Here is a 113,185-nt window from a genome sequence, read left to right on the forward strand (position 1 = left end):
GATCGTTCAGCTTCGCATGGAATCAGCTTATCTGAACACGATGCTGGCCACATTCTAAACCCCTTTTTGCCTCGACCGCAAAGCAGTGGCGAACACGTGCCCTCCACGTACAACCCGGTCCGTGGCGTCCTGCTACTCGTCGGTAGCCTGCTCGCGCGGTTCGGCCTCGTCGAGCGCGAGCGGGTCCGCCGAGCGACGGACCTGTCCTGGCCCCGGATCGTCACCGGGCTCGCCCGGATGTCGAAGTCGACGGTCGACGTGGCGATGGTCGGGCTGGCGCTCGGGCCGACCGCCATCGCCGGCGTCGGCTTCGCCGCGCCGTTCTGGGAGTTGGTGTTCGCGCTGGGCGGCGGCGTCGCCGGGGGGACAATCGGGATGGTGTCACAGCGCTACGGGGCCAATGCCGACGAGGAACTGGCGGTCACCGTCACGACCAGCGCCGCCGTCGTGCTGGGGCTGACACTCCCGCTGACGGCGGCGTACTGGGTCGTCCCCGGGCTGCTCGTCGACCTCGTCGGAACGGGGTCCGAAGCCGTCGGGTACGGGGTCCAGTACCTGCGCGTCGTCGCCCTCGGAGTCCCCTTCGCCGCACTGAACCTCATCGCCAGTCGGACGCTCGTGGGAGCCGACGACGCCTGGACGCCGATGCTGTTGCGGGCCGGCGGCGCGGTCGTCAATATCGCGCTGAACGCCGTCTTCATCTTCGGGTTCGGCCTCGGCGTCGTCGGTGCGGCGCTGGGCACGGTCATTGCGAACGTGCTCGTCACGGCTGGGTTCACCGTCGGGCTGGCTCGCGGCGGCCTCCCGATAATCGGCGCGTTTCCGGTCCAGGTTCCGATGTCGCGGCCGTTCCTCGACCGGGGACTGGGGCGGGACCTCGCGAAAACCGGGACGCCGCTGGTTGGGGCCAACCTCGCGCGGACCGGGGCGCAGTTCCCCCGGCTGTTCATCGTCGGCCTGTTCGGGCCCGGCGTCGTGTCGGCCTACGTCGTGGCGCTCCGCGTCCGGGCGCTGCTCGATACGCCGAACTGGGGGCTGAGCCTCGCGTCGAGCAGCCTCGTCGGACAGGCCCTGGGCGACGATGACGAGGCCAAGGCGACCGTCTGGGCGCAGACGGTGCTCCGGCTGAGTATCGGCGTGTACATCGTCGTCGCAGCGACGCTACTCCCGTTCTCGCGGGGCATCGCCCGCCTGTTCGTCTCGGACCCCACAGTGCTCCCGCTGGTGACGGTGTTCGTCGCCGTCGCCTGTGCCAGCGTCGTGTTCCGAGGTGTCGACGGCGGCTCGACCGGGCCGCTCCGGGCCAGCGGCGACACGCGCTGGCCGTTTTACTCCCAACTGGCCGGGATGTACCTGTTCGCCCTCCCGCTGGCGTATCTCGGCTACGTCACGCCGCTCGGCGAGGTCGCGCTGTACGCCTCGCTCGTGGTCGAGACGGCCGTTCCCGCGGCAGTGACCTACTATCGCTTCCGGTCGGGGACGTGGCGGGTCGTGAGCCGGTCCTACCGGCCCGACGCGGCGCTCGACGACTGACGGGTGTCGACGGCCAGAACGACGGTCTGGCGTCAGCCAGTCGACAGTATATTTGGGGCTCCACCCCGAGATGCTCGCGTGGATCGCACACGCGCTGTCTCCGTCGCTCGGGATGTCGTCCGCACTGTCCAAGAGGAGGAGGTCTCCTTTCTCGCGGCCGGCATCGCCTACTACATGTTCGTCTCGCTCCTGCCGCTGTTGTTGCTGACGCTGGTCGTCGGCACGCTGGCGGGCGGGGAGGCCTTTGCCGAGCGAATCGTGACGGCTGCGGGAGACGTGCTCTCGCCGACGGCATCGACGCTGCTCGAAGACGCGCTGACAAGCGGGGCTGGCCGCGGGGGCGCGACTGTGCTCGGCGTCGGCGTCACGCTCTGGAGCGCGCTCAAGGTGTTCCGCGGGCTTGACGCGGCCTTCAGCCGCGTCTACGGGACGGACGGCCCCGGTTCGATTGTCGGCGAGCTCGTCGACGGGCTGGCCGCGCTGGGCGGCATCGTCGTGGCGCTGGGCGGGCTCGGCGTCATCGGCGCTCTCGGAACGGTGCTGGGCGTCCAGGTTGCGCTGGGCGGACTCGCACTCATCCCTGTACTAACGGTGTCCTTCCTCCCACTGTACTACCTGTTTCCCGATCAGGAGATGACGATACGGGCGGCCGTCCCCGGCGCGGTGTTCGCCGGTGCCGGGTGGACGCTGCTCGGAACAGGGTTCAACGTGTACGCGGCGCAGGCCGACTCCTACCAGGTGTACGGCGTCATCGGCGGGGTCCTCCTGCTCGTGACGTGGTTCTACTTCGCCGGACAGGTGCTACTCGTGGGCGCAGCGGTCAACGCGGCGCTCGCGGACCGGCAACTACAACAGGTATCGCGCCGACGGTCCGGCAAAGCGATGAGTGAGGACGCTGACGAGACCGACACACCCCCGCCAGCCGGAACCGGGCCGACCGGACGAGACACTGATGCGCTGACAGACGAGGAGCTACAGGAACTCCGCGAAGAGTTCGAGTCGTTCCGCGAGGACGTCGAGGACCGGACGCTCCACCGTGACGAGGTGCGGTCGGACCTCAAGCAGTACGTCCGCCGCCGGATGCGCCGCGGCCACGCCCGACAGTGGGGCCCCTACATCGTCTTGCTGTACGGCACGATCATGACCCTCGGCGCGTTCTACTACCTGAAGGGGCTCTGGGCCGTGCTGGCGATGCTGGTCATCTGGCTGTCGGTACTGGGCCTTTACGCTATCATGATTGCTGTCGGTGTGACGCTTACTGCCACCGGCCTCCCCGGACGACTCGTTGACCGCGTGCGCGACTGGCGACAGTGATACGGGCTGTCGGCGTCACCGAGGTGCTGTCGGCGCTGCCCGGCGCAGTCGTCGTGCTGTTCTCCCTAATCACCCAGCTGGGTGATTTCTGGTTCACGTTTCTGGCCTGTGGCCTGCTGTACTGGCTCGGCCCGTGGACGCCAAAACTCGGGCAGGACCTCACTCGCGACCGGACGGCGATGCTGGTGGCACTGCTCGCCGTCGGCGTCGCGCTCGTCGTGTCACTGAAAGGCGTGTTCGCGCTGCCACGGCCGCCCGGGGCGGGCACGGCCACCCACGCCGAACTGCTCCCGGCGGCGCTGCGGGGCGTCTACGAGTCGATGGCGACCGGCGAAGGGTTTGGCTTCCCCAGTGGCCACGCCACCCTTTCGCTGCTCGTCTGGGGCGGTATCGCGTGGGCGCTCCGGGTCGGCACGCGTCGACAGCGCACCGCTGTCGCCGCGACAATCATTGCCCTCGTCGGGCTCTCCAGGCTGGTGCTCGGCGTCCACTACCTCGCCGACATCGTCGCGGGCTTTGCCATCGCCGGGACAGCCCTCGTACTCGCCCTCAGCGCACTCAAAACGCCCGAGCGAGTATTCGGCTTCGCGGCCGTCATCGCCGTTGCAGGGCTGTTCGTCACCGGCGTTTCCCGCAATTCGGCCGGCGCGCTGGGTGTCGCTGTCGCGGGTGCCGTGGTCTGGGCGCTCTTAGGAGATTCAATCCCGGAACCGACCCGGCACGGTGTCGGTATCACAGCGCTGCTGGGCGTTGTCTCGGTTGGAACGTTGCTCGGGGTGACGTTCGGGTTAGACCCGACGCCGGGCGTCGTCACGTTACTTGCGGGGCTTGGGACCGGGGTCCTGCTAACGCTGCCGCTGGCCGGTGAGCAACTCGCGAAAAAATACTGAAGCGGCGGCCGTTTAGAACTTCTCGAGGTAGCGGTCGAGTTCCCAGTCGGAGACGTCGACGAGGTACTCCTTGTGTTCCTGACGCTTGGCCTCGACGAAGTTCTCGAAGACGTGCTCGCCGAGCGCGTCGCTGATGACCTCGTCCTTTTCGAGTTCGTCGACGGCTTCGCCGAGGTTCTCCGGCAGCGTGGTGATGCCGTACTCCTCGCGTTTCTCCTCGTCGAAGTCGTAGATGTTCTCGCGGACCGGGTCCTCACATTCGAGGTCGCGCTCGACACCGTCGAGTCCGGCGTGGATGAGCGCCGCGAAGGCGAGGTACGGGTTACACGACGGGTCGGGGAAGCGAGCCTCGATACGGCTTGCGGCCGGCGTGCGGGCGGCCGGCTTGCGGATGAGCGCCGAGCGGTTCCGGTCGGACCAGGCGACGTAGACCGGAGCCTCGTAGCCCGGGACTAGACGCTTGTAGGAGTTCACGGTCGGGTTAGTGACCGCGGTGATGGCCGGTGCGTGTTCGAGGATACCGGCGGTGAAGCTCTTGGCCGTCTCGGAGAGGTTGAACTCGTCGTCGTCGTCGTGGAACGCGTTCTCGCCGTCCTCGGTGAACAGCGAGATGTGCGTGTGCATCCCGGAGCCGTTGATTTTCGGAATCGGCTTTGGCATGAACGTCGCGTGCAGGTCGTGCTCGGCCGCGATGGCGCGAACGACGGAGCGGAAGGTCGCGACGTTGTCGGCCGTGGTCAGGGCGTCGTCATAGGTGAAGTTGATTTCGTGCTGGCCCTGTGCGACCTCGTGGTGGGAGGCTTCGATGTCGAAGCCCATGTCTTCGAGGCCGTAGATGATGTCACGGCGCACGTCGGAGGCGAGGTCCTTCGGCGCGAGGTCGAAGTAGCCACCGGCGTCGTTGGTCTTGGTCGTCGCGCGGCCCTCTTCGTCTTCCTCGAACAGGAAGAACTCTGGCTCGGGGGCAGCGTTGACCGTATAGCCCATGTCCTCGGCGCGCTTGATGGCACGCTTCAGGACGCCACGCGGGTCGCCGGAGAACGGCTCGCCGGTCGAGGTGTCGATGACATCACAGATGAGACGGGCACTCGAACCGCCTTCGACGTTTTCTCTCCACGGGAGCACGGAGAACGTCGAGGGGTCCGGGTCCAGACGCATGTCGGACTCCTGAATCCGGACGAAGCCGTTGATAGAGGAGCCGTCGAAGTAGATGCCCTCTGTGAACGCTTTCTCTGCCTGGTCGGCTGTAATCGAGACGTTCTTGATTGTGCCGAGGATGTCGGTAAACTGGAGCCGAAGGAAGTCGACGTTCTTCTCGTCGATTTCGTCGAGTACCTCCTGTGCCGCCTCTGAAAGTTCGCTTGTCATCTTTGGACACCCGATAGGAGCGGTGCTACTACTAAAACCCTGCTGATTTGCGCAAAGGTTTCGACGCTTTCGCTTACATTTGGACATTCGTAAAATTCTAATCCCTGGGGGGCGTCCGCCAATGTAATGACGTACGAAAATCTCGACCGTGAGCTAGTGAATGCACTTCTGGGTGACGGCCGTGCCAGCCTCCGAAGCCTCGGAGAGGACCTCGACGTATCGGTAACAACCGTCTCAAATCACCTCTCCGATCTTGAGGACGAGGGGATCATCAACGGGTACACCCCCAAGGTCGATTACGACAAGCTCGGCTACGACGTGACGGCAATCATCCAGCTCAAGGTGGAGGGGTCGTCGCTCCCGGCAGTCACCGAAGACCTCAAAGAACACAAGCAGATGATCTCCGTGTACGAGGTCACCGGCGACTACGACATCATCGCGGTCGGGAAGTTCACCGATACCGACGGCATGAACGCCCAGATAAAGGAACTCCTCACTGACCCGGACATCAGGGAGTCGAACACCTCCGTCGTACTCAACGCCGCAAGCGAACACGAACAGTTCGACCTCGACCTGAAGGAGTAGCGACTGGCCTTCTGCCGTCGTTCCGACCTCTCCCAGAGCGACGGCTCCCGCGAGTCTGAACCCGATATAGCAGGGCATGCGAACCCACCCGCAGACGGTACCGACGAATACTTGACTGACCAGTCAGTTAGTAACACGTAATGGATGACGGCGATACGGCTGACGATATTATGGATGCGACCTACCGTGCGCTGTGTACGCACGGCTACGCGGATCTGACGATGCAGGACATCGCTGACGAGTCGGACAAGAGCAAGGCTGCCCTCCACTACCACTACGACAGCAAACACGACCTCCTCTGTGCGTTCCTCGAATACCTCTATGACGGGTTCGTCGACCGGATCGAGGACCCCGCCGGCGAGACCCCACACGAGCGCCTGCTTTCGCTCATCGATTCCGTGCTAGACAAGCCGGACGACGGGAGCGAAGAGTTCGGGACGGCGATTCTCGAAATCCGCGCCCACGCGCCATACGAACCTGGCTTTCGCGAGCGGCTCACGAAGTTCGACGATTACCTCGTCGACGAACTCGAAGTGATTCTCGAAGACGGTATCGCTGACGGGACGTTCAAATCGGACCTTGACGCCGATGAGACCGCCCGGTTCATCGTCACCGTGCTGACCGGGGCTGCGACCGAGCGCGTCACGACCGGACGCCCGGTCAAGTGTACCAGACGGATGCTCACCGAGTACGTCGAGACGCACCTTCTCGACGGACAGCAGGAGGTCACAGCGTGAGCCTCCGGCAGAAACTAGGCCGCTTGGGAGCGCGACTCGGGAACCTGTTCAAGGGGCAAGAGGAACTAGAACTGACAAGCGGTGACATCGGCAAGCCGCTGCTGTTTCTCTCCTTCCCCATCGTCATCACGAACCTGCTCCAGGTGGCGTACAACCTCGCCGACACGTTCTGGCTCGGCCAGTATTCCACGACAGCGCTTGCGGCAATCTCCTTTGCCTTCCCGATGATCTTCCTGCTCATCTCGCTCGGCATGGGGCTGTCGGTGGCGGGCAGCGTACTGGTCGCCCAGCATACCGGGGCTGAGGAGCACCGCGAGGCCGAGTACGCCGCCTCCCAGACTGTGACGTTCGCGCTGCTGGCCTCCGTGCTGCTCGGCGCGACCGGCTACTTCTTCGTCGAAGACTTCCTGTCGCTTTTGGGCGCATCCAGCGAGGTGCTGCCGGGCGCAACGGGCTACCTACAGGTCGTTTCGCTCGGGCTGACGGCGATGTTCGGCTTCTTCGTGTTCATCTCACTGATGCGCGGGGCCGGCGACACCATCACGCCGATGCTCGTGATGTTCGGGACTGTCGTGCTGAACATCGTCATCGACCCGTTCCTCATCTTCGGCTGGTGGGTGTTCCCCGAGATGGGCGTCGTCGGCGCGGCCGTCGCGACCATCTTCTCGCGTGCCGTAGCGCTGGTCGTCGGCATCGGTATCCTGCTGTCGGGCAGGCGCGGCGTGCGGATTCACCTCAGTGATATGGCCCCCGACCTGGAGTACCTCCGGAAACTGCTCAGGCTGGGCATCCCGGCCTCCGTCGAAGGCACCGGGCGCGCCGTGTCAGTCAACGCCATGCTGTTCATCGTCGGGACGTTCTCCGTGACCGTGGTCGCGGCCTTCGGCGTCGGCATCCGCGTGTTCTCGCTGGTGTTCATGCCCGCCATCGCGATGGACCGCGGCGTCGAAACGATGACCGGCCAGAACCTCGGTGCCGAGCGGCCTGACCGCGCGGCGACGGCCAACCACTTCGCCGCAAAAGTATCGTTTGCCATCCTCTCTGTGCTGGGTGTGGTCACGATCTTCGCCGCACCGGCCGTCGTCAGCGTGTTCAGCGACGACCCCGAGGTCGTCCGCATCGGGGCCGAGTTCCTCCAGTGGGTCGCCCCGACCTTCGGCTTCATCGGCGTCGTCCGGGCCTACTCCGGCGGGTTCCGCGGGGCCGGTAAGACGCTCACCGCAGCGGCGCTGGCGGTTACCATGCTGGGAATCATCCGCCTGCCGGTCGCCTGGGTCGCATCCCGCCCAGTTGCGGTCCCGGCGTGGCTCGGCCCGCAGGTCGTCGACCTCTTCGCGTACTCGCTGGCCGAACAGGGCATCTGGCTGGCCTTCGCCGTCTCGAACGTCCTCGCGGCCGGCCTCGCCGCGGCCTGGTTCCTCCGCGGGACGTGGCGCGAGGCCGACCCCCGGGCCGGCAGCGAACCGGCCATTGCAGACGACTGATGGCACAATCGAGACAACCGCAAAACGTTCTAAAATCGCGTTTCAGCGCCGTTCGGCCCGCTCGAAGCGCTCGTCCGTGAGGTACACGTCGCCGTCCCGAACCGTGACCTCGATACTGTCGAGGGCGTCGCCGGCGCAGGGGCCGTGCGTGCAGACGCCGTCGTCGCGTTCGAACTGCGCGCCGTGCTTGTGACACACCAGACGGTCGCCCCGCACAATCGCGCCCCGGCCCGGGTCGAGCGGGACTTCGGGCTGGTGGGGACAGGAGTTGCGCCAGGCGGCGACGGCGTCGCCCGAGCGGTGCAGGATGCAGTTGACGCCGCGCCGGCCGTCGCGCGCCTCGAACACGAGCGTGCTGTCGGTCGGCACCGAGTCGAGTTCGGCGATGCAGCGCGGGTCGTCGTTGCCGTCGGGCGACTGCTCGTCGTCGCCCCCAGCCGCCTGCCCATCGTCTCCAGTGCCGGAAAAACTGAATCGGACGGTTGCGTCGCCGGCTTCGACCTCGCCACCGTCGTCGTGGATACGGACCGATTCCGACTCGTCGTCGGTGTCAACGGTCACGTCCACGGGGTCGCTCATAGCAATGGGTCAGCGGCTGACACACATAGCGATGTCGAAGTCGGTCGCAACGTGCCGGTTGCAAAACTGAGTTATGTCAGCCCCTCGGAAGGTCGGTATGGACCGAGACGACGTTTCCGTCGAAGTGGAGGTCGAGGTAGCGGTAGATACAGCGGAACTGGAAGCCGAAGTCGAAGACATGGCGGAGTTCGAAGCCGAACTGGAAGGCAAGGGCGTCGAAATCGAACTTGAGGCCGAAGTCGAGTTCGCCGAACACGACGAACACGAGGAGATGGACGAGACAGAAGACGAGACGGCGGCCTCCGAAACCGGCGACGAGATGGACGAGACAGAAGGCGGCGACGAAGACCAGGAGTAGTCGCGGGCAGCAACGGACGTGGGGCAGGGCACCCCCAGGAGCGCGGGTGAACTGCTGTCAAATCACAGGTGCGTATCGGCCTCAGCAGTGAATCTCGGCAGCGCTGTGACCGATAGAATTCGGTCTATGTTCATCGATATCAGCTGTCGCGACTGATTCACGATGTCACTACGGCCTGACCCGTGACTTCCTGTCAGAATACGCACTGAAACTTTTTTCTCAGAGTACTTACTAATTAGCGGTGGCTACGAACAGGCACACGATGCACGACACGCCACACGTTATCGGTATCAGCGGAAGCCTCCGCGACGACAGCGGAACCAGAATCGCCGTCCAGCGCGCCCTCGACGCGGCAGTGGGGGATGGTGCAACGATCGAGCACATCGACCTCCGGGAGTGGGACCTCCCGCTGTTCGACCCCGACGCGGGTGAGGCCGACTCCGGTGACGGTCCGGAACTCGCCGCCCGTGTCCGCGAGGCCGACGCCCTGGTCCTCGGAACTCCCGTGTATCACGGCACCATCGCCTCACCACTGAAGACGGCGCTTGACTACTGCAGTATTGACGACGTCGAAGGGGCGACCGTCGGTATCCTCGCAGTGGCCGGCGGCGGGTTCCCCACGCCGACGCTACAGCATCTTCGCGCCTCTGTACTGGAGTTGAAGGGCTGGCCGCTTCCGCAAGCCGTTGCCATCCCCGAATCGTGGGCCGCCTTCGAGGACGGACACATCGCCGACGAAGACATCGCAGCGCGCGTCGAGGAACTGGGCTCAAACGTCGTCGCGTACACGGGTGTTGCGGACCGACGCGAAGAAACAGAACAGTCGGAACTGGCGACCGGCGACTGATACTGTTGACTGTCCCTTCGTGAAGACAGTCGCCAGCTCGGGGTGGCAATATTCGTCAGGGGAGTACAGCCAACAGTATGACTCACTCGAACCAGTCGACGAAACTGCCCTCCAGCAGCGTCTCCTCCTGATGGCGGATGTAGGTGGCCTGCATCCCCCAGATCGCTTCGGCCAGCGGGACGTTCTCCTCGACGCGGCGGCGGACGTAGTCGTGTTTCCAGCGCGCGGGCGTGAGCCGGCGGTCGACGCGCTCGCGTAGCGGCCGGATGTACCCATGGGCTTCCTCCGCCGAGAGGCCGCGCTGTTCGAGGCCCTCGCGTGCGTGCTCGAACAGTTCGCCGTATATCTCCTCGGTGCTGGTCGTCGTTGCCCCGTCAGCGGTGATCCACTCGATTTTCGCCCGGAGGCCGCTCCGAGCGGCGGCGTAGAAGTTCCGCTTCGCCGTCTCCCAGTCCAGCGACCGGATGGGGTGTTCGAGCTGTGGCAGGCTCTCCATCAGGCCGGCGAAAACGGCCGCGAACCCGATTGCGTCGTCGACGGTCGGCTGTGCGGCCAGCGGGCGGAACTCGATGCGGGCGTTGGCCGCCGACCGCGTCGGCCCCTCGAACACCGGCCTGACCCATCGCCAGTACGAGCCGTGCTTGTGCCGGAAGTGAACGAAGTCGTCGTCGAAGCGGGTCCCCGACTGCAGGTCGACCGGGACGATAGTGTCGTCAGCGACGATGTCGTCGATAGCCTCCTCGATGGAGTCGAAATCTGGCGGGAAGCAGACTTTCGGTGGCGTCAAGTCGCCGTCGGGCGGATTAAGGACCGACTCGAAGACGCCGATGCGGTTCTCCATGTTCGCCCCGGCGACGATTTCGGGGTCGGGCGCGTCGTCGTAGAGGTCCGGCGGGAAAAACGGCGAGTTGACGCCGAGTGCCAGCAGCGGCGCGGCGATGCGGAGCGCGTAGGTGAAATACTCCGGCAGGTCCGGGGCGTGGGGAATCTGGTAGTGGGGTTGAATCGAGGTGATGAGCGACTCCGGCATCACCGTCTCGGCCTGTAGCGAGACGTGTGGCGCATCGATCTCGAACGCCGAGGGGTAGTCGGTGTTGGCCATCGTGTGATAGCGGACGGAGTCCGACATGTTCGTCCCGATGCGGACGCCGCTCTGTTCGACGCAGTCACAGAGGTACTCCCGGGCCGTCTCGCCGGCGGGCGGAACGGTCCACATGCCATCAGAGACGAGGCGGATACCCTCGTTGCGTACCCGTTGCTGGGCCGGCATCAGCGACGCCTTCAGTTCGTTGCGCTGGGCCGCCAGCCCGTGGGTGTTCAACGGCTGCGGGCTCGTCTGCATCTCGGCGTTGTGCAGGCCGAGTTCCTTTTCGAACCCGATGAGTTCGAGCAACTGACGCGGGACCCGCTGGAGCGCGTCGGTCTGCTCATCGACGGCATACAGCTCCAGCTCCATGCCGACGATCGCCTCCGAGTTGTCGAAGGTCCCGCTCCGGACCGCGGATTTGAGCGCTTCGGCTTCCTCGCGGGCCCGTTCGTTGAACGACTCGCTGTCCGCTGCAAGCACCTCGGCCACCCGGTCTGCCAGTTCCGAAGCCGACATAACTCCGGGTTTGCAGTCACGGGTGTTAAGCGTGCCCCAGACAGTACGGGAGAAGCGAGAGCAGGGGTTCCACACACGACACCGACTTGCCAGCATCGGTCCCAACTCAGCGAGAGAACGGTAGTCACGCACTCACAGCAACTCGCCGACGTCGCTCACCCCCGACCTCGCCGAGAGTGCAGATCACACATCCTCACAGCAGCTCGCCGATGTCGCTCACTCCCGACCTCGCCGAGAAAGCAAATCACACATCCTCACAGCAGCTCGCCGATGTCGCTCATCGTCTCCCCTAACGGGTCCCGTTCCGCAGTTGTGAGCGCCCCCTCCACTGCATCGCGAGCTGCGGGCAACGGCTCGTGCGTTTCGATGTACACCGCCAGGGCAAACTCCTGTTCAGTTACGTCAGCGAGTGCGATGGCATCGCTGCGAGAGAGGTCCCCGGCGAGCCAATCGGGGATTATCTCACGGCCCTGTGGGCCGACCGGTGACACTTGCTCACCGACGAGATGGAGCGTCTTGGCGGCCATCACAGGCGCAACACCGGCGGCGCGGCCCGCATCGCCGACGCTCTTGCCGGCTGCGTAGGCCTCGACGACGGTCGCCGCTGTCGCCGCCGAGCACGGGAGGTCGTCGGCCACCGGGGCCAATCGCTCCGGGAGCGGGGCGTCCGTCTCGTCGACGGCAGCGACGCCGCGATCACGCTGGTGGGTCGTGACCTCGACACCGGCAGCGATATCCGACAGCGTCATTGAAATTTCATTCTTTGTGCCGGAATTTAATGCTGTCGGTATACCGATAGGCGCGGGTGTCGAACCCGATAACTACCTACCGGTTACCGGTCGGCAGTTGCATCGAAAACCGCCCGGAAACCCGTCTTTGCATCGGTTTTTTAACCCCTCGCCCAGCCGTAGGTGGGAACATGAGCACGACGGTAACGCAATGTCCGGAGTGTAACGGGTCGGTCAAACAGCAGGGTGTCGAGTCGGTCTGTGGCAGCTGTGGACTGGTCGTCGGCGAGGACGCCATCGACCCCGGACCGGAGTGGCGGTCGTTCGACGATGACGACACTGACCGGGCACGCACAGGCGCGCCATTGACACGGTCGCGTCACGACCGCGGCCTCTCGACGAAAATCGGCCGGTCGACACGGCTGAAAGGGCGCAAGCGCCGTCAGTTCGCCCGCCTCCGCCGCGAGCACAACCGCGCACAGATCAGCTCGAAACGCGAGCGAAACAAGGTGTACGCCTTCACCGAGATCCGGCGTATCATCAGTTCGATGTCGCTCTCAGACGCGATTCGGGACCGGGCCTGTGTGCTGTTCGAATCCGCACAGAACGAGGATCTGCTGCAGGGACGGACGCTGGAAGGGTTTGCGGCCGCGGCCATCTACGCCACCTGCCGGACCGAAGGTGTTGCCCGGACCGTCGACGAGCTCTGTACCGTCGCCAAGGCGACTCAGTCGGAGCTTCGCGCGGCCTACGACGCTCTGAACAGGGAGCTCGGGCTGCCAACCGGTCCGATTGACCCACGCGAGTACGTCCCTCGGTTCGCGACGACGCTGGACCTGCCGACGGCGGTCCGCCAGCGCGCGGAACAGCTCGTCGACGAGGCACAGGACCGCGGGCTGGTCAGCGGGCGCAATCCGGCCGGCGTCGCGGCGGCGTGTCTCTACACCGCGGCCCAGGAACGGGACGTGGCGCTCACGCAGGCCGAGGCGGCAGAGACAGCGGACGTAACGCCGGTCACGCTACGTGGGACCTACACCGAGCTACAGGAATAGACGGCGTCAGCGAGCGATTCAATCGAGCGCCGAGCCGACGTGTCCGGCGCTGTTTCTCGAAGCGGCTGTCCATGGGCCTGTGCCGTCGCTAGCGGCTCACTTTTCGGGATAGCGACAGCTGGTGCACCGAACCGGTCCGCGACAGCCCCGGTCGCGGGGTTCGGACCGGCACGGTTGAGGACGACCCGACAGAGTCCGGCGTCGAGTTCGCGGGCCAGCGCCCGGACCCGAAGCGCATCAGCGAGCGCCGCGCCCTCCGGCGTCGTGACGAGTATCGCGGCGTCGGCGGCTGCGAGGGGCAGACCCACGTCGGCGTGCAGGCCGGCTGGCGAGTCTACGATGACCCAGCGATAGGTCCGCTCCAGCGCGGCGAATACGTCCGTGAGGCCCTGCAAGTCGGCGCTTCGAGCGCCGGCCAGCGTCCGCCCGCAGGGAACGAGGGTCACGGGGCCGGTCTCACGGACAGCCTCGTGCGGGTCGGCGCGGTCAGCGAGAACGTCGTGCAGGTCGGGGCCGTGACTGGACGGGAGGTCCGCCATCCCGAGGTCGCCGTCGACGACGACGCTCCCAGCGTTCGCGTTCGAGCGCGAGTCCCTGCTGTTAGGCCGTTCGAGCGCGCTGAGTTCCGCCGCGAGATTGTACGCGATAGTGGACTTGCCGACGCCGCCCTTGCCGCCGGTGACTGCCAAGATCATGCCAGGCGCGACAGCGTCTCGGTCGGCACTGTGGCGGCCGCCCGTCGGTCGGCGAGCCGTTCGGCCCGCCGGGCCAACGCACGGAGCATCTGCTCGTCAGTATCGCCGCGTGTCGTGACCGTCCGGACGCCGGACAGGCCGTCCGCCGCGCGAACCGCAGCTGTCGCCGCCGACAGCGAGTCCGCCTCGGCCAGCCGCTCTGCGCGGTCGACGCGTCGAGCAACGGTTTCGAGCCACTGCGAGACAGCGTCGGGGAGCTGCTGGTCCGGTCGCAGGCCCATCGGCGTCCCCGACTCGGCTGGCGATTTGACGGTCGCTCGCTGCGGGTCCATCTCCTGTTCGACTGTGGATTCATTCGACCGCCGACTCGCGGCTTCGGCCGCCTGCGATGGCTCGCCTGCAGGCACAGCATCAACAGGCGGCGACGGGTCGCCCAGTTCCCTGAGGACGGCATCTGCGGAGTCGAGTCGCTCGTCCGCCGGGGTCGTATCGGACGTCGGCTCGGCACGCACCAGATCTGCCGGCTGGTCAGATAGTGGGGCCGGCGTCGCGTAACCGAGCGCGTGCGTTCCCGGGCCGACGATGCCCTCGAAGCCGTCCTCGGTCCAGCCGGCCTCTGGAACGCCCTGCTTTCTCGGCGGCCAGAGAGGGCCATCGAGACAGTTCCGAACAGTGATTCGAGTCGGTTCGGTAACGTCGCCGACGGTCGCCGTGACGAGCGTCACGCCGTCAACTCGCTCGGCGCGACAGTCGAAGGTAACCATAGGGGTGGTGGTCCGGCCTTCCGATTTAAAAGTCAGCAGCGGACGACAGGGGCGTCGAGACAGTCCGACGCAGCCGTCGGTGACCTGAACCGATCCGTTCCGAGGACGACCGGTGCGGGCGTCCGGGCGACCCGGAGTACGGCCAGCGCGGCCGTTACTGGATCGGCGTCGAACGGGCTGTCCGGGACCGGCCCCGGAACGGCTTCGATGGCCCGAGCGAACGCATCGGCGCATCGGTCGACGAGGGTCGCCCGGGCACTCCGTCGGAGATTCGCCAGTTCGTCAGCAAGCCGTCGCTGCTCCTCCAGCGTATCCCGGTAGGCGCGTGCCCGCTCCCGGCGGAGTTCGCGGGTCTCTCTGGCGGCAGCCCGTCGGGTCTCCCGTTCGCTCAGTTCTGTCGCCGCGTCCCGGAGGTCAGCCTGTACCGCCCCGTCGTCCGCCCCGACCGCCTGCCGAGCGGTGAGACGGCCGCGGTGGGTCGCGACCGCTTCCTGCAAGCCGTCGATGGTCGACTCCGGAACCGGCTCGACAGGGTCCGGCAGATCCGGCGGCGAACATTCGAGCTCGGCCAGCTGGGCGCGGCACTCCGCGATAGCGTCGTCCTGCGGGGTCTCGTGTCCCCGTGACCGAGCGGCGGCCGCGAGCGCGGTCCGCGTTCGGAGTCCCATCGACGGGTGGACGTATCCGGCGTAGGCGTACACGGCCGGTGGTTCCGGGCAGGAAAGGGCCGGAAAGCACCGCCGCCCACGGATACTCGCGGCGATGATTCGACCGTCGACGTCTCGCGCTCGGAGGTCGACGACAGCGCCCGCGTAAGTGGTTCCAGCGACGCGGAGCTTCACAGGTCGATGCCTCGGAGTTGGTCCGGGTCCGGGAGGTCACGCCCCGACGCGAACCGCTCGTAGGGCGTCGCCGGTTCCTCGCGTGCCTCGTACCGTTTGGCCGCCTCGCGGACGTGCTTCGGGACGTCTGTCGGCTCGAACGGTTCGACGTGTTCGATCTGTATGTCGAGGTCGTGTTTCTCGTGGAGCCGGAGCGCCTGGAAGGCCCCGAACTCGGTTCCGGAGAACAGCGCTGCTCTCCCGAACTGCCGAACGACACAGTCTTCGTGGGCACGACAGACGTTCCGCAGGTCTGTGCGTGCCGCCCGGGAGTACGTGACGACGAGTAGCACTGGGTAGACATTACTATTATTACTATAAAATTTTACTGAATTGAATGTGGTTTAAATTGAATATATATGACGACTGCCCAGAAAGATAGCGGCGGCAGTCGGACTCCGGAGTCGACACTGTGGACAGCAGATGGAGACATCGACAGTACCCGCGGTGCTAGAGAACGTCCTACTCGACGACTGTAACGGTAAATTCGCCGGCGTCCGCGACGAGGTCTTGCACCCGTTCGCGGGCTGCTGTCTCGGATGGCGCGAGGACGACGAGGCCGTCCACGGCGGCCTCACCGCTTGCCCGGTAGGCCTGCAGGTCCCCCTCGAACTCAGTCGCGTAGGTCCGGAGCGTCCCGCGAACGTCCTGTTCGAGGTCACTGAGTGACTTCGACCCTGTCTCGAACTCGGCCAGCGCCTCCTCGATGTTGCGGAGTGCGGAAATGCGGTCCATATCAGGTCGTCCGGAGGTGGTCCGTCCGGGGCTCGTACACCTCACCTTTCTGTTTCAGCTTGTCGATCTCGTGTTCGGCCTTCGACTCGTCGATGCCGACCTCCTCGGCGCGTTCGATGACCACGTCGGCAGGCGCGCCCTCGTCGTACTCGTCTTCGATGTCCGAGATGATGCCCTTGATGTTCTGGATGCGGTCGCGCTGGGTCTTTGACTGGCCGGTCTCGACCACATCGGCGTCGAACTCGCCGGTCTCGGGGTCGACGCCGATCTCCTTCAGGCAGTAGTGGGCGATGTCGACCGCTCGGTCGGCGTCGGCTTCGTCGACGGTGTCAGAGAGGCGTATACGTGCAGAGGCCTCGGCCAATCGGACCAGCGCCTCCAGTTTCCGGGCGGTGACGGGCACCGGCGCGTCCTCGTCCTGTCCCTTCATCCGTAGGTCGACGTAGAAGTCCTCGATACGGCTCTTTGCCTCCTCGGTCATCGTCGGGAAGCAGTTGCGCTTCGCGTAGGCGACGTACTTCCGGAGGAGGTCCGGTTCGATTGTCGGCGCGACCTCCTCGGTGACGGTCCCGACCTCCTCCTCGCTGAAATTCGAAGTGGGGTTTTCCGTCCGGTGCGTGTGGAGTTCGCCGGCGTAGTTGGTCTGGATGATGTGCTCGGCGAGGTTCCGGTCTTTCTCCTCGTCGGGCTTGTCCGTCACGGTGAAGATGAGGTCGAACCGGGAGATGAGCGCCGGTTCGAGGTCGATCTGCTCCCCGATGGGTTCGTACTGGTCGAAACGACCGTACTTCGGGTTAGCCGCGCCCAGCAGCGAACAGCGGGATTTGAGTGTCGCGTTGATTCCAGCCTTCGAGACGCTGATACGCTGCTGTTCCAGCGCTTCGTGCATCGCGGAGCGGTCTTCCGGAGACATCTTATCGAGTTCGTCGATAGCGGCGATGCCCTGGTCTGCGAGCACGAGCGCGCCCGCTTCCAGCGTCCACTGCTGGCCGTCGCCGAAGTCGTCGCGCACGGCGGCCGCAGTGAGCCCCGCGCTCGACGACCCTTTGCCGGAGGTGTAGACAGAGCGTGGTGCGATATTCTCGATATATGACAGCATCTGTGAGTTATGCGAGACCACGCCGTTAGTGAGATAGTTGTGTGTTCCCTCGATTTCGAGGTCGTAGACCCACTTTTCGTCGTGTTCGATAGGTTCTATCGATTCGATCCGGTCCCATGCCATATCGCCTTCGACGAATGCAGTGAGTGAATCCAGGTCTTGACGGAGTGACCCCGTTCCGCCGCCGTCGCTACGCGCAGTGTCGCTGATAGGTGTGTCATTGTTCATCTCAGCCAACCGTGCCTGGAACGCATCGAGAACCGATTCGAAACTGTCACGGCTTGGGTTTCGGCGTCCCCGCTCGTAGTGTTGATACGTCGAACGCGGAAGGCCGCACTCGGATTGGGTCAGTCCAAGTGCTTCCCGGATGCGACGGAGTTCCGGACCCAGATTGGGGACAATATCGAGATTCGTATTTCCGCGAGTTCCCTGGAACTGCTGGCACGCCTCGGTCTTTCGCTCTGTAATAAATCCGATTTTTTCGGCGTAGTCATGGAAGGAGTTTCCGGAGATTCGAAGCCGGTAGCTACCGTTGTTCCGGGGTTGGAGTTGTGCCGTGATTCCTTGTGTGACGAGCAGAGTTCGAACATCTTCCAGCAGCGGTTTACTCATCGAAGCAACAGTAATCTCCCGCTGTGATGTCGAAACGTGTCCCTCTCCCTCGATATAGCCTCGAATAAATCCGGTGACAACGTTGTCGCTGGCTCGCATGATATCTTGCGGAACGCGTCTCTCCGCCGAGGACTGGAGCAACGTTTCGTCCAGAGATGCGAGGAAGCTCACGAACTCGCCGGCAGAACACAACAGTTCGCGGGTGGTCTTCCCCTCGTGTGAACTCCGTTCCGTAACGTTGAGGTTCAGTGTCTCCAGAACAGATTTCGCGTCATCGAGAACTTCGCGGTCGTTATTGGTTATCGAAACATACCCCGTGTTATCCGGACGTTGCTCGACGTACCCCTCGGCAACAATATAACCGATCAGACGGGCCAGTTCGGGTGTCCACTGCGGTGGAAGGTCAAGGTCGATTCTGTTGTGGGCCTGTGATTGTCGGAACGTGACATCCAGTTCGTTACAGGCATTTGTGGAAACCTTCCGTGGAACGGCAACGTGTGTCCCGCTCTCTAATTCCTCGGCTTTCCTGGCCTGGAACCGGCCGTCAGATTGGACGAACAGTGGATGGGACGGGGTTACATCGAGTTCACGACCGGTCGCAGTTCGTATCCGATACAGTGTTTCCGGTGCCTCGCGCTTCCAAACCTTGGTCGCGTTTTGCGTGGCTACTGTTCCATCGGATTGGAGTGACGGGACATCGAAATCAACGGTATCCCACACGCCGTCGTCGACTGGTCTGGGATCATCTAAGTTCGATTCGACGACCTCTCGTATCGGCCGTTCGCGGCCGTCTGCGAGCGTTACGCGAGTGTCGCCGTGAACGCATTTCCCCGTTCCCGGGTCCCCTATCAGCAACATATGGAGGTCCCCGCGTATTCGAGATCCGTCAGGAAGTTCCTTGGTCACGCCCGAGAAGAGCTGGAGCATCATCGCGAGCTTCTCCTTCTCGTAGCCGTAGATGGAGGGTGCGATGGCCCCGACCATCTTGTCGTAGATGTCAGCTTCGTTGGAGAGTTCGACGATCTCCTTCTTGTCGGCGTCGGTGATCTCCATGTCCTCGAACTGCTCGTCCTCGATTTCGACGCTGACGCCCTCCATGTAGATGTCGAACATCGGGGACTTCTCGTTGTCGTTGCCCCGCTGGTCGAGCTTGAGGATGCCGGTCACGCGGACGTGATCGCCCGCAGTGACGTGGCCTGTGATGTCGTCCTCGATGTTGATGTCGATGGACTGGGGTGTCTCCCCGCCACGCAGGCCTTCGGGGGACTCCTGCACGCGGAGCTTCTGGGCGTCGATGAACTGGGACTGGTCGGTGTTGAGCCGGAACGGCCCCTGTCGTTCACAGCCCTGGCAGTCGTGGGGTTCCTGGAAGTCGCCGGCGGTCTGGGGGATGCGCGTGAGCGTCCCACAGCGCTGGCACTCGAAAGCCGCCTCGATGACCTTCGGGCGCACGTCGGTCGCTTTCCGGATGATGCCCCTGACGGCGACGAGGTTGCCGTGGTGTTCGTGGCGCAGGTCGCGGATGTCCTCGGATTCGGGGAGGTTCCGGACCCGGACGTGAGCCTGCCCGAGCGAGACATCGACGGGGAGGTCGTACAGTCGAAGGGCCTCCTCGGCGTACTCCTGAATCTGCTCGGGCTTGGTGCGGTAGTCGTCGGCCAGGTCCGGGTCGAAGCGATAGAGGTCGTCCCAGTCGATATACAGCGATTTCTGGTCGTTCGGATATTTCTGGGCGAGCTCACCGATCTCGTTGCGGTAGTAGTTGCGGTAGAACTCCTCGAAGCGGTCGATGAGTTCGGTGTTCTCGGCGGTCGCCATTTGAGTGGACAGTGGTTATGCCCACTGGCCTAAGAAGGTTCGCAAACCGGGGTGGAACTGAAATGAGGCGGCATTGGGGTACTATTAGTATCAGTGCCGAGAATTGGGACCAGTAGTTTTTGCTGGTATACCTGATTCACTCAGAGTAGAATAACCGTGCGCGATCAAAAAATCACAAGGCGTCGGCTCCTCGCCAGCGGCAGCGCGGCCGCGACCGCAACGCTCGCCGGCTGTGCAGGCCGCTTCGGGGATTTCGGAGGGAGCGGAGACGAGGACACCGGCGACAGCCAGCAAGCGACGGAAAGCGACATCGACGTGAGCGATGCGGCGGCGACTGTCGGAATGGTGTACGCACTGGGCGGGCTGGATGACCGCTCGTTCAACGATGCGGCGAACCGCGGCATTCAGCGCGCGCGGCTCGATGATGGGGTCGAATACACGAACCACGAGCCAAACAGCGTCGCCGGCTTCGCCGAGGTACAGGCCGAACTGGCGAGTTCGACGAACCCACCATACGACCTGATCTGCTGTATCGGATTCCTGCAGGCCGAGGGGCTGTCTGAGACTGCACCGGAGTACACAGACCAGCAATTCATGATCGTCGACTCTGTCGTAGAGGCCGACAACGTGGCGAGTTACGTGTTCCGCGAACACGAGGGATCGTTCCAGGCCGGGAACCTCGCTGGGCTGCTCACGACCAGAGATATCGACCTCGGGGCAGGCTCGACGAACCCGGACGAGACGACCGTCGGATTCGTCGGCGGCCTCGACCAGCCCCTCATCCACAAGTTCGAGGCCGGCTTCAGAGCCGGCGTCGAGTACGCCAACACGGACGTCGATGTCCTCACGGAGTATCTCGGGAATTTCGACGACGTGCAGGGCGCCCGCGACATCGCAGCCGGGATGTACGACGATGGGGCGGACATCGTCTACCACGCAGCGGGTGGCGCAGGTGTCGGTATCTTCCAGGCCGCACAGGCCAGTGGCCGGTACGCAATCGGTGTTGACTCGGACCAGTCTCGCAGTAACCCCCGGTACGCTGATGTCGTGCTGGCGAGCATGGTCAAGCGGGTGAACGTCGCAGTCTACGACGCGGCGACGGCGACGGTCGCGGACAGCCTCCCCGCTGGTGAGGTCGTCTCTCTCGGGCTAGATAGTGACGGGGTCGGCATTGTCTATGGCACTTCCCTCGAGCCGGCGATTCCCGATGACGTCAGGACGGCACTGTCGACATCACGGGAGCAGATCGCCGCCGGCGACATCGTCGTCCCCACTGAGCGCTCCAGCACGGGTGGTGCCTGATGGCGAGCGGTCCGCTCGATGAGCTGGCGAGCGCACTTGATCGGGTCGCCCCCGAGTTCGTCCGGCAGCGGTTCGCTGCGAAGTTCGCTGTCGCGTTCCTCGCCGTGTTGCTCGTCATCGCGGGCGCTGGGGCGTTCACCTTCCAGGCGACATCCACAGCAGTCGAACGCCAGACGACCGGACAGCTCGCCGAGACCAGCCAGCTAGAGGGGGACGCTATCGGCTCGTGGGTCGAGCAGCAGCGCACGCACACACGCTCCGTCTCGCAGGGCGAGCCACTCCGGAGCGACCGGCGCGCCGCGGCGTACATCCTTCTGCAGGACCAGCTACTGCCCGATGATGTTGTCAGTATGCACCTCGTGAATGATACTCGTGGCGAGGTGGTCGCCAGCACGGAACTCCCGCTGGAGGGGCGGTCGCTGTCCGAACTTGACGCGCCGTGGACGAACGCCGAAGTGCCGGAAGGGCCTGGGAACAACAGTCAGGTGTGGTCGAGTAGTCGGTCGTACCGCTCACCGGTCCTCAACGACGAGCCCGTGATGGCGTTCGCTAGCTCGGTCCCGAAGCGTGACGGCTCGCATCTCGTCGTCGTCACGCGCATCCAGAGCCAGGTCGACCGCCTCAGCGATACGAACTCCACGAAAGAAACCACGATTCTGAACACCAACGACGAGACGGTACTGAACATCGACCGCGAGTTCGATGCCGACACCCACAGTGAGAGCCTCGCAGCGATCCGCGACGCAAACGGTACGGCAACACCGGTGACAGCAGTTTCCGATGGTCGCGTGTACGCGTTCGCACCCGTCCCGACGACGAACTGGGTCACGGTGACGAGCCTGGACACGGCGCAGGCGTTCAGTGTCCGTGATACGGTCGGGCAGACGGTCGGACTGCTTGTCCTGCTGGCGCTCGTTTCGTTGTCGGCTGTCGGCCTCGTGCTCGGGAAACGGACGGTCGACCCACTGAAGCAGTTGCGGGACCGTGCCGAGCGCATCGAGGCCGGCGACTTCGATGTCGACCTCGAGACGAACCGCGCCGACGAAATCGGTCGCCTCTACGGTACCTTCGACGATATGCGGCTCTCACTCCAGAACCGTATTCAAGAAGCGGAGGACGCAGTCGAGGAGGCGAAGACGGCGCGAGCAGAAGCCGAAGAACTGCGTACGGAAGCGGAGGACGCACGGGCAGAGGCAGAGGAAGCCAGCCAGCGCCTCCAGGAGCGCGCTGCCGAGTACAGCGCGGTGATGCAGGACATCGCCGACGGTGACCTCACGAAGCGACTCGACGAGGACGCAGAGGAGACAGCGATGCGAGAAGTCGCGGTGGAGTTCAACGCAATGCTCGACGGGCTCGAAGCCACCGTCAGCGAGGTCGCGGCGTTCGCCGACGAAGTCGCGGATGCCACGATTGAGGTCGCGACTGGGGCCGAGGAAATCGAGACGACGAGCCAGACGGTCAGCGACCGCATACAGGAGATCACAGACGGAGCCATCAGACAGCACGACGACCTTGAGGAGGCCGCCGCCGAGATGGACGAGCTATCGGCGAGCATCGAGGAGGTCGCAGCGTCGTCGACGACGGTTGCAGAGACGGCCAGGGACGCCGTCGACCGTGGCGAAACCGGCCGGGAAGCCGCTGAGTCGGCCATCGACGACATGGCGGAAATCGAGTCCCGGTCGGCAGACGCGGTCGACCAGATTCTCGATCTGCAGGAGCGTATGGACGACATCGGCGAGATTGTCGACTTCATCACAGATATCGCCGAACAGACGAATATGCTCGCCCTGAACGCCAACATCGAGGCCGCCCGCGCCGACAAGGACGGCGAGGGGTTCGCTGTTGTTGCTGACGAGGTCAAGAGCCTCGCGGAGGAGACAAAGCAGGCGGCAGCAGAGATAGAAGCCGAAATCGCGGCCGTACAGACGGAAACCGACGAGACTGTCACCGACATCCGCGCGACCAGCGACCACATTGACACCGGTGTCGAGACTGTCCGTGAGGCTGCCGATGCGATCGAGGATACCGTCGACGCGATAGAGAACGCCAACGACGGTATTCAGGAGATCGCGGACGCCACAGAGGACCAGGCCGACGCGACGCAGAGCGTCGTCCACCGCGTCGACGGGGTATCCGAGATCAGCCAGAACGTGACGGAGGACGCAGAGCAGGTCTCGGCGGCCGCCGAAGAGCAGTCCGCGTCCGTCGCCGAAATCGCCCAGAGCGCGGATGAACTCCGCGACCGTGCCGACTCGCTGGCCCGGACCGTCGATCAGTTCGACACCAGCGGCAGAGCGGTCGAGCGCGGCGATACCGCCGGTGTCGGCGGGGAGCGCACCACGCGTTCGGCTCCCGACAGGGCTGACGACTGACGCGACGTGCCCTCGCGGCGGGCTCTTTTCACAGTGTTGTTCGGAAAGTCGTTGCTGGACAACGGTAAGGACCGGCCGCGAAGACGGGTGAGAGCAGCGACGACAGCAGGCGACTGGCAGTACAGACCGCTAGAGAGGAGCGGGAGAAGCGACAGAACGGTCGCATTCGGAATCCAGCTATGGGATCGCCCAGATTTGAACTAGGGGCGCGGGCACCCAAGGCCCGAAGGTTACCAAGCTACCCCACGATCCCGTACTACCACCTCGACTCGACAGCGTGTAAAGCGTTTCGTTGCGAGGCGGCCGTGTCACGCGGGAGCGAGGCCCCAGAAGTACGCGATGCCGAGCGTCGTCGCGACGGCGAAGACGGCCTGGAGCGGCGCACCGACCTTCAGATAGTCGGCGAATCGGTACCCACCAGGACCGTAGACGAGGAGGTTCGTCTGGTAGCCGACCGGCGTCATGAACGCCGTCGAGGCGGCGAAGGTGACGGCGAGGACGAAGGCGAAGGCGTTGGCGTTCAGTTGCCGGGCGGTTTCGATGGCGACTGGGATCATCAAAACGACGGAGGCGTTGTTCGAGATGATGTTCGTCAGGAGCGCCGTGACGAGGTACATGAGGCCGAGGACGACCGCGAGGCCGCCACCGGCGGTGAGGACACTGCCGGCCCCCATGACGAACAGCTCCGCAAGCAGGTCAGCGCCGCCGGTCTCCTGCAGGGCGATTCCCAGCGGAATGACACCGGCAAGCAGGAAGATGACGTCCCACTGAACGGCGTCGTACAGCTCGGGCGGGCGGAGACAGCCGGTGAGGACCATCGCGAGCGCCCCGCCGAGCGCCGAGATGACGATGTGAATCGGCGTCAGGGCCGCGACACCCACAACGGCGGCGACGATGCCGACCGCGACGGGAATCTTCGACTGGCGGAAGTCCGGTCGTTCGACTTCCTGGGCGACGATGAAGTCGTTATTGCGGTTGAGGCGGTCGATGCTGTCTGGGGTGGCCTGCACCAGCAGCGTATCGCCGATGCGGAGTGTGACGTGGTCCATTCGCTGGCGGTACAGCTCCTGTCCGTGGCGAAGCGCCAGCACGGTCGCGTCGTAGCGCTGGCGGAAGCTCGTAGAGACGAGCGTCTCGCCGATGAGCGAGGAGCCGGGAGCGACGACGACCTCGACGAGATTCTTTCGCTCGGTCGCGGTTTCCAGTTCCGCGTCGTCAACCTCAACCTCGGGAATTACGTCCAGCCCCTCGACGTCGAGGAGGTCGACAAGTGTGTCCCGGTCCGTCCGAACGGCAAAGACGTCGCCGGCCTGGATCGCTTTCTGTCCGAACGGTTCGAGGAACGTGCGCTTCTCACGGACCAGTTGGACGATATCCACGTCGAACTCCGAGACTCTGAGCGCCTCCTCGACAGTCTGGCCGATGAGCGGGGAGTCTTCGCGGACGACAACTTCGGTCAGGTACTCACCCATCTCGAACTCCCGGGTGAGGTCCTCTTCGGCCGGGATACGCGACGGGACCAGATAGCGCCCGACAGTGAGCAGATAGATCGTCCCGATGATAGTCACGATAATGCCGAGCTGGGTGAACTCGAACATACTGAACGGACGGCCGATCAGTTCCGCCGAGAGCTGCGAGGCGAGGATGTTCGTCGAGGTGCCGATGAGCGTCAACATCCCGCCGAACATCGAGGCGTAGGACAGCGGCAGCAGTAGTTTCGACGGCGAGAGCTTGCCCTTGTGCGCGATATCGGTCACCATCGGCAGGAGAATGGCGACGGCAGCGGTGTTGTTGATGAACCCGGAGATAGGCGCGACCAGCCCGACGGTCGCACCGAGCTGTTTCGTTTCGCTGTCCCCGGTCAGGGAGGCGATTTTCGCGCCGAGGATCTGGACGATTCCGGTCCGCTGGACGCCGTCGGAGAGAATGAACATCGCCAGCACAGTTATCGTCGCCGTCGAGGCAAAACCCGAAAGCCCGCGATCCAGCGGCGATAGCCCGTCGCCCGGCTGATGTAACACGTACACCGGCTCGGCGAGCAGCCCGATATCGGCCGCGAGTACCGTCACCGGTTCGGCCAGCATCAGCGCCACCATGACGGCGATAGCAGTCACGTCGACTGGCAGCGCCTCCGTCGCAAACAGCACCAGCGCAGCGACGATAACCGCGAAGACGAACAACATCCCCGGCGTAACAGGTGGCAGCGACACGTCTGGCCCCTGCGCCGCCAGTGACAAAAGCATGGGTCGTTTGCGTGCGGTGGCGTCCGCTCACACCCTGACCAGGCAGCCGACGTTTATCCCTGTCCGGGCCGAAGGAGTGGCAATGAGCCTTTTCAACGATCTCGGTCGAAAAGTCGAGGAGCTGAAACAGGAGGTCGGGAACGCGTCCGACGACGAAGCCACCCACCGGTGTATCGAGTGTGATACGCTCCTCTACACGGACCACGACGAGTGTCCCGAATGCGGGAGCACGTCAGTCATACCCATCTCTGACTAGCAACAGCGAGAAACCGCCTGGCCGGTGTCGCGTCGCTCACCGCGTCGGCCCGTCACGACCCAGGTCTTCGAGCAGGGCGTCGTAGCTCCGGCCGAACACCGCCTGTTTTCTGAGCGAGGTTATCGCGACCTCGAAGACGGGGATGGCGAACTGCCCGCCCGGTCCGCCGACGACGACGGCCGCTTCGTGGTCCGTCTCGTCGGTCCACTTGCCGTCGAGTTGCCGGACGAGTACTTCGCCGAAGTAGCCGCCGAGTTCCCGCACGACACTGGTGAACGCGCGGTCGTCGAAGGAGTCGTCGCTCCCGAACGTCGTCTCGGCGAATCGCTCGTCGTCCCACTCCGCGTCGACCAGATCGTCGAGCCGCGAAAGCGAGGCCGGCGAGAAATCGAGGTCGTGTTCGCCCCAGAAGTCGGCGAACTCGACGGCGGTGTCGGCGTGGTCCGCCCGGACCGTGCCGGGTTCCCACGAGCGGGCCATCGAGCCAGCGGTCGAGTCGCTGCCGGTGGAAGCAGGCTGCTCACGTTCGTCAGCGGCCGCCGTATCAGGCGTCTCGTCAGCGGTTGCGTCCTGTGACGGTGCAGTCTCAGTGGCATCAGACGCCTCGACATCCCCGACAGGAGCCGATGTGTCGGGACGATCATCGGACTGTTCCACGGCGTCGGATTCCGCAACGGCTGCCGGCGTGTCATCGACCCCCGCGGCGTCAGCGGTGTCTGCAGGCGACTCGTCACCCGTGGTTTCGGAAACCGCCTCCGCGTCTGTAGCGACGTCTGACGACGCATCCGGCGAGATATCGGGCTTTGATTCGTCGTCTATCGATGTCCCGGCCGCTCCGTCGTCGGCTGTATCGGTCACTGCTTCGTCAGCAGATGTGTCGGTTGCTGCTCCCGCGGGCGCGTCGACAGTTCGGTCCTCGTCGCGAGTGTCGATAGCCGAGTCTTCGGGAAGTGTCTCGGCCGCCGGCGCTTCGTCCGAGGGGTCCGCTGTAGCACTGTCGGCTGTCGGTTCCGCTTCGTCGATGTACGCGGCCGCTTCGTCGGCAGTGGCCATATCAGCGGTATCATCGGCATCGGCCGTCGTCTCGACAGCATCAGTCGTGTCAGCAGTCGGTCCGTCTTCAGCGGCGTCGAAGGTCGAGTCCGATGCCGGTGTTTCGGCCGTTGGTTGCTCATCGGCAGTATCAACAGCCGACTGCTCGGCAGCGGGTTCGGTGGCCGGCTCCGCATCGCTTGAGTCGATAGTCGACCCCTCCTCGGTGGTTTTAGCGGCCGACGGCTCGCTGCCGGCATCGTCTGACGCTGACTCGGTCGTCTCGGGCTCTGCGTCCTCGCCGATGTCAGCGGTCGAACCGTCGGCGTCGTCACTGCCCCACGGTGGCTCGTTCTCTGGCTCGTCAGCGGCCTCACTGACGGCTGGTGTGGGGTCGGTGTCGTCCGGCCGGTCTTCGCCTTCCGACTCAGATTCGACCCGCCGGACGATTCGGGTCGGCTCTGTTTCGATGGCCTGGGACGAATCGGTAGCAGCGGTGTCGCCGGCAGTTGCCTCACTTCGCTCATCTGTCGCCGTCGGTTCGGGCGGTCCGTCGCGTTCGTCCGCCTGTCCATCGTCGACGCGGCTAACGACCCGCGTCGGTTCGGAGACGACGCTGTCGGCGTCGGTTTCGTCCGCGTCCGGCTCTGTCAGACCGTCGTCGTCAGTACTCTGTATGCTATCCAGTTCCAGGTCGGATTCCAGACGCGTCACGACGGCCGCAAACACCGGTTTGTCGGCGAACGAGCGAGCGGCCACGTCGAACACCGCGACACCCACCTCATCGTCCGGGCCGGCGACAGCGACGCCCCATCGACCGTCTGACTGGACCCACTTGCCGTCGTACGCCCGCACGAGGAGTTCGCCGAGGTAGCTTCCGAACCGAACCGTGTTCTCGGTGTAGGTCGTCACACTCGCGGCGTCGCCGACGGTTTTGCCGTCGTAGCTCTCCTCGATAGCCGTATCGAGGCGGGCAAGCGCGTCGGGGTCGAAGGTCAGCGGGTCCGCGCCGTCGACGACGTGCTCGGCGTACTCCCGGAACGTCGTCGGGTCGAGCGTCGCTGTATCCAGAAGGTCCGGCCCATCGTCGGACGGCGGGTCGCCCCCGGCCGCCCGCTCGTCCCCGTCGGTCGACGAGTCATCGCCACCGACGGCGCGACGGATCGTATCGAACAGGCCCATGGACACCGGAAGTACGTGCCGCTACAAGAATGTACGCCGAAAGGATACTCGGCCGACAGGTCTGCGGAACGAACGCGGCTCAGTGCTCGTCGCGCAGTTCCATGTCGGCGACGATCTCGTAGGGGTGCTGTCCCTTTCGGATGCCGTCGAGCAGCTGGAACGACTCGTCGGGCGCGAGGAAGTGCCGGGTCACGGCTCGGCCGAGCGGCGTCGGTGAGAGCCCGTCGATAAATTCGTACTCCAGTAGCTTCCCGAGCGCGTGCTTGGTCGGGACCTCGCCGACCATCCGGTCGTTGAGCCGCTTGGCCTGCTTGCCGGCGACGGTGACGTTCGCCAGCGTCTCCTCGACGGCCGCGCCCTCGTCGTAGCGGGTGATGACCGGCTCCATCTCGCCTTTCAGGAGCTTGAACGCCACCTCGTCCTCGGTCATCTCCATGCTGTTGTGGTACGAACAGTCCGGCTCGACCAGCATGTAGACGGTGCCCTTGTCGTGGTAGTCCGGGCGACCAGCCCGGCCGAGCATCTGGCTGAACTCCTGAACGGTGAGCCACTCGATACCCATCGCAAGCGAGTCGAAGATGACCTGCGAGGCCGGGAAGTCGACCCCCGCCGCCAGCGCCGCCGTCGTCACGACCGCCGCGAGGTCCTGATCAGCGAACTGCCGCTCGACCCGCTGTCGCTTCCGGTTGTCCAGCCCGGCGTGGTACGGCGCGGAGCTGTACTCCAGTTTGCGTGAAATCTGGTGACACCGGCGTCGGGAGTTCGTGAAGATGATGGTCTGGCCGCGGTACCCCTTGCTCGACTTGTTGTCGAAGGCTCGCTTGACGAGCTTCTTCTCCGTCTCGATCTTCTCGCGGCCGTCGGCGAACGTGACGTGGCGCTCGATGGGGACCGGCCGCTCCTCGAACTCGATGAGCGTCGCCCGGAGCTGGTCGGCCAGCTGGCCGGGGTTGCCGACCGTCGCCGAGAGGTAAATCCACTGCGTATCGCCGCTGTCGGGTGCGCCGCCGGACTCGCAGTAGTATTTGAGTCTGGAAATCAGGCCGTCGAGGCGGTGGCCTCGCTCGTCCTCGCCGAGCGTATGCACCTCGTCGATGACGACGGTCCCGACCGTCCCGAGGTCCTTGCCGGTCCGGAGCGCGTGGTCGATTCCCTCGTAGGTCCCGACGATGACATCGGCTTCGGGGTCGAAGCGTCCGCCCTCGTCGGCGATGCGGCTCGCGCCCACGCGCAGCGACACGTCGACCATGTCGCCGTAGCGGTCCTGGAACTGCTCGTACTTCTGGTTCGCGAGCGCGACCAGCGGGACGAGAAACAGCATCGTTCCCTTGTTGTTCAGGACGCGGTCGATGCCGGCCATCTCGCCGATGAGCGTCTTCCCCGTCGCCGTCGCGCTCACGACCAGCTGATCGCGGCCCTCCGTGGCTCCGTGTTCGACGGCGAGGCTCTGGACCGGGAGCAGGGTGTCGAACCGGGATTCGAGGTGTTCTTGCATGCCCGGGTGGAGGTCCAGCGAGTCGACGCGAACGGGGTCGACCTCGTCGACGGTCGCCGAAATCTCGTCGAACTTCGTCAGGTCCGGGTCCAGCTGGCCCGACAGGAGGTTCGTCACGCGGTCGAGGTCCTGCACTTCGAGCAGGAGCTCTTCGAGCCGGTCGCGAGCGTCGCCGCCGATGTTTCCTTTGTAGGCGAGTTCTCGGTCGAGCTGCTGGCGAGCGCACTCCGGGCAGATGGTCTCGTCGTCAGTCTCGATAGCCGTCTCGCTGGTAATCGGCGAGTAGCGCCCGTCGGAGGCACACAGCCGACAGGTCCGGACGACCTTGGCCTCGATCTGGTACGCGTCGAGCATCTCTCGGATGCGCTCGCGTGCACGCGGAGCAGTCTGCTCGGAAATACGAATGCGGGCCGCACGGCGGGCGAGGTCGACGAACTGGTCGGGCGAGCGAAGCTCCTCGCTGGTCCCGTCCTTGACGCGGAGCCGACGCGGGCGGGGGCCGGCGTCGGTCTCCTTGAGTTCGAGGATGCCGTGGAAGAGCCGCTCGCCGTCCCGGTGGGCGGCGACGCGGAACTCCTCGCCATGTTCGTGGAGGAACAGCGTCTCTACCTGTGCGGCCTGCTGTGACACAATTATCTAGTGGCGACTGCGCTACTTGAGCGGTTCGGACTAGCTGTGGGTGTTACTGGTGCTGTGACAGTTGATTTAAACAGCCGGAAAGCCCCGGTCGGCTACGCTCCCGCGCCTCGCTGTGCGCTTCCCTCGCTTCGCTCGGTACAGTGCTTGCGTCGTCGGGGTTCGCGTAGCCGACCGCCCCTTTCAGTCCCACCCAGCATGGCTTGTCCAACGAGCGACGGGTAGGGCAGTCTGGCCCGCACTGTTCCAAGTACGGGGAGAAGTGAACTGTTGCTCCGGGTCACCCTTGCAGTTTGATTTCGTCGTCGCCGGCGGGAACCGCACAGAGGAACGCGCCCGGTTCGTCGCCGTCGTTGCGGTACCAGTGGACAGCGCCGGCGGGGATGTGGAGGCTGTCGCCGGCTTCGACGTCGTGTTCCTCGCCTTCGATACCGACGGTATACCGCCCCGAAAGGACGTACTGCTCGTGTTCGATGTCGTTAGTATGTTTCGGCACGCTGCCGCCGGGGGCAAGCGTGAAGCGACGGATTGCGAGGTTGCCGCCGCCCCCCTCCTCGCCGATGAGGACGCCCTTTTCCAGCCCGTCGGCTGCGTCGACGGCCTCGTACTCGATGTCGTCAGCGCGGCGAATCAGTGGGTCGCTCATGTGCGGTCCATCGCGGGCGCGCCGCAAAGGCGTACCGGCGTCGGTTACCACGGCAGTTCCGCCAAGGGGGCTTAAGACCGTCCCCCGATAAGCGACGGGTATGCGCCGGTTCCGCATCGGAAGCGCGTTCGGAATCCCGATCCAGTTGGACCTGACATTTCTCCTCGTGCTACCGCTGTTCGCCTGGATTATCGGGACACAGATCGAGCAGACGACCGAGCTGTTGAACGGGACGCTGAACGCCGGGCTGGACGCGGCCGTCCTCACCGACGGCGCGCTCGTCTGGGTACTCGGCATCGGTGCGGCCCTCGGCCTGTTCACCGGCGTCGTCCTCCACGAACTCGGCCACTCCCTCGTCGCTATCCGCTATGGCTTCCCTATTGACTCCATCACGCTCTGGCTGTTCGGCGGCATCGCCCAGCTCAGCGAGATGCCCGAAGACTGGAAACAGGAGCTGGTCATCGCTATTGCCGGCCCCATCGTCAGTATCGCCGTCGGCGCTGTCTGTTTCGTCGCGTTCCAGCTTCTCCCAAGCGGTGCGGCGACAGCCATCGAATCAGCACGGTTCATCCTCGGCTATCTGGCGCTGATGAACATCGCACTGGCGGCGTTCAATATGCTCCCCGGCTTCCCGATGGATGGCGGCCGCGTCCTGCGCGCGCTGCTGGCCCGCCGGCGGTCGTACGCCAGAGCCACCACCATCGCCGCCGAAGTCGGGAAGGTGTTCGCCGTCTTCCTCGGCCTGTTTGGCATCTTCGTCCTCGGAAATATCTTCCTCGCCGGCCTGGCCTTCTTCATCTACATCGGCGCGGCGGGCGAGTCCCGCCAGACCTCGATGCGGGCCGCGTTCGAGGGCGTCACCGTCGCGGACGTGATGACGCCGGCGGACCACGTAACGACAGTCCCCGAGGACATGTCCGTCCGGGAACTCATCCAGACGATGTTCAAGGAGCGTCACACCGGCTATCCGGTCGAGCGCGGCGGCGAGGTCGTCGGCCTCGTCACGCTCGAAGACGCCCGCGCCGTTCAGGAGGTCGAGCGCGAGGCCTACACCGTCGGCGACGTGATGACGACGGAAATCATCACAATCAGTCCGGAGACCGATGTGATGGACGCGCTGACCTCGCTCCAGCAGAACTCCGTCGGTCGCCTGCTCGTCACTGACGAGGACGACTCCTTCGAGGGGTTACTCACCCGGACAGACATCATGACAGCGCTCTCGATTATCAAGTCCAGCGGCGACTTTACCCCCATCGGTGAGACGGAGACCGAGACTGTCCGGCCGGAATCAGGGATAGAGCGGTAACGGTCACTCGCCGTCGAGATACGACATCGCGTCCTCGTCGGAAACCTGGTCGAACTGCTCGTAGTACTGGCCGACGGCGCGGAACGCCGACGGGACCTCCAAGCAGACCACCTCGTCGACCAGCGCTTCGAGGTCCGAAATCGCCCGCGGCGAAGCGACCGGCACCGCAAGCACGAGTCGCTCGGGACCGGCCTGTCGGATCTGCTCGATGCAGGCCCGCGCCGTCGCGCCCGTCGCCACGCCGTCGTCGACGAGGCAGACTCGCTTCCCGGTAAGTGTCGGCGACGACTCCGAACTGCGGTAGCGCTGGGCCTTCTGTCGGGCGGCTTCCGCCATCTCCGCTCGTGTGCTCGCAACGTAGTCCCGGGGTATCTCGCGTTGCTCGATGACATCGGTGTTGAGCCAGACCGCTCCGTCCGCGGCGACGGCGCCGATAGCGTACTCGGGGTTGTTCGGTGCGCCGATCTTCTTTGCGACCGCGATGTCCAGCGGGACGTCGAGCGCGTCGGCGACGGGGCGGCCCACTGGCAGCCCACCGCGCGGTATCGCGAGGACGATGTCGACCGCGATATCTCGCTCGCGCAACGCCTCTCCCAGCCGTCGACCGGCAGTTTGCCTGTTCTCGAACGTCGGGGAGCGGTTGCGTGCCATACTGGTTAATTCGCTGTCGGGAAGCAAATAGCTCCGCATTCTGACGGTCAACTGGAAACCTCGCACCAGCCGAAGGGCACCGTTACTCGTCGGACAGCGCCGCGGCAATCGCTTCGAGTTCTCCCTTCCGGAAGGGCTGTTCCGCGTCCGCCGGGTCGTCGTCCTCGCGCTCGCCGATTGTCCAGAGAATCCCCGCCCGCATCTGCGGCTTCGACGGCAGTCGGTCCGTGTCGATATCGTACCCGACAGCTTCGCAGATGGCCGCCAGAGCTTCCTTGGTGAAAGCAGTCGAGACCGGGCGTTCGTACCGCCCGACAGCCTCGCGGATCTCGTTCCGCAGTTCGTCGACAGTTGGTGACATACGCGTACTGGCGGCGGGACCGATTGTGTAGATTCCGGTCCGGTTACGCCATCGCGCCGCCTGCGACGGGGGCATCCGTCCGATGGATGCCGGCCCGCCAGCGTAACTCCGCCCGCGAAACGTGACCGAACTCGGCTCGACGGTGACAGCCCGGACACAGCGAGACGACGTTGTCCAGCGTGTGTGCGTCTCGGACGGCGAGCGCTGGCATCACGGCGAACAGCCGAACCGGCACGATGTGATGGACGTCCGGGTTCCGACCCAGTTCGTCGGCAGCAGTGCCACACAGCACGCAAGCGTGGTCGTCCCGCGCCAGGGCCTGCTCGCGCACCGACCGCCATCCCGGTCCGTACTCGCCCACGCCACCGCCGCGCCAGTTCGGATGCCCGTCACCGGTGAACGCCGCCGAAAGCCACTCCGCGTGGCAGTCACGGCTGCAGAGGACGACTTCACTCTGAATCTGACTCGGATATCGCTCAATGCGGGCGTCGCAAACGTCACAGGAGACCGATAGTTTGCCACCGGACCACGAGTGGTGTGCAGCTCCAGAAATTTGTGGCGGGTCGCGCCACGCCGCGTTCTCGACACAGTCAGAGCAGTATACCCCATCTTTCTCCGACGGGTAATACTCGAACTTCGCGCCACAGACCTCGCAATTCGTCTGCTCTGTCGCATCCGAAAAGTTCGGATTGGCTTTTCCTTCGTACGATACAGCGGCATCGTGGCAGTGCTTCGAACAGTAGGCTCGGGCGGACTCACAGTAGAAGGAATCTCCACAATGGTTGCACTCTCTATTCGGTAGCCGTTCGTCGTGGACGCGGCTATGATGCACCCCAAGACCACGTCGACTATCGAATACCCGACCACATGTCGGACAGTCAAACTCTTTCACAGGGCAGACAAGAACGTAGTAGATAGTAAATATGAGCCGAGTGGGGTGAAAGTAAAACTAAACGTACTGATGTCCTCGGTTCAAAACATATAAGAAAATTGATACAGTCCGGGTGCGGGAATTGAACCCACGTCTCAGCCACCACAAGGCTGAAGGATACCACTACCCCAACCCGGACACGCTTATTGAGGCAATCATAGATATTCCGCTGGAACAGAAATACGTTACGAATCGGGGAACCAGTGAGTCGTGAGAGCGCGTGACAGCGGTGGCACGTCGGTTCGGAGTTGAGTTCGACTATAGTAGCCATTGAAAATCAGTGCACACCTGCTCGCACGCCTGCAATGCGGTCAGTGTGTAAACCATTTCAATTGTTACGATAGCTCACCGGCTGCTTCGAGACGCTTTTACACAGCCGACGCGTACAGAGAGGCACGCGTGGCCATCACGGACAAAATCTACGTCAAGAACCACCAGCAGCTCGCCTCCCAGCTAGAGACGAGCTTCCCGAAGGGGGCGTTCAAGGGTGCGACGCTGGACATCCTGTTTCAGGGCGAGGGGTTGGCAAAGCTCGACGAAGCCTCCAGAGAGCGAGTCCTGGATTTCGCTGAGGACTTCCTCGACTGTGACTGTGAGGCCAACCCCCACTGTGGTTGTGCCGAGCGGAAGTTCATCTCGTACCTGCTGGAACTGCGCGAACAGGGAATGGGGCCGGACGCAATCGTCGACGTGATGAGCGACGACTACATGCTGTATGCGTATCCGGGCGACGTGCTCTCTTTCCTCGATAACTCCGTCAGAACGTTAGAAGCCGTGGAAACCCTGGCCGATGTCGATGGGCGCGACGACGTCGCCGAGGACGTACAGCAGAAACGCCAGCGGTTACTCTAGGTCGTCGAAGCTGCCGATGCGATAGGAGGCGTCTTCCTCTTCGCCCTGATCGAGGTCTTCGAGATGAATGACCTCGTCTTGATCCATCTCGTCGAGTTGCTGGCGGAGCTTCGTGACGTAGCGCTTGTGTTCTTCCAGTTGTTCGCGGAGGTGTTCGGCTTCGAGTTCGAGTCGCTCGTGCTCGCGGACGAAGCTCTTCGGAACTTCGACTTTCGGCGGGAAGCTCTCGGTACTGGTCTCGGTTGCGTCGTCCTCGAACTCGTGTTCCGGCGCGACCTTCACCTGACCGTCGTGGGAAACAAGCGTGTCGACGTAGTCACGAAAAACTGCGGACAGCGAGATATCGCGTTCCTCGGCGATTTCGCGGAGGGTTTCGAATTTGTCCTCGCTGACGCGGAAGGAGATAGTCTTGTTTTTGTTGCCCATAGTTATGTACTGTTTCAGCAGCAACGTATTTAATCGTTTGTCAGACGCTACCGGACCGGTCCCTTGGTGGCCGTCTCTGACGACAGTCGAACCGCTGTGATTTAACAGCCGGCCGACCTCGGTTCCGGCAGAGATGGCGACAGACATCGACGCGACCGCTCACCACTTCGGTATCATCGTCAGCGATCTGGACCGCGCCGTCGAGTTCTACCGCGACGTGCTCGGACTCGACGTGCTGACGCGCTTCTCGGTCGGTGACGAGGCGTTCGGCACCGCCGTCGACATCGAAGGGGCCAGCGCCGAACTGGTGCACCTCGACGCCGGCGGCGCGCGTCTGGAACTGGCGAGCTACGAGCCGGAAGGCGAGGCGATGCCGGACCCGGACCTCAATCGACCGGGAGCGACCCATCCCGGGCTGGAAGTCGACGACCTCGATGCGGTCGCCGACCGACTACCCGATGATGTCGAAACGCTCAGCGGCCCGCAAACGACCGAGAGCGGGACGACGATCATGTTCGTCGTCGATCCAGAAGGGAACCGAATCGAGCTACTAGAGCCGTAGCGCCGGTCGACCTGCCAGCAGCGAAAAATCGAGGACGGTGCCGCGGTCAGTCCGCGCTGGCTTCGGCCTGTTCGTCCTGCAGGCTCTCCAGCGCGCCGACGACCGACTGCCGATAGTTCTCGATTGACAACTGCTCGTACTCCTCGTCAGCCATCGAGATATACTCGTCAGTGGCCGGGTCCTCCATGTCGGCTTCCTTGTACCGCTTGACCCGGTCAAGCGTTCGCTCGGCCGTTTCGACGACCCAGCGGTCCCGCGTCGCTTCGTCGACCTTCGAGATGGACTCGGGGCGGATCGAGACGTTCACTTCGCCCTCGTCGGTCTCGTAGGTGCGTGGCTTGCCGACGACAGCGACGTAGGCCGGCGGCTCCAGTTCGCGCAGCATCGACGCCGCGTCGGGCTGGTACTGCCCGGCGTACATGAAGAACGTGTCGCCGTTGGGGTCGACGACCCGGCCCTGCCAGTACTCGCTGTCCTCACCGACGTCTTCGGTTTCGGTGAGGGTCCCGACCAGGAACACGCGGTTGGCGCGCTGGCCGGTCGGCAGGAGGACGTACACCGGCGCGCGGTCGTCGTCGGATTCCTTGAACGTGTAGCTCGCGTCGTTGAACTCGCGTGCGAAGACGCGCCGTGCGACCTCGCGGGTGGGTGTACTCGCCATTTAGATCGACCTCGCTTTGATGAGAATCTCGTCTGCATCCACGGCCCCGGTCAGTCGCTCCTGCTCGTCGGCGAGCAAGTAGCGGCCAAACGTCGGACCGCGGACGCGGTAATACCGGCCGAGGATTTTCTGTCGCATCTCGTCGGCGACAACGGTGGTGTCGAGCGCGTCCATCGCCATCTCCTTCGCCTCTTCGAGGGCGATGCCGGTCAGCTCCTCGGTCGCGTCCTCGTCGAAGATGACCTCGGTGACCTCCTCGCCGTCGTCGAGGACGCCCTTGATTCGGAGGTCGAACTCGCCTTCGACCTCGCCGTGTTCGCTACAGCGGCCGTTCTGGAGGACGCGCGTGCAGTCGTCCTCCGGACAGCGCTTGATGAGCCCGGAGCCCGACTGGATGTCGACCAGCGCGCCCTCGGCCTCGACGCTGTCGTCGCCGACCTCAATTGCCTCGTCGAGTTCCTCGATAGTGGTCGTCCGGTTGAGCTTCACGGAGAAGCGGCCCTGGTACTCGTCGGTGACGACGTTGCGCAGGGCGTAGGACTTCCCTTCTTCGAGCGACGGGAGGTCGGACTTCGACCACTTCGTGAACTTGATCGTGCCCGTCTCGTCGCCCAACAAGCCGACCTGGGCCACGGCGTCGGCGCGCGGCTCCCAGAGTTCGACGACCGTCGCGCGAACGTCGACCCACTCCTCGGGGGCGTCGACATCGGCGACGTTCACTTGCTCGTTGCCGCCGCCGTCGCCGCCGCCCAGCTGGTCGCGGTCCATACCAGCCTCGTCGAGGTACGTGTTGACGACGCTCCGGCGGGCCTCACTGATGGGGACCTGATAGTCGTTCACCAGCGTATCGAGCCGCTCGACGACGTCGTCGACGTCGATCTCTAGCTGGTCGGAAAACTGCTCGTGTATCTCTGTCGCGTGGGTACGCAAATCTGACTCAGTCATTGGCTTTCACTGTCTCCGCCTGGTTTTCGTTGGGAGACATCCGACGCTTGGTCGCCTTCGGATATAAACACTCGCCCAGCGGAGTGAAAGTGAAAGTGAGTGAGGGTGTTGCGGTCCCACAGTCGCGGCGCGAGAGCCACGCGAGAAGATTGATTTGTCGCGGGGCACAACGGTCAGTATGGCCGACGACGACCGACTCGCACGGTTCATCCGAGATACCTTGCGGTCGGCCGAGCAGCAGCTCTCGGACGCGAAGAAGGCCTACAAAAACGGCAAGCGGTCGGCGGAGGCCGGCCTGCCCAGGGACGAGGAGGGCCGGGCTCGAATCGTCTGTCGCCGCCACGCCGAGTACCGCGCGGTGTCGATGGACGAGCAGCGTCGGCCAGTCTGCTACGACGCAGAGAGTCCGGACTGTCAGGGCTGTGTCGAAGACATCAGGGACGGGACGATAGAAACGTGGTAACTCGCTGACGGCAGTGGGTTCTGTTGGTACTCTCCTCGGTCGCCAGTACAACATTTTAGCACTGGCTGGGCAAAGCCCGAGTATGGAGCGACCAATCGTCGCGCTCGTTCTGGCCGGCGGCACCGGCACGCGCCTGTATCCGGCGAGTCGGAGCGACCGCCCCAAACAGTTTCTCTCCTTCGGGGAAGACGAATCGCTACTCGCCGAGACTGTCAGTCGGGTCGGGTTCGCCGACGAGACCTACGTGTTGACGCGCGAATCGTTCGCCGACGGGGTGCGAACGCGCGCGCCGAGTGCTGCGGTGTTGACCGAACCGGAACCCAAAGACACCGGCCCGGCGCTGGCGTACGCGGCCCACCGCATCCGCGAACAGGTCGGCGACTGCGTTCTACTGTGTCTGCCGAGCGACCACCGGATTTCGGGGCCGTTCGAGACGGTCGCACGGACGGCCGCGCGGGTCGCAGTGGAAACCGAGGGGCTCGTCACCGTCGGTATCGAACCGGACCGGCCGGCGACCGGCTACGGCTACATCAAGCCCGGACCGTCCGAGAACGGCTTCGCGCCGGTCGAAACGTTCCACGAGAAGCCCGACCGGGAGACCGCAGAGCGGTACGTCCGGGAGGGGTTCTACTGGAACGCCGGCCTGTTCGCGTGGACGCCGACGGCCCTCCTGTCCGCCGCGGCGTCGTCGCCGCTTGCACCCATGGTCGAGCGACTCGACGACGGGGACCATGACGCCGCCTTTGCCGCTGTTGACCCGGTGAGCATCGACTACGCTGTGCTCGAAGACGCCGAGAACGCCTTCGTCGTCCCGGCGGCGCTGGACTGGGACGACCTGGGCTCGTGGGACGCCTTCGAGCGCATCCTCGACAAACAAGACGGAAACGCGGTGCTGGGCGACGCGATTACCATCGACGCCGATGGGAACGTGCTGGCGAGCGACGGGCACGTCAGCGCCGTCGGCGTCGAAGACCTCGTGGTGGCGTCCTTCGACAACCGAACACTCGTCGTCCCGAAAGACGAGGCTCAGCGCGTTCGGGAGGTCGTGTCGGAGCTACGCGATGACGAGCGATTCTGAGCGGATCGGCGGCCAGGGCTGTTAGCTCCGCATCGCGCCGCCGTCGACGGGCAGGGCCGTCCCGGTGACGTAGGAGGAGCGGGCCGACGAGAGGAACGCCACCACGTCTCCGAGTTCCTCGGGCTGGCCAACGCGCTGCAGCGGCGCGTCGGACCACGATTCGATGCCCGTCTCGTAGGAATCGTACTCGCCGCGCTCGACGGCCGCCTCGACGAGTTCCTCGATGCGGGGCGTCTCGTGTGCACCGGGGAGGACGGCGTTGACGCGGACCTCCGGCGCGAACTCGCGGGCCTGGGTCTTCATCAGGCCGATGACGGCCCGGCGGACAGCGTTCGAGAGCACCAGGTCGTCGATGACCTCCCTGACGGATCGGGAGGTGATGTTGACGATAGTACCGTCGTCGGAGTCCCGGAGATACGGATAGGCGGTCCGGGTGGTCCAGACGGCGCTCATCACCAGCAGGTCGTACGCGCCGTACCAGTCCCGTTCGGTCGTCTCCATGAACGGTCCGGGGGCCGGGCCGCCGGCGCTGGTAACGACGTGGTCGAGGCCGCCGAAGGTGTCGACGGTCTCCTCGACGAGCGCTTCGATCTGGTCGGGGTCGGTGATGTCGGCCTCGACGGCCAGTACGTCGCCGTCGCCGATTGATTCGAGCCGGTCCCGTGCCTCGTCGACGTGTTCCGGCGTTCGGCCACAGACGGCCACGTCGGCACCCTCAGCGGCGAGGGCTTCGGCGCTCGCGAGTCCGAGGCCGCTCGTCGCGGCGGTACACAGCGCTGCGTTGCCATCGAGTTCGAGGTCCATGTCCGGGAGAAGTACCGACTGTCCCAAAAAGTCCCGCTCGCAAACTGTCCCAGTTACCGTGACTGCACAGCGGCCTAGCTGCCCCAGAAGTTGTCCCGGCTCCCGAGACGCCGGCCGTCGTCGTCGGGGTCGTCGTCCGTCTCGTCGGTATCGGTGTCGCTCTCGCTGGTTTCGGATTCGGAGAGCTCTTCGTCCATCTCCAGTCGCTCGACCTCCTCGGCGCGGGCGTGGTTCGAGTGGACGTTCGTCACCTTGACCAGCGAGCGGGCCGGCGGGAGCACGCCGTCCACCATGATGATGAAGCCGTCCTCGGTCCGACCGACGCCGGCACCGCTCTCGTGGATGTCCTCGACGTCGACGGCGACTTCCTCGCCCATCTTGACCGGCTGGCTCTTGAGTTCCGAGATGGGCTGGTTGTAGTGATTGCACCACTCGGCGCCGCCACGGTCGCCGTAGTGGGTACAGCCCATCCCCTGAATTCGTTCGGTGAATTTGGGACAGTCGTCTGCGAGCGGACAATCGGCCATATCAGGGGATAACGTGGCCGCTGGCAAAACGCTTGCGACCCCATCTCCGCGCCGCACAGCCTGTTATTACGTTTGAGATTTTCACCGGCACACACTTTACTGCCACTCGCTGGTTGTCGCGTAGCATTCGGCAGCGCCCAGAGCTATGAGAACGCAGATGTCGGCAGGGCTGGTTTGCCTGCTTCTGGTTTGCACGTCTCCAGTCGCCCTCGGTGTCGAGTCGAGTCCACCGGCACAAATCGGCACCAGCGACAGCGATAGTTCGATTGATGTCCGGTACGCAATCGACAGAGAGCCGACCCAGACCGGTCGGGTACGGGTGACCGCGACGATTGAGCGACCACGGCACGTCACTGGACTGTCGGTGCGGACGCCGGCGGAGACGACAGTCCTCCGAGCCGACGGCCTCCGGTCAGATGGCGACCGCTGGCGTCTCAGCGGCGATACGAGGACAGCACAGTTGACCTACACTGTGCCGGTCGGACTCTCGACGACGTTCGGCCAGCGGACCGCCGGCACCGACAACTGGACGCTGCTGGCCAGACAGGAAGTGTCACTGCGTGCCCGCTGGCGCTGGCGCGCCGGGCCGCAGCCCAGATGGAACGAGTCGCTCGTACTCGCGCCTGGCCAGAACGGTGTCGCCGGGCGTACGGCCGCCTACATCGGCCCACACGAGACAGAACTCAGAACAGTCGACGGGGACCGAATCACCCTCGTTGTCCCGGCGGCTGCGGACCTGCGACCCAACCGAACCGCCGTCTTGGACTCCATCAGTCACGCGAAGCGTGCCTCGACCGCCGGAACGGATCACGACCACATCCGCGTGTTCGTCGCGCCGAACGAACTCGCACCGGGCGGGTACACCCCGTCGAACGGCGAGTCGGATGTCATCGTCAACGCCGGCGAACCCGTCCGTTCCCCGGTCAACGTCTGGGTCCACGAGTACCGCCACACCCGGGAGACGTTCGAGACGACACCGGCGATGGACTGGCTCAGTGAGGGGAGCGCGGACTATCACACCGCGGCGCTCACCTACAGCGCGAGCGGTATCGAAAAAGACCAGTTTCATGAGAGGATTACGACCGAGCGCCACGAAACCGCTGACCTGACACAGCCCGATAGCTGGGACGGGCCGGGCGCGCAGTACCACAAGGGAACGCGTGTCGTCGCGGCTATCGACGCCCGCCTCCGGCAGGCGACCGACGGGAACCGAACGTTCGAAGCGGTCCTCGACGGGCTGACTCGGCGAGACGAGCGAATTACACTCAGGCTGTTCGCCGAGACAGTGTCGGCTGTCGCCGGGGACGACCTCGACGCGTTCGTTCGACAGGCTGTCACTGACACCGCGCCGTCGGTCCAGACCGACGCGCTCACTGATCGTGACCTGCGGCGAAGCGGCGTAGCGGATACGACCGACCGGCAGGCGAATTTCGCGCCGTCAGTCGATAGCAGCCCGGCCACAGCGACCAGCGGCGACGACGAGGGCAAGCACGGCGTCGGTACCGCACGGCCCGTCACCGACCGTCACGGGGAGTGGACCATGCTCGGGACGCTCGGCATACTGTCGGTGGTACTGGTCGGTCGGCAGCGACGGCGCAAACGGCTGTAGCGCTTCGATGAGCGCTTGGCCTACTTTGAGAGCGTCGCTAGGCCACGCATCGCGTCCGAGCGCCAACGCGGCGTTCTGTGCCGAATATGTTTTTCCACAACTGTCATGCCGGCCGCTTACCTGTCACCTGACAATGGCATCACAGTCCATTTTCGAGCGGATCGGCGGTCGCGACGCGGTCGACGCGGTGGTCTCGGACTTCTACGACCGGGTGCTCGACGACCCGGTGCTCGACCCGTACTTCGAAGCGACCGACATGGACCAGCTCCGCAGCCACCAGGCGCAGTTCATCAGTGCCGTCGCCGGCGGACCGGTCGACTACGACGGCGATGACATGCAGACCGCCCACGAAGGCATGGGAATCACCGAAGAAGCGTTCGCCAACGTCGCGACCCACCTCGAAGCCGCGCTCCGGGAGAACGGCGTCCCCGACGACGACGTCGAAGCGATTCTCACTGAGGTCGCTGCCATGGAAGACGACATCGTAGAAGCGTAGCACCGGGGTTCGGACGCATTCAGACACAGCGCCGGAGCCGTTCGGAGACCGGAACAGCTCGGTGTCGCTGTAGGGCTGGCCCTGTGAGCAGGCACAGCCCCAGTAGTAGCAGTACCGATGGTTCACCCGTGTTTTCAAAACAATAGCTGGGTGTGAAAATATCGCTGTTTCATACGTCTCGCCGGGAAAACCATGGTTGTGGAGGGTGTGAAACTGATACCATCCCCCCAAGTCGGGTTGCCGTGCCTCTGACAGGTCATGCGAGCCGACTAGGTATTGGCAGTAGTGCACCCTTCACTGCGACATTCTAAAGACTGGTTCTGGTGAGACATACCGACGGTGACAGGCATTTTCAGAGCGGTCAGCCGGCAGCGAACCGTGGGGGACGCTGGAATGCGACCGATGGCGCGCTTGGTTGTTTTGAGAATGTGACTCCTCGGCGTGTAGCGTGGCTGTCTACGTTGCTTTTATTCGGAGATAGCGGGATGGTGGGATTCTCACCCGAGGCCAGGCCTCACTTCGTTCGGTCTGGCGTGATTCGAATCCCCCTGCGTGCTGCGGTTCAGCACGCTTCACTATCGTTCAGCGGCTTCACGGGCACGGTGGGAACCTGAATATCGCCAATTCGCAACGTTGATTTTAGTACTCATTGTTCTCAAATATCTGGGAGGAAATCGCTACGCTGTTCAGCCTGTTCGCGATCAGAACGCCGGTCGTAGTGACGGTCGAGAATATCCGTGCTGGCGTTGAGTCGATCCTTCACGACTCGGCGGGGAACATCCTCACGACGGTAGTAGGTCACTCGGCCACTGCGAACATCGTGAGGAGATCGGGCCGAAGGGCACTTACTGGCGTGGTCGATGTGCGTGGCTTCGCAGTCATCGATATCGCGGTCATGCGGGCAGTCTTCACCGCGCCAGCAGGGACGAGTGATCCGATACAGTGTCGTTCGGAAGGTGTTGCCAGCTGGTCGACCGTGTGATGTTGTGAGCAGGGGTTCTCGTCCGTATTCGTCGGTCACGTCGTCCCGGTGGAAATCGATGTAATCCTCGATGTACCGAGCGGTCTTCTCGCTGATTCGGTTCCACCGAGTTCCTGCCTCGCGGTTCTTGAGCGGCGTGTCTGTTTCAGGACGATGGACAAACTGTAGGGCGGGCCCAGAGAACCGTGGGTGATCGCCCTCCAAGTCCACGTCTTCGAGGTCGAGGCCACGGATTGCGCCAGTGCGCGCACCGGTTTCCCAGAGCAGAGCGAGAATGATGTGGTCACGCGTGCTGGGACGGGCCTTTTCGAGATAGTCCAGAATCTCAATTGCGCGCTCAGGGTCGAGCGTGGTCTCCGACACGTCCTCGCCGTTGGTCATCGTCGGCAGCGTCAGCTTTTCATAGAAACCCTGCGGGACAGCGTCAATGTCAGCAGCAAACTGGAGGAAGCGACGGAGTGTCGCCAGCTGGCCCTTGAGCGTGACTGTCTTGATAGGGTCACGTCCGTCACCCTGCCCTTCGCGTCGCCAGATCCGATACTTGTAGAGGTCCCGACCAGTGAGTTCGTTCAGGTTCTCGATGCCTTCCTCATCGCAGAACTGCACGAACGCCTGGAGACGATGCTTGTTACTCTCCCGAGTCGACTTTGCGTGTTCGTCGACCATCGCGTCGTGAAACATCTCGACGGCCTCATGAGGCGGGATCGGATCGAGGTCAGTCAATAGAACCACCTCTGAGAGCCGGGCGAACGCTGGGCTTTTTATTTGGCGAGGCGACTGTCGTCGTGCGGGGCGTAGACCCCGTATCGGTTCCTGTTGACATGGATGCGGTAACGGAACCACTCTCGGGCCGTGTTCCAGCACGGCCCAGTTCTGAATGGCTGAGAGCCATCAGTGGGCGGCCCGCAAGAACACTATTACCCAGAAAGTGCATAAATGTATCGGGAAGCTATATTTGATTGGTTGGTAAGAAAATGCACGTAAGGACTGAAATAGGTGGGTCGAGTAATATTTGTAATTCAAATGCGCTTATCCGGTTCGTGGCAGAGCGTCTGGGACGACCGTATCCTCGAATGGATGCGAGAGAACGAGGGTACGGGAACACCCAAAGAAGTCCACGATAGCGGGTTAGTCCGCGTTTCGAGAACTCAGGTTGGCCGACGGATGAAGAAACTCGCCGAGAATGGGCTTCTAACTCACGTCGGTAACGGAGCCTATGTGATTACTGACGAAGGGAAAGCGTATCTCGATGAAGAATACGACGCCGAGGAAGGCGTCTATATCAACGGTAGTGGCCCAACGGAGCCGTCGACGAGTGCCGACGCAGAGACGAACGACGTGTAATCGCCCTCCACCATGACGATTCGCAAGACAGCCCGCTGGCAACGGAGTATCGACGACCGGATACTGGAACACCTTCGGGATGACTCGGTGTCAACAGCCAAGCAGATGGCTATCCGTGACAATATTCACGCGACAGAAGCGCAGGTACAAGACCGGTGTCGGGTGTTGGCCGATGCTGACCTGGTGGCGTTTCTGACTGAGGATCAGGATTTTGTCGAGTTGACGACTGAAGGCGAGCAGTACCTTGAGGGCGAGATCGACGTGGAACTGTATCCGTATCCGCGGCATCCGAAGGCAATGGAATAAGCCGACCCGAGGGGGTGGGTCGGTGGGTGGGTTGAGATATGTCTATTATATACAGCGGGTCTGATAAAAATTCAAAATGATCAGTTACGCATCAGGGCCGGAGTCTTGCGCGAGAGTGGCCGAGCTATCACCTTCTTGAGTCTCATAAATCACCCGTAAGTCGTACTTCGAACCGACACCAGGGTTGATTGTTTGTCCTGCAGAAACATCTGAGCCACCAGAAACAGATGCACCTTCGTAGGTGTTCCATGATCCAGCAGTTGTTTCTCCGCCGCTATCGAAGTCACCACGAATATAGAGTTCCTGTGCCTGGATTGAATCGCCACCATCGTGCGTGATTGTCACATTACCATCAGTGTCAGCTGAGCTGTTTGCACTGTATTCCCAGCTAAAGCTGGCTTGTGGGGTTGCCTGCTGTGCCTGGTCACCGAGACCGAGGACGAAGGATGCGATTACTGCTGCGAGGATAACTGTAATTGCGACCATCAGAATGACGCCGATCACCGGTGAGACGGCGTCATCTTCAGTAAGCAATTCTTTCAGGTTTGTTAGATCCATACGGAACAGTCCATGAGAGACAATGGTATAAACCTCTCAGACTGTTCAGAGCAAATCCGGCGTTACAAGGCCGCACTATAGATTTTCAAGACTATGTTGTAGCTTGCAAGCTCGGCTTGAACACCAATTATCAGCAAAACGCATGGATATCGGGGGGCTATCCAGGCCCGGAACACCGGTACAAAGCCGGTTATCCTATATCCCGTTTTCAGCGAGACGGGTCACTGTCTCGCAGTTATAAGTTTGGACTTGGAGTGTATCAAAATTGCGGATACACTCACAAATGTAGTTCCAATTGGTAGAAGATCAGAGGAGAGTGTTATTCAACAGATCCGCGTTCACGGAGCAGCTCGAGAAGTTGTGTCCACTCAACGTCTTTCTCGAATAGACCAGCTCGAAGGTTCCACGCCCACGGCGCGGCGTCATCAGGATCGTAGCCTGTTGCCTTCTCGATTTCTTCGAGACTACCACCAAACAGTCGGTCAGTCGGCGCATCAGCATCAGCGGGCCACGTTTCGAAGAACTCCGCGCTCTTCTTAGCCGCTTTGTACATCGCCAGCGTCGAGAGACGCTTACGTTCAGGATGGAGATCCTTGCCGGTATGAACCACGACGGCCTCCATGTCCACACCAATCTTCGCGTATCGCTTCGCCAACGGCGTGTACTGTTCGGCTACCTCACGACGGTTCGTCCGAGCATCGAAGTGCGTCGAGCCTTCGTCGATCAAGATGGCTTTCGGTCGGTCCCGATGTTCGAGCAGCTGCACGGCGAGATCGTGAGCTGAGGTGACGACAATATCCGTCTGTTCCCACGTCCGGACGTTCGAGAGTACCAGAAGGTCATCGAGGTCGAGCGCCCGCAGCGTGATCAGGAGGATAGCCGTGTTGGTCTTGCCCGTGTTCGGGTTGCCCGCTGCAGTGATGAACGCCGGAGCGCCGTTATTCTCAATCTCGTTTAGGAGCATCATCGGGAGCCGCAGCGCCGAGGCGTCGAGGTCCTGTTCCGTGACACCGACGATGTGCGACATGACCGAGCCGTTGCCAGCAGCGACGGCTTCCGTCGCCGTGTCGGTCAGGACCTTCGAGGAGATCGCCTGTCCGAGAGCCGTGTCCTCGAACGTGGAGCTACCTACCGGTGACCGGTCGGTTTCTCGCATCGCCGTTTCCATGAACGACAGCGCCGCGCGGTCTTGCTGATCCTCGACGATACCCGTGTGCGGTAACAGCCGGTCGTCGCCGTCGAGTTCGCCCTGTACCTGTTCGTAGAGCTTCGCAGCAGTCAGTAGATGTTCGTCAACGCTGTCAGTCATCAGCGGACACCTCAACAGAGTCGGAACTGTCCTCGACGAGCTGATCCCGGAATGCGTATGCGAAGCCGAGCAGCGGAACGACAACTGAGACGACAGGCAGGGAACCGGGAACAGGACGATAGGCAGGATCGTATATCTGTTCTCCAGCGTTCTGCGTCACCTCCAGTGGCACATCAAGGGCCTGCGGTGGAACCGACCAGATGCCGGCCCAGAAGCCAGCTACGAACGTCACAGCAGCAGTTACCACGACGATGCTTTTCTCACGATGGGTTAGATTGAGTTCAATCATCAGCGGGAACACCTCCGTCACCAGCGCCAGCGAGATCGGCGAGGTCCTGGTCAAGATCGATGCGGACACCCGGAACATCAGACTCCGGAGACTCGTCGTTCTCAGCAGCGCGGATCTTTCGGTCAAGGCCGAACTGTTCGATAGCCGACTCTATCTCGTCGGTCAACCCCTCTCCTTCATCTGGAAGGGTGCCGCGCTCAAACGTCGAGACGATACGGAGAATCGCCTTGCGCGTGGCGTTACGGATGATGGTGAACGCCTGGGCTTCGATGGCGAAGCCGCGCTTGGCGTCAGCTTCGAGCTGGCCGCGACACTCTTCGACGGCCTGGAGCGTTCGCATCAGCTCACGGTCAGAGAGCGTGCCGCGCCAGCATCCTTCGACGGTCTGGGCTTCGAGATCGACGTTCTTACCGAAGGCAAGATTGGGACTTACCCAGTCGAGTTGGCCGTCCTCGACGGACCACTCGCGGAACCGTTGCCCAGGTGTCCGAAAGATACCGCCTTTCGTGTGACGGGCGTCAATGTCGACGAGCCAGACGTAATTCGGGTCCCAGAGCAGCGACCGGACTTTCTTGCCCGTCGGTCGCCCGGCCAGCGGAATGGTCACGAGCGCACAGAGTCCGATCAGACGCAGGCTTCGCGGGAGTTCGTAGCCGAGAATCGACGCGATGACGAACAGGACAATACCGACACCCGACGCGATCAACAGCAGGTTGTTCGTGAGCCACCGGAACAGTCGATAGGTCCGACTGTGATCCGGGCCAGGGTCAGCGTTGTGCGCCATCTCGTCGCGGTCGAGATCGGGATTATTCTCGTCGTCGGTCATGCCAGTCGCTCACCTCGTTGAGCAGACCCAACCTTCGCAGAGACCGCTTCGTACAGGACCGCAATCACGACACCGAGCGTACTGCCAAGGGCAGCGTTGCGAACGTCCTCGCCACTCCACGGGCCAGTGATTATGAACGAGTTGGGCTTGCGGAGGTAGTGGAACCGCTGTTGTTCGATGGATTGCTCAGTCCAGAGTGTCACGCCACCGCTGGACGGTACGCGAACGGTGGTCGTCGTATCCGCATCGACGACAGCCGCACGGAAAGAGACGCTGCCCGCTTCCGATCCGGCGTCAACCTGCGGAGCAACACTGACGACCTTGTACTCGTCCGACCAGAAGTCGATGACAAGCTGGCCGTCTTGGTAGCGGTAGTCTGTGACCACCACGTTCTCATCAACGACGAGTTCGACATCACTGGGTGCGCCATCGGGTGCGGAGACGTTCGTCGAGGTGGCCGTTTCGTTCGTTGTTTCCTGCGCTGCCGCTGGTGCAGCGAGAGCGATACAGCTGACGATCAGTATGAGGAGTATAGGCGTACGTGGGTTCATAGTCGAAAATCCGAGTTAGTCACCAGAACCAGTCAAGCGAGGGTTCCGGGAGCCAAGACGACACCAAATCGATGGCTGGCCCGATCACGTCGACGGTTCCCGAGAGTTGCAGCGCGGCGAGTGCGACTATGACGAGCCACAGGTCCCGAGGAACGAGCTTGAGAGCCAGCCAGTAGACCATCAGTTGTTACCTCCCGTTCGCCGCTGGCTCACGGCGTAGAGTGCCCCAACGCCAATCAGTACCAGCACGAGCGAGGAAGATGAGCCTCCGAGCAGGCCACCACCAGCCGAGCCACGAAGGTTCTGTTCACGCGCCTCGATCTCCGCTCGCTTCCGCGCCAGATCCTCGTACTGTTGCTTGAGTTCGGTGACGTTGGTCGTCTCGTAGGTGGTTTTCTGGATAGTGACGTTCTGGACGGTCTGGCCGTCCTGTGTCGAGATACTGTCGATAGTAAACTCACCATCCAGTTCGACAATGCGATCCGAGGTAACGACGTACTGCGTGCCGCCAATGTTAGACGTGTTGTAGGTCGTCCCATTCTCGAACTGACCACTGGCTGGATTTTCTTGAGAGAACAGCACACCCTCGTACTGCGTACCGGATTCAGTAGTGACGTTGAAGCTCCCGATCTGATCGAAGTTCTCCGGAGAGTTCGTGCCGAGTAGGGTGAGCTGTGCGGCGGCCCAGCCCTGGAAGTCTTCACCCGCAGATTGCTGGTTCGACAGCACGTAAGGGTCAACGAGATCGCTGTTGTTGATTTCGCCAGCTTGGTACGCGCTATACGTGTTTTCGGCCAGCGTATCCATGTCGGCTTGGACCTCACTGTTCTGGCTTTGGATATCGGAGTTCAGCCTGTTGAACTCCTGCCAGCGAACGATCTTGAGGTTCTGATAGTTGTCGTTAGGCGCACGGATCATCAGCGATTCAAGATGAACACTGGAGCGACCAGAGCCAGCGGACGACTCAACAGAACTCGGGGCTGTGTGAGCGGTCAGCGTGGGATTGATGTTGTCACCGCTATCGTAACCGGCATCAACGAATACCTTCGGAGCCTGATACGTGTGGCTGCTACCGTTCGTGAGGGTGTAGCTAACCGAGTTCAGGCCTTGGTACTCGATAGTACCACCATCTCCGTACGGGTGAGTGTGGGACGTGCCGACGAACGTATCTTGGTTCCCGTCTAGTGTGGAGGCGATGTTTGACTCGTTTGCAGCGACGGAGTGCAGGTAATCGTAGTTCTGGGCCTCGACCTCGTACTGGTTCATGAGGTTGACCTGCTTGGTCGCGTAGTAGTCTGCGACAGCCTGCTTCGCTTCAGTCTTGGCGGCGGATTTACTGGCACCGCTGTTCAGCGCCTTGATGTAGGCATTTTTGCCGATGATGCGAGCCTGCGTTTTCGTATCCGACAGGTAGTTGTCCAGCGTAGTGTGGAAGCCTTCAGATGCCGCGTTACTGTTCTGTGCGGACTGGTAGATGTCCACCTTGGTCTGTGCAGCATCCGTTTCACTGGTATCGACCTTCGTACTGCCCGGCAGTCCAGTCCGGTCGAGTTGGACGACCTGGGGCATTACCGATTCACCGATCTGCTCGTTTAGTTCGTAGTTGAAATCGGCGTCACCACCAGTATCACCGAGGAACTTTCCGGAATCTCCGGGCGTCCATGCAGCAGTGACGCCGCCTTTCGAGAAGCCGGGTTCAGCGTCAGCACCTTCGACCTGAACGGTGAAAGTCTCATACGCACCAGCGTTGCGGAAGTGTGCTGATGATGTGCTGGCTGAAACACTCTTCTTCATGATCGTGACGTTATCACCAGCAGGTGACCCGGAAGTAATCACGGAGATCGTCGTCTCGGTGGTGACATTCGAGAGGTCGATTTCGACCTTGTGCGGACCAGTTGTGAATTCCTGAGCGTAGGTGTCCGTTGTCGACTGTGCCAGCGCAGGGCCGACACCAGTAACGACTGCCGACAGGACGAGCAGGCCAGCTAGCAAGATCGAGCGTGCGCGACTCATCGTAGTTCACCTCCGAAAGAATAGCGTCGTGTCATCGGTTTACTGAACAGCGACTCCCCAGGAGACGACCGTAGCGAAGAACGCCAGCTGCATCCCGAGCGGGTCGCCCAGACTGAGGAGGAAGTCGTTCACTTGCGGGACGAACTCGTTGCCGAGGATGACGAGCGGGCCTATGACAATCGCAATTTGCTCCCAGAGTCCGTAGTACTCGAAGCGTTTGGATTCGCTCGAAGCGAATCCCGCTGCGTACGTGCCGAGCGACACGAGCAGCGAGTGCTGGGTCGTCAGCGTGTACGACAGCCACGGGAGTTCGACCGTTGTGATGCCACCAAACTGGTAGAGACTTGCCGCCACGAACGCTACCGAGAGCATCGCTGGCAGCGAACGCATATTCATGTAGTCTCCGGCCACGTCGCTCAGGCGTCGCTGGTAGCTCATCGCTTCACCCGCACCTCGCGCGGATTGTACTCCTGTTCTTCACCGTCCTCGTTTTCGAACGACTCCGTTTCTTCGGACTTGCGAACGCCGATCTTCGCACCTTCGATAAGGCCAGCGATGATCTGTCGACGCATCGTCTGGTTGAGCCGAATCGGACGACCATCGATTTCGGCCACACCGTTGTAGCTCGCCAGCGGGTTGAACGCAGTAATGACGCCGGTCACTTCTTCGCCTGGTTCGAGGTCAATCCATCCGTTCGAGTTGTCGTCGTCGGAGACCTCAACAGAATCGAGGTCATCGAACGACGGGGCTTCGTTGGTAGCCATACTACATTCAGAAATACTAGATACTAGTTAAAAGAGAAGAACCAGATGAGATCTGGTGAAGTTTTAAATACAAAGAATACGGTGAGTTGCAGATCAAGAAACACGAATAGTATCGCCACACGAATCACACTCGAATAGCGATAGAGACTTATCGGTGATTTGCCGTTCGTACTGATAGCGTCCAGAGTCACAGGACAGACAACTATCATTAATTCGTGGATTCTGGAAACCAGTTTGGTTTTCTGAAAGTTGATTCGAGTCGTCCCAGCTCTCAACGTCGGTCGTGATCTCGGTCATTGTGACACCGTTACCGGAGCTGGCCGAGTGGAGTTCGCCATCAATCTCGATAGAATGTACGCGCCACTCCGGAACGCGCTCATGATTCAACCAATCAGGGCGGTGTTCCGGATCATCCAAGTCGGGACGGTCGAAGCCAGCCAGCACGCCACGAATTAGTGCTTCACCATGCTTGTCGGGTAGTTCCGACTGAAGCATTCCAAGCAAGCCAGCGACACCGACGTTCGGGTATCGGCGGGCTCTCTGCTCAATCCGTTCGACGTATTCGACAGCCTTGTTCTCGAACGCATCATCAGGGATGTAGGTGTCATCAGGTATCGGAACAGTTGCGTCTACAGCACCCTGATATTCCGCGCAAAGAGGGCACTGATTCGACCCATCAGGGTGGTAGCACTGCCGATCAGCCGTTGTCTGTTCACAGGCACGCCAGGCGTCAACCCAGTCGTCCCATAGCTCGGTCGAGCCACCGTCAGGAACGATTTCAGATGACTCGGCAGGAGAGGTATCAACCCGGTGGTTTGTGAGTGTCTGAGATTGGTCGATACCATGCGGTGAGCCACATTCAGCGCACTCGATAGTATTAGACCCTTTCTCGGAAACAGTGAGACGGTCGCCGTGTTGACCCTCCAGAACCGAGTGTGGCGATTCGTGCCGCTGTCGACAGCGATCAGCGATAGCCGCCCATCGAGCCGAATCAGACCGGGAAACGGTTCGGATGTTTCCGGCAGTCATTGCAGCTGCCCAAGCGATGTAGGAGGGAGATCGTTCAAACAGGTCAAGCGGATCGATAGAAGCGTAATCCGCAACGTATGCCGCGAGGTTCTCGACCGATTCAGGATCACGTACTGAAACAGGCGTGTCGCAGTCATCACACGCACCTTCGGCGGCGTCCCAAGGATTCGGTGCTGTATCCGCGTGTTCGGGACACGGAGTATTCGTGTGTGCATCACGTCCAGCACCCTCGGTGGCGGAAACGTGGCTTTGCATAACAGGAGCGAAATCAGACTGTGAGATTTCACCGTCGACGACGATGATCGAGTGTTCGTGAGCGTAGCACTGATTTTGACCACTGCCCGGATGTGGCTCTAAAACGCGCCAGAATTGCCATTCATTGTTCTCAAAACCGAGCTTGTCGAGTACATATCGAAGCTTCTGGTAGACCTCGCGCCATGGCTCACGGACCCTGTTTGCATGATCAACAGGACCGATCCGAGTTCCATCAGGGACAGAGGAAGCCGAGCGAGTCAGGAACGCGACAGAGGGATTATCGAACGTGGCTTCGGTTTCACCACCTGACGGGCGTGAGCCACCAGTGAGTTCGCGGAGCCAACCCTGACACTGGGCATAAAATTCGCGCTGATAATCCGGAGACCACCGATCAGACGCCGAAAAACTAAATTTCGTATACTCAGGGTCACGGGGCCAACCGTATTGGAGGTTAATTGTAGTCTTACGGGTCCGTTCGTGGGATTCAAGCAGGTTCTCGACTGCGACAGCCCACGGGACGCCTTCGATCTCAGTAACCCGTTCACCAGAGACGGATTTGCGAGCTACCCAAGAGTCGGCTGCATCAGCAGGTGAAAGGGAAAGTCGGTCAATCTCGTCGCCGTGGGATTCAGAAACATGACCTGCTGGGTCTTGCGTAGCGGGCATGAAAAACGATTCACAGCGTCCACAGTAGTAGAGAATGTCGGAATCCCAGGTCTCAGTAGAAAAATCAGTGTAGTCCTCTCGGATCGGAGTTCCGTCCTCGAAGGCAACAGGAACATCTACAAGATCGGGACACTCCTCGATGAACGACCAGAGAACGTCGTCAGTACTTGGTAAGTCGCGTTCGTCGGATTCGGAAGTGTGAGTTTCAGCGTCTGTCCCGGCAGTTTCACACTTATTCTGATTGGTTTGCCGAGAGCCGCTGGCCGCTGGTTGCCCCTCACTCATCGAACTTGGTAGAAGAATCGACAGCGTTCGACAGCGACCGCACAGCATCCCCACGTTCCGGGCCTTCGGCCGGGCTTTCGCGTTGGGATTGCCCCCGTCGCTCCGCTCGGGGGCGTGCGCTCTCTCGGTCGGTCGGACCCCCATGTGAGGGGGCCGCTCCCTCCGCTCGCTCGCTTGTGACGGAGTTTAGGACTGTTTCAGGAATGTCATCAAAGCAAGAATAGCAGAGGTCGAACCGAGCAGCGTCTGTATCGGTGTGATTGATACAGATCGCTCCGCAGTCATCGCAGTCGTAGTGAACGTACTCCGACCAGAAGGTCACGCCTGACCACCTCCTTCGAGATCGAGGATTACAGCTGAGACTTCATCTCGAGTATGTCGATGAGCCTCGGTTAGTGCGATTGCCGATGCCGTGGTATCGCTACTCGGTGTAACAGAGACTAAATCAAAACAGAGCTCGTCGACGAAAACCCAGTCAGTCATCGAGAATCACCGTCCTCTATCTGCGCGATGGCTCGACGAACTTCGTCGTCGGTTGCCTCCAGGAGACGGGACGCGCGAACGAACTTATTTGGAGGGAACGGCCAGTCCTCAGGAGCGGGGGAACTCAAGAATCATCACCCCGCTCACGTCCCGAAACAATGGAAATCGCCAGCAGGCAGCGGGGGCCGTTCAGCTGCTGAACGAACTCCGAAATCCGAGTTTCAGCTGAGAATCGCAAGCGGTCCAGAGACGGCCTGAACCGTGATATATCGGTATTTGAGAGTAGAAGCTCTAAACCGACGGTTTGAGGACGGGCACGGTGGGATTCGAACCCACGACCGTCGGATATCTTCCCCCGATGGCACAGCCAGCGGAGATAGAAGTCCGACGCTCTATCCGGACTGAGCTACGTGCCCTCGCTGTCGTGTACTTCCGGTAGTGACAAAAGAAATGCGGAACGCGGTCGCCGGTCAGTCACCGTGGTCGAGGTCTTCTTCGACGTCATCAGCCGTCGTAATGGCGTTGACGTTCCCGGTCTGAATCGCAGTCAGCCCGTCCAGCTCACAGAGGGCGTCGATTTCGTCCTGCGTGGTCGAGACCAGCAGGTCGTCGAACTGGAGGTGGCGCTCGACGGTCGCGCCGGCGGCCGCCGCGGCCGCGGCGACACGGTCGGGGTCAGCATCCTCAGCCGTTTCGAGAAGCAACTCGACGGGCTCGCCTTCGATTGGGTCCGCACGCAGGCTCTCGACGGCACGGGAGACGTACATCACTCGGACGAGGGACCGCCGGGGCCTTGATTGTGCTGTTCGGGGTGGTCGAAGCGGGCCTCCGCGACGGCGAAGGCCAGCGTGCTGACCAGACCAAGCAGCGTCCCGCCGGTGAGCATCACCGCAAGGTACTCCAGATCCCGAATCCCGAGGAAGAAGGCGCTGACGGCGTGCAACACGGCGGCAATCGACAGGACGTAGAAGGGGGCGTTGAGATACCGCCAGCGGAAGCTCCCGTCGAGGTACTCGTCGGTCACGCGGCCGAGGCTGGAGGTGATGCCGGCGGCGGCGAACCACTGGATCGCTCCCGAAACCAGCGACGCGATGACTTCGAGGGCGTCGGGGTCGGTCTGGCGTTCGAGTTCCTGAACGCCGCTGACGCCGCCGATAGCGAGCAGCGCGGCCGCGACGACGTAGGTGATGATCGTCACGCGCCCGGCGTACAGTCCGGACGTCGTCCGCTCGACCGCTTCGTCCAGTATCTTCTCAGCGCCGAGGCCCCGGGCGAGGATGTAGAGCCCAAGCAGGCCAGAGATGACACCCAGCGCGGAGCCGGGGTAGCCCAGTGCCTCGATGGCGATTGTCAGCGGGTAGATGAGCAGGAGTATGCCAAGCGGGACCAGAATTGTGCCGCGGGTCTCCGGGTCGTCGAGCACCTGCTTGATGGTGTAGTACATCGATTCGAGGTTCTGGGCCTGGCGGACGACGACGCGGCGGACGCCGTCGATACGGACCCGCGAGCGGATGACAGGGACCACCGATTCGTCCTGTGCGCCGTCGGTGACGATGAGCGCCCGCACGTCCTCGCTGGCCGCCAGCGACGCGAGAACGGTATCGACCTCCTCGCCGACCGCCCGGTTGGCGGCCACGTCGCTCCCGTCGACACCGGTGACGGCCGCGACTTCGACCGGTTCGTCGGTGATGTCGTCGTAGATGTGGACGCCCTCGAAGAGGACGTTCACGTCGGAGTCCTCCGGGTCGTTCGAGGCCAGCGCCACCGCTGCATCTACGACGGCATCGCGCCCGATGACTGGCGTCTCGATGCCGGTCTTACGGCCGAGGTCGTCGTCGAGGTCGATACACAGCACCAGCAGCATCTACCGGCGCTACGCCGTCTGTGTTTAACTTCTTTCGGGACCGCCTCACCCTGATTCAGGCAGCGTCCCCCGGGTCCGCCGCTCGACGAGCAACAGCGCGGCGAGCCCCAGAATGATGAGCGTGTACGCCGCTGCGGCGGTGAGCGCGGCCTGTTCGGAGCTGTACTCACCGGTGCGGAAGATGATAGCCTTCCGGACCATCGCGATGACGCCCGTGTAGATCACCAGACGGACGATGCGGCGCGTCTCGCTTTCCTGCGTGTACGCAACGACGGTCTGGTACACCTCGACGATAATAAAGAGGAGCAGGGCCGTGTCGATGAAGCCGACGACGACCAGCGGATCGGTGATGTCGCCGCGGAGCGCGCTTTGGAATATCTGGAGGGTCAGGTCGAAGACGCCGATGGCAAAGAGCAGGACCAGCACCAGCGCTGCGACGACCTCGACGTATCGGATGAGCGACTCGCTGACCCCAAGCACCCTGTCGTCGAACGACTCCGCTGCCGGCAGTGGCCCGCCCACGGGGTCGGACTCCTCGTCATCCATACGGACGAGAGGGGCCCCAGCCGATTCAACTTTATCCAGTGGAGTCCCCGTCCTCAAGGAGCAACGCAACGAGCGGAGCGAGTGAGTAGCGCAGTAGGATGGGGAGGAAACGATCATCATGTTCAGAGGTTGTCCGAAGCAGCGTGGCACTCGGAGTGGGCGTTCGACCGACTGTGCGAGTACGTCGAGTACAAGGCCGAAGCCGAAAGGTTGTTCGTGGATACGACGAATCCAAAGAACACGAGCAAGCGGTGCGCCGAGTGTGGGTTCATCCACGACGAGAATCGCCCGTCACGCGATACGTTCGAGTGCCAGAAGTGTGGGAATCAGAATCACGCTGACTACAACGCTGCCAAGAACGTGGCAGATGTGTATCTCCGACGCGAGCAACAGTCCTCGCGTGGGAGGGGCGTCAGTCAATACGCCCTGAAGTCCGGGACAGTGACGCCAAGTCGGGGATACACCCCGTACCCTGACGGGTTCGAGGCAGAGTCCACGGACAAGCCCCACCCTCAATGAGCGAACCCGTCAAGGTGAGCGAAGTAGGGTAGAGTCGTTGACAGCAGTCCCTATCTAGCGTGGCCCGGGTCCGCCGGCCGGGGCTCGTAAGCTTCCTGTGTCACGCCCAGTCGGGAGACGAGCCACAGGACCGGGAGCAACAGTACGCTCCCGACGACGAAGGGCGACCAGTAGCCGACGGCGAAGTACAGTCCCCCCATGACCGGCGGGCCGACGGTCCGGGCGAGACTGCCAGCGCCCTGCGTGATGCCGAAAGCGCTTCCCTGGAGGGCCGCGCTGGCCTGCTGGGAGACCAGCGCTGTCAGCGTCACCGAGAGGATGCCGTTGCCAAGCGGTAACAGCGTCAACACGAGCAAGAGGCCGAGCAGGTCGGCAGTGAGGAACGGGACAAGCGCGGTCAGGTCGGGAAGAACCGAGCCGATGGCCCGCGAAGCCGGGATCGCGCCGACGCCGACGACAAGCAGCCCGGTCCCGAACAGCGAGAGCCGGACCGGGCTGTAGCGGGCCGAGAGGCGGCCGACGAGGACACCCTGCGTGATGACCGCGACGACGCCGATATATGTCAACAGGAGCGCGCTCTGGGCGGCCGTGTAGCCGTAGATGTCGGCGACGTAGGGGACGAACATCACCTGAACCCCGGAGAAGGCAAACGAGACGAGGAAGAAGGCCGCGAGCAGCGGCCGGAGGCCTGGGGTCGCGACTGCCGTCCGGAGCTGGGTGATTCCCGACGTGCGCTCTATCGTGGTCGAGGTGGACGCGGTTCTGGACTCAGGGAGAAAGAACAGTGCGACGAACACACCGGCAAGACTAGCGGCCGCGGCGGCGAAGCTCGGGATCGAGAACCGAGAGATGGGCACAGCCGCCGGCAAGAGACCGGCGACGGCGGCGACCGTGGCGTCGAAGCTCAACACCGCTCCGATGCCGGGGCCGAAGATGAACCCGAGGCCGAACGCGGCCCCGATGAAACCCAAGGCGGCGGCCCGGCGCTCCGGCGGCGTCACGTCGGCGACGTAGGCCTGCGCCGTCGAGAGGTTGCCGCCCATCGCACCGGCCAGCATCCGGGACAGAAACAGGAGCCACAGCGCGTCGGCCAGCCCAAACACCGTCCACGCGACGACGGACCCACACAGCGAGACCACCAGCACCGGGCGGCGGCCGACGCGGTCCGACAGCGAGCCAAGCAGCGGCGCGAAGACGAACTGCATCGCGGAGTACGAAGCCGCAAGCAGTCCGATGACGAACTCCGTCCCGCCCGGGAACGTGCGCGTGTAGTACGGGAGGATGGGGATGATGATGCCGAAGCCCAACAGGTCCAGAAAGACGACGAAGAAGACGACCGCGAGGCCGCGACGGCGGCGGGACCCGGTGATTCCGGTCCCGGTGTCTGTCATACAACCCTCTGCGTCGGGAAGCCGGATAAGGGCGCTGGGGAACGTGCGCACCGTTCGGACCACGTCCATGCCGTCCCGTCCCACGCCAGGCCCGATGCGCACGCTTTTTCCCGCTGGGAGCGGTGGCTAGAGACAATGATTTCCGAGGGCTGCGAACAGTGCGCCAAAGGCGGCAAGATGGTGCTGTTCGTCTACGGCTACTGCGACCAGCGAGACTGCTTCTACTGTCCCCTCGGGGAGAACCGCAAGAACGTCACCCAGATGTACGCCAACGAGCGTCCTATCGAGGACGACGCGGACGTCATCGAGGAGGCCAAGCGCATGAGCGCGCTCGGTACGTCGATCACGGGCGGCGAACCCCAGGAAGTGCTCGACCGGACCTGTCACTACCTGGAACTGCTGAAAGACGAGTTCGGCGAGGACCACCACACCCACCTCTACACCGGTATCCCCGGCGGCCGCGAGAACATGCGCCGCCTCTCGGAAGCCGGCCTCGACGAGATCCGCTTCCACCCGCCTCTAGAGCAGTGGGGCGACCTCCACGGGACCGAGTGGGAAGACATCCTCTACATCGCCCGCGAAGAAGGGCTGACCCCCGCCTTCGAGATTCCCGGCATCCGCGCCGAGGAGGAGTTCCTCGAGTTCCTCGACGAGGGCGCGGCCGACTTCTGTAACATCAACGAGTTCGAGATGTCCGACGGGAACTACCGACGGATGCAGGAGGAGGGCTTCGAACTGAAGGAGGACCACATGAGCGCTGTCGAGGGCTCCCACGACATCCTGGAGAAGATGGGCGACCACGAGAAGGTGTACTTCTGTACGAGCGTGTTCAAAGATGCCGCCCAGCACCGCTCGCGGCTCAAGCGAATGGCCCGCAACATCCGCCGCCCCTTCGACGACGTGACCGACGACGGCACGCTCGTCTACGGGAAAGCGTGGACCTCCGAAGCGCGACTGGAGACGCTGGGCGTCCCCGAGGAGTACTACACCGTCAAATCCGACCACGTCGAACTGGCCTGGTGGCTGCTGGAGGAGATGGTCGAGGAAGGTGACGTCGAGAAGGGCGAAATCGTCGAGCAGTACCCGACCTACGACGGGACGGTCGTCGAGCGGACGCCGCTGTCCAACGGTGCTGACGCTGGACGGGCAACGGCTGACGACTGAGACCAGGGTTCTGTTTTTCTGTCCGGTTTCTGCATCACACAGGCCTGTGCTGTCCAGCCGTGGCTTTATCTATCAGCTAAGAGAAATGCCGGTGACCCTCCATGCGCCTGGCTATCGACAGCGGGAAACTCCTGTACGCACTCGGTATTCTGTTCGCCGCGGCGGCGCTCCTGTATTTCGTCCGGGACGTCGTGTTTGATCTCTCGATAACGGTGAAAGCGGCGCTGCTGTTGCTGGGCTTTGTTGCGCTGTTCGTTGCGGGCGTGGCCCTCGAACGGGACGTGCTTGACGTCGTAGCCTTCGCTCTCAGTGGCGTGACCTACGTCGTGTTCGTCGGCTACGTCGTTGTTCGGTATTCGCCGGGTGAAACTGGCACGTTCCTGTTGCTCGCCGCGTCGGCGGGACTGTTCGTTGGGCTCGGCTACGCGCTCCGGGCAGGGATTCCGACACCGTCGCGCCGAACGGCGACGGTCGCGCTCGGCGGCCTGCTCGTCGTGAGCGGGGTGCTCGTGGGAGCCGACGCGCTCAGTGGCGGGGTGACCTACGATGTGCAGACAAACGAGTCCGTCACCGTGTCGGTCCCGGAGCCGGAGACCCCGGACAGGTACCCGTACATCGAGGCAGAAATCGGAGCCGTTACCGCATCGAACCCGTCACCGTTCCTGCGAGCGCTAGACCTCCCCTCGCTTTCGGGCTGTCTGGTCGGGCCGACAGACCACCCGCAGGACAGCGTGTACGTAGACACCGATATCCAGTGGGACGAGGACACCATCGGCGCTTCGACGACGAAGTCCTACGCCGTCACCGCCGAGTTGCCGATTGACCCGAACCGGACGGAGCCAAAAACGTACGCCATCGAGCGGGACATCGACTGTAGCGCCGAGCGGCCCGAGCCGACGATAGCGATTCAGGTCGGCGAAAGCGACAGATTAGACTGACTACTCCAGTTCTGTGAGACACTCCTGACAGTAGGAGGCGTCTTGCATGTTCGGCGTACCGCAGGTGCCACAGGTCACGACCGACATATTGGTCTCCGACAGCGGTGACGCCTCGTCGTCGGTGAGCGTGTCGACTGGCCAGTCGGCTCTGGTAGGCGACTGGTCCCGCATCTCGGCGCGCTGGTGGACCTGCTGGATGAGCTCGTCGTCACGCATCGCTTCGAGGCCGCGCCACAGCCCCAGAAACAGCAGCGTCGGCGCGACGATAACGAACAGGCCAGCGATGACGCGCAACGCCAGTTCCACCTGGCCGAGCGACATACGGTCACAATGGGCTGGAACGTCGAGTATCCTTCGCCGCATCCGTCGGCTTGCGGGCCGTCAGGCCGCGTCGACGCCTTCTTGTCCCGTCTCGCTGAAGACAGGCTGTGAGTGACCCTATCGTGGCAATCGGTGGCGGGCTCGCCGTGGTCTTGCTCCTCGGGTTGAGCGCGTTCTTTTCGAGCTCGGAAATCGCGGTGTTCTCGCTACAGAAGGACTGGATAGCACAACAGGCGGCGACGGGCGACCGACAGGCCAAGGTGCTGGAGGAACTGTACGACAACCCACACCGCCTGTTGGTGACGCTGCTAGTCGGCAACAACATCGTCAACATCGCGATTTCGAGCATCATCACCGTCCTCGTCGCGAGCTATCTCTCCCCGGGGCCGGCGGTCGTTGCAACCACGGTCGTCACCAGCTTCCTCATCCTGATCTTCGGCGAGATCGTGCCGAAGGCGTTCGGCCTCGGCAACGCACAGAAATGGGCACTGACTGTCGCATCGCCGGTCCGGATCGTCGAGCGCGTGCTCTCCCCGCTTATCACGTTGTTCGATGGAATTACCAGTCGCATAAACGCCCTCATTCCCGTCGAAACCGACATCGAGAAGCCGTACCTGGACTGACCGTCAGTACTGGTACAGAGAGACGACGAACGGCAGTTTGTTGTACATCCAGATCGCCAGCGGGAGACCGATGATCGTCACCGATAGCGCGTACGCGACGCCGGTCCAGACGCCGCTGGCCCACCAGCCGACGAAGACGAACCAGACCGCGCGGACGAGCAGCGAGTGTTGCGAGCCACCGTCGGTCTCTGTGACGAGTCGGTCGCGTCGCTTGAGCGTCAGCACGAGCGGTACCCTGTTTATCATCTTGATGCCCAGCGGGATGCCGATGATCGTGACGTTCAGTAGCCACGCGACCGAGAGCCAGATGCCAGTGACCCACCAGCCGACGAGCAGAAACCACACCGCCCGAACGAGGAGGGACCGCTGTTCACTCATACTTGGAACATACCCCGGCCGGCATCATAAGCTTCCTGTCCGGTGTGTGAGGACAGAAACCGAGCCAGCCACACAGTGTGGGTCCGGCGTTACGCTTCGAACCCGTCTTCGAAGACGAACGTCCCGTTCCGCTGCACGACTTGCACCGACCTTTTTCGGCGTCGGGTCGCCGCTGGCGACCGCTCCTTGAAAAACGTCGTCCTCGTGAGCGGAGCGAACGAGGGCTCGGGAGAGCGTGCTCTCCCGGCGATGAAAAAAGCCGCTCACTCCGTTCGCGGTCAGTACTCAGACCTCGAACCCGTCTTCGAAGACGAACGTCCCGTTCCGCTGCACGACTTCGCCGTCGACTTCGATGAACGAGTCCTCGCTCATGTCGACGATCATGTCGACGTGGACGGCCGATTCGTTTTGCTCGTTGTCCTCGCCAACCGTCTCGTCGTAGGCTCGCCCTACCGCCATATGAACGGTGTCACCCATCTTTTCATCGAACAGCATATTGTAGGAGAACTGGTCGATATCCCGGTTCATTCCGATACCCAGTTCGCCGAGTCGGCTCGCACCGTCATCAGTCGACAACACCTCTGTCAGGAGGTCCTCGTTCTTGGCGGCGCTGTGCTCGACGACTTCGCCGTCCTCGAAGCGGAGGAAGACGTCGGTCACTTCCCGGCCCTGATGGTACAGCGGCTTGTCGAACAGCACCTCGCCCTCGACGCTGTCGGAGACTGGCGCAGTGAACACCTCACCGCCGGGCAGGTTCTTCTCGCCGTAATCGTTGAGCGTCTCGTTGCCGGCGATAGACATCGTCACGTCGGTCGTCTCTCCCGAGACAATGCGTACCTCCTCAGCGGGGTCGAGTATCTCGACCATCTGTGCCTGGTGCTCGCGAACGGCGTCCCAGTCTTTGAGGACGGCGTCCCAGACGAAGTTCTCGTACCCCTCTGTGGAGGTCTGGGCGAGCTGGGCGTTCGCGGGCGCGGGGTACTGGGTGAGACACCAGGTCTTCGAGAGCCGCTCGTTCAAGAGTGGCTGCTGGGACTGCTGGTAGGCGGCTGTCGTTTCGGGGTCGACATCGCTGGTCTCGGTGACGTTGTCGCTGCCCTTGATAGCGATGTACGCGTCCATCTCCTCGTACAGCGCCTCGATGTGGCTCGGCGTCTCGAACTCGTCCCGGTTGCGGAGGTAGGCGCGCCGGAACCGCTCGCCGAGGCGGTTCTGCACAACGAGCGGGTTCGCGCCGCGGTCAGCGGCGAACTCGTGTAGCGCGGTGACGAGGTCCGAAGCCTGCGGGTGGGCGTCGATAACGAGGTTATCGCCTTCGCTCAGGTCGATAGAGTGGTCGACGATGACTTCTGCGTGTTCGCGAATACGTGGGTCCATACAGATAGGCACCACCGACGGCCCCTAACCGTTACCCTCCCGGCTACTTCTTCTTGCTTTGCTGGAACCCTTCTTTGAATCCCTGGAAGGTCCGCCGGAGCATCAGATACATAAAGAAGAAAAACAGGAGCACAGCAGCGAGGAGCGCGTAGGTGAGCAGGTCAGCCATACCGGCGGTTGTCGAGCCGACATCAAAGTCCTTTCGGGCGACCCGACTTCGGGCGTCTACCGGTCGATATCGGAGGGTAAAATACGGGTTTGACCGATAGCTACAACGATCACTGTGCTTTGGCAAAGACTCATAATCCCATAGAACATACAGATAGTCATGTCGTTGCTGCCCTCTCGGGACCCGGCGACCCCGGACGCCGAACCCCGAGTAATCGGTGTCGACAGTGATGATGCGGACGACGTGCTGTCGGCACTCTCGGCAGAGACAGCGCGCAACTTACTGTCAGAGCTAAACAAGGAGCCAGCACCGCCGTCGGAGCTGGCTGACCGGGTGGATACGTCGCTACAGAACGCACAGTATCACCTGAAAAAACTCAAAAACGCCGGTGCGGTCGAGGTCGTCGATACGGCCTACTCCGAGAAGGGGCGCGAGATGGACGTGTTCGCGCCGGCCAACCAGCCGCTCGTTATCTGTGCCGGCGATGAACAGGAGACGTCGGGGCTGCGGGCGGCGCTAGCGAACATTATCGGCGGGCTCGCGATCATCGGCTTCGCCAGCCTGCTGGTCCAGCAGGTGTTCGGGAGCGGACTTGGGTCGCTGTTCGGTGGCCCGACAGTGTCCTCCGGGAGTGCGGACACTGACCCCCGGAATCCGAGTCTCTACGCCGAGAACGCTACCGTGACGGACGGCGGCTTCGAGGCCACTGCGGGTGCGCTCGACACCGCCGCACAGGGCGGCGCTGAAGCCGCCGCTGCTGTGATTCCGCCGGGACTGGCGTTCTTCGCCGGCGGCGCGTTCGTCATTGCAGGCATGGCGGCGCTGTGGTACATGCGCCAGTAGCCGCCGATTCGGTTCACTGTGACGCGAGCTTTTGACGGAAAGTTACCGTGTAACTGTCTCACCGTTCGACGATAGTCGTCGATATCGGCGTGCCATCCGGGGAGCGGAGACGGACGCGAACGTCACCGGCCATCACATCCAGTTCCGCGTGGGCCGGCTGATAGCGCCGCGGGTCCGCATAACTGCCCGGGTTGACCAGCGTCCAGCCGCCGAAATCAGTCAGTACGGGTTTGTGCGAGTGTCCGACGACGACGATATCGGCGTTTTCCTGCCGAGCCAGCATCCCGAGGGCGGTTTCGGTGTGCTCGTGGCCGTGGACAACGACGATGGTCAGCCCCTCCCAGGAGACGGTCGCAACGTCGGGGAGGCGGGCGCGGACCGCCGGTCTATCGTTGTTCCCGACGACGCCGGTCAGTTCGTCGCATTCGGCGTCGATAGCATCGAGGACCCGCTCGGTCATGAAATCGCCCGCGTGGAGAACGTGGTCGGCCTCGCGGACAGCATCAAGCGTCCGACCTGACAGTCGATGGTCGTCCGTCCCGTGCGTATCTGAGATGACAGTGAGCATACCGCCGGTAACGGAGCCAGGTATAAATCCAGAAGCATTTTGCGTGATGGATGTGACGGAAAAATAATGGCAGGGAGCAAATCAGTCGTCATCGCCGCACTGATAGCCAACGGCGCGATTGCGATTCTGAAGTTCTTCGGCTTCCTCCTTACCGGGAGTGCCGCGATGCTGTCGGAAACGTACCACAGCATCTCAGACACCGGAAACCAGGTGTTCTTGCTCATCGGGATTCGGTTCAGCGAGCGGGAGCGGGACCGTCGCCACCCCTTTGGCTACGGCAAGGCGCAGTTCTTCTACAGTTTTCTCGTCTCCGTGTTCCTGTTCGGCATCGCCGGCTGGGAGAGCGCGAAACACGGCTACAACCAACTGACCGCCGGCGGGCACGGCGGCGGTGGACACGCCGGGGAGGCAGTCGAGTTCCTATTCATCTCCTTCCAGCCGCCGGCGTGGCTGGACCCGCTGTGGGTCAACTACACCGTCCTCCTCGGCGCGTTCGTGTTCGAGACGTACGCGCTGATAAAGGCCCGCGCCGAAATGAAACGCCAGATCGACCGGAACGACTGGTCGGGCTACCGCGAGGCGTTCCGCAAGACCAGCGACGTGACGACGCTGACCGCACTCACTGAGGACACCATCGCGCTGGCAGGCATCGTCATCGCGCTGGTCGGCCTGTTCCTCGAACAGCAGACCGGCAACCCGTTTTTCGACCGGATCTCCGCGCTGCTCATCGGGATTATGCTGATGGGCTTCGCCCTGGCCCTGGCCTGGGAGAACAAGCGCCTCCTCCTGGGGGAAAGCCTCCCGACGGACGAGGAACAGCGACTCCGTGACGTCATCATGCAGAACGAGAACGTGACGGAGATCATCGGCTTCCGGACGGTCTACTTCGGGCCGAACGAGGTCATCGTCTTCGCGGACCTACAGTTCGACCCGGCACTCGATACTGAGTCGATGGACGACGAGATAACGACCCTCGAATCAGCGATGCAGGACACTAACGGCGACATCAGGAAAGTCTACATCGAGCCGGAGTCGTAGGGGTCGCTGTCTTCGAGCCACCACGGAATCGGGACGCGCTCGGTGTCGGTCGTGACCGTCACTGTCGTATCGATGTCCGGCCGGTCCGGTCGACGTTCGGTGTGTTCGACGTATCTGATTACCCCCTGTCGGTCGACGTACAGCCGCGACCGCCCGATTTCGGACTCGTTCTCGCCAATCGGTGTCTCGACCGTCTCCGTCGCGGCCAGAACAGCGACCGGTCGTCCGTTCCACTGGACGGAGTCCACCTGCCGATACTCGGTATTCGACAGGAGTTGTCGGAGCAGATTACTCCCGGCTGTCGAGGTGACCAGCGAGGTGTTCGGTGTCGCGGGCGTGGTGGCGTACGGCGTATCAGGATCGTCTCGGACGTTGGTGTACACCGTCCCGTTGGCGAGGATCACATCGTCCGATATCGGACCGAACCGACGTCTGACGCGCTGGACCTCTCGCTCACGGTCTACCCAGACGTCGAGCGTGTTCTGTGGCCCCGCCTGTTCGACGTGGCGGTGGAAGCTCCGGGTCGAAAGCGCCTGCTGGTGACGGTCCAGTAGTCGGCCCACGTCGACGGTTCCGTTGCTAGTCGGGACTGTCACTGTCGCGTCCGGCGAGGGAGTGGGGACGGGCGCTGGCGTCACCGGGTCGCCGCCGTCCGCTGTCGACCCGGCCGAAAAGAGGCCGGAACAGCCCGCGAGAAGCGCGATGGCGACAGTGAGCGTGACACGCCACATACGTTTCAGGAAGGGCGCTCGCGGCAAGTAGCTGTGGGGCCGAACCCTTTTGCCGGTGAACGGCCAATCGAGAGTACGTGGCAACGACGGACGACGGCTACATGCGGTTTTTCCCCTTCGAGGAGCCGTACGACCATCAGCAGGAGGCGATGGGAACGATATACGACGCCCTCGACGAGGGCCGGGATGTGCTGTTCGAAGGGGCCTGCGGGACCGGCAAGACGCTCGCCTCGCTGGTCCCCGCGCTGGAACACGCCCGCGAGACGGGCAAGACCGTCGTCATCACGACGAACGTCCATCAGCAGATGCGCCAGTTCGTCGAGGACGCCAGAGCGATTACTGATCAAGAGCGCCTGCGAGCGGTCGTCTTCCGCGGCAAGGGGTCGATGTGTCACATCGACGTGGACTACGAGGAGTGTCAGGCGCTGCGGGACACGACCCGTGACCTGGTCGAAGTCGAGAGCGACATCGCCGAGCTGGAACAGCGCGAGGGGGAACTGCTCTCGGACGGCCAGGCGGGCAGCAGCGAGGCGATGGAGGCCCGCAACGCCGTCGTCGAGGAGCTCCGGGACCTGCAAGACGAGCGCGAGGAGATCGAAACCGAGCGGTCGACCTGCGACCACTACTACCGGAACCTCACCGTCGACACCAGCGAGTTCTACGCGTGGCTGTTCGACGACGTTCGGACGCCCGACGATGTGTACGAGTACGCCCACCAGCAGGGGCTGTGTGGCTACGAACTGCTGAAAGAGGGGATGGACGGCGTCGACCTCGTCGTCTGTAACTACCACCACCTGCTGGACCCGACCATCCGCGAGCAGTTCTTCAACTGGATCGGCCGCGACCCCGAAGACATTATCGCCGTCTTCGACGAGGCCCACAACGTCGAGTCGGCTGCCCGCGACCACGCCCGGCGGACGCTCACCGAGAACACGCTCGACCAGGCGCTGGAAGAACTCGACAGCGAGGAGGACGCCCGAACGGACGCCGCGGCCAACGTCATCGAAACGTTCCGGGACGCGCTCGTCGAGGCCTACGAGGACTCCTTCGAGTTCGGCGCACGCGCGGCCGTCGACGAGCACTGGGACGACATCACCATCGCCAACGACGACCGGAAGGACGACCTGACGCTTGCCTTCCTCCAGGGGTACACCGGCCCCGGCTTCCACGAGGAACTGGACCGCGCGCTGGAACTCGGTCGAGACCTCGACGCGCGCTACCAGAAGGCATTCAAAGAAGGTGAGCTGGACACCAGAAAGGAGTGCCAGACCCTGCAGGCCGCCGGCTTCATCGCCGACTGGCTCGACGAATCCGACGAGACCGGCCAGTACCCCGTGGTCAGCGTCCGCCGCGACGAGTCGACCGACGACGTGTACGGCCGCGCGGAGCTGTACACCTGCATCCCCGAAGAAGTCACCCGCGACCTGTTCGAGGACCTGCACGCGGCGGTGCTGATGAGCGCCACGCTCCGCCCCTTCGACGTGACCGAGAACGTCGTCGGCGTCGACGACCCGGTGACGATGGCCTACGGCGCGCAGTTCCCCGAGGACCGCCGCCGAACCTACGCCGTCGACGGCCCCGCGCTGTTTTCCAGCGAGCGGGACGACCCACAGACCCAGCAACGCATCGCCCGCACACTCGAAGACATTGTCCGGTTCACGCCCGGCAACACACTCGTGTTCTGTCCCTCCTACAGCGAGGCCGAGCGCTACCACGACATGACCGCCGTGAGCGCGACCCGGTACCTGGACGAACCGGGCACGCAGGCGCGTGACCTCCGAGAGGCCTTTACCGACGGCGACAACGGCGTCCTCTACACCTCGCTGTGGGGGACGCTCGGCGAGGGCGTGAGCTACGACGGCGACGACGCCCGGACGGTCGTGGTCGTCGGCGTTCCCTACCCCCACCTCGACGACCGCATGGACGCCGTGCAGGACGCCTACGACACGACCTTCGGCGATGGCGAGGACGATGCCGGCTGGCGCTACGCCGTCGAAATTCCGACCGTCCGCAAGACCAGACAGGCCCTCGGTCGCGTGGTCCGCTCGCCGGACGACTTCGGCGCGCGCATCCTGCTGGACAAGCGCTACACCGAAGCCGCCGAGATGGAGATGCACGACTACGCCGTTCGCGGAACCTTCCCCCCGGAGGAACGCCGCGAGATGGTCGATATCGGCCCCGAGAAGCTCAAGTTCGCGATGCTGAACTTCTATCAGGACATGGACGCCTACGACGGACCACCCCCGAAGCCGTAGAACTGCTCTGTGACGGCTTCCCGTGAGTCCGTCTCCAGCAGGCTTCAGACAGAGGAGTCTGCCCCAGTCGCTGTGTTCATCACGGGATAATTTTAGATTTGACATCATTTTAAACATAAAGTTGTCGATACGTCGGATCGTTTGCAGGGTTTGGAAAACTACTCGTGGCTTTATTCTCCGGTGTTTTGAACCGGCCATCCCGAGAGAGCGCGATGAAACCAACGACAGACATCTCACGTCGCGAGTTCGTCACGGTGGCCGGCGCAGTCACTGCCAGTGCGCTAGCGGGCTGTTCCGGGAGTTCTATTGACACCGCCGAATCAACGACTGAGACCGCTAATGGGAGCACAACAGGCGCGAATACGACCGATGGCGGAGCAACAGAGACAAATGACCTCGTCAAGGCTATCGATAGCCAGGCAGTTCCGTTCGAACTGAGATCCTCGTCCAGTGGACTCGACGACATCGCCACCCGACTCGCTGAGACGCCTATCGTCGGGATCGGAGAGAGTTCACACGGGGTGAAGGAGTTCAAAACAATTCCTCGACAACTCGTTCAGCGACTGGTCAGCGACCACGGCTACCGTCTGGTGGCGATAGAAGGGACGCTCGGGGACTTCGCTTCCGTGAACGCGTACGTTACTGGCGGGGAGGGTGACCTCGACGCGGCGCTGTCGTCACTCGAATTCTACTTCTGGCAGACCGACGAGATCCGCCGGCTGTTCCAGTGGCTACGGGAGTTCAACGACGGGCGACCCAGTGCGGACCAGGCTGTTGTGCGGGGGTACGATGCCCAGTTCTATCACATCAACGCGAGGGCCATCCGGTCGTACCTCGATAGCGTGGATTCGGAGTATCTGGCGGAGATCGAGGACTCGCTCGAACCGTTGACGACGCGGTTTCAGGCGACCGATCCCTCCACGGTTGGGACCGATTCCAAGATGGCACTGATCGAGGATCTCGAAGAGCGGCTGCGGACCCACGAGAGTCGCTACGTGGAACAGCGTTCGGAGACCGAGTTCCGGCTTATGCAGCGCCACGTCTGGACGCTCGAACGAGGGGTACGGTTCGTGGAGAAACTCGCCGCCGAGGAGTACACACAGGGTAAAACGATCCGTGACGCGGCGATGGCCGACAACGTCGCGTGGCTCCGTGAGTGGACGGGTTCGGAGCGCGCCATCGTGATGGGGAACGCCAACCACACGATGAGAAACGTCGGGGACGCGTCGGAGGACGGAGCGCGAATGGGGCAGCACCTGACTGAACGGTTTGGCTCGGACTACTACTCGCTCGGGCTGCTGTTCGGGTCGGGTTCGTTCGCAGTGCCGGCAAACCACGAGAGAACCGAGTTCGAGACGTTCGACCTCGGTGGCCCAGTCGGCAAGACGCTGGAAGCGACGCTGGCGGAGGCGTCACACCCACAGTTTTTCCTTGATTTCGAAGACGTACGGGAGCGGGACTCGATCGACCGCTCGGTCGCGAATACATCGAAGATGCAGGTGACGGCCCCGAAGGCACCCGAAAAAGGTGCGATGGCGATTCCGGAACCCCCCGGTGAACTGATGGATGGCATCGTTTTCATCCGCGATGTCTCGCCCGCAGCGTTCTCCGGGTCAGCGTAGCCACAGCGAAGTTGTCTTTTTACAAACCGGTCACGACGGCTGGTTCAGGTTCGCGTCAGTATGTCCCGTATTCGCGACGACTGCTGTCGCTCCCGAATCAGGATCTGAAGGGGCTGTGAGAGAAGGGCGGCGAGACGGAGAGCCTATTGTGGCCCGTCGACGACCCGCTCGGCGTTGTCGGCTGACCAGCCGAAACCGGATGTTTTGAAACCCTCCACGCGAAACTCGCGGGCAATGCTAGTCGCTTTCGACTTCGACGGGACGCTCTCCGATTCGGAGATGACGGTCCTGCTGGGAAGCCAGAACGGGACGGCCGAGGACATGGCCGACATCACAGAGCGCGCGATGAACAACGAAATCGAGTACGCCGAAAGTCTCCGCCAGCGGTGTGCGCTCCTCGAAGGCCTCTCCGAGGAGAAGGCACAGGACGCCTTCGACGAGGTCGCCCTGCGCCCCGGCGCGGCAAAGATCATCGAAGCTCTGCGGGACGCCGGCGTCTACGTCGCTATCCTCACCGGCGGGTTCGAGCGCGGCGTCGAGGCTGCACTCGAAACGGAGGGGGTCGAAGTCGACGCTATCGTCGCCAATCGGCTGGTTATGACAGACGGAGAACTCACCGGTGAGGTCCGCGGCCCGCTCATCTCCGGGACCAAAGACGATGCGATGGAGGTTGTGACCGCTGTCACCGGCGAGGACCGGGACACGACCGTCGCGGTCGGGGACGGAGCTAACGACCTGCCGATGCTCGAAGTCGCGAACCTGGCTATCGGCTTCGACCCGAAACCGGCCGTCGCACCGTCGTGTGACACGTCGGTCGAGACGATGGACGAACTGTACGACCTGCTGGAAGCCGAAGACGTCCTGTAGCGCAGTTTCCGCGCTCGCGCTCCGGATTGTGCATTGAAGCCGTTCTCGCCGCTGACCAGTATCGGATGAGAGATTGAAGCAGGGAGAGGCACGCTCCCCACGGACGCGAGCGTTCGTTGTCGGACCAATGACAGAGTATGGTTGAGCGTGAACCGACGCGTGCTCGCTACCGGCGACGGTTCATTGAATACATTATCCTCTCCCGTAATAAACCTAGTGAACAGGTGAATTCTTGCGCCACTTTGGTACGGGTGTCCAGATATTGTCTCTAAAATACTGTATCTTCAGTTAGTTGGTTGCCTGACCGATAGCCTGGTCGAGGTCGGCTTTGATATCCTCGACGGATTCGGTGCCGACGGAGAGTCGGACCATGTCATCAGTGACGCCGGCGGCGGCCTTCTCCTCGTCAGTGAGCTGCTGGTGGGTGGTCGAGGCAGGGTGGATGATGAGCGTCTTCGCATCGCCGACGTTTGCCAGCAGGGAGGCGATCTCCGTCGATTCGACGGTCGTTCGGGCGGCGTCGTACCCCGCGTCGAGGCCGAACGTTATCATGCCGCCGTAGCCGCCGTCGAGGTACTCGCTGGCGGTGTCATGCGTTTCGTGGTCTTCGAGGCCGGGGTAGGTGACCCACGAGACCTCGGGGTGGTCGGCGAGGAACTCGGCGACGCCTATGGCGTTGTCGCAGTGGCGGTCCATCCGCGCGGGCAGCGTCTCCAGGCCCTGCATCGTCTGCCAGGCGTCGAAGGGTGACTGCTGGCAGCCCAGGTCGCGGAGGCCGCGGGCGATGGCGGCGTAGGTGAAGGCCGCGTCGTCGAACCGCTCCCGGAAGTTGACGCCGTGGTACGCGGGGTTGTCGCCGGCGATTTCGGGGTATTTATCGGCGTGTTCCTCCCACGGGAAGGAGCCACCGTCGACGAGAACGCCGCCGACGGTGGTGCCGTGGCCGTGAATCCACTTCGTCGTGGAGTTCCAGACGAGGTCGGCCCCGTGTTCGATTGGGTTGCAGAGGTACGGCGTCGCGAAGGTGTTGTCGACGAAGAAGGGGACACCGTGGTCGTGGGCGATTTCGGCGAGGCGCTCGAAGTCCGGTGTGACCAGCGACGGGTTGCCGATGGTCTCACAGTGGACGTAGGCGGTGTTCTCGTCGATAGCCTCGGCGTAGGCGTCGTAGTCGAGCGTGTCGACGAAGCGGGTCTCGACGCCGTTTCGCGGCGCGGTGTGGGTGTAGTAGGTGTAGGTCCCGCCGTACAGTGACGACGCCGTGACGACGTTGTCGCCGACATCCGCGAGCAGGAAGGTGGCGAGGTTCAGCGACGCCATTCCCGAAGCAGTGGCGACCGCGCCGACGCCGCCCTCCAGCGCCGCCAGCCGTTCCTGTAGCATGCCGACGGTGGGGTTCATCAGCCGCGAGTAGATGTGGCCCGGCTTCTCCAGCGCGAACTGCTTTGCGGCGTCCTCGGCGTCCTCGAAGACGTAGGAGGTGGTCTGGTACAGTGGCGGCGCGCGGGAACGGGTTTCAGCGTCTGGCTCTTCCTGGCCGACGTGCAAGGCGTCGGTTTCGAATCCGTGGTCTTGGTCGTCGCTCATACACTCCGCTTTCACCTGATGGGTCTTAATAACGACCACACCGGTGAGCCCCGCCACTGCTACGAGATAGCGGTGATTATTCGGGCCGTTTCCGGACGTATTCGGGCGCGGAAGGCCGTGTGGAGTCAGTATCGTGCTTCTGGAAGAACACGAAGAGAAGTACTCGGGCCGGGAGCGAGTGGTGCGACGACTGTCGCACCCGAAGCGACCCGGGGAAGGGCAGGCATGCCTCAGTTACAGATAGACATGGTTGACAAGTATACCGCGCGCCGCCGGCGCGCGGTTTCCCCGGTCGCGAACGCAGTGAGCGACCGGCCTTTTTCGCCCACGTTTTTGTACGGGGGTTGAGCGCTCGCCGCAGGCGAGCGCGAGGCCCCCGTGGAAAAAGGTGGTTAGGTAAACTTCCGGACCGTCATCGAAAGCGTATCGAGGTCCAGAATCGGCGCGAAGCCGGCGTCCGGGTCGATGTTGACGCTCTTCTGGAACTCGGTCTGGGCCTGCCAGCATCCTGAGTTCAGCGCAACGACGTTGTGATACTCGCCCCAGCCGAGCTTGTGGACGTGGCCGGTGTGGAACACGTCCGGGACCTCCTCCATGACCAGATAGTCGCGGTCCTCGGGGGCAAGCCGGATGTGGCCCCCGTACTGCGGCGCAACGTGGCGCTTTTTCAGGAGCTGATACATCGCCTTGTGTGGCTCCTCGTAGCTCGCTTCCTCGTCGGGGAGTTCGGCGATGACCTCGTCCAGCGAAACGCCGTGGTACATCAACACTGTGACGCCCTCGACGGTGACCAGCGAGGGATTAGAGTGGACCTGAGCGTCGTGAGCAGTCATGATGTCTCTGAGTTCCTCGTCGAAGCCGGGCTGGGGCTCAGCCAGCCGAACGGCGTCGTGGTTGCCCGGAATCATCCGAATCTCCATGTCGCCCGGGACTTCCTTGAGGTACTCCGAGAACGCGCGGTACTGGTCGTAGATGTCGATGATGTCCAGTTCCTCGTCCTGCTCTGGATAGATACCGACGCCCTCGACCATGTCGCCGGCGATGAGCAGATACTCGACGTTCTCGGCTTCGGAGGTGTGGAGCCAGTCGGTGAAGCGATGCCAGGCGTCCTCCATGAACTCCTGGCTCCCGACGTGGACGTCTGAGATGAGCGCCGCCTGGACGTGGCGGTCGGCGGTCGAGGGGCTGTGTGTTCGGGGCACGTCCGGGAAGTACAGCGAGTCCACGAACAGGATGCCGGCGTCGTCGGCCAGCGTCCCCTCGACGGCGATGACCTCGTCCATAAGCAACTGCTGGACCAGATCGGCGATAGGCCGGTCTTTCATCACGAGGCAGGGGAAGGTCCCGTTCGTGTCCTCCAGTTCGACGAGCCAGTGCCCGCTGGCGGTCGAGCGGATGTCCGAGACCATGCCGATCAGCGCAGCGTCGCTGCCGCCACCCATGTTCTCGATTGCGTCAGTCGGTCGGTGGTTCACTCTGCCGCGCAGCTTGCTCGCCAGTTTCTCGTAGCGGTCCCGGAACACCGAGACGAAGTCCGAGTACTCGCCGGTCCCGGTAGACTGGCCGGTCATGTCGTTCGCGACTTCGATTGCCCGGAGGGATGTGTCCACGTCCCGTGACCCCCCCGTTTCAGGTGGAACTGACCCACCCGGTTCGGTCGACGTGGCTGCACCTGTTCCAGTCGAAACGGAGGGGTGTGAATTGGGTGGAGCGCCGGTAGTTTCGTTTCCGGGGTTTGGTTCGGTATTCGGCGATCCCCCGGTGGATTCTGTCGCTTCAATCACGGAGTCGACGTGGTCGGTTGTCAGCTTCAGTGCGTCGTCGGGGAGGGTTTCGAGTGCACGTTCCAGCGTCGCCGATGGGTCCGATGTATCGGCGATCCGAGTCACTGCCTCGCGCTCCGCGTTGTAGCCGCGGCTCGCGAGTTCGCTGACGATTCGTGCCGGCGTCTCCAGAGGCACGTTCCACACTCAGTGTCTGCGGCCAAAAGGATAGCGAACCAACGGCCGTCACAAGATTGATACCCCGCTGTCGGCAATCCGAGATAGGATGGGCCGGGACGAACCGACCAGTAGCACGCCTCCAGACGGGACAGAGGAGTCTGTGGAGGCCAGCCCTGCGTTTCGTCTCGCGCTATACGTCCGTGACATCGGTACGAGCGTCGGGGCAGTGGTGCTCGTCGGCGCGTTCCTGTTTGCTGTCAGCGGGGTGTGGCCGCCACTGGTCGCCATCGAAAGCGGGAGCATGGAGCCACACATCGACACCGGCGATATGGTGTTCGTCATGGACGCGGAGCGCTTCTCGGGACAGGCGGCCCGTCACGGCGTTGTAACGGCAGCGGCCGGGACAGAGACCGGCTATCGGACCTTTCAGCAGCCCGGGGACGTCATCGTCTTCGAACCCAACGGTAACGAGCAGCGAACGCCGATCATCCACCGGTCGATGCTGTGGGTCGATGCCGGCGAGAACTGGTACGACCGCGCGAACCAGACGTATGTCGGGAGCGCGGACAGTTGCGACGAACTACAGAACTGTCCGGCGCCGCATGCTGGGTTTATTACGAAAGGTGACAACAAAGTAACCAACACTAGATACGATCAGGTCACCGGGGCAAGCACCGTTGTCCGCCCGGAGTGGGTCATTGGAACCGGGACCTTCCGAATCCCTCGTCTCGGATACGTCCGAGTCCAACCGTCTCAGCTATGGCACACGTCGGTGTCGATACCGGTCGGAGGAGCTACAGCACCAGCGGCAGCCTGAGCAAATCGGAAGATAGCGTTCGGTCCAACAACAGAAAGTTGATTGGCCGCCTCCGAGTATTCGTGGTACGAATGGCCGGGTCAGACCGTCGGTCGTCGGATGGAGACGAAACCGAGAGGCCGGGAGGGATGATGTACGTGGCCGATATCGTCAGTAGCGCCGGCTCGGTCCTGCTCGTCGGGGTGTTGCTGTTCGCCGTCAGCGGTGTGTGGCCCCCGCTCGTCGCTATCGAAAGCCCGAGCATGGACCCCCATATCAAGGAAGGCGACCTCGTGTTCGTGATGGAAGAGGAGCGGTTCTCCGGCCCGGGTGATCACGAGGGTGTCGTCACCGCAGCGAACGACGACAGCTATCGGACGTTCCAGCGTCCGGGCGACGTTATCGTATACGAGCCCGACGGCAACAGTCGGCAGACTCCGATCATCCACCGAGCGATGCTGTGGGTCGAGGAGGACGAGAACTGGTACGACCGCGCGAACAAGGACTACATCGGCAGTGCGGACAGTTGCGACGACCTCAGCTCCTGTCCGGCCGACCACGCCGGCTTCATCACCAAGGGCGACAAAAACGGCCGATACGATCAGGTCGGCTCTCCCCCCATCAGCGAACCGGTCAAACCCGGGTGGGTCGTCGGTACGGCAGAGATACGGGTCCCGTTGCTGGGACAGGTCCGACTCCAGTGGAACAAGGCCGGAGCGGCTGGTGAAGTAACGGACGAGACGGAGCCGACGATGACGAACGAGACAGGACTCACAGCGGTGAACGGAACCGCGGCCGGGTAGCCGTATCACTCGAAGGGGATTTTTTCACCTGGAACGGCCGAGCTGTCGAGCGCGAATACAGTTCGCAGGTCAGTTGTCGAACCGGGCCTGGACGAACGGCTGGACGTCGTCGATATCGCCGAGTCTCGAATCCGACAGGAGCACCGCCTCCGTCTCTTCGGTTGGAACCGAGAGGGAGATCTCTTTCGTGCGCCCGTAGCGGCCCTTCGAGACGACGACGGCGTTGACGATGCCGAGCATGTCCAGCTCCGAGATGAGGTCTGTGACGCGGCGCTGTGTCAGGATGTCGGCGTCGATCTCCTCACAGAGGTTCTTGTAGATGTTGAACACCTCGCCGGTGTTGATGTTGTGGACGCCGTTCTTTTCCAGCAAGATGATGGCAAAGAGGACAATCTTCGACTGCGTGGGGAGCGTCCGGACGACCTCGACGACGCGGTCGAGTTCGATCTTCTCCTGAGCCTGCCGGACGTGGTCTTCAAGGACGTTGTCCGTCTGGTCACGCTCGGCGAGTTCGCCGGCCGTCCGGAGGAGGTCGAGCGCCCGGCGTGCGTCCCCGTGTTCCTGTGCGGCGAAGGCCGCACACAGCGGGATGACGTCCTCAGTGAGCGCGTCGCCTTTGAACGCCACGTCCGAGCGTGCCTGGAGGATGTCCCGAAGCTGATTCGCGTCGTAGGGGGGGAAGACGATTTCCTCTTCACCAAGGCTGGACTTGACCCGTGGATCGAGGAAGTCGGTGAATTTCAGGTCGTTCGAGATGCCCATAATCGAGACGCGGGAGTTCTCCAGTTCGGAGTTCATCCGGGAGAGGTTGTACAGCGTGTCGTCGCCGCTTTTCTCGACGAGCTTGTCGATCTCGTCGAGCATGATGACGACCACGCGCTCGTGGTAGTCGACGGCATCGAAAAATGAGCTGTACACCCGGTCCGTCGGCCACCCCGTCATCGGGACTTCCTCGAACTCCGCCTTGTCGGCTTCCAGCGATTCGATTTCGGTTTCGATGTCGTCGAGGGAATCGAACGCCGTCTCTTCGAGTGCAGCCGCGTTCTCGCGTGCACGCGATCGGAGATCTTCGAGTTCGGCGATGCGGTCGTCGATGAGCTGGGCGTTCTTGTCGATGAACTTGTTCGCGAGCTGGGCCAGCACGCGGTACTGGGTGTCGGTCACCTCGCAGTTGATGTACTCCACTTCACAGGGAACCTCGTACTTCTGTGAGGTCGTTTCGAGTTCCTCGCTGACGAACTTCGCGGACGCGGTTTTCCCCGTTCCAGTCTTGCCATAGATGAGGATGTTCGACGGCGTATCGCCGCGCAAGGCGGTGACGAGAATCGTCGCCATGTTGTTGATCTGCTCCTCGCGGTGGGGGAGTTTGTGCGGCGTGTAGGAGGGGCGGAGGACCTCCTTGTTCTCGAAAATGGGTTCCCCTTCGAGAAGGTCGTCGAACAGGCCGCGGGACGCCTCGTCTGAGGGATCGTCGGATCCGGCATCGAGATTGTCGAGAATAACGTCGTCGAGATCGGATGGCCCGGTCGATGTCCCGGAGTCCGTTTCGACATCGAGTTGCTCGTCGGACCCGTCGGCGTCGTTCGACGTCTCTGTCGTCGACGGGTCGGATGCCGGGGCCGAGTTGTCGCTTTCGTCAGTCATAGTCGAGAGAGTCCCCTTCGTTTCGTGTGGAGAGAGTTGGAGACACCGGAACAGAGGGAGCGAGGAGTGCGTCAGTACCGTCGTTAGTGAGCATCAGCGCTCTCCGGTGCGTCCAGTTGAACCACATGAACCGTACCGTGAGTCGATATTAAATATTTCGGTACACCACCCATGAAACATATATGTTGGCATATTTATGAGTCCTCCCGCATGGGTTCCGTTGTCGTAAAGAGGACTATAGCTTCAGTTTCACTGGGTTAGACGGGCATGGTACGGCAGGGGAATGAGTGGAAGGGAAGGGGAGCCATGGAGTGGTTCCGGGAGCTGGTACGCTGTGTGAACACGAGTGGTGGTACCACGGCAGGACGGGACCTGTAGGACAAAGCGACCGTAACGGGCCAACCCCCCCACCCCTTCGTTTCCGGTGGAACGGGAAACAGGCCCGGGGGGAGGGGGTGAGGGTGACGAAAATGTCCTCTAGTAAGGGGAAAGGTTTAATACACTACCTCATAAACCAAAGCCGCACCAGATAAAACAAATCCCTAGTAGAGGGTAGTATACAGTTTTCTAGTGTCTAGGCCGTTCTAACTAGCGGTATGGCGAGTCGCGCCGATTTGAACAGCTGGTCCGCTCCCGATTTGATCGGTAATTCTCCACCCCCTCCCCAGGGATGTCTGTCGTTCCACCTGAAACAAAGGGGTGGGGGGCTAGGATGGTCCACCCCTAATCCGAATCGCTGGGTTTCGGATGACCGGACTCCACCCGAACAGTTCCCGTCCCGATTGCATCCGCGGAAACGCGCACACGCTGATCTGTGCTATGCCTCCCCATGTCAGAAAAAGGACTAATGTCTGACGTAGGCTTAAGTGAATTCGCCTATCTTTTACGGGCAGAGCCGCCATACCGGACGACTCCGGGCGGCGGGAGGATAGGATGGGATTGTTAACAAACCTCAAAGATAGCATCTCACGCGCGGCATCGACGCTGTTCTCCGAAGAGGATCCGAAGCGGATCGGTATCTACGGCCCGCCGAACGCCGGCAAGACGACGCTGGCGAACCGCATCGCACGGGACTGGACTGGCGACGCCGTCGGTCCGGAGAGTCACGTTCCACACGAGACTCGCCGTGCGCGCCGAAAGGAGAACGTCGAGATCGAACGCGACGGGAAGAAAGTGACAATCGACATCGTCGACACGCCCGGCGTGACGACGAAGGTCGATTACACCGAATTCCTCGAACACGACATGGAGAAAGACGACGCCGTCCGTCGCTCCCGCGAAGCGACCGAGGGCGTCGCCGAAGCGATGCACTGGCTCCGCGAGGACGTCGACGGCGTCATTTACGTGCTTGACTCCGCGACTGATCCGTTCACGCAGGTCAACACCATGCTCATCGGCATCATCGAGAGTCAGGACCTGCCGGTGTTGATTCTTGCAAACAAGATCGATCTGGAGGAGTCCTCCGTCCAGCGCATCCGAAACGCCTACCCCCAGCACGAGACGATTCCGCTCTCGGCGCTCGAGGGAGACAACATGGACGAAGTCTACGACAAAATCGCGGAGTACTTCGGGTGATATAATGGCAGAAGTCAAAGACCCAGACGACGGCGTCCAGATCGACCTCATCAGCGGCGAACGCATGGCCGGACTGGCCTCGATGGAGAAGATCCGAATGATTCTCGACGGGGTTCGTGACGGCAACATCGTCATTCTCGAAGAGGGACTCTCCCCCGACGAGGAGTCCCGCCTGATCGAAGTCACGATGACGGAGATCAGCCCCGACGAGTTCAACGGCATCGAAATCGAGACCTACCCCAAGTCCGAGGCCGCCGACGCCAGCATCCTCGACCGGCTGATGGGCAAACAGTCGACCCAGAAGCTGACAGTCATCGGGCCGGCGAACCAGATAGAGACGCTCCACAAGGACGAAACGCTCATCAGCGCCCTCGTCTCCCGGAAATAATGCCCCACCAGTGTACGGACTGTGGCCGTGGCTTCGACGACGGGTCGAAGGAGATGCTCTCGGGCTGTCCCAACTGCGGCGGGAACAAGTTCCAGTATCAGCCCGAGGGGGCCGACATCTCCGAGACGCCGGACGCGGAGCCACCGGAACCACCGGGACCTGACAGCACTGTCGCCCGTACCGTCGGCAAGACCGCCGCCTCGGTACGTGACTTCGTCAGTGGCTCCGCTCCGGACGGCGACCGTCCCGCCGAGCAGTCCCATCTCGACGCCGACCGGTCGGCTGACTCACAGCCGAGTGACCCATCCCACACGTCCGGCTCGCCGTCGACCGAACCCGACCGCACGTCTGCGTCCGAGGATTCAGCCCAGGCTAGTGCCCGCGGCGATATCGTCGAACCGGACGAACTTCCGTCCGACGCACCGTCGGCGTCCGAAGCAGAACACCAGTTCCGCCCTGTCGGTGCGGACCCTGACCCACCGGCGGAACCAGAGCAGGAAGACCGGCCCGACCTAGAGGAACTGCGCGCGGAACTCAACGACCAGTTCGAGTCGATCAAGGTACTGGAACCCGGCCAGTACGAACTGAACCTGATGGAACTGTACGACCGCGAGGAATACATCATTGCGCTGCAGGAAGACGGGCACTACTCGATTCAGGTTCCCGAAACCATCCGTTCCGAGTGACCGAACGGTCTTATTGCCGCTTTCATATATTCGTTAGCCCGAATTACGCCGTAGAACGGCTGCACACTCCATTGAGTATCAACGCGGGCACAACCATTATATAATATGCCGTGGATGCTTCGGATAACGCCATGAGCCACCGAGAACTCTCGACATCGGATTCACACCTCGAAGAGTGGGCGTCACTCCTCGGTGCTGATATCGACGACGACGGGCGCGACAGCGACTTGCTTGACGACCAGGACGAACCCGCTTGACATCCTCTCCGCCCTGAAGGGCGAAGATTCCCGACTGCCGTTGGGATATTGTGGTCTACGGGACAACCTGTTCTTGTGGGCGTAATCTGCCCGTTGATTTATCGAACAGGCGCACCGATGGCTGTGCCAAACAGCCGTTACTCCTATCCTGTGACGGACTCGGAGTTACCGTCGCTCGCATATTCTCCGCCGCATTCAGATCACTGTTCGCAACCAAATCACACTCTGAACACACATACAACCCGCGCTCAACACGGTTAGAATCCGCTTCTGTGCCACACTCACAGCATGTTTTCGAGGTTTTTAATCCGCCTTCGGGAACGCGCTCTATACTGATGCCGCGTTCTTCGGCTTTGTATTCAATGTGGCTCAACAGCGTTTCAAACGCCCAATCGTGCAGCCGCTTGTTCCCGTGGCGTCCCCAATCAGAGTCGTCACGAATCTTTTTCGGATGACCTATTGCTATCGTCCCGACATTGCGAGTGGCGCATTGCTCCACAATATCTTTCGATAGTGCGTGCAAGAAATGGTCTTGCCGCCGGGACTTCTTTTGTCGAAGTCGCTGTGCCTCATTGCTCGGGCCGTTTTCACCCTCTGTGTTGTATTCTTCATGACGGAAGTAGTGAGTATCTTCTTTCAGGGCGTTGCCCGGATACAATAGCGTCTCGTCACCGATAGAGACAGCCGCCGTGTTGCAGATACCAAGATCAACACCAGCCGTCTTCTCGCCGGGACTCTCCGACGTTTCAATCTGCATTTCGCAGACGAAATGCAGTTCCCACTGGTTGCCAGTCCAGACAGAACGCACCGTCTGGACGGTTTCAACATCGGAAAGCGTCTGGTCGTCTGCTTGGATCGTGTATTCACAGAGGATGTAGTCTGCGGCGTACCGAGACTCCTTCATATTCGTGCCCTTTGAGAGACGAACGCGGTTGTACTCGGTATCCAGTTTGAAGCCCTTATTTTTCCACGTCACGGTTGAACGCGGGTGTTCGTCGCCGTGTTTGCGATAACCGGGCGGATTCGCGTCAGGATCGTCCTGCTCGTACCACGAGACGAACGCCTCACCAAGTTCTTGGAGAACTCGTTGACTGGACTGAGAATGTAGGTCCGCGTAGCGTTCGTGATTTTTGAGGTACGAGCAGAGTTCGTCGGCGCTTGGGATATGGTCGATAGCGTCCCAAACACGAGAGATTGTCCATCGCCCGATGTTCCAGAGTTTGCTGGCGGCGAAGCCATGCGAATCAAGGTCGTCAGAGACTTGCGAGTGATTAGTGACACTCGCTTTCAGTGTCCGAGTGACGACCTGATTCGACACACGTAAGCATAGTATTATTACTTATATAATTGTTCGGGTGATGTCTAATAGTGGAATATCCAGCCGTAGCTACGGGTGTAGCATGACGCCAATTTGTCGGATTCATGCCCGCCGTGAACGGCGAGGCTTTCTCCTCGTTTTCCCGTAACGATCACGGTTCGTCAGAGAGCGCTCCTCGCAGTGACAGCCGCGTCTTCACACCGCTGGCGAGGCAAAATAATATTCGGGACGGGTGCCGTCCTGGACCCTGCCGACCGCGAGTAATATCTGGTTACGAGATTTTGTCGTACTGGTCCGAGAGCTTCTCGGCAGCGTCGGCCATCAGGTCCTGCTCGTAGTCGTCAAGATCCCACTCGACGATCTCTTCGACGCCGTTGCTCCCGAGACGGACCGGGACACCGAAGGCGGTGTCCTCGTGCCCGAACTCGCCTTCGAGCTTGACCGACGCCGGTAGCACTTCGCCGGTGTCGTGGAGGATGGCTTCGACCATGTGCGCGACGCCGCGTGCCGGCCCCCACTCGGTCGCGCCCTTGCGCTCGATGACATCCATCGCCGATTCCTGCAGGTCGCCGAGCAGTTGCTCTTTCTCGTCGTCGCTGAACTCGGGGTCGGTGCCGTCGACGCGGACCTTCGAGAACACGGGGACCTGTGCGTCGCCGTGTTCCCCGAGGATTGTCCCTTCGACGTTCTGAACTGGCGCGTCGAACTCCTCGCTCAGCACGTAGCGGAACCGCGCGGAGTCCAGGCGGCCGCCGAAGCCGATGACCTGCTCGCGCGAGCGGTCGCCGGCCTCGTAGAGGTGGCGGTTGAGCAGGTCGACGGGGTTCGAGGTAGTCAGCGAGACGTAGTCGTCGTTGTGCTCGTCCAGCGAGGACTGGATGTCCTCCATGATCGGCGCGTTGTCGCCGGCGAGGTCGATACGGGTCTGGCCGGGCTGGCGGGGAATCCCGGCCGTGATGACCACGACGTCCGAGCCGGCGGTGTCCTCGTAGCCGCCCTGGCGGACACGCGTGTTCGAATCGTAGGCGATGCCGTGGTTCGTGTCGGCGGCCTGCCCGACCGTGTCGTCTTCCTTGTCCGGGATGTCCACGAAAACGACTTCGTCAGCGATGTCACGGAGCGCGATGTTGTACCCTGCGGCTGCGCCGACTGTGCCGGCTGCGCCGACTACGCTTACCTTTGTCATACCATTCGGAAAGGCTCGGGCGCGAACGTTAAACGTGTCGAAACCCCGATTCCGCCGCACAGCGTTCAGCCAGTACCGACGTCTCGCACCCGTAAACTGTTTTCAGCCCCGTGACGTTGTGACTCGTATGAGTGATTTCGACAAGGAAGCCGAACGCGAGAAACTCCGCGAGAAATTCGAGCAGGAGGAGGACAACCGGGCGGCGACCGAGCAGATGAGTGAGCTCCTGTTGAAGGGCGCGACGATGACGAACGCCCACTGCAGCGAGTGTGGCGACCCCATCTTCCGCTACGACGGCCAGGAGTTCTGCCCGACCTGTCAGAAGCCAGTCGCTCGCGACGCGCAGGCCGACGGGGCGGAGACGGACGACGGCGACGAGGAGACGGCGGACAGTACGGGCGACGGGGACAACATCGAGATGGCCGCCCCCAGCGACGAGGCCCGCGTCCAGTTCGGCGACGACAGCAACGAGCCGGACCAGACTGCAGCCGAAGCCGGAGCGGCGGACGGGCAGACCACACCGGACGCTGCTCCCTCCGCACCTCAGGAACCATCCCAGTCGGACTCGTCGACGAACGCATCGCATTCTCCACCCGAAGCGGGGGGCGATAGGACCACACAACCCCGGAGCCAGCCCGATTCACCCGCCCAGAACGCCCGAACCGGCGCTCCGAACCCCGCTGACCGGACCACTGAATCCGAGCGGCAGCCCGGGAACAGTTCACAGGACCCCCCCGCTTCCGCTCGACAGCCCGCGCCATCCGAAGGTGGGGCCGGTGACGTTGCGGCAAATCTCGATGCGGCGTCTGCGCTCCTGGCCGAGACAGTTCACCGCTTCGCAGAGCGCGCCGCGGCGACCGAGAACCCACGCGAGGCTCGCGAGCATCTGCAGGCAGCGAGAGAAGCGGCGGAAGCGCTGGACGCGACGCGGTTCTGAGCGGAGCTACGGGTCGTAGTCGCTGGCGATGACTTCTCGAATCCGGTCGGCGGTCACGTCGCCGATGCCGGACACCTCCAGCAGGTCGTCTTTGTCGGCGGTCATCACCGCCTCGACGCTACCGAAGGCTTCCAGCAGCGTGCGCGCGGTCACCGGCCCGACTTCGGCGATTGAAGCGACGACGTACTCCTGTTGCTCCGGGAGCGTCTTCGACTGTTTCTCGCCGTGGACGCTCACCTCGCGGTCGGCCACCTCCTGCTCCCGCCCGGCGATGACTTCCAGCAGGTCGGCGGTCTCGTCCTCGTCGCTGGTCCGCAGCACGCTCGCGCCGAAATCGACCGCGAGCGACGCGAGCGCGCCCTGGATCGCCTTGTGATGGACGTTCCGCGCGCCGAAGAGGTCTTCGCCCTCGATGACGACGACGGGCCGACCGTAGTTGCGCGTGGCGTCCCCGACCTGCTCGAACATCGACCGGTCGCCGCCGGTCAGCGTGTCCATGAAGTCAGCGACGGTCTTGCGCTCGACGACCACGCGGTCCGAGAGGACGTAGTCGCCGACGGCCAGCGTTTCGAGTCGGGTCTCGATACCGTCCCGCGTCGAGAGGTCCCGGGCGATGTTCGAGTCGAGTTCCCGCTGGTCGGCGACGATTTCGACGGGGTCGTCCTCGTCGTCGTGTCCGGCGCTGGCGACCGTTCCCTCGTCGTCCCCTGTTCCGGTATTCTCCTCGTTGGCCGTGGCCGCTTCGCTGTCGACCTCGGCCGCTTCCGACGGGTCGTCTGCGAAGGCGTCCAGTCCGGCCTGACCGTCACTGCCATCGTCATCCTCGACTGACTTGTTAGCTCCGCTACCCCTTTTGTTTCGAGTGGAATCCCCGCTCCGTGTTGCGGTTTCATCCTCGCTGGTTCCACCCGAAGCGGTCCCTTCGCCGTCCTCGTACTCGTCGAGCCCGGTCTGGTCGAGGCGGGCCTCCAGTTCGCCGGCGACGCTTTTGAGTTCGTTCAGCTCGCGTTTCATCCGCTTCTGGTCGTTGCGGGCCTTCCAGAAGTACGCCTCGTCGCGGGTGTCCTCGGCCAGCAGGACGACGACCCGGCCCTCGGCCTGTCGGCCGGTTCGGCCTTTCCGCTGGATGGCCCGAATCGCGGTCGGCACCGGTTCGTAGAACAACACCAGGTCGACTTCGGGCACGTCCAGCCCTTCCTCGGCGACGGACGTCGAGACGAGCACTTCGAACTCGCCGTTGCGGAACCGGTCCAGCGTCTCCTGTTGCTGGCTCTGTGTCATCCCCTCGCTGCCGTCGGTGTCGCTCTGGCCGACGAACTTCTGGGTCGTGAAGTGGTCCGAGAGGAAGTCGACGAGCGTTTCGGCGGTGTCGCGGGACTCGGTGAAGACGATGACGCGCTCGCCGTTCTCGATGCCCAGCGTCTCGGCGAGCAGCATTCGCGTCTGGCGGAACTTCGGGTGCAGGTCGTCGTAGTCGCTGGCCTTCCGCATCGCCTCCCGTACTTTCGGCTCGCTGACGAGGCGCTGGTCGGCCTTCGACGCGCCCGAGGAGCGGGCGGCCTCCTTCAGCCGCTCGAAGTACCGCCGCAGGGACTCGACGCTCTGCGTTTCGACGTACGTGACGGCAGTCCGGAGCTTGCGGACCTCCGCGAGAAAGCTCATCCCCTGGTAGCCCTCGCTCTGGTCGTTGTTCATCAGGTCCCGAAGCTGGCCCTGAATCTGCTGGATTTCGCGCTCGGAGATGTCCGCCGAAGACTTGTTCGTGACGCCGAGTTCCCGCAGCTGGTCCAGCCGGTCCTCGATGACCTCATTGATTGCGTCACGGATCTCGACGACGATATCGGGCAGTTCGATGCGGTTCCAGTCGACGCTGGTGTCGTGGGTGTACTCGGCCACGTCGGCGTCGTTTTCGGTCATCACCGCGACCTCGTTCAGCCCGAGGTTCTCGCACACTTCGAGTATTGCCTCCTCGTCGTCGCCGGGGGAGGCGCTCATCCCCGTCACCAGCGGGTTCTCGGCGTCGGCGTGGTAGCGGTCGGCGATGTAGTTGTAGGCGTAGTCGCCGGTCGCCCGGTGGCACTCGTCGAAGGTGCAGTGGGTCACGTCGGCAAGGGAGATGCGGTTGCCCACGAGGTCGTTCTCGACGACCTGCGGCGTCGCGATGACGATGCGGGCGTCCTCCCAGAGGGCGGCCCGGTCGTCGGGTCGGACCTCGCCGGTGAACACGACCACATCTTCGTCGTCGATATCTAGGGCTTCACGGTAGAACTCGGCGTGTTGCTGGACCAGCGGCTTCGTCGGGGCCAGCATGAGCGCTTTCCCGCCGACGGCGTGCAGCCGTTCGGCGGTCACCAGTAGCGAGACGGTCGTCTTGCCCAGCCCGGTCGGGAGACAGACGAGCGTGTGGTCTCCGCTCGCCGTTTCCGCCAGTTCGGTCTGGTAGCGGCGGTTCTCCAGGAACTCCGGCGTCACCAGCGGGCGCTCGACGTGCTCGCCACCGGCGTCGGTGGTCGCCATTACCCACGCGTTCGTCCCGCCGGTGGTTAAGGGTTCAGATACCGCGGTGAAAGTGAACGGACGGCCTTAGAGGCCGAAGCCGGGCAGGTACTGGACGCCGACCCACATCGCCAGCGCCCCGAGCACCGGAATCGAGAAGTTGTCGTCGATGACGTAACCGGCGATACGCGGCTTGACGCCGTCGGCGAACGTCGCAGCGATACCGCCAAGCACTGCGGCGGCGGGGGGAACGAACGGCGCGGCGAGTAGCGTACAGACGCCGAACATCACCAGCAGGACCCAGGCCTGTTTGACGTTGCTGGCATCAGCCGAGCCCAGCAGGCCGCTGATGGGGTCGCCGATAGCGAGCATCAACATCGCCGGGACGGCGACCGTCTCGGTCATACTCGGGAGTTCGACGGCGAAGGCGACGATGGCGATCCCGACGATGTACAGCGCGTAGCCGGCGGGGTTGTCCTGCTCGTACTCCCGGGTGAGCCGGTCGTACACCACCCAGTCCAGTCCGGTGGTCAGCCGCACCGCTTCGAGAATCAGCACCACGACCAGCGCCACAGCCAGGAATCCTTGGACGACGCGCCACGTAATCAGGTCCGGCCGGAGCAGGTGTGCGAGCGGGACCGCCGCACCGGTGACGTGGACGAGCCGCCGGGATACCTCGTCGGCCATCTACAGGTCGTCGAAGGTCAGATCGCCGGTTGCGAGCCGTTCGAGCCGGTCGGCGAGCCCGTCGATGGGGAGGCGTTTCTGCTCGGTCGTGTCTCGTTCGCGCACCGTGACCGTCCCCGCTCGCGGCTCATCGCCGCTCGCGCTTTCCGAGGCGCGTTGCGCCCCGCCGTCTTCCAGACTTTCGTAGTCCACGGTGACGCAGTAGGGCGTACCGACCTCGTCCTGCCGGCGGTAGCGCCGGCCGATGGCACCGGAGTCGTCGTAGGTGACCGAGAGACCGGCGGCCCGGAGGTCCTCGGCGATATCGGTGGCGAGGTCAGCCATCCCGTCCTTGTCCATCAGGGGGAAGACGCCGACCGTGGTCGGGGCCTGCTCCGGCGGGAGGTCGAGGTAGGTCCGCTCCTCGCCGTCGACCTCGTCGCTCTCGTAGGAATGTGCGAGCACGGTGTAGATGATCCGGCCCACGCCGAAGGAGGGTTCGACGACGTGTGGGCGGATGTGCTCGCCGTTCTCGGTGACCTCGTCGACGCTGAAGTTCGTCTGTTCGACGGGGACGGTGTGGGACTCGCCGTCGACCTCGACGGTGACCTCGTCGTCATCGAAGGCGTCAGGATTCCTCTCGGCCAGCGCTTCGAGTGCGTCGGCGACCGCGCCGGCGTCCCCGCCGAACTCCGGCCCGAGGTAGCTCATGTCGGGATCGACGGTCGCGCGCTCGACGGTAATCGGCTCGTCGTACTGCTTGAACACTGTGTAGTCCTCGCCGGAGTGCTCGGCGTGTTTCGAGAGGTCGTAGTCGCCCCGGTAGGCGAAGCCCGTGATCTCGATCCAGTCGCCGTCGACCTCGCTCTCGGCGTCCCAGCAGTCGGAGGCGTAGTGGGCGCGCTCGCCGGCGAGGTGCTGACGGTAGCGAAAGCGGTCCATGTCGACGCCAACGCGCTCGTACCACTCTCTGGAGACGCCCAGATAGTAGGCGACCCACTCGCTCTCGACGACGCCCTCGTCGACGGCCTCGCGGACCGTGAGTTCGCGCTGGCCGCCGTCCTCGCTCTCCTGTGCTGCGGCGGAGTACAGCGGCAGCACCACGTCCTCGACCTCGGCCAGCGGCGGATCGTCTTCCTCGGGGTCGACGAAGTGCTCCAGTTCGGCCTGGGTGAACTCCCGGACGCGGACAAGCGACTTCCGCGGGGAAATCTCGTTCCGGTAGGCCTTCCCAATTTGTGCGACGCCGAAGGGGAGCTGATTCCGGGCGTACTCGGAGAGCTGCGGGAACTCCACGAAGATGCCCTGTGCGGTCTCCGGCCGGAGATAGCCCGGCGACGACGACCCCGGACCGATGTTGGTCTCGAACATCAGGTTGAAGTTGTCGACCGGCTGGTCGGCCAGGGACGTGTGACAGGAGGGACATTCGATGCCGTGCTCGGCGATGAGGTCCATCACTTCCTCGTTGGGGAGGGATTCGGCCTCCTCGATGTCCGTGTTGTCCTCGACGAGGTGGTCGGCGCGGTGGGTCGCGCCACACTCGCCGCACTCGACGATCATGTCGTCGAAGCCGTCGAGGTGTCCCGAGGCCTCGAAGACGGGCTCGGGCATCACGTCGGGTGCTGAGATCTCTTGATGGCCTTCCTTGACGACGTAGCGGTCCCGCCAGGCGTCCTCGATGTTCGATTTCAGCGCAGCGCCCTGTGGCCCGTAGGTCCAGAAGCCCGCCGCGCCGCCGTAGGCACTCGACGAGGGGAAGTAGAAGCCGCGACGCTTGGCCAGCTCGGTGAGGCGTTCGCCTTCGCTCATAGGCCTCGCAGCAGGTCGATGTCCCGGACGATGCCGGTGAGTTCGTCGCCCGACAGCAGCGGGATCTGTTCGATGTCGTGCTCGATCATCAGTTGGGCCGCCTCCTCGGCGGTGCGGCGCTTGTTCACCGTCACGACCTCGGCGGTCATGAACTCGCGGACGGGCTCGGCAGGGAGCTCGACGTTGCGGGTGGGCATGTACCGACCGCCGACGGCTTTGATGCCCTCCCAGGCCCAGTCGTCGTCCTGATTGGCGATTGAGTCGCCGGTGTCGTCCTCGCCCTCGACGACGCGGGCGACCGCGATGATGTCGACCTCGGTGAGCATCCCCGACATGTCGCCGTCGTCGCCGAGCACGACGCCGTATGGGACGTTCGCGTGGGAAAGCTCCCGTTCGGCGACGGTCAGCGGCGTGCCTTCGTACACGCAGTTGATGTCGCGGTTGGCGAGATCACCGACGATCTTGTCGCCGTCGACGTCGCCGTTGGCGATGGACCGAATCACGTCGGTCACTGTGATGATCCCTTTGAGCTGGCCGTCGACGATGGGGAGGCGTCGCTCGCCGTCCTCGACCATCACCTGCGCGGCGGCTTCGATAGACGTGTCCTCGCTGATCGCCGGGACTTCCTCGACGAGCAGGGCTAGCTGGTCTTCGTCGGGGCTCTCGATGAGCGCATCGCGTGAAATAATCCCTCTGAACTCCTCGCCCTCGTCGGTCTCCTTGATGACCGGGACCGACGAGAAGGCCTGCTCCTGGAGGTACTCCAGTGCGTCATCACGGGTCCCAGGAATGGTGACCGTGACGACCTCCGAGCGTGGCGTCATAGCGTCTGCGACGTTCATACTGCCAGAACTTCCTTCCCGCATCTACTAAGTCCTTAACATCCGTCCGTTTTCGGCATCCGGGTAGCACGCCGGGCGGCCATCGGCTATCGCCGACGACCGCGCAGACGCCATCTCGGAAACCCAGGGACTGCACCGCCCCGGAAACAACTACGCTTTCTGTCATATTGATATTCCGAATCTGGGTATGAATAGAACTGCGGAGGCAGACTCTAATGGTTGAGATGTAAGGCCCTATCCGTATGGGCCACGAACCATCTCGTCCCAGTACTGACAGGATACGAACTATTGTCAGACAGTTGGCTCTGGATCATACTCCTGCCCTCTATGGGTTTCGCTAAGTTTTTATATGGTTGTTACATATTATCATGCATGGAGTCGGATACTGTCGCTCCGGTTGAGATGGTCGCGGACGGAGATATCATGGCATCCGTCGAAGAGGGTCCAACGGATCAGTTTATCGTCGCTGACGTGACCCGAGACGACGCCTATCTCACAACCCCGCTCGCGGACGCTGCCTCGCTCCCGGCCTGGCGATAGGCCGCTGTCTGTCGGTTCGATTTTCGCTGACGGTCCCACCAAGCAGGATACCCTATCAGCGGCGCGGGCGCTCCGTCCCGAGTGTCCGCACGCAGTCGTTCGGACGGAGAAAACAAGCGTTATGCCGCCCCAGTAAGTTCGATTCGGTATGAAGGTACTCGTCACGGATCCTATCGCTGATGCCGGTCTCACGCGGCTCCGTGAGGCGGGCCACGATGTCGAAACAGCCTACGAGGTCGAGGGCGACGCGCTCCTCGACGCGGTGGCCGACGCGAACGCGCTCATCGTCCGCTCGGGCACCGAAGTCACCGAGGAAGTGTTTGCGGCCGCGCCCGACCTCATCATCGTCGGCCGGGCCGGCATCGGCGTGGACAACATCGACATCGACGCCGCCACGGACCACGGCGTCATCGTCGCCAACGCCCCCGAGGGTAACGTCCGCGCCGCCGCAGAACACTCCGTCGCGATGGCGTTTGCCACGGCTCGCTCCATTCCGCAGGCCCACGACCGCCTGAAAAGCGGCGAGTGGGCTAAAGGTGAGTTCCTCGGCACGGAAGTCAACAACAAGACGCTCGGCGTCGTCGGCTTCGGCCGCGTCGGCCAGCAGGTCGCCAAGCGACTCGGCAGCCTGGGCATGGACATCGTCACGTTCGACCCGTACATCAGCCAAGAGCGCGCTGACCAGTTCGGAGCGGAACTCGTCGACGAGCTCGACGACTGTCTCGCCAAGTCCGATTTCATCACCATCCACACGCCGCTGACCCCCGAGACGGAGAACATGATCGGCGAGGAAGAGCTCGCCGAACTCGACGGCGGCTACGTCGTCAACTGCGCCCGCGGCGGCATCATCGACGAGCCGGCCCTGGCCGAGGCCGTCGAGGACGGCGTCCTGAAGGGCGCAGCGCTCGACGTGTTCGGCGAGGAACCGCTGCCGGACGACAGCCCGCTGCTGGACGTCGAGGACATCATCGTCACGCCCCACTTGGGCGCGTCGACGGAGGCCGCTCAGGAGAATGTCGCCACCTCCACGGCCGACCAGATCATCGCCGCGGCCAACGGCCAGCCCGTCGCCAACGCCCTGAACGCGCCGTCGCTGGACGAGGCGACGTTCAAGCAGGTCGGGCCGTACCTCGACCTCGCCGACACCGCCGGCCGCATCGCCGTCCAGTTGTTCGGCGGCCACATGTCCGAAGTGCAGGTCACCTACGCCGGCGACATCGCCGAGGAAGACGTGGAGTACGTCACCGCCAGTGCGCTGAAGGGTGTGTTTGCGCCCTCGGACCTGCAGGTCAACGCCGTCAACGCCCCACAGATAGCTGAAGACCGGGGCATTGACGTGACCGAGTCCAAGACCCGCTCTTCCGAGGACTACCAGAGCCTCATCACCGTCACCGTCTCCGACGGTGAGGAGTCCGTTTCCGTCTGTGGGACCCAGTTCGGCGGCGAGGAGCCCCGCATCGTCCGCATCGACGACCACCGTATCGAGGCCGTCCCCCACGGCCACATGCTGGTCGTCCGCAATCGCGACGAGCCCGGTACTATCGGGTTCATCGGGACCGTGCTGGGCGAGGCCGACATCAACATCGCCGGGATGTTCAACGGCCGCGAGACCATCGGTGGGGAGGCCCTGTCCGTCTACAACCTCGACGAACAGCCGCCACAGGACATCATCGAGCGACTCAACGGCGACAGTCGCATCATCGAGACCACCTACGTCGAACTCGGCGACGAATAACGTCAGCGGAATTTTTCGAAAGCCAGTCGCAGTTTATTTGCCGTCGATAAGGCGCTCGTACCGGTCGACGACGGCCTGGCGGTGTTCGCGCTCCTGTTCGAGCGCGGTTTCGAGTGTCGCCACCTGCGAGCGCAACAGCGCGATCTGTATCTGATAGATCGTACTGGGCGTCTGTCGGGACGATGGTGACGGGGAGCCCGACCGGTCCCCGGAGTCGAACGGCGGCGCTGAATCGCGGGACGAGGCCATACCCGTGACAGGACCGCCACGGGCAAAAACACCCGTCGGACGACCGTCACGCGCCCGTCTGTCGACCTGATACGTCCGGGTGACGCTGTCGCTCACATGAAGTCGGCGATGCCCGACTGCTTGTTGTGGTCGTTTTCGAACACCGACTCTATTTTCCGTTCCAGTATCTTGAGCCGCTGTTTCGTGTAGTCGCGGGCTCCGAACTCGTCGGCGACGCGGATGGCCGTGTCGATGTACTTGTTGACCGAGCCCTCGTGGACGGTGAGGTTGACGCGGCCGCCACACTCTCGGCAGTCGCCGGTCAGAGGCGCGCGGCGGAACGACTCCCCGCAGTCCAGACAGCGGACCTCCTGCCTGGAGAACGCCCGGAGGTTCCCGATGAGGTCCGGCAGGAAGTGGTACTCGATGATGCGCTCGGCCACGTCGCTCTCGACGACGGCCCGGAGCTTCCGGGAAATCTCGAGCTGGGCGTCCATCTTGTCCTCCATCGACCCGAGCGTCTTGTACGCCGAGAGGTCCGGCCCGGCGGCGATGTTCGCCGTGTCGTGGGTGTGGCGGAACTCGGTGTACTCGCGGTCGGTCCCCAGCGTCTCCTCGGCGATCTTCATCACGTCCTCGACCTCGGTCGGGTCCTTCATCTCGCGGGTGGCCTCGTAGAACTCCCGAGGGTAGGACGACATGATGTCCATGTTGTGGGCCTCGTCGTCGATTTCGCTGGGGTCGATGCGAGAGGACATCACCAGCGGGGCGTCCATCTGTCCGCCGCGCTGGTTCGGGAGGTAGGACTTCGAGAAGTTCAGCAGGCCGTCCATCAGGAGCATTACGCAGTCCTCGTCGCCGTCGCACTGGCCGACATAGGTTCCTTCGACGGCAACGCGGTGCGTGTCGGCGACCGTGAGACAGTAGACGTGGTCCACGTTGCTCTCGACGTACTCGACGGTCTCGACGGTGTCTGTCGGGGCTGCGCCGTCGGTTGCTGCCGTCGAGGCCTCGCCGCGTGCCGTCATCGTGGTCGTCTCGCCGCCATCGTAGGCAGGGAGTTCGTCGCCGGCAGTCAGGTCGCCCGCCGGGACTTCCTCAATCCCATCGGAGCCGGCACGGAGCATCGTGTGGTCGGGCGTAACCCTGAGGGTTCGGTCGCCGACGGAAATCTCGACGAGGTGGTCCGGCGCGGGGTGTTTCGAGACGGCGTCGACGGGCTGGCGACAGGGACCGTTCTCGCCCAGCGACGACACGGTGAGGTCGCCGTCTAACTCTTGAACGAGCGTCCCGAAGTCGTCCTCGTCGGGGTCATCCAGTCGGTTTTCGACCAGTTCCTCGATGGTCCCGTACTCCCAGTCGTCATTCTCGTCTTCGTACCACAGCCGCGTGTCCGGGTGGAAGCAGTTCCGGCGTTTGGCGGCGTGGAAGTACGGATGCGCGTAGCCGACGGCGGCGGAGGTGAAGCCGACCACGCGCCCGACCGTCGCCGCGCTGGTGTGGGGGGCCATCCCGAAGACGAGTTCGCCGACGAGGTCCTCGCGGTCGTCGAACTCGTAGAACCGCTCCAGCCCGTAGTACTGCTCTAAGAGGTCGTCGACGAAGCGAGCGGTCTGGAGCATGTGCTCGGCCGCGCCGTCCGAGAGGACGATGTCCTGGACCTTCAGTTCGACCAGCTGGTCATCGTGAGTCAGCGGATCGCCGTGGATGTCCTCCGTGTAGCCCAGCCCTCGGAGTCGCTCGGCGGAGACGTCCAGTTCCGAGGCTCGGACCGCCGTCACCGGCAGGTCCGTCATGTCGTAGCGCACTGTCCCGTCCTTGAACGCCGACACGTCGTGTTTCGCTCGAAGGATACCTTTCTCCATCGGCTCCGGGACCTTCTCCTCGGAGGTGAGCCCCTTGACCGCTTTCAGTTGCTCGAAGGCTGTCTCGCGCTCGCCGACGTTCTGCAGGGCATCGCGGTAGGCCTCTTGCAGGTCGAGTACCTTGTACTGGGTCGGCGAGGCGAGCGTCTCACAGCGCGTACACTCCGCGCGGCCGGACTCGTCGCGTTCGACCTCGGCCTCGCAGTCGGGACAGACGTACACCGGTTCGGTGGTGCCGCCACAGTCGGGACAGCCCGCCTGGTGGGTCTCGGTTCCGCAGTCGGGACAGCGCCGGCGGGCGATCTCCACCTCGACGTGGCCGGGCGTGTCGCTCATCCCGTCCGCGTGCTTCGTCGCCTTGGCCACGTCCCGCTGTGCGCCGCCGGCCTCGCCGATGGGGCTGAGCGTGTGGACGGCCGGCGAGAGGTCCCGCCGCTCGGATTTCTCGGGGCGACCCATCCGGTTGCCGATGCGGGTCGGGGCTCGCTCCCGGACCTGAAACGGCGCGATCTCGTTGATCGCCTTGATTGCGTTCTGGCCGTCTTCGCGCTCGGCGTCTTCGGCAACCCCGATTGCGTCGAGCGACTCGCTGTCGCCGTAGGTCCGGGCGTGCTCGGAGAGGTCCGATGGTGTCCAGTCCCGCTCCAGCGACCGGGAGAACCCGAGCGTGCGCACCAGCGGTACCCAGTCGGTGACCGTAATCGTGTCCTCGCTCTGCGTGTGCTCGATGAGCAGGTGTTCGAGCGTCCGCTGGACGGTGTCGCTCCGTGGCAAGACGAGCGCGCCGTCGTCACTGCGTCCGTCGCCCGCTGTGCCGTCCATCTCTGGGTCGGCGTACGCACCGTCGGCCTGTGCGACCTGTGCGTCCTCGACGGCGTCGGCGAGCGCGCACACCTGGTCGACGCTCACGTCGTGCCAGAGGTAGGTGTATTTCGGGTGCAACGGCACGTCGTAGTCGGTCGCCCACTCGATTGCCTCCTCGGCGCTCGGGTCGGCGAGGTCGACGTGGGGCGAGTCCTGCATCGCCTGCACGTCCGCGCCCGCGGCATTGAGGTCCTGCTCCCACCACTCGACAGTGTAAGAGGCCGGCGCGAGCGGGTGGTTGTTCTCGACGAACTCCCCGTAGTTGACCAGGTACTCGCCCAGGTCGAGTATCTTCTCGACGCCGTTGCGGACTTCCAGCGCCTCCTCGGCATCGTCGATGCGGCGCACGTCGCCGTTGGCAAGGCGGACGGTCGGCCCCTCGATAGTGTCGACCGGCACGACACCGGCGGCTTTCCCCGGCCGCTCGGTCTTGATCTGGGTCCCAGTCGCGAGGAAGTCGTCGACGAGATGCATCGTCGCCGGATGGACGCCGGCGGTCGCGAAGCCATGGTTACGTGACCGCCCGTAACGAAGCCGGAATCCGCCCGCCTTCGACGGGTGAGAGAATACTGGCCGGCCGGCAATGAGGTCCCGGAGGTATTTGTCGGCTGGCTCGACGCGGGGCGGTCCGTCCTGCTCGTCACTCTCGTCCTCGCCGCCGTCGTCCGCTCCCTCGCTCGCGTCGTCTCGACTCGCGTCTTCCGAGCCGTCCGCCTGGTCGGCCTCGTCCTTGCCGATGGTCCCGTCGATGAGGTCCTGCAGCCACGGCCAGTCGACCTCGTTCAGGTTCCGGGTGTAGCGTTGGATCTTCGGCGCTTTCAGGGCAATCCCTTCGGCCAGTACCAGACACATCCCGCCGCGCGGCGAGTTCGAGTCGACGCGTTCGAGGTCCCGATAGCCCGAGACTTCCTCGTCGCCGGTCGCTTCGCCGTCGAGCATGATCGGCATGTGCTCGGCGATGAACTTCGTCTCCTTCTCCTTGGGCGAGTACTGCAGCCCGGTGTCCTTGTCGTAGAGATCGATCTCCTCGGCGTAGCGCCCGATCTCGTCGTCGCGGGCCTTGTACTGGTCGATGCCCAGCAGTGCGCGGGCGTAGTCGGCGACCAGCACCGACAACGCCTGCGCGGTCCCGCCAGCCGACCGAATCGGGCCGGCGTAGTAGACGTTGATGAACTCCGTCCCGTCGTCGTTTTCCAGCAGTTCGACGCGGTCGATGCCCTCGATCGGTGCGGCGACGACGCCCTCGGTCAGCAGGGCAACGGCGGTCCGGACCGCGCCCTCGACTTTCCCTTCGCGGCTGTCGTAGTCGCCGACAGTCCCCTCGACGAAGTCCTCGACCAGTTCCAGCGCGGCCTCCTCGCGGGACATCTGCCCCTCCAGCTCTCGAACCCGCTCGGCAACGCCGTCGATGCCGAGGATGTTCTCGACCCGGTCTGCCATGTCGCGCGCGGTTGGAATCTCGACCTCCGGCTTCGGGTCACCGCCGCGCTCTTTGGCCCGCTCGGCGACGTCGAAGGCGGCTTCGAGCTGTGTTTCCAGCGTTTCGAAGTACTGTTCGTCGGCCTCTCGCATCTTAGATATTCCAGAGGTCCAGGTCGGTTGGCTCGTCGTGCTCCCGCTTGAGCTCTGTATCGAATCCGCGGACGTACAGTTCGCCCGCCCAGACGGTGCCGGCGTTCAGGTGGCCGGCAATCGCTTCGCCGTCGGGCCGCGAGAGAACAGCGTGGGTGTGGGCGAACCGCTCTCCGTCCAGCTGCGAGATGTTGCCCATACAGGCGGCGACTTCCAGCGGTTCGTCGAAGGTCACCGAGTCGTACTCGGTCCGGTCCTGGTCGTAGAACATGAGCTCCGCGTCTTGGACCGCCCCGAGCCCGTAGAAGAAGCCGGCGTCGATGCCCTGTTCGTCCGCGAAGGCCTCGATTTCGCCCCGCCAGTCCGCGCCGTGTGCCAGTCGGCAGACGTACTCGGACGTACTGTCGACTTCCCGGTAATCCATATACGTACTCGATGGCAGGCCGCTCCAAAAGCGTTGCTTTCGGTGCGACCGTTTATATCCGAGGCCGGGATTACCGCCGCCGTGACGTAGCCACGACCCGGCGCGCTCAGCGATTGCGCGGCACACCGCGCCGGGACCGACCCGTGCCGCCTGTTCGCCATTGTGCCGGGACAGACGACCGACCGGCGTTATCCCGGCAGCGACACCCGACTGACCGGATGGTTCCGGTCGGCGTCGTAGAACGAGAGTTCGTCGACGGTCCACCGGATCGGCTCGATGTCCCGCTCGACCAGCCGAGCGGCCGCGTCGCGGTCCCCGCCGCGGGCGACGGTTACGTGCGGGACGTACGCGTCGCCCTCCATTTCGTCGACGGGATCGAACCGCTCGCAGAGCCGCTCGTGCAGGGCGACAAGCCCCGGGCTCTCGACGGCGAGATACACCACCGGTGATGGACCGGTCACGGCCGTCTCGAACTGCTCGACGCCCGAAATCCGCGCCTCGAACGCCGACTGGCCGCGAAGCGCCTCACGTCCCTGCGCTTCCAGCCGTGCGTAGGCCGTGTGGTCGCCGCCGCCCAGTCGCTTGGCGACCAGCGTGTGCTCGCCCCGTCCCCGCCGCTGTGCGAGCGGCAGGTCGGCCGCGAGGTCGGCCGCCAGCGACGTGACTGCCGACGGGAGCGGGACGTTGATGCTGTACACAGTGGGCGCTCGTCCGCTGTGGGCAAAAAGAGCGCGGTCCTACAGCCGGTCGAGCAGCCACAGGACGATGAGGACGATCAGAATCACGCCGAGGAACGGCTGTAGTATGCCGAGCAGGCCGGTCAACAGCCCGAGCGCTGTATCGAGCACTTCGAGCCCTAGCCAGACCACAATGAGGACAAGGACAATCTTCAGCAGAGTGTCCACGTCGAGTTTGGCTCTGTCCATGCTCGATAGGATTCCCTCGCGGGGCAAACCCCTTGTGGCCATGGGGGCAGGCGATCCAGTCCAACTACCAAACTTGCCTGGGATGTAAGGCCCCTGACTATCAGTTCACACAATCGGCAATAAACGATATACCTGCTGAGGGGATAGCCGCGGTAGGATGGGCCGGAGCGCTGGAACGCTAGTAGTCGTATTCGTCGCGATAGCATTGCTTGTACCGACAGCGACCGGAGTCGGTTTCGGCAGCCTCGGCCAGCAGTCCGTCGACGCGGATGTGGTCGTGATGACGGCGGACGTGGACTCCGATGGAACGGCCGACTGGACGGTCGCCTACCGAATTCGACTCGACGACGATAACGCAACGCAGGCATTCGAGGACCTGCGGACGGATATTCAGGCCAACCCGTCGGCGTACACGGACCGCTTCGAGAACCGGATGCAGGACACTGCCGGGGCAGCCGAAAACACGACCGGCCGCGAGATGGCCATCGAGAACGTCACCGTGAGCGCGCGCGAGGAGACGTTCGGCCAGACGTACGGCGTCATCACCTATCGGTTCCAGTGGACGAACTTCGCCGGCGTCTCCGGCGACCGCATCGAAATCGGCGACGCGCTCTCGGGGCTGTTTCTGGACAGCGAGACCTCGTTGACCGTGCGCTGGCCGGCGGACTATCAGGCTGACTCCGTCGCGCCACAGGCCGACGAACGGGAGAACGCCTCTGTCACCTGGCGCGGCCAGCAGACGTTCGGGGAAAACGAGCCGCGAGTGGTCGTCAGTCCGGGGGACGCCGCTGACGGGGAGGACGAATCGAACGGACTCCTCGTCGGCGGACTCCTCGCGCTGGTCGGTATCGCCGCCGCAGCGTATGCCCTTCGGCGGTACGGCGTGCTCGGCGGCGGTAAGCCGGCCGAACCGCCGGCGTCGATGGTCGACTCGGACGAGTCTGAAGCGGAGCCGGCCGCCGTGACGGACGCCGACGCTGGCGCACCACCGGCCGAACTCCTGAGCAACGAGGAGCAGGTCCTGCAACTGCTCGAATCCAACGGCGGGCGGCTCAAACAGCAGCAGGTGGCCGGCGAACTTGACTGGACCGACGCCAAGACGAGTCAGGTCATCGGGGGCCTGCGCGACGAAGACAAAGTCGAGACGTTCCGCATCGGCCGCGAGAACGTGGTGACGCTGCCGGACACCGACGTGACTGGTGGGGAGGGTGACGGGAGCGACGGAGCCGACAGCGGCGGCGAAACCCAGTGATAAAGGAACCGACCGTTTACTGGAATCTGCCGTCTCATATCACTGCTGCCGGGCGGTTTTAATTCGGCTTAATCGGCGCTAACCCGGCATCACTGACTCCTGTTTATAGGGTGTTCGGTGGTCAAGTAACGGCTATAATGAGACGAGCCACTCCGGTATTGCTGGCAGTCGTGCTCGTGGTGAGCACGCTCGCCGCGGTGCCCGCCGCGACGATGGCACAGGAGACTGAAACGGTGACCGAACAGGCCGACGAGAACGCGACGCCCCCCGGCGCACAGCTGGCGGGCGTCGTCAGCGTGCAGGAAGCCGAACTTGACGGTGAGGTCCAGTCCCGGACGTTCGGGGTCCGCATCGCGCAGGCGAACACTGACGCCGCGAAGGCGTCCGTCGTCGCCGACCAGGTGAACGACTCCGAGGCCCGGCTCGCGGAACTCCAACAGCGCAAGCAGGCGCTCGCCGAGGCCCGCGAGAACGGCTCGATGAGGGAGGGCGAGTACCGGGCGAAGGCTGCACAGCTCCACGCCGAAACGAAGAACGTCCAGCGACTGGCTAACGAAACGAACGAAACCGCCAGCCAGCTCCCCGCCGAAGCCCTGGATAGGCAGGGCGTCGACGCGGCGGCAATCAAGACCCTCTCACAGCGCGCGAGCGAACTGAGTGGTCCGGACGTCGCCGCTATCGCACAGGGTATCGCCGGGCCGAACGTCGGACAGCAGGCTCGACCTGACGCTGCCGGCGACCGTGGCGGCGATGCGGTGAACCGCTCCGAGGCAGACGACCGTCCCGGGGTCGAGCGGGAACGAACTCAGGCAGGTGAACGGACAGACGATATTGATGCCACGCCGGCCAACGAGACGGCCACCGATGGCGGTGAAACTGAGCCGCCGACCGACGTCGGGTCCGACACTGTCGACGCTGGCCAATAGCACAAAAGAAGTCGAAGATACTGTTTAACCTCGTCACACAGCGGTCTGCGTGTCGCTACTGGCCGCTACGGGCGACGCGATGGCTACTGTGTCCATGTGTCTGGGGACCATACACACGCCACTGTGAACACGGAAACTATTAGTACCCGAGTCACACAGCAGAAAGTACATGACGCGGACCTCTCGCTCCACGATGCTCGCTGCGGACAGCGAGGGGTCCCTCCGTTTCTCCCCACGACGACGACCGGGCCGTTTCTAGGCCCACTACTACTTACTCTTCATTCGACAGGTTCGTTTCGCCGCTAGACGCCGTCGTCGTCGGTTCGATGGGATACTCGATCTGTTGTTCGATCGAGAAACCGACAGGCACACCACGGAACCAATTCAGAACACATCCATGCCAGAAGGAAACGGAACCGTCGCGCTCGCCTTCTCGGGCGGGCTCGACACGACAGTCTGCGTATCGCTGCTGAAAGAAGAGTACGGCTACGACGAGGTCATCGGCGTCACCGTCGACGTCGGCCAGCCCGACTACGAGTTCGAGGAGGCCGAGGAGACCGCCGAAGCGCTGGGCGTCGAACAGCACGTCGTCGACGCCACCGAGGAGTTCGCGGACCTCTGTATGGAGGCCGTCAAGGCTAACGCCGACTATCAGGGCTACCCGCTCGGAACCGCCCTCGCGCGCCCGGTCATCGCCAAAGCCATTCTCTCAGTCGCCGAAGAGGAGGGCTGCTCGGCCGTCGCCCACGGCTGTACTGGCAAGGGCAACGACCAACTGCGCTTCGAGGCCGTCTGGCGCGACTCCGACCTCGATGTCATCGCACCGGTCCGTGAACTCGGACTGACCCGCGAATGGGAAAACGAGTACGCCGCCGAGAAGGGCCTGCCCGTCGAAGGTGGCGACGGCGGCCGCTACTCCATCGACACGAACCTCTGGAGCCGCTCCATCGAAGGCTCCGAACTCGAAGACCCGAGTACAATCCCGTCCGACGACATCTACAAGTGGACCGACAACCCCTCGGACAAGGACGCCGAACTGGTCGAGGTCGCGTTTGAGGAGGGAATCCCAGTTGCTGTCGACGGCGAAGAACTCGGCGGGGTCGAACTCATCGAGCAACTCAACGAGCAAGCGGGTGCCCACGGCATCGGCCGCACGGACATGATGGAAGACCGCATGCTCGGGCTCAAGGTCCGCGAAAACTACGAACACCCCGCAGCGACGGTGCTGCTGACGGCCCACGAGGCGCTCGAAGGACTCGTCCTCACGCAGGAGGAGCGCCAGTTCAAGGCCCAGGTCGATCAGGAGTGGTCCCAGAAGGCCTACCAGGGCCTCGTCGACGCGCCGCTGACGGGGGCGCTCGAAGCGTTCATCGACGACACCAACGAGCGCGTCACCGGTACCGTCACGGTCAAACTCGAAGGCGGTCACTGCCGCCCGGTCTCCCGCGAGTCCGACTACGCCGTCTACAGCGAGTCGGCGGCCTCGTTCAACGAGGAGGACGTCTCCGGCGGGATCACCCAGCAAGACGCCACCGGCGTTGCGAAGTACCACGGCTTCCAGTCCCGCCTCGCGAACAAGATCCTCGACGACGCGAAGAAGGGCGCTGCCGTAACGGACGGCAGCGGCGACCAATCTGACGCCGCGACTGAGGACACGGAGGAGTAAGCGAATGAGCGACGGCGAGGACCACGAGACGGCGGACGCGGACCACGCGGCCACAGCGGGCGACGCCGACCGAAGCGGCGAGACGGTCGTCCGCCGCGACCGCTTCGCGGGCGGGCCCGCCCGGTCGTTCCTCTCCTCGCTGTCCGACGACGAGCGCATCTTCGCGGCCGACCTGGCCGTCGACCGCGCCCACGTCGTGATGTTGGCCGAACAGGAGATCATCGACCGCGAGACGGCCGGCGACGTGCTGGCCGCGCTCGCGGACGTGGAAGACGCGGGCCACGGTGCGCTGCCCGACGGCGAGGATGTCCACGAAGCCATCGAGAGTGCGGTCATCGAGCGCGTCGGCCCGGACGGCGGGAAGATGCACACCGCTCGCTCGCGCAACGACGAGGTGGCGGCCTGCATCCGCTACCGCCTGCGCGAAGACGTTCTGGACCTCGTCGAGACCGTCGTCGGTGCCCGCGAGCAACTCATCGAGGTGGCTCGTGCCGAGCGCGAAACGGTGATGCCGGGCTACACGCATCTCCAGCCTGCCCAGCCGACCACGGTCGCCCACTGGGTGCTGTCCTACGAGCAGGCGCTCCAGCGCGACACCGCGCGCCTGCTGGACGCCTACGAGCGCGTCAACCAGAACCCGCTCGGGTCGGCCGCGTTCGCCGGGACGCCCTTCGATGTGGACCGCGAGCGCACGGCCGAGTTGCTCGGGTTCGAGGGCGTCGCCGAGAATTCGATGGATGCCTCGGCGACGCGGGATTTCCTCGTCGAGACGACCAGCGCCGTCGCCACGCTGGCGACGAACCTGTCGGGGCTGTCCGAGGATGTGGTCGTGATGGCGAGCAAGGGCCACGTCACCCTCGACGACGACTACGCCTCGACCTCCTCGATCATGCCCCAGAAGAAGAACCCCGACACGCTGGAGCTGGTCCGCGGTCGGACGGGTGACGCCGTCGCCGGGCTGAACGGCCTGCTGACCAATCTGAAGGGCCAGCCCCGGGCGTACAACCGCGACCTGCAGCGCGCCGGTCGCCACGCTTGGGACGCCATCGACAGCGTCACCGAGAGCGTGGCAGTCGCCGCGGGCGCGGTCGCAACCGCTGACTGGCCTGCCGAGACGCTCGAAGCCGCAGCCACTGATGGCTTTGCGACGGCGACTGGCGTGGCGGACTTGCTGGCGATGGCCGGTGTGCCGTTCCGCACGGCCCACGAGGTCGTTGCCGAGGCCGCCGCCGGTCTGGGGTCCGAGGAAGACGCGCCCGACTACGAGGCACTGTCGGCCGTCGCCGAGGACGTGCTGGGCGAGCCTCTGTCAGCCTACGTCGACCGCGACGCGCTGGAGGCCGCACTCGACCCGACCGAAAGTGTCGCGATGCGGGACTCTCGCGGCGGCCCGGCCCCCGACGCTGTCGCCGAGCAGGTGTCGACGGCAGAGGACGTGCTCGCGGCGGATACCGAGGCACTGACTGACCGCTGGCAAGCGGTTTCACAGGCGGCTGACCGCCGCCAGACGGAGGTGGACCGATATGTCTGACCGACCACCGTCCCCTCGCGGGACAATTATACCATACTTCTGATACACGATTCGGAAACGTGGCGGATTTGGAGCTTTGATACGATTAGAAGGCAGTATATCTTGTTAAACTATTCTGATATGTTCGAAGGCTTTAAGTGGATCCCTGTCACAGGATGAACTACAATGGCAGAATGCATCGAGTGCGGGGCGGACGTGTCCCTGCACGACAACCTCGAAGTCGGAGAGATCGTTGACTGTGCCACCTGCGGTGCCGAACTGGAAGTCGTTGGCGCCGACCCTGTCGAGCTCGACAGCGCACCCGAGCTCGAAGAGGACTGGGGTGAGTGAGGTGTTCGCGGTGGCGCGGCGCTCGGCGCCGTACGTGACCGTGGCGCTCGACGCCGCGAGCCGCGAACCCACGGAGGACTCAGTATGAAAGTCGGACTCCTCTACTCGCGCATCCGCCGGGACGAGAAGCTACTCCTGTCGGAACTGCGCGAGCGCGACCACGAGATCGAGAAAATAGACGTTCGCAAACAGCAGTTCAATATCCACGAGGCCCCCGAGGCCTTCGAGGATCTGGACATCGTCGTCGACCGCTGTCTGGCGACCAGTCGTAGCGTGTACGCGACGAAGTTCGCGGAGGCCTACGGCGTGCCGGTCGTCAACGGTCCCGAGGTCGCCGACACCTGTGCGGACAAGGTCAACAACAGCCTCGCGTTAGAGGCCGCGGGCGTGCCGACGCCCAACACCGACGTGGCGTTCACGAAGGACGCCGCGCTGGAATCCATCGAGAAGTTCGGCTACCCCTGCGTCCTCAAACCCGTTGTCGGCTCCTGGGGTCGCCTGATGGCGAAGATCGACTCCCGCTCGGCCGCCGAGGCCATCCTCGAACACAAGGAGACGCTCGGCCACTACGAGCACAAGATCTTCTACGTCCAGGAGTTCGTCGACAAGCCCGGCCGCGACATGCGCGTGCTGGCCGTCGACGGCGAGCCCATCGCGGCGATGGTCCGCTCCTCGGACCACTGGCTCACCAACGCCGCCAAGGGCGCTGAAACCGACGAGTTCGAACTGGACGACCGCGCACTGGAACTGGTCGAGAAGGCCTCCGACGCGGTCGGTGGCGGCCTGCTCGGTATCGACCTGATGGAGGTCGGGGTATCGGAGAGCGACACCGAAGGCGGGCGTAAGTTCGAGGACTACACGGTCCACGAGGTCAACCACACCGTCGAGTTCAAGGCCTTGAACGAGGTCACCGACGTGGACGTGCCCGCGAAGGTCGTCGACTGGCTCGAACAGAAAGCGGCGACCGAGACTGACGCCGAGGTGACAGCATGACGTACACCGCGAGTGTCGTCGGCGGCTCCGGATTCACCGGCGGGGAACTGCTTCGCATCCTCGACGGTCACCCCGAGTTCGAACTGGCACAGGCGACCAGCCGCTCGAAGGAGAACAAGACTATCGGGCACTCGCACCCGAACCTTCGCCACTCGGACCTGCGCTTCTCCTCGCCGTCGGACCTGGAGTCGGTTGACGTGCTGTTCGCCGCGACGCCCCACGGCGTCTCGATGGAACAGATCGACGCGTTCCAGGAGGCGGCCGGCACTGTCGTCGACCTCTCGGCGGACTTCCGGCTCGATTCGGAGGCCCAGTACGACGAGTGGTACGACGGCCACACACGCCCGGAACTGCTTGACCAGAGCGAGTACGCGCTACCGGAACTCAACCGCGACAACCTCGCGGGCGCGGACCTCATCGCCTCCGGCGGCTGCAACGCCACGGCGACAATCCTGGGCCTGCTCCCGCTGTTCGAGGCCGACATCCTCTCCGGTGACGAGCAGATCGTCGTCGACGTGAAGGTCGGGTCAAGCGAGGGCGGAGCCGGCGGCGGCGAGGCATCCTCGCATCCGGAGCGCTCGGGCGTCGTCCGTCCGTACGCGCCGACGGGACACCGCCACGAGGCCGAGATCCAGCAGTTCCTCGGCATCGACGTGTCCTTCACCGTCCACGCGGTGGACATGATTCGCGGCGCGAGCGCGACCTGTCACGTCTTCCCCGAGGGCCCGGTCTCGAAAGGCGACCTCTGGGGAGCCTACCGCGGCGAGTACGAGGACGAACCGTTCGTCGAACTCGTCGCGGGCGGCGGTGGCGTCTACCGCTACCCCGAACCCAAGTCGGTCGCGGGAACGAACCGCGCCGAGGTCGGCTTCGAACTCGACCCCGGCAACAAGCGACTGGTCGTGTTCTCGGCCATCGACAACATGATGAAAGGGTCGGCGGGCCAGGCCGTTCACGCGGCCAACGTCGCCCTCGGCATCGAAGAGACGGCGGGGCTGGAGTTCCAGGGGCTCCACCCCGTCGGCGCACCGTAACCCCTGACCTGAGTTCTTATGACAGTCGTTATCAAAGTCGGTGGCGCTCGCGCGGTCGACCCCGCGGGGGCGCTTGCGGACGTGGCATCGTTAGTGGCCGATGGTGAACAGGTCGTCGTGGTTCACGGCGGCTCCACCAAAGTCGACGAGACGCTCGAACGGCTCGGCGTCGAGCCCGAATACGTCGAGACGCCGTCGGGCGTCGTCGGTCGGTTCACCGACGAGACCACGATGGAGGTGTTCGAGATGGCCTTCGGGCATCTGAACACCCAGCTCGTCGCCGGCCTCCAGAGCGAGGGCGTCGATGCGGTCGGGCTCACCGGCGTCGACGGCAAACTGCTCTACGGACCGCGGAAGTCCGCAGTGCGGGTCGTCGAGGACGGCAAGAAGAAGATTCGCCGCGGCGACCACTCGGGCACGATCAAGCAGGTCAACGGCGACCTGCTGGAGACGCTGCTTGCGGACGGCTACACGCCCGTCGCCGCGCCGCCGATGGCCGGGGACGACGACGGCGAAGTCATTCCGGTCAACACGGACGCCGATCGCTCGGCGGCGGCCATCGCCGGCGAACTCGATGCGCAGTTGGTGCTCCTCACTGATGTCGAGGGCGTTTACGCGGACCCCGATGACCCGTCGACGCTCATCGAATCGGTCGAGACGGCAAGCGACTGGGACGCTCTTGAAGACGCTGCAGAGGGATTCATGGGCCGGAAAATCATGGCCGCCGAGGAGGCGCTCGACGGCGGCGCATCGGAGGTCGTGGTGGCAGACGCCAACGCCGAGTCACCGATTCTCTCGGCGCTTGACGGCGGCGGAACCCACGTTCACGCGAGCGCACTCGAACAGGACACAGACCAGACAGCGACGGAGGAACAATGAGTGGATTCGTTTTCAACGAGAAACCTATCCAGATCGAACGTGGCGACGGTGCCTACGTCTACGACGACAGCGGCACAGAGTATCTAGACATGGGCGCGTCCTACGCCTGTGTCCCGCTGGGACACGGCCACCCGGCGGTCCAGAGCGCCGTCAGCGAGCAGCTAGAGAAGATCACGTACGTCCAGGCGTCGTACCCGAACGCCGAGCGGACGGCGCTGTACGACCTGCTCGCCGACACCGCACCGGACCCCATCGACAAGACCTGGCTCTGTAACTCCGGGACCGAGGCCAACGAGGCCGCGCTGAAGTTCGCCCGGTCGGCGACGGGGGACTCCAAGATCGTCGCGACGATGCAGGGCTTCCACGGCCGGACGATGGGCGCGCTGGCGACGACGTGGAAGAACAAGTACAAGAAGCCCTACGAGCCGCTCATCGGCGACGTGGAGTTCGTCCCCTACGACGACAGCGAGGCGCTCGACGAGGCCGTCGACGAGGACACCGCCGCGTTCATCGTCGAACCCGTCCAGGGCGAGGGCGGTATCAACCCGGCCTCGGACGGCTACCTCGAAGCCGCGCGGGAGATAACCGAAGACGCTGGCGCGGCGCTCATCTTCGACGAAGTCCAGACCGGAATCGGCCGGACGGGCGCGCTGTGGAACTCCCAGCGAGCCGCCGTCGCACCCGATATGATAACCGCGGCGAAGGGGCTCGGCAACGGCCTTCCCGTCGGCGCGACGCTGTGCCGGGACTGGATCGCCGAGGACTACGGCTCCCACGCCTCGACGTTCTCGGGCGGCCCGGTCATCTCGGCGGCCGCCGGCGCGACCGTCTCGACCGTCCTCGAAGACGACCTTCCCGAACACGCCGCCACGATGGGCGATTACCTCCAGACGGAACTGGAAGCGGCCATCGGCGACGACGTGCGGGACATCCGCGGCGAGGGCCTGATGATCGGCGTCGAGGTCGGCCGCGGCGCGAACGCGGCCCTGAAGGAACTCGCGCTGAACCACCAAGTGCTCGCGCTGCCGGCCGGCCGCACGGTCGTCCGCCTGCTTCCGCCGTTGACCATCGACGAGTCCCACGCCGACGCCGTCGTCGACGCGATGGCGGAGGTGGTGGGATGAGCGAAGCCGCGAGCCGCGAGGCCGACACGGAGGCCCGCGACCTGCTCGAAGCAATCGTTCGCACGCCGTCGGTGTCCCGCGACGAGGAAGCCGCGGCCGAACGGCTGGTCGAGTTCTTCGAGGCCCACGGCCGCGAGGCGTGGCTCGACGAGGTCGGCAACGTCCGCGCGCCTGCTGACGACGCCGTCCTGCTCACGTCCCACATCGACACCGTGCCGGGTGACATCCCGGTTCGCGTCGAGGAAACCGACGAGGGCGACGTGCTGTGGGGCCGTGGCAGCGTCGACGCGAAGGGGCCGCTGTGTGCGATGGCCGTCGCGGCCGTCCGCACCGGGGCCTCCTTCGTCGGCGTCGTCGGCGAGGAAGTCGACTCGAAGGGCGCTCGCCATCTGGTCGAGGACCGTGAGACAGCACCCGGTGCCGTCGTCAACGGCGAGCCCTCCGGCTGGGAGGGTATCACGCTGGGCTACCGCGGCCTGCTGGCCGGGACCTACGTCGCCACCAGCGAGTCCGGCCACTCCTCGCGCCCGGAGAACAACGCCATTCAGGACGCCATCGACTGGTGGTCGGCGGTCGACGACGAGTTCGAGACCGACGAGTGGCACCCCGTCTTCGAACGCGTCACCTGCAAGCCCGTCGAGTTCAAGGGCGGCACGTCCAGCGACGGGCTGAGCGTCGAAGCGACGATGGACGTCCAACTGCGGGTTCCGCCGGAGTACAGCACCGACGAGATCCGGGAGATTGCCGACGGATTCCTGGAGAACGGCACGGTCAACTGGGACGACAAGGTCGAGCCGGTGATGCAGAGCCCCCGGACCAGCGCCGCCCGGGCGTTCCGGGCCGCGATCAGGAAGCAGGGCGGCGAGCCCACGTTGCTTCGCAAGACCGGCACCAGCGACATGAACGTCTACGCGAAGGCGTGGGACTGTCCGATGGTGACCTACGGGCCTGGCGACTCCGACCTCGATCACGCACCGAACGAGCACCTCCCGCTCGACGAATACGACCGCTCCGTCGCGGTGCTGGAAACCGCGACCGAACGCCTGCTGGAGGACTGACATGGACATACTCGACGTCGACGACCTCACGACCGACGAACTGGCGACCGTCCTCGACCGCGCCGCGGCCATCAAGGCCAATCACGGCGAGGGGAGTACAAGCGACCTGCTCGACCAGCAGACGCTCGGCATGATATTCGAGAAGCCGTCGACCCGGACCCGGGTCTCCTTCGAGACGGGGATGACGCAACTGGGCGGCCACGCCGTGTTCCTCGGTCCCGACGACATCCACCTGGGCCACGGCGAACCGGTCAAGGACACCGCCCGCGCGCTCGGGCGCTACGTCGATTTCATCATGGCCCGCGTGTTCGACCACGCGGACGCCGAGGAGCTGGCCGAATACGCCGAGGTCCCGGTCATCAACGGGCTGACCGACGACGCCCACCCCTGCCAGACGCTCGCCGACCTGCTGACCATCCGCGAGCGGTTCGGCGACTTCGAGGACGTCTCCGTCGCGTGGGTCGGCGACGGCAACAACGTTTGCCAGTCCTTCGTCATCGGCGCGGCGATGGTCGGACTGGACCTCACTGTCGCCACCCCGGAGGGCTACGGCATCTCCGATGACGTGGCCGACCGCGCCGCCGCCTTCGGCAACGCGCCCGAGACGACCCACGACCCCGAGGCCGCCGTCGCCGACGCCGACGTGGTGTACTCCGACGTGTGGGTCAGCATGGGCCAGGAGGACCAGCGCGGCCAGAAACTCGAAGACTTCGAGGGCTTCCAGATCACGACGGACCTGCTCGAAGATCGGCCGTTCATGCACTGCCTGCCCGCCCACCGCGGCGAGGAGGTCACCGACGACGCCATCGAGTCGGACAACGCCATCGTCTGGGCGCAGGCAGAGAACCGCCTGCACGCTCAGAAGGGGTTGTTGGTGTGGCTGTCTGAGCAGGCGTAGACCCGTCCCGAACGGGAAAACGTGGCCTAGAGAAACACCGACGAGGCCCGCTTGACGAAGTCAACTGGATCTGACCTGAGCTGATCGACGTACCTGAGCGGGTCGGATTTGACGGCCTCGATGGACATCCGGCCGTTTCTGGCGACGCGGGTCAGATACCCTTGCTGGAGCATCCGGTTTTGCTCCTTGCTGTAGACGGGTTTGTTCGTCTGCATAGCGATCGTTCGGGCCTGGGAGTGTGAGCTCTCGATGAACAGCTTGGCGTCCGAAGACCCGTACACCTCGGCCTTGTACTCGCCGTGGTTGCCCGCGGCGACCCGCGTAGCCTTGTCCGGGTACTGCATCATCACCAGCTCGTCGTACTCGATTCCGTGCTCGTCGAGCCAGGCGGCGGTCTCGCTGCGATACTTCTCCAGTCGGCAGGTGACGATCTGCCCGATTTCCACCGAGGGAACACAGATCGGGTCGACAGTCGAGATAAACTCCCGGTATTTCGGCCCGTCGTCGTTCTCTTCGGGCGTCGGGTCACGACAGAGGATGCCGTCAAGGTCGACACAGGAGTCCACGAGGAAGTCGTGGTGCATCATGTTCCACTCGAATACTCTCGGGAACGGCAGGGTCTGGGCGTAGGTATCGACGAACCGCTCGGACCCCTCGTCCACGTACACAGCGCCGTAGTACACGTCCGCGGACAGATCAAACCCGTCAATGGTCGACTGCGCATCGGTCATTTCGCTCCCGGTGTAGACGGTGTCGTCGACGACCAGTATCGTCGAGAACTCCGAGAGGTCGAACTCACCGTCGTACCGTTCCCCCGTCTGTAGGAGTCTGCCCTCCCGCAACCCGTCGATATCCGTCATCGGGAGATTGAGATGCAGCGAAAGTAAGTTTGACACTAGCATCCCGCTTCTGGGTATTCCGACGATCAGATCCAGGTCGTCTGGTAGATCGACGATCCACTCCTGCGTATCAGCACTGAGGTGGTCGAAACTCCTGTAGTTCATTGGTTTCTGGGATCGGGAAGTATTAGCATCCTCGTCGTAGCTCGGACACCACGAGGAGAAATGCGCTTACTTCTTTTTAAAGTGACATTAGTCAGTGAGTATTAATGCTTTTGATATGTACTCCGACGAGACATTCTTATGCGGATATAGGTGATCTGTGGCAGCTCTGGTTCGTATGAGGACAATCTCCACCCGAAACAGCACCCTTTTCGATGTATTCGGCATTGTTTCACACAGTACTAGTTACTATTGGAATCCTGCTAGCTGGTCCCTCTAGCTGAAACAGTAACTATCCCTATATATTCGTCAACTGTTCACAGGGGCCTGTTTCCCGAGCCGCTGCCGACAGCTCGGAACCGGATAGAAGCGGACAGTCAAGACTCCGTCGCGGTGAGGTTGAGGTAACGACCCAGTTTATCCGGGTTGGCATAATACAGACCGGTATGTCTGTCAACCCCTCTCCGGACCAGTTCCACGAGCTGATGGTCGACGACGAACCGAACCTCTCGGACGTGATGGCCTGTGTTTTCGGCGTTCAGGAACACGAAGTACGGACGTATCAGACATTGCTCGAAACACCTGCAAGCACTGTCGAAGAACTCGCTGACGAACTCGGTCGGGATCGCTCGAACGTCAACCGGTCGCTATCGACGCTTCGCGAGAAGGGGCTCGCGACGCGGAAACGGCGGTTGCTCGACGGCGGCGGCCATGTGTACCAGTACACCGCGACACCGCTGTCGGAGGCCCGCGAACTGATGCACGAGACCCTCGACGAGTGGACTGTCGCGGTTCATCACCGTATCGACGAGTTCGACGCCAGGCCCAGCGAGTGATAGCTGCCGCGCCGTGAACGCTGGCAGTATAGCCGACAACCGTCCGACTTTTGCCCACTGGGAGCATGGTCCCGACAATGGCTGACCTGCAACTCACCGACGACGTGCCGCCGGTTGCCGATGACGGCGTCTGGCTGGCCTGCATCGAGTGTGGTGAGACGTTCGCTCCCTTCGACGAGATTCGCTACACCTGCGACGACTGTGACGGCCTGCTTGAAGTCCGCTACGACGACCTGCCGACCTTCGACGAGTTCGATGGCTCGGGGGTCTGGCGGTACAACGCTGCCCTGCCCTTCGAAGAGGGTGTCACGCTCCCCGAGGGTGACACGCCGCTGCACGAGATGCCGCGCCTGAAAGACGACATCGGCGTGGACGCGCTCCGCGTGAAACACGAGGGGATGAACCCCACTGGCTCGTTCAAGGACCGCGGCATGACCGTCGGTGTCCGGGTCGCCCAAGAGGTCGGCGTCGACCGACTGGCCTGTGCCTCGACGGGCAACACCTCCGCTGCGCTTGCGGCCTATGGTGCCCGCGGCGGCATGGAAACGCTCGTGCTCCTGCCCGCCGGGAAGGTCGCAGCCGGCAAAATCGCACAGGCGAGCCTCCATCGCGCGCGCATCCTCGAAGTCGACGGCAACTTCGACCAGTGTCTCGACATCGTGCAGGACCTCGCACAGCGCGGTGAGGCGTACCTGCTGAACTCCCTGAACCCCTTCCGCCTGGAAGGCCAGAAGACCATCGGGCTGGAGATCATGGAGGAGTTCTACGCCGACCACGGCGAGTACCCGGACCGCATCGTCCTGCCGGTCGGCAACGCCGGCAACACCGCGGCGCTGTACAAGTGCTTCCGCGAACTCGTCAAGGCCGGCGCAATCACCGAGGAGCAGGTGCCCAAACTCACCGGCGTGCAGGCAGAGGGAGCCGCTCCGATGGTCGAGGCCATCGAGAACGGGTACGAGGACACCCGCCGCTGGGAGGACGTCGAGACCCGCGCGACCGCCATCCGCATCGGCAATCCGGTCAACGCGCCGAAGGCGCTGCCGGGCATCCGGGAGACCGGCGGCACCGCCGTCGCCGTCTCCGACGAGGAGATCACCGAAGCGCAGCGCGACATCGCCGGGGAAGGCGTCGGCGTCGAACCGGCTTCCGCGGCCTCCGTCGCTGGCCTCCGGAAACTC

109 protein-coding genes, 3 tRNA genes and 1 pseudogene (1 of these 113 cut by a window edge) are annotated in these 113,185 nt (G+C 63.4%); 52 read left to right on the forward strand and 61 right to left on the reverse strand.

The window, feature by feature from the left end:
• Positions 1 to 96 precede the first annotated feature (96 nt).
• The 3 genes from AV929_RS13500 to AV929_RS13510 all read left to right on the forward strand — a co-directional run bounded on the left by AV929_RS13500 (position 97) and on the right by AV929_RS13510 (position 3,737).
• Positions 97 to 1,533, forward strand: coding sequence for an MATE family efflux transporter (locus tag AV929_RS13500; RefSeq protein ID WP_064288511.1), 1,437 nt, complete (start codon positions 97 to 99; stop codon positions 1,531 to 1,533).
• 78 nt (positions 1,534 to 1,611) lie between these two features.
• On the forward strand, positions 1,612 to 2,847 hold the full coding sequence (locus tag AV929_RS13505) for a YihY/virulence factor BrkB family protein (RefSeq protein WP_064288512.1): 1,236 nt from the start codon (positions 1,612 to 1,614) through the stop codon (positions 2,845 to 2,847).
• Positions 2,844 to 3,737: a phosphatase PAP2 family protein gene (locus AV929_RS13510; protein WP_080510085.1), complete on the forward strand. Its 894-nt coding sequence runs from the start codon at positions 2,844 to 2,846 to the stop codon at positions 3,735 to 3,737. Before AV929_RS13505 ends, AV929_RS13510 begins: the two co-directional genes overlap by 4 nt.
• 12 nt (positions 3,738 to 3,749) lie before the next feature.
• On the opposite strand, the gene glnA is transcribed toward AV929_RS13510, so the two are convergent.
• Complete coding sequence (gene glnA / locus AV929_RS13515; protein ID WP_007187832.1) at positions 3,750 to 5,105, reverse strand: type I glutamate--ammonia ligase; 1,356 nt, start codon at positions 5,103 to 5,105, stop codon at positions 3,750 to 3,752.
• Positions 5,106 to 5,231: 126 nt separating this feature from the next.
• Here glnA and lrp point away from each other — a divergent pair, with 126 nt between their 5' ends.
• From lrp to AV929_RS13530, 3 genes are all read left to right on the forward strand, one after another.
• Complete coding sequence (gene lrp / locus AV929_RS13520; protein ID WP_004960124.1) at positions 5,232 to 5,690, forward strand: HTH-type transcriptional regulator Lrp; 459 nt, start codon at positions 5,232 to 5,234, stop codon at positions 5,688 to 5,690.
• Between the two features lie 140 nt (positions 5,691 to 5,830).
• The gene (locus tag AV929_RS13525; protein ID WP_004960121.1) at positions 5,831 to 6,427 is read left to right on the forward strand and encodes a TetR/AcrR family transcriptional regulator; all 597 of its coding nucleotides are present in this window, start codon (positions 5,831 to 5,833) and stop codon (positions 6,425 to 6,427) included.
• Positions 6,424 to 7,911, forward strand: a complete 1,488-nt coding sequence (locus AV929_RS13530) for an MATE family efflux transporter (protein WP_064288513.1) — start codon at positions 6,424 to 6,426, stop codon at positions 7,909 to 7,911. The genes AV929_RS13525 and AV929_RS13530 overlap by 4 nt, the downstream gene beginning before the upstream one ends.
• Before the next feature lie 42 nt (positions 7,912 to 7,953).
• Here the strand turns inward: AV929_RS13530 and AV929_RS13535 are convergent, their stop codons facing one another.
• Complete coding sequence (locus AV929_RS13535; protein WP_050037321.1) at positions 7,954 to 8,490, reverse strand: Rieske (2Fe-2S) protein; 537 nt, start codon at positions 8,488 to 8,490, stop codon at positions 7,954 to 7,956.
• 97 nt (positions 8,491 to 8,587) lie between these two features.
• On the opposite strand from AV929_RS13535, the gene AV929_RS13540 reads away from it, so the two are divergent.
• Both AV929_RS13540 and AV929_RS13545 read left to right on the forward strand, forming a co-directional pair.
• Positions 8,588 to 8,848, forward strand: a complete 261-nt coding sequence (locus AV929_RS13540) for a hypothetical protein (protein ID WP_023843050.1) — start codon at positions 8,588 to 8,590, stop codon at positions 8,846 to 8,848.
• A 262-nt stretch (positions 8,849 to 9,110) separates the two neighbouring features.
• Positions 9,111 to 9,695, forward strand: a complete 585-nt coding sequence (locus tag AV929_RS13545) for an NADPH-dependent FMN reductase (protein WP_014039088.1) — start codon at positions 9,111 to 9,113, stop codon at positions 9,693 to 9,695.
• 82 nt (positions 9,696 to 9,777) lie between these two features.
• On the opposite strand, the gene AV929_RS13550 is transcribed toward AV929_RS13545, so the two are convergent.
• Positions 9,778 to 11,298: a hypothetical protein gene (locus tag AV929_RS13550; protein WP_064288514.1), complete on the reverse strand. Its 1,521-nt coding sequence runs from the start codon at positions 11,296 to 11,298 to the stop codon at positions 9,778 to 9,780.
• 254 nt (positions 11,299 to 11,552) lie between these two features.
• Positions 11,553 to 12,047: a hypothetical protein gene (locus AV929_RS13555; protein WP_064288515.1), complete on the reverse strand. Its 495-nt coding sequence runs from the start codon at positions 12,045 to 12,047 to the stop codon at positions 11,553 to 11,555.
• A gap of 170 nt (positions 12,048 to 12,217) precedes the next feature.
• On the opposite strand from AV929_RS13555, the gene AV929_RS13560 reads away from it, so the two are divergent.
• Positions 12,218 to 13,078 (forward strand): transcription initiation factor IIB family protein, encoded by an 861-nt coding sequence (locus tag AV929_RS13560; protein WP_014039085.1) that lies wholly within the window; start codon positions 12,218 to 12,220, stop codon positions 13,076 to 13,078.
• On the opposite strand, the gene AV929_RS13565 is transcribed toward AV929_RS13560, so the two are convergent.
• From AV929_RS13565 to AV929_RS13590, 6 genes are all read right to left on the reverse strand, one after another.
• Positions 13,057 to 13,773, reverse strand: coding sequence for an AAA family ATPase (locus tag AV929_RS13565; RefSeq protein ID WP_064288516.1), 717 nt, complete (start codon positions 13,771 to 13,773; stop codon positions 13,057 to 13,059). The genes AV929_RS13560 and AV929_RS13565 overlap by 22 nt on opposite strands.
• Positions 13,770 to 14,537: a hypothetical protein gene (locus AV929_RS13570; RefSeq protein WP_014039083.1), complete on the reverse strand. Its 768-nt coding sequence runs from the start codon at positions 14,535 to 14,537 to the stop codon at positions 13,770 to 13,772. Before AV929_RS13570 ends, AV929_RS13565 begins: the two co-directional genes overlap by 4 nt.
• Before the next feature lie 32 nt (positions 14,538 to 14,569).
• A complete protein-coding gene (locus tag AV929_RS13575; RefSeq protein WP_064288517.1) occupies positions 14,570 to 15,379 on the reverse strand; it encodes a hypothetical protein in 810 nt (269 codons plus the stop codon).
• Positions 15,376 to 15,711: a hypothetical protein gene (locus AV929_RS13580; RefSeq protein WP_064288518.1), complete on the reverse strand. Its 336-nt coding sequence runs from the start codon at positions 15,709 to 15,711 to the stop codon at positions 15,376 to 15,378. The genes AV929_RS13575 and AV929_RS13580 overlap by 4 nt, the downstream gene beginning before the upstream one ends.
• 169 nt (positions 15,712 to 15,880) lie before the next feature.
• Positions 15,881 to 16,153 (reverse strand): hypothetical protein, encoded by a 273-nt coding sequence (locus tag AV929_RS13585; RefSeq protein ID WP_014039081.1) that lies wholly within the window; start codon positions 16,151 to 16,153, stop codon positions 15,881 to 15,883.
• A 1-nt stretch (position 16,154) separates the two neighbouring features.
• Positions 16,155 to 19,682, reverse strand: a complete 3,528-nt coding sequence (locus AV929_RS13590; protein WP_064288519.1) for an LAGLIDADG family homing endonuclease — start codon at positions 19,680 to 19,682, stop codon at positions 16,155 to 16,157.
• Between the two features lie 156 nt (positions 19,683 to 19,838).
• On the opposite strand from AV929_RS13590, the gene AV929_RS13595 reads away from it, so the two are divergent.
• Positions 19,839 to 20,984, forward strand: a complete 1,146-nt coding sequence (locus AV929_RS13595; RefSeq protein ID WP_064288520.1) for a BMP family protein — start codon at positions 19,839 to 19,841, stop codon at positions 20,982 to 20,984.
• On the forward strand, positions 20,984 to 23,356 hold the full coding sequence (locus AV929_RS13600) for a methyl-accepting chemotaxis protein (RefSeq protein WP_064288521.1): 2,373 nt from the start codon (positions 20,984 to 20,986) through the stop codon (positions 23,354 to 23,356). Before AV929_RS13595 ends, AV929_RS13600 begins: the two co-directional genes overlap by 1 nt.
• 180 nt (positions 23,357 to 23,536) lie before the next feature.
• Here the strand turns inward: AV929_RS13600 and AV929_RS13605 are convergent.
• Together AV929_RS13605 and AV929_RS13610 are read right to left on the reverse strand one after the other, a co-directional pair.
• Positions 23,537 to 23,609 (reverse strand) — tRNA-Pro (locus AV929_RS13605).
• Positions 23,610 to 23,664: 55 nt separating this feature from the next.
• Positions 23,665 to 25,539 (reverse strand): SLC13 family permease, encoded by a 1,875-nt coding sequence (locus tag AV929_RS13610; protein WP_064288522.1) that lies wholly within the window; start codon positions 25,537 to 25,539, stop codon positions 23,665 to 23,667.
• A gap of 142 nt (positions 25,540 to 25,681) precedes the next feature.
• On the opposite strand from AV929_RS13610, the gene AV929_RS22410 reads away from it, so the two are divergent.
• Positions 25,682 to 25,855 carry a hypothetical protein gene (locus tag AV929_RS22410; RefSeq protein WP_014039076.1) on the forward strand — a complete coding sequence of 58 codons (174 nt, stop codon included), beginning with the start codon at positions 25,682 to 25,684 and terminating at the stop codon, positions 25,853 to 25,855.
• Between the two features lie 36 nt (positions 25,856 to 25,891).
• Here AV929_RS22410 and AV929_RS13615 read toward each other — a convergent pair whose 3' ends face one another.
• The 3 genes from AV929_RS13615 to AV929_RS13625 form a co-directional block, all read right to left on the reverse strand.
• On the reverse strand, positions 25,892 to 28,069 hold the full coding sequence (locus AV929_RS13615) for a hypothetical protein (protein WP_064288523.1): 2,178 nt from the start codon (positions 28,067 to 28,069) through the stop codon (positions 25,892 to 25,894).
• 79 nt (positions 28,070 to 28,148) lie between these two features.
• Complete coding sequence (locus tag AV929_RS13620) at positions 28,149 to 30,194, reverse strand: DEAD/DEAH box helicase (RefSeq protein WP_050037315.1); 2,046 nt, start codon at positions 30,192 to 30,194, stop codon at positions 28,149 to 28,151.
• A gap of 286 nt (positions 30,195 to 30,480) precedes the next feature.
• Entirely contained in the window at positions 30,481 to 30,846 is a 366-nt protein-coding gene (locus AV929_RS13625) for a cupin domain-containing protein (RefSeq protein ID WP_050037314.1), read from the reverse strand.
• A gap of 100 nt (positions 30,847 to 30,946) precedes the next feature.
• On the opposite strand from AV929_RS13625, the gene AV929_RS13630 reads away from it, so the two are divergent.
• Complete coding sequence (locus tag AV929_RS13630; RefSeq protein ID WP_014039072.1) at positions 30,947 to 32,152, forward strand: CBS domain-containing protein; 1,206 nt, start codon at positions 30,947 to 30,949, stop codon at positions 32,150 to 32,152.
• Positions 32,153 to 32,155: 3 nt separating this feature from the next.
• On the opposite strand, the gene AV929_RS13635 is transcribed toward AV929_RS13630, so the two are convergent.
• The 4 genes from AV929_RS13635 to AV929_RS13650 form a co-directional block, all read right to left on the reverse strand.
• Positions 32,156 to 32,803, reverse strand: coding sequence for a phosphoribosyltransferase (locus AV929_RS13635; RefSeq protein ID WP_044951553.1), 648 nt, complete (start codon positions 32,801 to 32,803; stop codon positions 32,156 to 32,158).
• Positions 32,804 to 32,885: 82 nt separating this feature from the next.
• Positions 32,886 to 33,164 (reverse strand): hypothetical protein, encoded by a 279-nt coding sequence (locus AV929_RS13640; RefSeq protein WP_014039070.1) that lies wholly within the window; start codon positions 33,162 to 33,164, stop codon positions 32,886 to 32,888.
• A gap of 43 nt (positions 33,165 to 33,207) precedes the next feature.
• Positions 33,208 to 34,056 (reverse strand): HNH endonuclease, encoded by an 849-nt coding sequence (locus AV929_RS21460; RefSeq protein ID WP_080510086.1) that lies wholly within the window; start codon positions 34,054 to 34,056, stop codon positions 33,208 to 33,210.
• A 106-nt stretch (positions 34,057 to 34,162) separates the two neighbouring features.
• Positions 34,163 to 34,233 (reverse strand) — tRNA-His (locus tag AV929_RS13650).
• Between the two features lie 261 nt (positions 34,234 to 34,494).
• Between AV929_RS13650 and AV929_RS13655 the strand changes: the two genes are divergently transcribed.
• Entirely contained in the window at positions 34,495 to 34,947 is a 453-nt protein-coding gene (locus AV929_RS13655) for a DUF5814 domain-containing protein (RefSeq protein WP_004590290.1), read from the forward strand.
• Here the strand turns inward: AV929_RS13655 and AV929_RS13660 are convergent.
• The gene (locus AV929_RS13660) at positions 34,939 to 35,373 is read right to left on the reverse strand and encodes a CopG family transcriptional regulator (protein WP_004515935.1); all 435 of its coding nucleotides are present in this window, start codon (positions 35,371 to 35,373) and stop codon (positions 34,939 to 34,941) included. The two genes, AV929_RS13655 and AV929_RS13660, sit on opposite strands and share 9 nt — an antisense overlap.
• A 133-nt stretch (positions 35,374 to 35,506) precedes the next feature.
• Here AV929_RS13660 and AV929_RS13665 point away from each other — a divergent pair, with 133 nt between their 5' ends.
• The gene (locus AV929_RS13665; RefSeq protein WP_014039068.1) at positions 35,507 to 35,935 is read left to right on the forward strand and encodes a VOC family protein; all 429 of its coding nucleotides are present in this window, start codon (positions 35,507 to 35,509) and stop codon (positions 35,933 to 35,935) included.
• A gap of 46 nt (positions 35,936 to 35,981) precedes the next feature.
• Here the strand turns inward: AV929_RS13665 and AV929_RS13670 are convergent, their stop codons facing one another.
• Positions 35,982 to 36,596 carry an RPA family protein gene (locus AV929_RS13670; RefSeq protein WP_014039067.1) on the reverse strand — a complete coding sequence of 205 codons (615 nt, stop codon included), beginning with the start codon at positions 36,594 to 36,596 and terminating at the stop codon, positions 35,982 to 35,984.
• Positions 36,597 to 37,541 (reverse strand): replication protein A, encoded by a 945-nt coding sequence (locus tag AV929_RS13675; RefSeq protein WP_014039066.1) that lies wholly within the window; start codon positions 37,539 to 37,541, stop codon positions 36,597 to 36,599.
• Between the two features lie 178 nt (positions 37,542 to 37,719).
• Between AV929_RS13675 and AV929_RS13680 the strand changes: the two genes are divergently transcribed.
• Both AV929_RS13680 and AV929_RS13685 read left to right on the forward strand, forming a co-directional pair.
• Complete coding sequence (locus AV929_RS13680; RefSeq protein ID WP_004960042.1) at positions 37,720 to 38,004, forward strand: hypothetical protein; 285 nt, start codon at positions 37,720 to 37,722, stop codon at positions 38,002 to 38,004.
• 82 nt (positions 38,005 to 38,086) lie between these two features.
• Entirely contained in the window at positions 38,087 to 39,082 is a 996-nt protein-coding gene (locus tag AV929_RS13685; RefSeq protein WP_064288525.1) for a mannose-1-phosphate guanylyltransferase, read from the forward strand.
• 21 nt (positions 39,083 to 39,103) lie between these two features.
• Here the strand turns inward: AV929_RS13685 and AV929_RS13690 are convergent, their stop codons facing one another.
• Positions 39,104 to 39,886, reverse strand: a complete 783-nt coding sequence (locus AV929_RS13690; RefSeq protein WP_014039064.1) for an SDR family oxidoreductase — start codon at positions 39,884 to 39,886, stop codon at positions 39,104 to 39,106.
• 74 nt (positions 39,887 to 39,960) lie between these two features.
• Positions 39,961 to 40,413 carry a TRAM domain-containing protein gene (locus AV929_RS13695; RefSeq protein WP_014039063.1) on the reverse strand — a complete coding sequence of 151 codons (453 nt, stop codon included), beginning with the start codon at positions 40,411 to 40,413 and terminating at the stop codon, positions 39,961 to 39,963.
• Positions 40,414 to 40,558: 145 nt separating this feature from the next.
• Here AV929_RS13695 and AV929_RS13700 point away from each other — a divergent pair, with 145 nt between their 5' ends.
• Positions 40,559 to 42,022 carry a hypothetical protein gene (locus AV929_RS13700; protein ID WP_064288526.1) on the forward strand — a complete coding sequence of 488 codons (1,464 nt, stop codon included), beginning with the start codon at positions 40,559 to 40,561 and terminating at the stop codon, positions 42,020 to 42,022.
• 133 nt (positions 42,023 to 42,155) lie between these two features.
• Entirely contained in the window at positions 42,156 to 42,518 is a 363-nt protein-coding gene (locus tag AV929_RS13705; protein ID WP_050037307.1) for a group 1 truncated hemoglobin, read from the forward strand.
• A 655-nt stretch (positions 42,519 to 43,173) separates the two neighbouring features.
• Here AV929_RS13705 and AV929_RS13710 read toward each other — a convergent pair.
• Complete coding sequence (locus tag AV929_RS13710; RefSeq protein ID WP_064288922.1) at positions 43,174 to 44,181, reverse strand: site-specific integrase; 1,008 nt, start codon at positions 44,179 to 44,181, stop codon at positions 43,174 to 43,176.
• A gap of 342 nt (positions 44,182 to 44,523) precedes the next feature.
• Between AV929_RS13710 and AV929_RS13715 the strand changes: the two genes are divergently transcribed.
• Both AV929_RS13715 and AV929_RS13720 read left to right on the forward strand, forming a co-directional pair.
• Positions 44,524 to 44,844, forward strand: a complete 321-nt coding sequence (locus tag AV929_RS13715; RefSeq protein ID WP_050037306.1) for a helix-turn-helix transcriptional regulator — start codon at positions 44,524 to 44,526, stop codon at positions 44,842 to 44,844.
• Positions 44,845 to 44,856: 12 nt separating this feature from the next.
• Positions 44,857 to 45,150 (forward strand): hypothetical protein, encoded by a 294-nt coding sequence (locus AV929_RS13720; protein WP_050037305.1) that lies wholly within the window; start codon positions 44,857 to 44,859, stop codon positions 45,148 to 45,150.
• Positions 45,151 to 45,234: 84 nt separating this feature from the next.
• On the opposite strand, the gene AV929_RS13725 is transcribed toward AV929_RS13720, so the two are convergent.
• From AV929_RS13725 to AV929_RS13780, 14 genes are all read right to left on the reverse strand, one after another.
• Positions 45,235 to 45,708, reverse strand: coding sequence for a type IV pilin (locus AV929_RS13725; RefSeq protein WP_064288527.1), 474 nt, complete (start codon positions 45,706 to 45,708; stop codon positions 45,235 to 45,237).
• A 319-nt stretch (positions 45,709 to 46,027) separates the two neighbouring features.
• Positions 46,028 to 47,017: a hypothetical protein gene (locus AV929_RS13730; protein WP_064288528.1), complete on the reverse strand. Its 990-nt coding sequence runs from the start codon at positions 47,015 to 47,017 to the stop codon at positions 46,028 to 46,030.
• Complete coding sequence (locus AV929_RS13735) at positions 47,010 to 47,306, reverse strand: hypothetical protein (protein ID WP_023843038.1); 297 nt, start codon at positions 47,304 to 47,306, stop codon at positions 47,010 to 47,012. The genes AV929_RS13730 and AV929_RS13735 overlap by 8 nt, the downstream gene beginning before the upstream one ends.
• Positions 47,299 to 48,132, reverse strand: a complete 834-nt coding sequence (locus AV929_RS13740; protein ID WP_064288529.1) for a hypothetical protein — start codon at positions 48,130 to 48,132, stop codon at positions 47,299 to 47,301. Before AV929_RS13740 ends, AV929_RS13735 begins: the two co-directional genes overlap by 8 nt.
• Positions 48,129 to 48,683: a hypothetical protein gene (locus AV929_RS13745; protein ID WP_064288530.1), complete on the reverse strand. Its 555-nt coding sequence runs from the start codon at positions 48,681 to 48,683 to the stop codon at positions 48,129 to 48,131. The genes AV929_RS13740 and AV929_RS13745 overlap by 4 nt, the downstream gene beginning before the upstream one ends.
• 19 nt (positions 48,684 to 48,702) lie before the next feature.
• Positions 48,703 to 48,864, reverse strand: coding sequence for a hypothetical protein (locus AV929_RS21920; protein WP_155120750.1), 162 nt, complete (start codon positions 48,862 to 48,864; stop codon positions 48,703 to 48,705).
• Positions 48,864 to 50,696 carry a hypothetical protein gene (locus AV929_RS21925; protein WP_064288531.1) on the reverse strand — a complete coding sequence of 611 codons (1,833 nt, stop codon included), beginning with the start codon at positions 50,694 to 50,696 and terminating at the stop codon, positions 48,864 to 48,866. The genes AV929_RS21920 and AV929_RS21925 overlap by 1 nt, the downstream gene beginning before the upstream one ends.
• A 39-nt stretch (positions 50,697 to 50,735) precedes the next feature.
• Entirely contained in the window at positions 50,736 to 51,134 is a 399-nt protein-coding gene (locus AV929_RS13755; RefSeq protein WP_050037297.1) for a hypothetical protein, read from the reverse strand.
• On the reverse strand, positions 51,131 to 51,460 hold the full coding sequence (locus AV929_RS13760; RefSeq protein WP_050037296.1) for a hypothetical protein: 330 nt from the start codon (positions 51,458 to 51,460) through the stop codon (positions 51,131 to 51,133). Before AV929_RS13760 ends, AV929_RS13755 begins: the two co-directional genes overlap by 4 nt.
• A 93-nt stretch (positions 51,461 to 51,553) precedes the next feature.
• The gene (locus tag AV929_RS21470; protein ID WP_196219997.1) at positions 51,554 to 53,695 is read right to left on the reverse strand and encodes a hypothetical protein; all 2,142 of its coding nucleotides are present in this window, start codon (positions 53,693 to 53,695) and stop codon (positions 51,554 to 51,556) included.
• A 794-nt stretch (positions 53,696 to 54,489) separates the two neighbouring features.
• Positions 54,490 to 54,594 (reverse strand) — tRNA-Arg (locus AV929_RS13765).
• A 54-nt stretch (positions 54,595 to 54,648) separates the two neighbouring features.
• Positions 54,649 to 54,945 carry a hypothetical protein gene (locus AV929_RS13770; RefSeq protein ID WP_064288532.1) on the reverse strand — a complete coding sequence of 99 codons (297 nt, stop codon included), beginning with the start codon at positions 54,943 to 54,945 and terminating at the stop codon, positions 54,649 to 54,651.
• Complete coding sequence (locus AV929_RS13775; RefSeq protein WP_014039059.1) at positions 54,945 to 56,042, reverse strand: DUF373 family protein; 1,098 nt, start codon at positions 56,040 to 56,042, stop codon at positions 54,945 to 54,947. The genes AV929_RS13770 and AV929_RS13775 overlap by 1 nt, the downstream gene beginning before the upstream one ends.
• A gap of 45 nt (positions 56,043 to 56,087) precedes the next feature.
• Positions 56,088 to 56,588: a phosphate-starvation-inducible PsiE family protein gene (locus tag AV929_RS13780; RefSeq protein ID WP_014039058.1), complete on the reverse strand. Its 501-nt coding sequence runs from the start codon at positions 56,586 to 56,588 to the stop codon at positions 56,088 to 56,090.
• 126 nt (positions 56,589 to 56,714) lie between these two features.
• Between AV929_RS13780 and AV929_RS13785 the strand changes: the two are divergent.
• A pseudogene (locus tag AV929_RS13785) lies at positions 56,715 to 57,107 on the forward strand (zinc ribbon domain-containing protein); the annotation flags it as partial.
• Between the two features lie 50 nt (positions 57,108 to 57,157).
• Here the strand turns inward: AV929_RS13785 and AV929_RS13790 are convergent.
• Positions 57,158 to 58,498, reverse strand: coding sequence for an MFS transporter (locus AV929_RS13790; RefSeq protein ID WP_064288533.1), 1,341 nt, complete (start codon positions 58,496 to 58,498; stop codon positions 57,158 to 57,160).
• 135 nt (positions 58,499 to 58,633) lie between these two features.
• Here AV929_RS13790 and AV929_RS13795 point away from each other — a divergent pair, with 135 nt between their 5' ends.
• Both AV929_RS13795 and AV929_RS13800 read left to right on the forward strand, forming a co-directional pair.
• Positions 58,634 to 59,662, forward strand: a complete 1,029-nt coding sequence (locus AV929_RS13795) for a radical SAM protein (protein ID WP_064288534.1) — start codon at positions 58,634 to 58,636, stop codon at positions 59,660 to 59,662.
• 101 nt (positions 59,663 to 59,763) lie between these two features.
• Entirely contained in the window at positions 59,764 to 60,600 is an 837-nt protein-coding gene (locus AV929_RS13800) for a hypothetical protein (protein WP_064288535.1), read from the forward strand.
• Here the strand turns inward: AV929_RS13800 and AV929_RS13805 are convergent, their stop codons facing one another.
• The gene (locus AV929_RS13805) at positions 60,601 to 60,921 is read right to left on the reverse strand and encodes a zinc ribbon domain-containing protein (protein ID WP_050007182.1); all 321 of its coding nucleotides are present in this window, start codon (positions 60,919 to 60,921) and stop codon (positions 60,601 to 60,603) included.
• A gap of 107 nt (positions 60,922 to 61,028) precedes the next feature.
• On the opposite strand from AV929_RS13805, the gene AV929_RS13810 reads away from it, so the two are divergent.
• Positions 61,029 to 61,544, forward strand: a complete 516-nt coding sequence (locus tag AV929_RS13810; RefSeq protein WP_014039053.1) for a CNNM domain-containing protein — start codon at positions 61,029 to 61,031, stop codon at positions 61,542 to 61,544.
• A gap of 3 nt (positions 61,545 to 61,547) precedes the next feature.
• On the opposite strand, the gene AV929_RS13815 is transcribed toward AV929_RS13810, so the two are convergent.
• The 3 genes from AV929_RS13815 to AV929_RS22805 form a co-directional block, all read right to left on the reverse strand.
• Positions 61,548 to 61,922: a YccF domain-containing protein gene (locus tag AV929_RS13815; RefSeq protein WP_008307173.1), complete on the reverse strand. Its 375-nt coding sequence runs from the start codon at positions 61,920 to 61,922 to the stop codon at positions 61,548 to 61,550.
• 285 nt (positions 61,923 to 62,207) lie between these two features.
• A complete protein-coding gene (locus AV929_RS13820) occupies positions 62,208 to 63,299 on the reverse strand; it encodes an aminopeptidase (protein WP_064288536.1) in 1,092 nt (363 codons plus the stop codon).
• 43 nt (positions 63,300 to 63,342) lie between these two features.
• Positions 63,343 to 63,468 carry a hypothetical protein gene (locus AV929_RS22805; protein ID WP_004959992.1) on the reverse strand — a complete coding sequence of 42 codons (126 nt, stop codon included), beginning with the start codon at positions 63,466 to 63,468 and terminating at the stop codon, positions 63,343 to 63,345.
• Positions 63,469 to 63,627: 159 nt separating this feature from the next.
• On the opposite strand from AV929_RS22805, the gene AV929_RS13825 reads away from it, so the two are divergent.
• Positions 63,628 to 64,311 carry a helix-turn-helix domain-containing protein gene (locus AV929_RS13825; RefSeq protein WP_050037291.1) on the forward strand — a complete coding sequence of 228 codons (684 nt, stop codon included), beginning with the start codon at positions 63,628 to 63,630 and terminating at the stop codon, positions 64,309 to 64,311.
• A 58-nt stretch (positions 64,312 to 64,369) separates the two neighbouring features.
• On the opposite strand, the gene AV929_RS13830 is transcribed toward AV929_RS13825, so the two are convergent.
• Entirely contained in the window at positions 64,370 to 64,879 is a 510-nt protein-coding gene (locus AV929_RS13830) for a metallophosphoesterase (RefSeq protein WP_014039050.1), read from the reverse strand.
• A 66-nt stretch (positions 64,880 to 64,945) separates the two neighbouring features.
• Between AV929_RS13830 and AV929_RS13835 the strand changes: the two genes are divergently transcribed.
• Positions 64,946 to 65,917 carry a cation diffusion facilitator family transporter gene (locus AV929_RS13835; RefSeq protein WP_014039049.1) on the forward strand — a complete coding sequence of 324 codons (972 nt, stop codon included), beginning with the start codon at positions 64,946 to 64,948 and terminating at the stop codon, positions 65,915 to 65,917.
• Here the strand turns inward: AV929_RS13835 and AV929_RS13840 are convergent.
• A complete protein-coding gene (locus tag AV929_RS13840; RefSeq protein WP_064288537.1) occupies positions 65,896 to 66,648 on the reverse strand; it encodes a hypothetical protein in 753 nt (250 codons plus the stop codon). The two genes, AV929_RS13835 and AV929_RS13840, sit on opposite strands and share 22 nt — an antisense overlap.
• A 77-nt stretch (positions 66,649 to 66,725) precedes the next feature.
• On the opposite strand from AV929_RS13840, the gene AV929_RS13845 reads away from it, so the two are divergent.
• From AV929_RS13845 to serB, 3 genes are all read left to right on the forward strand, one after another.
• Complete coding sequence (locus AV929_RS13845) at positions 66,726 to 68,903, forward strand: ATP-dependent DNA helicase (RefSeq protein ID WP_050007179.1); 2,178 nt, start codon at positions 66,726 to 66,728, stop codon at positions 68,901 to 68,903.
• Between the two features lie 212 nt (positions 68,904 to 69,115).
• The gene (locus AV929_RS13850; protein ID WP_064288538.1) at positions 69,116 to 70,525 is read left to right on the forward strand and encodes an erythromycin esterase family protein; all 1,410 of its coding nucleotides are present in this window, start codon (positions 69,116 to 69,118) and stop codon (positions 70,523 to 70,525) included.
• 234 nt (positions 70,526 to 70,759) lie between these two features.
• Positions 70,760 to 71,392 (forward strand): phosphoserine phosphatase SerB, encoded by a 633-nt coding sequence (gene serB, locus AV929_RS13855; protein WP_064288539.1) that lies wholly within the window; start codon positions 70,760 to 70,762, stop codon positions 71,390 to 71,392.
• 288 nt (positions 71,393 to 71,680) lie between these two features.
• Here serB and AV929_RS13860 read toward each other — a convergent pair whose 3' ends face one another.
• Both AV929_RS13860 and AV929_RS13865 read right to left on the reverse strand, forming a co-directional pair.
• On the reverse strand, positions 71,681 to 72,979 hold the full coding sequence (locus AV929_RS13860) for an O-acetylhomoserine aminocarboxypropyltransferase/cysteine synthase family protein (protein ID WP_044951534.1): 1,299 nt from the start codon (positions 72,977 to 72,979) through the stop codon (positions 71,681 to 71,683).
• Between the two features lie 392 nt (positions 72,980 to 73,371).
• The gene (locus AV929_RS13865) at positions 73,372 to 74,940 is read right to left on the reverse strand and encodes a DNA-directed DNA polymerase II small subunit (RefSeq protein WP_064288540.1); all 1,569 of its coding nucleotides are present in this window, start codon (positions 74,938 to 74,940) and stop codon (positions 73,372 to 73,374) included.
• Positions 74,941 to 75,028: 88 nt separating this feature from the next.
• Here AV929_RS13865 and AV929_RS13870 point away from each other — a divergent pair, with 88 nt between their 5' ends.
• Both AV929_RS13870 and AV929_RS13875 read left to right on the forward strand, forming a co-directional pair.
• A complete protein-coding gene (locus AV929_RS13870; protein ID WP_023843027.1) occupies positions 75,029 to 75,739 on the forward strand; it encodes a S26 family signal peptidase in 711 nt (236 codons plus the stop codon).
• A gap of 128 nt (positions 75,740 to 75,867) precedes the next feature.
• Positions 75,868 to 76,521 carry a S26 family signal peptidase gene (locus AV929_RS13875; RefSeq protein ID WP_064288541.1) on the forward strand — a complete coding sequence of 218 codons (654 nt, stop codon included), beginning with the start codon at positions 75,868 to 75,870 and terminating at the stop codon, positions 76,519 to 76,521.
• A gap of 69 nt (positions 76,522 to 76,590) precedes the next feature.
• On the opposite strand, the gene AV929_RS13880 is transcribed toward AV929_RS13875, so the two are convergent.
• Positions 76,591 to 78,165, reverse strand: a complete 1,575-nt coding sequence (locus AV929_RS13880; RefSeq protein WP_064288542.1) for a Cdc6/Cdc18 family protein — start codon at positions 78,163 to 78,165, stop codon at positions 76,591 to 76,593.
• Between the two features lie 933 nt (positions 78,166 to 79,098).
• Here AV929_RS13880 and AV929_RS13885 point away from each other — a divergent pair.
• From AV929_RS13885 to AV929_RS22810, 4 genes are all read left to right on the forward strand, one after another.
• The gene (locus tag AV929_RS13885) at positions 79,099 to 79,740 is read left to right on the forward strand and encodes an Era-like GTP-binding protein (RefSeq protein WP_004590329.1); all 642 of its coding nucleotides are present in this window, start codon (positions 79,099 to 79,101) and stop codon (positions 79,738 to 79,740) included.
• A 4-nt stretch (positions 79,741 to 79,744) separates the two neighbouring features.
• The gene (locus AV929_RS13890; RefSeq protein WP_004517591.1) at positions 79,745 to 80,128 is read left to right on the forward strand and encodes a DUF2073 domain-containing protein; all 384 of its coding nucleotides are present in this window, start codon (positions 79,745 to 79,747) and stop codon (positions 80,126 to 80,128) included.
• A complete protein-coding gene (locus tag AV929_RS13895; RefSeq protein ID WP_064288543.1) occupies positions 80,128 to 80,814 on the forward strand; it encodes a Zn-ribbon containing protein in 687 nt (228 codons plus the stop codon). The genes AV929_RS13890 and AV929_RS13895 overlap by 1 nt, the downstream gene beginning before the upstream one ends.
• A gap of 131 nt (positions 80,815 to 80,945) precedes the next feature.
• Positions 80,946 to 81,071, forward strand: a complete 126-nt coding sequence (locus tag AV929_RS22810; RefSeq protein ID WP_255359479.1) for a hypothetical protein — start codon at positions 80,946 to 80,948, stop codon at positions 81,069 to 81,071.
• Between the two features lie 55 nt (positions 81,072 to 81,126).
• On the opposite strand, the gene AV929_RS13900 is transcribed toward AV929_RS22810, so the two are convergent.
• Positions 81,127 to 82,389, reverse strand: coding sequence for an RNA-guided endonuclease TnpB family protein (locus tag AV929_RS13900; protein ID WP_008307190.1), 1,263 nt, complete (start codon positions 82,387 to 82,389; stop codon positions 81,127 to 81,129).
• Between the two features lie 271 nt (positions 82,390 to 82,660).
• Positions 82,661 to 83,575, reverse strand: coding sequence for a malate dehydrogenase (mdh, locus tag AV929_RS13905; RefSeq protein WP_014041705.1), 915 nt, complete (start codon positions 83,573 to 83,575; stop codon positions 82,661 to 82,663).
• Positions 83,576 to 83,702: 127 nt separating this feature from the next.
• Here mdh and AV929_RS13910 point away from each other — a divergent pair, with 127 nt between their 5' ends.
• Positions 83,703 to 84,512, forward strand: a complete 810-nt coding sequence (locus tag AV929_RS13910) for an Sjogren's syndrome/scleroderma autoantigen 1 family protein (RefSeq protein WP_014041704.1) — start codon at positions 83,703 to 83,705, stop codon at positions 84,510 to 84,512.
• Between the two features lie 6 nt (positions 84,513 to 84,518).
• Here AV929_RS13910 and AV929_RS13915 read toward each other — a convergent pair whose 3' ends face one another.
• The 4 genes from AV929_RS13915 to AV929_RS13930 all read right to left on the reverse strand — a co-directional run bounded on the left by AV929_RS13915 (position 84,519) and on the right by AV929_RS13930 (position 90,325).
• A complete protein-coding gene (locus AV929_RS13915; protein ID WP_064288544.1) occupies positions 84,519 to 87,029 on the reverse strand; it encodes a DEAD/DEAH box helicase in 2,511 nt (836 codons plus the stop codon).
• A 66-nt stretch (positions 87,030 to 87,095) separates the two neighbouring features.
• Positions 87,096 to 87,695: a dolichol kinase gene (locus tag AV929_RS13920; RefSeq protein ID WP_014041702.1), complete on the reverse strand. Its 600-nt coding sequence runs from the start codon at positions 87,693 to 87,695 to the stop codon at positions 87,096 to 87,098.
• A complete protein-coding gene (gene glyS, locus AV929_RS13925) occupies positions 87,696 to 89,483 on the reverse strand; it encodes a glycine--tRNA ligase (protein WP_064288545.1) in 1,788 nt (595 codons plus the stop codon).
• The gene (locus AV929_RS13930; protein ID WP_014041700.1) at positions 89,480 to 90,325 is read right to left on the reverse strand and encodes a CBS domain-containing protein; all 846 of its coding nucleotides are present in this window, start codon (positions 90,323 to 90,325) and stop codon (positions 89,480 to 89,482) included. The genes glyS and AV929_RS13930 overlap by 4 nt, the downstream gene beginning before the upstream one ends.
• 372 nt (positions 90,326 to 90,697) lie before the next feature.
• Between AV929_RS13930 and AV929_RS22415 the strand changes: the two genes are divergently transcribed.
• A complete protein-coding gene (locus AV929_RS22415; RefSeq protein ID WP_014041699.1) occupies positions 90,698 to 90,865 on the forward strand; it encodes a hypothetical protein in 168 nt (55 codons plus the stop codon).
• Between the two features lie 148 nt (positions 90,866 to 91,013).
• The gene (gene serA / locus AV929_RS13935; RefSeq protein WP_064288546.1) at positions 91,014 to 92,600 is read left to right on the forward strand and encodes a phosphoglycerate dehydrogenase; all 1,587 of its coding nucleotides are present in this window, start codon (positions 91,014 to 91,016) and stop codon (positions 92,598 to 92,600) included.
• Between the two features lie 33 nt (positions 92,601 to 92,633).
• Here serA and AV929_RS13940 read toward each other — a convergent pair whose 3' ends face one another.
• The 5 genes from AV929_RS13940 to AV929_RS13960 all read right to left on the reverse strand — a co-directional run bounded on the left by AV929_RS13940 (position 92,634) and on the right by AV929_RS13960 (position 98,479).
• On the reverse strand, positions 92,634 to 92,849 hold the full coding sequence (locus AV929_RS13940) for a hypothetical protein (RefSeq protein WP_014041697.1): 216 nt from the start codon (positions 92,847 to 92,849) through the stop codon (positions 92,634 to 92,636).
• 92 nt (positions 92,850 to 92,941) lie between these two features.
• Positions 92,942 to 97,129 (reverse strand): DNA-directed DNA polymerase II large subunit, encoded by a 4,188-nt coding sequence (locus AV929_RS13945; RefSeq protein ID WP_064288547.1) that lies wholly within the window; start codon positions 97,127 to 97,129, stop codon positions 92,942 to 92,944.
• 1 nt (position 97,130) lies between these two features.
• On the reverse strand, positions 97,131 to 97,553 hold the full coding sequence (locus AV929_RS13950; protein WP_014041695.1) for a PPC domain-containing DNA-binding protein: 423 nt from the start codon (positions 97,551 to 97,553) through the stop codon (positions 97,131 to 97,133).
• Between the two features lie 188 nt (positions 97,554 to 97,741).
• Positions 97,742 to 98,251: a 2'-5' RNA ligase family protein gene (locus AV929_RS13955; protein ID WP_014041694.1), complete on the reverse strand. Its 510-nt coding sequence runs from the start codon at positions 98,249 to 98,251 to the stop codon at positions 97,742 to 97,744.
• A gap of 39 nt (positions 98,252 to 98,290) precedes the next feature.
• On the reverse strand, positions 98,291 to 98,479 hold the full coding sequence (locus AV929_RS13960; RefSeq protein ID WP_014041693.1) for a hypothetical protein: 189 nt from the start codon (positions 98,477 to 98,479) through the stop codon (positions 98,291 to 98,293).
• A gap of 157 nt (positions 98,480 to 98,636) precedes the next feature.
• Between AV929_RS13960 and AV929_RS13965 the strand changes: the two genes are divergently transcribed.
• From AV929_RS13965 to argF, 11 genes are all read left to right on the forward strand, one after another.
• The gene (locus AV929_RS13965; protein ID WP_064288548.1) at positions 98,637 to 99,731 is read left to right on the forward strand and encodes a hypothetical protein; all 1,095 of its coding nucleotides are present in this window, start codon (positions 98,637 to 98,639) and stop codon (positions 99,729 to 99,731) included.
• 137 nt (positions 99,732 to 99,868) lie between these two features.
• Positions 99,869 to 100,657 carry a hypothetical protein gene (locus AV929_RS13970; RefSeq protein ID WP_196219998.1) on the forward strand — a complete coding sequence of 263 codons (789 nt, stop codon included), beginning with the start codon at positions 99,869 to 99,871 and terminating at the stop codon, positions 100,655 to 100,657.
• Between the two features lie 397 nt (positions 100,658 to 101,054).
• A complete protein-coding gene (locus AV929_RS13975) occupies positions 101,055 to 102,323 on the forward strand; it encodes an argininosuccinate synthase (protein WP_064288549.1) in 1,269 nt (422 codons plus the stop codon).
• 4 nt (positions 102,324 to 102,327) lie between these two features.
• Positions 102,328 to 103,854: an argininosuccinate lyase gene (argH, locus tag AV929_RS13980; protein ID WP_064288550.1), complete on the forward strand. Its 1,527-nt coding sequence runs from the start codon at positions 102,328 to 102,330 to the stop codon at positions 103,852 to 103,854.
• Between the two features lie 165 nt (positions 103,855 to 104,019).
• Positions 104,020 to 104,184: a lysine biosynthesis protein LysW gene (lysW, locus tag AV929_RS13985; RefSeq protein ID WP_004959888.1), complete on the forward strand. Its 165-nt coding sequence runs from the start codon at positions 104,020 to 104,022 to the stop codon at positions 104,182 to 104,184.
• Between the two features lie 84 nt (positions 104,185 to 104,268).
• A complete protein-coding gene (gene lysX, locus AV929_RS13990) occupies positions 104,269 to 105,177 on the forward strand; it encodes a lysine biosynthesis protein LysX (RefSeq protein ID WP_064288551.1) in 909 nt (302 codons plus the stop codon).
• Entirely contained in the window at positions 105,174 to 106,211 is a 1,038-nt protein-coding gene (gene argC, locus AV929_RS13995) for an N-acetyl-gamma-glutamyl-phosphate reductase (RefSeq protein WP_050037273.1), read from the forward strand. The genes lysX and argC overlap by 4 nt, the downstream gene beginning before the upstream one ends.
• A gap of 18 nt (positions 106,212 to 106,229) precedes the next feature.
• Complete coding sequence (locus AV929_RS14000; RefSeq protein ID WP_064288552.1) at positions 106,230 to 107,090, forward strand: acetylglutamate/acetylaminoadipate kinase; 861 nt, start codon at positions 106,230 to 106,232, stop codon at positions 107,088 to 107,090.
• Positions 107,087 to 108,214, forward strand: coding sequence for an aspartate aminotransferase family protein (locus tag AV929_RS14005; RefSeq protein WP_014041685.1), 1,128 nt, complete (start codon positions 107,087 to 107,089; stop codon positions 108,212 to 108,214). The genes AV929_RS14000 and AV929_RS14005 overlap by 4 nt, the downstream gene beginning before the upstream one ends.
• Positions 108,211 to 109,272 (forward strand): [LysW]-lysine hydrolase, encoded by a 1,062-nt coding sequence (locus AV929_RS14010; protein WP_064288553.1) that lies wholly within the window; start codon positions 108,211 to 108,213, stop codon positions 109,270 to 109,272. The genes AV929_RS14005 and AV929_RS14010 overlap by 4 nt, the downstream gene beginning before the upstream one ends.
• Position 109,273: 1 nt before the next feature.
• The gene (gene argF / locus AV929_RS14015; RefSeq protein WP_050037270.1) at positions 109,274 to 110,170 is read left to right on the forward strand and encodes an ornithine carbamoyltransferase; all 897 of its coding nucleotides are present in this window, start codon (positions 109,274 to 109,276) and stop codon (positions 110,168 to 110,170) included.
• Positions 110,171 to 110,196: 26 nt separating this feature from the next.
• Here the strand turns inward: argF and AV929_RS14020 are convergent, their stop codons facing one another.
• Positions 110,197 to 111,174, reverse strand: a complete 978-nt coding sequence (locus AV929_RS14020; protein ID WP_050037269.1) for an orotate phosphoribosyltransferase — start codon at positions 111,172 to 111,174, stop codon at positions 110,197 to 110,199.
• A gap of 443 nt (positions 111,175 to 111,617) precedes the next feature.
• Here AV929_RS14020 and AV929_RS14025 point away from each other — a divergent pair, with 443 nt between their 5' ends.
• Positions 111,618 to 112,007, forward strand: coding sequence for a helix-turn-helix domain-containing protein (locus tag AV929_RS14025; RefSeq protein WP_004959860.1), 390 nt, complete (start codon positions 111,618 to 111,620; stop codon positions 112,005 to 112,007).
• Positions 112,008 to 112,072: 65 nt separating this feature from the next.
• Positions 112,073 to 113,185 carry the 5' portion of a threonine synthase gene (gene thrC, locus AV929_RS14030; RefSeq protein WP_064288554.1) on the forward strand. Its footprint extends 279 nt past the window's final position, so the window shows 1,113 of its 1,392 coding nt (coding positions 1-1,113); the start codon lies at positions 112,073 to 112,075; the stop codon falls past the right edge of the window.

It is taken from the genome of Haloarcula sp. K1 (genome assembly GCF_001647155.1).
In the GTDB taxonomy this organism is placed as follows: domain Archaea; phylum Halobacteriota; class Halobacteria; order Halobacteriales; family Haloarculaceae; genus Haloarcula; species Haloarcula hispanica.

Bases quoted from the DNA above. Each gene is read 5' to 3' on its own strand.
- AV929_RS13625 (WP_050037314.1), bottom strand. From the start codon at position 30,846: ATGAGCGACCCACTGATTCGCCGCGCTGACGACATCGAGTACGAGGCC.
- AV929_RS13635 (WP_044951553.1), bottom strand. From the start codon at position 32,803: ATGGCACGCAACCGCTCCCCGACGTTCGAGAACAGGCAAACTGCCGGT.
- AV929_RS13775 (WP_014039059.1), bottom strand. From the start codon at position 56,042: ATGCTGCTGGTGCTGTGTATCGACCTCGACGACGACCTCGGCCGTAAG.
- AV929_RS21920 (WP_155120750.1), bottom strand. From the start codon at position 48,864: ATGGTCTACTGGCTGGCTCTCAAGCTCGTTCCTCGGGACCTGTGGCTC.
- AV929_RS13560 (WP_014039085.1), top strand. From the start codon at position 12,218: ATGAGCACGACGGTAACGCAATGTCCGGAGTGTAACGGGTCGGTCAAA.
- AV929_RS14025 (WP_004959860.1), top strand. From the start codon at position 111,618: ATGTCTGTCAACCCCTCTCCGGACCAGTTCCACGAGCTGATGGTCGAC.
- AV929_RS22410 (WP_014039076.1), top strand. From the start codon at position 25,682: ATGAGCCTTTTCAACGATCTCGGTCGAAAAGTCGAGGAGCTGAAACAG.
- AV929_RS13610 (WP_064288522.1), bottom strand. From the start codon at position 25,539: ATGTTGTTCGTCTTCGCGGTTATCGTCGCTGCGCTGGTGCTGTTTGCG.
- AV929_RS13590 (WP_064288519.1), bottom strand. From the start codon at position 19,682: ATGGCGACCGCCGAGAACACCGAACTCATCGACCGCTTCGAGGAGTTC.
- AV929_RS13695 (WP_014039063.1), bottom strand. From the start codon at position 40,413: ATGGCCGATTGTCCGCTCGCAGACGACTGTCCCAAATTCACCGAACGA.
- AV929_RS13735 (WP_023843038.1), bottom strand. From the start codon at position 47,306: ATGATTGAACTCAATCTAACCCATCGTGAGAAAAGCATCGTCGTGGTA.
- AV929_RS13875 (WP_064288541.1), top strand. From the start codon at position 75,868: ATGATGTACGTGGCCGATATCGTCAGTAGCGCCGGCTCGGTCCTGCTC.
- AV929_RS13870 (WP_023843027.1), top strand. From the start codon at position 75,029: ATGGGCCGGGACGAACCGACCAGTAGCACGCCTCCAGACGGGACAGAG.
- AV929_RS13740 (WP_064288529.1), bottom strand. From the start codon at position 48,132: ATGACCGACGACGAGAATAATCCCGATCTCGACCGCGACGAGATGGCG.
- AV929_RS13895 (WP_064288543.1), top strand. From the start codon at position 80,128: ATGCCCCACCAGTGTACGGACTGTGGCCGTGGCTTCGACGACGGGTCG.
- AV929_RS13665 (WP_014039068.1), top strand. From the start codon at position 35,507: ATGGCGACAGACATCGACGCGACCGCTCACCACTTCGGTATCATCGTC.
- lrp (WP_004960124.1), top strand. From the start codon at position 5,232: ATGACGTACGAAAATCTCGACCGTGAGCTAGTGAATGCACTTCTGGGT.
- AV929_RS13535 (WP_050037321.1), bottom strand. From the start codon at position 8,490: ATGAGCGACCCCGTGGACGTGACCGTTGACACCGACGACGAGTCGGAA.
- AV929_RS13755 (WP_050037297.1), bottom strand. From the start codon at position 51,134: ATGAGCTACCAGCGACGCCTGAGCGACGTGGCCGGAGACTACATGAAT.
- serA (WP_064288546.1), top strand. From the start codon at position 91,014: ATGAAGGTACTCGTCACGGATCCTATCGCTGATGCCGGTCTCACGCGG.
- argF (WP_050037270.1), top strand. From the start codon at position 109,274: ATGGACATACTCGACGTCGACGACCTCACGACCGACGAACTGGCGACC.
- AV929_RS22810 (WP_255359479.1), top strand. From the start codon at position 80,946: ATGAGCCACCGAGAACTCTCGACATCGGATTCACACCTCGAAGAGTGG.
- AV929_RS13945 (WP_064288547.1), bottom strand. From the start codon at position 97,129: ATGCGAGAGGCCGACGAACAGTACTTCGAAACGCTGGAAACACAGCTC.
- argC (WP_050037273.1), top strand. From the start codon at position 105,174: ATGACGTACACCGCGAGTGTCGTCGGCGGCTCCGGATTCACCGGCGGG.
- AV929_RS13770 (WP_064288532.1), bottom strand. From the start codon at position 54,945: ATGTACGTCTCCCGTGCCGTCGAGAGCCTGCGTGCGGACCCAATCGAA.
- argH (WP_064288550.1), top strand. From the start codon at position 102,328: ATGAGCGACGGCGAGGACCACGAGACGGCGGACGCGGACCACGCGGCC.
- AV929_RS13930 (WP_014041700.1), bottom strand. From the start codon at position 90,325: ATGAACGTCGCAGACGCTATGACGCCACGCTCGGAGGTCGTCACGGTC.
- AV929_RS13720 (WP_050037305.1), top strand. From the start codon at position 44,857: ATGACGATTCGCAAGACAGCCCGCTGGCAACGGAGTATCGACGACCGG.
- AV929_RS13545 (WP_014039088.1), top strand. From the start codon at position 9,111: ATGCACGACACGCCACACGTTATCGGTATCAGCGGAAGCCTCCGCGAC.
- AV929_RS13880 (WP_064288542.1), bottom strand. From the start codon at position 78,165: ATGACTGACGAAAGCGACAACTCGGCCCCGGCATCCGACCCGTCGACG.
- AV929_RS13565 (WP_064288516.1), bottom strand. From the start codon at position 13,773: ATGATCTTGGCAGTCACCGGCGGCAAGGGCGGCGTCGGCAAGTCCACT.
- AV929_RS13690 (WP_014039064.1), bottom strand. From the start codon at position 39,886: ATGGACCTCGAACTCGATGGCAACGCAGCGCTGTGTACCGCCGCGACG.
- AV929_RS13975 (WP_064288549.1), top strand. From the start codon at position 101,055: ATGCCAGAAGGAAACGGAACCGTCGCGCTCGCCTTCTCGGGCGGGCTC.
- AV929_RS13780 (WP_014039058.1), bottom strand. From the start codon at position 56,588: ATGGATGACGAGGAGTCCGACCCCGTGGGCGGGCCACTGCCGGCAGCG.
- AV929_RS13730 (WP_064288528.1), bottom strand. From the start codon at position 47,017: ATGACTGACAGCGTTGACGAACATCTACTGACTGCTGCGAAGCTCTAC.
- AV929_RS14000 (WP_064288552.1), top strand. From the start codon at position 106,230: ATGACAGTCGTTATCAAAGTCGGTGGCGCTCGCGCGGTCGACCCCGCG.
- AV929_RS21925 (WP_064288531.1), bottom strand. From the start codon at position 50,696: ATGAGTCGCGCACGCTCGATCTTGCTAGCTGGCCTGCTCGTCCTGTCG.
- AV929_RS13715 (WP_050037306.1), top strand. From the start codon at position 44,524: ATGCGCTTATCCGGTTCGTGGCAGAGCGTCTGGGACGACCGTATCCTC.
- AV929_RS13555 (WP_064288515.1), bottom strand. From the start codon at position 12,047: ATGACGCTGTCGGATATCGCTGCCGGTGTCGAGGTCACGACCCACCAG.
- AV929_RS13600 (WP_064288521.1), top strand. From the start codon at position 20,984: ATGGCGAGCGGTCCGCTCGATGAGCTGGCGAGCGCACTTGATCGGGTC.
- AV929_RS14020 (WP_050037269.1), bottom strand. From the start codon at position 111,174: ATGAACTACAGGAGTTTCGACCACCTCAGTGCTGATACGCAGGAGTGG.
- AV929_RS13790 (WP_064288533.1), bottom strand. From the start codon at position 58,498: ATGACAGACACCGGGACCGGAATCACCGGGTCCCGCCGCCGTCGCGGC.
- AV929_RS13950 (WP_014041695.1), bottom strand. From the start codon at position 97,553: ATGGATTACCGGGAAGTCGACAGTACGTCCGAGTACGTCTGCCGACTG.
- AV929_RS13795 (WP_064288534.1), top strand. From the start codon at position 58,634: ATGATTTCCGAGGGCTGCGAACAGTGCGCCAAAGGCGGCAAGATGGTG.
- AV929_RS13840 (WP_064288537.1), bottom strand. From the start codon at position 66,648: ATGTGGCGTGTCACGCTCACTGTCGCCATCGCGCTTCTCGCGGGCTGT.
- glnA (WP_007187832.1), bottom strand. From the start codon at position 5,105: ATGACAAGCGAACTTTCAGAGGCGGCACAGGAGGTACTCGACGAAATC.
- AV929_RS13820 (WP_064288536.1), bottom strand. From the start codon at position 63,299: ATGGACCCACGTATTCGCGAACACGCAGAAGTCATCGTCGACCACTCT.
- AV929_RS13815 (WP_008307173.1), bottom strand. From the start codon at position 61,922: ATGAGTGAACAGCGGTCCCTCCTCGTTCGGGCGGTGTGGTTTCTGCTC.
- AV929_RS13800 (WP_064288535.1), top strand. From the start codon at position 59,764: ATGCGCCTGGCTATCGACAGCGGGAAACTCCTGTACGCACTCGGTATT.
- AV929_RS13710 (WP_064288922.1), bottom strand. From the start codon at position 44,181: ATGTTTCACGACGCGATGGTCGACGAACACGCAAAGTCGACTCGGGAG.
- AV929_RS21470 (WP_196219997.1), bottom strand. From the start codon at position 53,695: ATGAGTGAGGGGCAACCAGCGGCCAGCGGCTCTCGGCAAACCAATCAG.
- AV929_RS13940 (WP_014041697.1), bottom strand. From the start codon at position 92,849: ATGGCCTCGTCCCGCGATTCAGCGCCGCCGTTCGACTCCGGGGACCGG.
- lysW (WP_004959888.1), top strand. From the start codon at position 104,020: ATGGCAGAATGCATCGAGTGCGGGGCGGACGTGTCCCTGCACGACAAC.
- AV929_RS13640 (WP_014039070.1), bottom strand. From the start codon at position 33,164: ATGTCACCAACTGTCGACGAACTGCGGAACGAGATCCGCGAGGCTGTC.
- AV929_RS13675 (WP_014039066.1), bottom strand. From the start codon at position 37,541: ATGACTGAGTCAGATTTGCGTACCCACGCGACAGAGATACACGAGCAG.
- AV929_RS13685 (WP_064288525.1), top strand. From the start codon at position 38,087: ATGGAGCGACCAATCGTCGCGCTCGTTCTGGCCGGCGGCACCGGCACG.
- AV929_RS22805 (WP_004959992.1), bottom strand. From the start codon at position 63,468: ATGGCTGACCTGCTCACCTACGCGCTCCTCGCTGCTGTGCTCCTGTTT.
- AV929_RS13915 (WP_064288544.1), bottom strand. From the start codon at position 87,029: ATGGCGACCACCGACGCCGGTGGCGAGCACGTCGAGCGCCCGCTGGTG.
- AV929_RS13670 (WP_014039067.1), bottom strand. From the start codon at position 36,596: ATGGCGAGTACACCCACCCGCGAGGTCGCACGGCGCGTCTTCGCACGC.
- AV929_RS13660 (WP_004515935.1), bottom strand. From the start codon at position 35,373: ATGGGCAACAAAAACAAGACTATCTCCTTCCGCGTCAGCGAGGACAAA.
- AV929_RS13965 (WP_064288548.1), top strand. From the start codon at position 98,637: ATGGGCCGGAGCGCTGGAACGCTAGTAGTCGTATTCGTCGCGATAGCA.
- AV929_RS13570 (WP_014039083.1), bottom strand. From the start codon at position 14,537: ATGGTTACCTTCGACTGTCGCGCCGAGCGAGTTGACGGCGTGACGCTC.
- AV929_RS13540 (WP_023843050.1), top strand. From the start codon at position 8,588: ATGGACCGAGACGACGTTTCCGTCGAAGTGGAGGTCGAGGTAGCGGTA.
- AV929_RS13910 (WP_014041704.1), top strand. From the start codon at position 83,703: ATGAGTGATTTCGACAAGGAAGCCGAACGCGAGAAACTCCGCGAGAAA.
- AV929_RS22415 (WP_014041699.1), top strand. From the start codon at position 90,698: ATGGAGTCGGATACTGTCGCTCCGGTTGAGATGGTCGCGGACGGAGAT.
- AV929_RS13615 (WP_064288523.1), bottom strand. From the start codon at position 28,069: ATGGGCCTGTTCGATACGATCCGTCGCGCCGTCGGTGGCGATGACTCG.
- AV929_RS13960 (WP_014041693.1), bottom strand. From the start codon at position 98,479: ATGGACAGAGCCAAACTCGACGTGGACACTCTGCTGAAGATTGTCCTT.
- AV929_RS13525 (WP_004960121.1), top strand. From the start codon at position 5,831: ATGGATGACGGCGATACGGCTGACGATATTATGGATGCGACCTACCGT.
- AV929_RS13970 (WP_196219998.1), top strand. From the start codon at position 99,869: ATGAGACGAGCCACTCCGGTATTGCTGGCAGTCGTGCTCGTGGTGAGC.
- lysX (WP_064288551.1), top strand. From the start codon at position 104,269: ATGAAAGTCGGACTCCTCTACTCGCGCATCCGCCGGGACGAGAAGCTA.
- AV929_RS13850 (WP_064288538.1), top strand. From the start codon at position 69,116: ATGAAACCAACGACAGACATCTCACGTCGCGAGTTCGTCACGGTGGCC.
- serB (WP_064288539.1), top strand. From the start codon at position 70,760: ATGCTAGTCGCTTTCGACTTCGACGGGACGCTCTCCGATTCGGAGATG.
- AV929_RS14010 (WP_064288553.1), top strand. From the start codon at position 108,211: ATGAGCGAAGCCGCGAGCCGCGAGGCCGACACGGAGGCCCGCGACCTG.
- mdh (WP_014041705.1), bottom strand. From the start codon at position 83,575: ATGACAAAGGTAAGCGTAGTCGGCGCAGCCGGCACAGTCGGCGCAGCC.
- AV929_RS13705 (WP_050037307.1), top strand. From the start codon at position 42,156: ATGGCATCACAGTCCATTTTCGAGCGGATCGGCGGTCGCGACGCGGTC.
- AV929_RS13550 (WP_064288514.1), bottom strand. From the start codon at position 11,298: ATGTCGGCTTCGGAACTGGCAGACCGGGTGGCCGAGGTGCTTGCAGCG.
- AV929_RS13725 (WP_064288527.1), bottom strand. From the start codon at position 45,708: ATGGATCTAACAAACCTGAAAGAATTGCTTACTGAAGATGACGCCGTC.
- AV929_RS13805 (WP_050007182.1), bottom strand. From the start codon at position 60,921: ATGTCGCTCGGCCAGGTGGAACTGGCGTTGCGCGTCATCGCTGGCCTG.
- AV929_RS13835 (WP_014039049.1), top strand. From the start codon at position 64,946: ATGGCAGGGAGCAAATCAGTCGTCATCGCCGCACTGATAGCCAACGGC.
- AV929_RS13920 (WP_014041702.1), bottom strand. From the start codon at position 87,695: ATGGCCGACGAGGTATCCCGGCGGCTCGTCCACGTCACCGGTGCGGCG.
- AV929_RS13680 (WP_004960042.1), top strand. From the start codon at position 37,720: ATGGCCGACGACGACCGACTCGCACGGTTCATCCGAGATACCTTGCGG.
- AV929_RS13700 (WP_064288526.1), top strand. From the start codon at position 40,559: ATGAGAACGCAGATGTCGGCAGGGCTGGTTTGCCTGCTTCTGGTTTGC.
- AV929_RS13760 (WP_050037296.1), bottom strand. From the start codon at position 51,460: ATGGCTACCAACGAAGCCCCGTCGTTCGATGACCTCGATTCTGTTGAG.
- AV929_RS13830 (WP_014039050.1), bottom strand. From the start codon at position 64,879: ATGCTCACTGTCATCTCAGATACGCACGGGACGGACGACCATCGACTG.
- AV929_RS14005 (WP_014041685.1), top strand. From the start codon at position 107,087: ATGAGTGGATTCGTTTTCAACGAGAAACCTATCCAGATCGAACGTGGC.
- AV929_RS13745 (WP_064288530.1), bottom strand. From the start codon at position 48,683: ATGAACCCACGTACGCCTATACTCCTCATACTGATCGTCAGCTGTATC.
- AV929_RS13585 (WP_014039081.1), bottom strand. From the start codon at position 16,153: ATGGACCGCATTTCCGCACTCCGCAACATCGAGGAGGCGCTGGCCGAG.
- AV929_RS13860 (WP_044951534.1), bottom strand. From the start codon at position 72,979: ATGAGCGACGACCAAGACCACGGATTCGAAACCGACGCCTTGCACGTC.
- AV929_RS13630 (WP_014039072.1), top strand. From the start codon at position 30,947: ATGCGCCGGTTCCGCATCGGAAGCGCGTTCGGAATCCCGATCCAGTTG.
- AV929_RS13890 (WP_004517591.1), top strand. From the start codon at position 79,745: ATGGCAGAAGTCAAAGACCCAGACGACGGCGTCCAGATCGACCTCATC.
- AV929_RS13885 (WP_004590329.1), top strand. From the start codon at position 79,099: ATGGGATTGTTAACAAACCTCAAAGATAGCATCTCACGCGCGGCATCG.
- glyS (WP_064288545.1), bottom strand. From the start codon at position 89,483: ATGAGCGAAGGCGAACGCCTCACCGAGCTGGCCAAGCGTCGCGGCTTC.
- AV929_RS13825 (WP_050037291.1), top strand. From the start codon at position 63,628: ATGTCGTTGCTGCCCTCTCGGGACCCGGCGACCCCGGACGCCGAACCC.